General features: G+C 44.5%; 105 protein-coding genes and 1 pseudogene (1 of these 106 running past the window's edge). 47 read left to right on the top strand and 59 right to left on the bottom strand.

Features of this window, described 5'->3' with window-relative positions:
* Both ptsP and FTT75_RS02565 read right to left on the bottom strand, forming a co-directional pair.
* On the bottom strand, positions 1-76 hold the beginning of the coding sequence (gene ptsP, locus FTT75_RS02570) for a phosphoenolpyruvate--protein phosphotransferase (protein ID WP_005172856.1). The gene continues 2222 nt to the left of window position 1, outside the view; only the first 76 of its 2298 coding nucleotides appear in the window; the start codon lies at positions 74-76; its stop codon lies beyond the left edge, outside the window.
* A gap of 88 nt (positions 77-164) precedes the next feature.
* Entirely contained in the window at positions 165-647 is a 483-nt protein-coding gene (locus tag FTT75_RS02565; protein WP_005095455.1) for an RNA pyrophosphohydrolase, read from the bottom strand.
* A gap of 182 nt (positions 648-829) precedes the next feature.
* Here FTT75_RS02565 and FTT75_RS02560 point away from each other — a divergent pair, with 182 nt between their 5' ends.
* Together FTT75_RS02560 and FTT75_RS02555 are read left to right on the top strand one after the other, a co-directional pair.
* Positions 830-1480, top strand: coding sequence for an HAD family phosphatase (locus FTT75_RS02560; protein WP_005095456.1), 651 nt, complete (start codon positions 830-832; stop codon positions 1478-1480).
* 169 nt (positions 1481-1649) lie between these two features.
* Entirely contained in the window at positions 1650-1898 is a 249-nt protein-coding gene (locus FTT75_RS02555) for a DUF2789 family protein (RefSeq protein ID WP_005095458.1), read from the top strand.
* 43 nt (positions 1899-1941) lie between these two features.
* Here FTT75_RS02555 and ovoA read toward each other — a convergent pair whose 3' ends face one another.
* From ovoA to FTT75_RS02540, 3 genes are all read right to left on the bottom strand, one after another.
* Complete coding sequence (ovoA, locus tag FTT75_RS02550; RefSeq protein ID WP_180185875.1) at positions 1942-4116, bottom strand: 5-histidylcysteine sulfoxide synthase; 2175 nt, start codon at positions 4114-4116, stop codon at positions 1942-1944.
* Between the two features lie 149 nt (positions 4117-4265).
* Positions 4266-5141, bottom strand: a complete 876-nt coding sequence (locus FTT75_RS02545) for a LysR family transcriptional regulator (protein WP_005095462.1) — start codon at positions 5139-5141, stop codon at positions 4266-4268.
* Positions 5142-5336: 195 nt separating this feature from the next.
* The gene (locus FTT75_RS02540; RefSeq protein WP_005172852.1) at positions 5337-5573 is read right to left on the bottom strand and encodes a DUF2061 domain-containing protein; all 237 of its coding nucleotides are present in this window, start codon (positions 5571-5573) and stop codon (positions 5337-5339) included.
* Positions 5574-5834: 261 nt separating this feature from the next.
* Between FTT75_RS02540 and leuC the strand changes: the two genes are divergently transcribed.
* The 4 genes from leuC to leuB all read left to right on the top strand — a co-directional run bounded on the left by leuC (position 5835) and on the right by leuB (position 9773).
* Positions 5835-7268 carry a 3-isopropylmalate dehydratase large subunit gene (gene leuC / locus FTT75_RS02535; RefSeq protein WP_180185874.1) on the top strand — a complete coding sequence of 478 codons (1434 nt, stop codon included), beginning with the start codon at positions 5835-5837 and terminating at the stop codon, positions 7266-7268.
* An 81-nt stretch (positions 7269-7349) separates the two neighbouring features.
* A complete protein-coding gene (gene leuD / locus FTT75_RS02530; RefSeq protein WP_005095469.1) occupies positions 7350-8000 on the top strand; it encodes a 3-isopropylmalate dehydratase small subunit in 651 nt (216 codons plus the stop codon).
* An 87-nt stretch (positions 8001-8087) separates the two neighbouring features.
* Positions 8088-8651, top strand: a complete 564-nt coding sequence (locus FTT75_RS02525; RefSeq protein ID WP_005095471.1) for a hypothetical protein — start codon at positions 8088-8090, stop codon at positions 8649-8651.
* A gap of 42 nt (positions 8652-8693) precedes the next feature.
* Positions 8694-9773 carry a 3-isopropylmalate dehydrogenase gene (gene leuB, locus FTT75_RS02520; protein WP_005095472.1) on the top strand — a complete coding sequence of 360 codons (1080 nt, stop codon included), beginning with the start codon at positions 8694-8696 and terminating at the stop codon, positions 9771-9773.
* A gap of 83 nt (positions 9774-9856) precedes the next feature.
* Here the strand turns inward: leuB and FTT75_RS02515 are convergent, their stop codons facing one another.
* The 3 genes from FTT75_RS02515 to infA form a co-directional block, all read right to left on the bottom strand.
* Positions 9857-10261 carry a hypothetical protein gene (locus tag FTT75_RS02515; RefSeq protein WP_005172844.1) on the bottom strand — a complete coding sequence of 135 codons (405 nt, stop codon included), beginning with the start codon at positions 10259-10261 and terminating at the stop codon, positions 9857-9859.
* Between the two features lie 146 nt (positions 10262-10407).
* On the bottom strand, positions 10408-10788 hold the full coding sequence (locus tag FTT75_RS02510) for a hypothetical protein (RefSeq protein WP_100355809.1): 381 nt from the start codon (positions 10786-10788) through the stop codon (positions 10408-10410).
* A gap of 133 nt (positions 10789-10921) precedes the next feature.
* Positions 10922-11143, bottom strand: coding sequence for a translation initiation factor IF-1 (gene infA, locus FTT75_RS02505; RefSeq protein WP_001284370.1), 222 nt, complete (start codon positions 11141-11143; stop codon positions 10922-10924).
* Positions 11144-11374: 231 nt separating this feature from the next.
* Here infA and FTT75_RS02500 point away from each other — a divergent pair, with 231 nt between their 5' ends.
* Positions 11375-12382, top strand: a complete 1008-nt coding sequence (locus FTT75_RS02500; protein WP_180185873.1) for an AraC family transcriptional regulator — start codon at positions 11375-11377, stop codon at positions 12380-12382.
* 90 nt (positions 12383-12472) lie between these two features.
* Here the strand turns inward: FTT75_RS02500 and truA are convergent, their stop codons facing one another.
* From truA to asd, 5 genes are all read right to left on the bottom strand, one after another.
* Positions 12473-13270 (bottom strand): tRNA pseudouridine(38-40) synthase TruA, encoded by a 798-nt coding sequence (truA, locus tag FTT75_RS02495; protein ID WP_180185872.1) that lies wholly within the window; start codon positions 13268-13270, stop codon positions 12473-12475.
* A gap of 14 nt (positions 13271-13284) precedes the next feature.
* On the bottom strand, positions 13285-14253 hold the full coding sequence (locus FTT75_RS02490; protein WP_180185871.1) for an asparaginase: 969 nt from the start codon (positions 14251-14253) through the stop codon (positions 13285-13287).
* A gap of 47 nt (positions 14254-14300) precedes the next feature.
* Positions 14301-15611 (bottom strand): fimbrial protein FimV, encoded by a 1311-nt coding sequence (locus FTT75_RS02485; protein WP_100357557.1) that lies wholly within the window; start codon positions 15609-15611, stop codon positions 14301-14303.
* 67 nt (positions 15612-15678) lie between these two features.
* Positions 15679-17274, bottom strand: a complete 1596-nt coding sequence (locus FTT75_RS02480; RefSeq protein ID WP_180185870.1) for a hypothetical protein — start codon at positions 17272-17274, stop codon at positions 15679-15681.
* 123 nt (positions 17275-17397) lie between these two features.
* A complete protein-coding gene (asd, locus tag FTT75_RS02475; RefSeq protein WP_100329275.1) occupies positions 17398-18516 on the bottom strand; it encodes an aspartate-semialdehyde dehydrogenase in 1119 nt (372 codons plus the stop codon).
* Positions 18517-18704: 188 nt separating this feature from the next.
* Between asd and FTT75_RS02470 the strand changes: the two genes are divergently transcribed.
* Positions 18705-19835, top strand: coding sequence for an endonuclease/exonuclease/phosphatase family protein (locus FTT75_RS02470; protein WP_005095492.1), 1131 nt, complete (start codon positions 18705-18707; stop codon positions 19833-19835).
* A 413-nt stretch (positions 19836-20248) separates the two neighbouring features.
* Positions 20249-20584 (top strand): GNAT family N-acetyltransferase, encoded by a 336-nt coding sequence (locus tag FTT75_RS02465; RefSeq protein WP_253602682.1) that lies wholly within the window; start codon positions 20249-20251, stop codon positions 20582-20584.
* 55 nt (positions 20585-20639) lie between these two features.
* Here the strand turns inward: FTT75_RS02465 and FTT75_RS02460 are convergent, their stop codons facing one another.
* On the bottom strand, positions 20640-21575 hold the full coding sequence (locus tag FTT75_RS02460; protein WP_180185869.1) for a lauroyl acyltransferase: 936 nt from the start codon (positions 21573-21575) through the stop codon (positions 20640-20642).
* A gap of 109 nt (positions 21576-21684) precedes the next feature.
* Positions 21685-23583, bottom strand: a complete 1899-nt coding sequence (locus FTT75_RS02455; RefSeq protein WP_005095500.1) for an ATP-binding cassette domain-containing protein — start codon at positions 23581-23583, stop codon at positions 21685-21687.
* A gap of 33 nt (positions 23584-23616) precedes the next feature.
* On the opposite strand from FTT75_RS02455, the gene FTT75_RS02450 reads away from it, so the two are divergent.
* The 10 genes from FTT75_RS02450 (at position 23617) to FTT75_RS02405 (ending at position 34101) form a co-directional block, all read left to right on the top strand.
* Positions 23617-23862, top strand: coding sequence for a SlyX family protein (locus tag FTT75_RS02450; RefSeq protein ID WP_005095502.1), 246 nt, complete (start codon positions 23617-23619; stop codon positions 23860-23862).
* Positions 23863-24135: 273 nt separating this feature from the next.
* Entirely contained in the window at positions 24136-25134 is a 999-nt protein-coding gene (locus tag FTT75_RS02445; protein WP_005172818.1) for a hypothetical protein, read from the top strand.
* A 70-nt stretch (positions 25135-25204) separates the two neighbouring features.
* On the top strand, positions 25205-25654 hold the full coding sequence (locus tag FTT75_RS02440) for an ammonium transporter (RefSeq protein WP_005095506.1): 450 nt from the start codon (positions 25205-25207) through the stop codon (positions 25652-25654).
* 30 nt (positions 25655-25684) lie between these two features.
* Positions 25685-28327: a type I DNA topoisomerase gene (topA, locus tag FTT75_RS02435; RefSeq protein WP_180039694.1), complete on the top strand. Its 2643-nt coding sequence runs from the start codon at positions 25685-25687 to the stop codon at positions 28325-28327.
* Positions 28328-28425: 98 nt separating this feature from the next.
* On the top strand, positions 28426-29181 hold the full coding sequence (locus FTT75_RS02430) for a hypothetical protein (RefSeq protein WP_005172813.1): 756 nt from the start codon (positions 28426-28428) through the stop codon (positions 29179-29181).
* Positions 29182-29245: 64 nt separating this feature from the next.
* Positions 29246-30391, top strand: a complete 1146-nt coding sequence (locus tag FTT75_RS02425) for a glycerate kinase (protein ID WP_180078102.1) — start codon at positions 29246-29248, stop codon at positions 30389-30391.
* Positions 30392-30685: 294 nt separating this feature from the next.
* Entirely contained in the window at positions 30686-32674 is a 1989-nt protein-coding gene (locus FTT75_RS02420) for an ATP-dependent helicase (protein WP_100329271.1), read from the top strand.
* A gap of 83 nt (positions 32675-32757) precedes the next feature.
* Entirely contained in the window at positions 32758-33009 is a 252-nt protein-coding gene (locus FTT75_RS02415; RefSeq protein WP_005095517.1) for an RNA-binding protein, read from the top strand.
* 204 nt (positions 33010-33213) lie between these two features.
* Positions 33214-33717 (top strand): DUF6586 family protein, encoded by a 504-nt coding sequence (locus FTT75_RS02410; RefSeq protein WP_005172799.1) that lies wholly within the window; start codon positions 33214-33216, stop codon positions 33715-33717.
* 105 nt (positions 33718-33822) lie between these two features.
* A complete protein-coding gene (locus FTT75_RS02405) occupies positions 33823-34101 on the top strand; it encodes a hypothetical protein (RefSeq protein ID WP_004278462.1) in 279 nt (92 codons plus the stop codon).
* A gap of 223 nt (positions 34102-34324) precedes the next feature.
* Here the strand turns inward: FTT75_RS02405 and FTT75_RS02400 are convergent, their stop codons facing one another.
* From FTT75_RS02400 to FTT75_RS02385, 4 genes are all read right to left on the bottom strand, one after another.
* Positions 34325-36040: a cation:proton antiporter gene (locus tag FTT75_RS02400; RefSeq protein WP_100357550.1), complete on the bottom strand. Its 1716-nt coding sequence runs from the start codon at positions 36038-36040 to the stop codon at positions 34325-34327.
* Between the two features lie 135 nt (positions 36041-36175).
* On the bottom strand, positions 36176-36331 hold the full coding sequence (rpmG, locus tag FTT75_RS02395; protein ID WP_001205031.1) for a 50S ribosomal protein L33: 156 nt from the start codon (positions 36329-36331) through the stop codon (positions 36176-36178).
* Positions 36332-36343: 12 nt separating this feature from the next.
* Positions 36344-36580 (bottom strand): 50S ribosomal protein L28, encoded by a 237-nt coding sequence (gene rpmB, locus FTT75_RS02390; RefSeq protein WP_000048256.1) that lies wholly within the window; start codon positions 36578-36580, stop codon positions 36344-36346.
* Positions 36581-36745: 165 nt separating this feature from the next.
* Positions 36746-38194 carry a coniferyl aldehyde dehydrogenase gene (locus FTT75_RS02385; RefSeq protein ID WP_180185868.1) on the bottom strand — a complete coding sequence of 483 codons (1449 nt, stop codon included), beginning with the start codon at positions 38192-38194 and terminating at the stop codon, positions 36746-36748.
* 115 nt (positions 38195-38309) lie between these two features.
* Here FTT75_RS02385 and FTT75_RS02380 point away from each other — a divergent pair, with 115 nt between their 5' ends.
* From FTT75_RS02380 to FTT75_RS02360, 5 genes are all read left to right on the top strand, one after another.
* Complete coding sequence (locus FTT75_RS02380; RefSeq protein ID WP_034608773.1) at positions 38310-39041, top strand: TetR/AcrR family transcriptional regulator; 732 nt, start codon at positions 38310-38312, stop codon at positions 39039-39041.
* 47 nt (positions 39042-39088) lie between these two features.
* A complete protein-coding gene (gene purU, locus FTT75_RS02375) occupies positions 39089-39955 on the top strand; it encodes a formyltetrahydrofolate deformylase (protein ID WP_180185867.1) in 867 nt (288 codons plus the stop codon).
* Positions 39956-40147: 192 nt separating this feature from the next.
* Positions 40148-40918: a TonB-dependent receptor gene (locus FTT75_RS02370; RefSeq protein WP_180185866.1), complete on the top strand. Its 771-nt coding sequence runs from the start codon at positions 40148-40150 to the stop codon at positions 40916-40918.
* 25 nt (positions 40919-40943) lie between these two features.
* Positions 40944-41567 (top strand): MotA/TolQ/ExbB proton channel family protein, encoded by a 624-nt coding sequence (locus FTT75_RS02365; protein WP_180185865.1) that lies wholly within the window; start codon positions 40944-40946, stop codon positions 41565-41567.
* Positions 41567-41971, top strand: a complete 405-nt coding sequence (locus FTT75_RS02360) for a biopolymer transporter ExbD (protein ID WP_005172785.1) — start codon at positions 41567-41569, stop codon at positions 41969-41971. Before FTT75_RS02365 ends, FTT75_RS02360 begins: the two co-directional genes overlap by 1 nt.
* 65 nt (positions 41972-42036) lie before the next feature.
* On the opposite strand, the gene msrA is transcribed toward FTT75_RS02360, so the two are convergent.
* The 6 genes from msrA to FTT75_RS02330 all read right to left on the bottom strand — a co-directional run bounded on the left by msrA (position 42037) and on the right by FTT75_RS02330 (position 46427).
* Positions 42037-42561 carry a peptide-methionine (S)-S-oxide reductase MsrA gene (gene msrA, locus FTT75_RS02355; protein ID WP_100534760.1) on the bottom strand — a complete coding sequence of 175 codons (525 nt, stop codon included), beginning with the start codon at positions 42559-42561 and terminating at the stop codon, positions 42037-42039.
* A 103-nt stretch (positions 42562-42664) separates the two neighbouring features.
* The gene (locus tag FTT75_RS02350; RefSeq protein WP_005172781.1) at positions 42665-43126 is read right to left on the bottom strand and encodes an META domain-containing protein; all 462 of its coding nucleotides are present in this window, start codon (positions 43124-43126) and stop codon (positions 42665-42667) included.
* A gap of 102 nt (positions 43127-43228) precedes the next feature.
* Positions 43229-44275: a DUF4105 domain-containing protein gene (locus FTT75_RS02345; RefSeq protein ID WP_180185864.1), complete on the bottom strand. Its 1047-nt coding sequence runs from the start codon at positions 44273-44275 to the stop codon at positions 43229-43231.
* 26 nt (positions 44276-44301) lie between these two features.
* A complete protein-coding gene (locus FTT75_RS02340; RefSeq protein ID WP_180185863.1) occupies positions 44302-44814 on the bottom strand; it encodes a dihydrofolate reductase in 513 nt (170 codons plus the stop codon).
* A gap of 97 nt (positions 44815-44911) precedes the next feature.
* Entirely contained in the window at positions 44912-45754 is an 843-nt protein-coding gene (gene thyA / locus FTT75_RS02335; RefSeq protein WP_180185862.1) for a thymidylate synthase, read from the bottom strand.
* 181 nt (positions 45755-45935) lie between these two features.
* Complete coding sequence (locus tag FTT75_RS02330) at positions 45936-46427, bottom strand: lipocalin family protein (protein ID WP_180185861.1); 492 nt, start codon at positions 46425-46427, stop codon at positions 45936-45938.
* Between the two features lie 405 nt (positions 46428-46832).
* Between FTT75_RS02330 and FTT75_RS02325 the strand changes: the two genes are divergently transcribed.
* Positions 46833-47348, top strand: a complete 516-nt coding sequence (locus FTT75_RS02325; protein ID WP_085064497.1) for a CHAP domain-containing protein — start codon at positions 46833-46835, stop codon at positions 47346-47348.
* 18 nt (positions 47349-47366) lie between these two features.
* Here FTT75_RS02325 and FTT75_RS02320 read toward each other — a convergent pair whose 3' ends face one another.
* The 3 genes from FTT75_RS02320 to lgt form a co-directional block, all read right to left on the bottom strand.
* On the bottom strand, positions 47367-47753 hold the full coding sequence (locus FTT75_RS02320; RefSeq protein WP_180185860.1) for a hypothetical protein: 387 nt from the start codon (positions 47751-47753) through the stop codon (positions 47367-47369).
* On the bottom strand, positions 47746-48138 hold the full coding sequence (locus FTT75_RS02315; protein WP_180185859.1) for a hypothetical protein: 393 nt from the start codon (positions 48136-48138) through the stop codon (positions 47746-47748). The genes FTT75_RS02320 and FTT75_RS02315 overlap by 8 nt, the downstream gene beginning before the upstream one ends.
* Before the next feature lie 90 nt (positions 48139-48228).
* On the bottom strand, positions 48229-49038 hold the full coding sequence (gene lgt / locus FTT75_RS02310) for a prolipoprotein diacylglyceryl transferase (protein WP_005107931.1): 810 nt from the start codon (positions 49036-49038) through the stop codon (positions 48229-48231).
* A 93-nt stretch (positions 49039-49131) separates the two neighbouring features.
* Here lgt and FTT75_RS02305 point away from each other — a divergent pair, with 93 nt between their 5' ends.
* Positions 49132-49914, top strand: coding sequence for an NRDE family protein (locus tag FTT75_RS02305; protein ID WP_100329263.1), 783 nt, complete (start codon positions 49132-49134; stop codon positions 49912-49914).
* A 51-nt stretch (positions 49915-49965) separates the two neighbouring features.
* Here the strand turns inward: FTT75_RS02305 and FTT75_RS02300 are convergent, their stop codons facing one another.
* The 4 genes from FTT75_RS02300 to tatA form a co-directional block, all read right to left on the bottom strand.
* Positions 49966-52218, bottom strand: a complete 2253-nt coding sequence (locus FTT75_RS02300; RefSeq protein ID WP_180185858.1) for a PhoX family phosphatase — start codon at positions 52216-52218, stop codon at positions 49966-49968.
* A 194-nt stretch (positions 52219-52412) separates the two neighbouring features.
* A complete protein-coding gene (gene tatC / locus FTT75_RS02295; RefSeq protein ID WP_100355647.1) occupies positions 52413-53189 on the bottom strand; it encodes a twin-arginine translocase subunit TatC in 777 nt (258 codons plus the stop codon).
* Positions 53186-53608, bottom strand: a complete 423-nt coding sequence (gene tatB, locus FTT75_RS02290) for a Sec-independent protein translocase protein TatB (RefSeq protein ID WP_100355648.1) — start codon at positions 53606-53608, stop codon at positions 53186-53188. Before tatB ends, tatC begins: the two co-directional genes overlap by 4 nt.
* A 9-nt stretch (positions 53609-53617) precedes the next feature.
* Positions 53618-53836 carry a Sec-independent protein translocase subunit TatA gene (gene tatA, locus FTT75_RS02285; RefSeq protein ID WP_100355649.1) on the bottom strand — a complete coding sequence of 73 codons (219 nt, stop codon included), beginning with the start codon at positions 53834-53836 and terminating at the stop codon, positions 53618-53620.
* Between the two features lie 185 nt (positions 53837-54021).
* Between tatA and FTT75_RS02280 the strand changes: the two genes are divergently transcribed.
* Entirely contained in the window at positions 54022-54903 is an 882-nt protein-coding gene (locus tag FTT75_RS02280; protein WP_074383998.1) for a permease, read from the top strand.
* Positions 54904-55033: 130 nt separating this feature from the next.
* On the opposite strand, the gene rdgB is transcribed toward FTT75_RS02280, so the two are convergent.
* The 8 genes from rdgB to FTT75_RS02240 all read right to left on the bottom strand — a co-directional run bounded on the left by rdgB (position 55034) and on the right by FTT75_RS02240 (position 65904).
* Positions 55034-55660: an RdgB/HAM1 family non-canonical purine NTP pyrophosphatase gene (rdgB, locus tag FTT75_RS02275; protein ID WP_180185857.1), complete on the bottom strand. Its 627-nt coding sequence runs from the start codon at positions 55658-55660 to the stop codon at positions 55034-55036.
* A 102-nt stretch (positions 55661-55762) separates the two neighbouring features.
* Complete coding sequence (locus tag FTT75_RS02270; protein WP_218954431.1) at positions 55763-56353, bottom strand: tetratricopeptide repeat protein; 591 nt, start codon at positions 56351-56353, stop codon at positions 55763-55765.
* On the bottom strand, positions 56350-56943 hold the full coding sequence (gene metW / locus FTT75_RS02265) for a methionine biosynthesis protein MetW (protein ID WP_004278415.1): 594 nt from the start codon (positions 56941-56943) through the stop codon (positions 56350-56352). Before metW ends, FTT75_RS02270 begins: the two co-directional genes overlap by 4 nt.
* Positions 56943-58103 carry a homoserine O-acetyltransferase gene (locus FTT75_RS02260; protein WP_100329258.1) on the bottom strand — a complete coding sequence of 387 codons (1161 nt, stop codon included), beginning with the start codon at positions 58101-58103 and terminating at the stop codon, positions 56943-56945. Before FTT75_RS02260 ends, metW begins: the two co-directional genes overlap by 1 nt.
* A gap of 113 nt (positions 58104-58216) precedes the next feature.
* Positions 58217-59914 carry a 2-isopropylmalate synthase gene (leuA, locus tag FTT75_RS02255; RefSeq protein ID WP_005172761.1) on the bottom strand — a complete coding sequence of 566 codons (1698 nt, stop codon included), beginning with the start codon at positions 59912-59914 and terminating at the stop codon, positions 58217-58219.
* A gap of 428 nt (positions 59915-60342) precedes the next feature.
* Positions 60343-61026 carry a Fe2+-dependent dioxygenase gene (locus FTT75_RS02250; protein ID WP_100357541.1) on the bottom strand — a complete coding sequence of 228 codons (684 nt, stop codon included), beginning with the start codon at positions 61024-61026 and terminating at the stop codon, positions 60343-60345.
* A 72-nt stretch (positions 61027-61098) separates the two neighbouring features.
* Positions 61099-63387, bottom strand: coding sequence for a TonB-dependent siderophore receptor (locus tag FTT75_RS02245; RefSeq protein WP_180185856.1), 2289 nt, complete (start codon positions 63385-63387; stop codon positions 61099-61101).
* Positions 63388-63699: 312 nt separating this feature from the next.
* Positions 63700-65904 (bottom strand): TonB-dependent receptor domain-containing protein, encoded by a 2205-nt coding sequence (locus FTT75_RS02240; RefSeq protein ID WP_100329255.1) that lies wholly within the window; start codon positions 65902-65904, stop codon positions 63700-63702.
* Positions 65905-66165: 261 nt separating this feature from the next.
* Between FTT75_RS02240 and tig the strand changes: the two genes are divergently transcribed.
* The 4 genes from tig (at position 66166) to FTT75_RS02220 (ending at position 70525) form a co-directional block, all read left to right on the top strand.
* On the top strand, positions 66166-67497 hold the full coding sequence (gene tig, locus FTT75_RS02235; protein WP_005095580.1) for a trigger factor: 1332 nt from the start codon (positions 66166-66168) through the stop codon (positions 67495-67497).
* Positions 67498-67692: 195 nt separating this feature from the next.
* A complete protein-coding gene (gene clpP / locus FTT75_RS02230; protein WP_004647427.1) occupies positions 67693-68298 on the top strand; it encodes an ATP-dependent Clp endopeptidase proteolytic subunit ClpP in 606 nt (201 codons plus the stop codon).
* Between the two features lie 29 nt (positions 68299-68327).
* Positions 68328-69638: an ATP-dependent protease ATP-binding subunit ClpX gene (clpX, locus tag FTT75_RS02225; RefSeq protein WP_180185855.1), complete on the top strand. Its 1311-nt coding sequence runs from the start codon at positions 68328-68330 to the stop codon at positions 69636-69638.
* Positions 69639-69808: 170 nt separating this feature from the next.
* Positions 69809-70525: a DUF2846 domain-containing protein gene (locus FTT75_RS02220; protein ID WP_005172754.1), complete on the top strand. Its 717-nt coding sequence runs from the start codon at positions 69809-69811 to the stop codon at positions 70523-70525.
* 431 nt (positions 70526-70956) lie between these two features.
* Here the strand turns inward: FTT75_RS02220 and FTT75_RS02215 are convergent, their stop codons facing one another.
* Positions 70957-72483, bottom strand: coding sequence for a fumarate hydratase (locus FTT75_RS02215; RefSeq protein ID WP_100355657.1), 1527 nt, complete (start codon positions 72481-72483; stop codon positions 70957-70959).
* A gap of 720 nt (positions 72484-73203) precedes the next feature.
* Between FTT75_RS02215 and FTT75_RS02210 the strand changes: the two genes are divergently transcribed.
* Positions 73204-73443: a DUF2171 domain-containing protein gene (locus FTT75_RS02210; protein ID WP_180185854.1), complete on the top strand. Its 240-nt coding sequence runs from the start codon at positions 73204-73206 to the stop codon at positions 73441-73443.
* Between the two features lie 252 nt (positions 73444-73695).
* Here the strand turns inward: FTT75_RS02210 and FTT75_RS02205 are convergent, their stop codons facing one another.
* The 4 genes from FTT75_RS02205 to FTT75_RS02190 form a co-directional block, all read right to left on the bottom strand.
* Positions 73696-73887, bottom strand: a complete 192-nt coding sequence (locus FTT75_RS02205) for a hypothetical protein (protein WP_180001557.1) — start codon at positions 73885-73887, stop codon at positions 73696-73698.
* 364 nt (positions 73888-74251) lie between these two features.
* Complete coding sequence (gene pta, locus FTT75_RS02200) at positions 74252-76390, bottom strand: phosphate acetyltransferase (RefSeq protein WP_100329250.1); 2139 nt, start codon at positions 76388-76390, stop codon at positions 74252-74254.
* A gap of 54 nt (positions 76391-76444) precedes the next feature.
* The gene (locus tag FTT75_RS02195) at positions 76445-77665 is read right to left on the bottom strand and encodes an acetate/propionate family kinase (RefSeq protein ID WP_005172750.1); all 1221 of its coding nucleotides are present in this window, start codon (positions 77663-77665) and stop codon (positions 76445-76447) included.
* 450 nt (positions 77666-78115) lie between these two features.
* Positions 78116-79381: a glutamate-5-semialdehyde dehydrogenase gene (locus FTT75_RS02190; protein WP_034609142.1), complete on the bottom strand. Its 1266-nt coding sequence runs from the start codon at positions 79379-79381 to the stop codon at positions 78116-78118.
* Between the two features lie 322 nt (positions 79382-79703).
* On the opposite strand from FTT75_RS02190, the gene FTT75_RS02185 reads away from it, so the two are divergent.
* Positions 79704-81041 (top strand): alpha/beta fold hydrolase, encoded by a 1338-nt coding sequence (locus FTT75_RS02185; RefSeq protein ID WP_005172747.1) that lies wholly within the window; start codon positions 79704-79706, stop codon positions 81039-81041.
* Positions 81042-81065: 24 nt separating this feature from the next.
* On the opposite strand, the gene FTT75_RS02180 is transcribed toward FTT75_RS02185, so the two are convergent.
* Both FTT75_RS02180 and nagZ read right to left on the bottom strand, forming a co-directional pair.
* Entirely contained in the window at positions 81066-81932 is an 867-nt protein-coding gene (locus tag FTT75_RS02180; protein ID WP_005172745.1) for a class I SAM-dependent methyltransferase, read from the bottom strand.
* A gap of 121 nt (positions 81933-82053) precedes the next feature.
* A complete protein-coding gene (gene nagZ / locus FTT75_RS02175; RefSeq protein ID WP_180085586.1) occupies positions 82054-83076 on the bottom strand; it encodes a beta-N-acetylhexosaminidase in 1023 nt (340 codons plus the stop codon).
* A 199-nt stretch (positions 83077-83275) separates the two neighbouring features.
* Between nagZ and FTT75_RS02170 the strand changes: the two genes are divergently transcribed.
* From FTT75_RS02170 to FTT75_RS02140, 7 genes are all read left to right on the top strand, one after another.
* The gene (locus FTT75_RS02170) at positions 83276-85462 is read left to right on the top strand and encodes a carboxy terminal-processing peptidase (protein ID WP_180039725.1); all 2187 of its coding nucleotides are present in this window, start codon (positions 83276-83278) and stop codon (positions 85460-85462) included.
* 447 nt (positions 85463-85909) lie between these two features.
* Complete coding sequence (locus FTT75_RS02165) at positions 85910-87760, top strand: bifunctional diguanylate cyclase/phosphodiesterase (RefSeq protein ID WP_180185853.1); 1851 nt, start codon at positions 85910-85912, stop codon at positions 87758-87760.
* Between the two features lie 299 nt (positions 87761-88059).
* Complete coding sequence (locus FTT75_RS02160; RefSeq protein ID WP_005095608.1) at positions 88060-89652, top strand: peptide chain release factor 3; 1593 nt, start codon at positions 88060-88062, stop codon at positions 89650-89652.
* Between the two features lie 107 nt (positions 89653-89759).
* Positions 89760-90584, top strand: a complete 825-nt coding sequence (locus FTT75_RS02155; protein ID WP_159138495.1) for a hypothetical protein — start codon at positions 89760-89762, stop codon at positions 90582-90584.
* Positions 90585-90633: 49 nt separating this feature from the next.
* Positions 90634-91596 carry an RsiV family protein gene (locus tag FTT75_RS02150; RefSeq protein WP_005095611.1) on the top strand — a complete coding sequence of 321 codons (963 nt, stop codon included), beginning with the start codon at positions 90634-90636 and terminating at the stop codon, positions 91594-91596.
* Positions 91593-92417, top strand: coding sequence for a TatD family hydrolase (locus FTT75_RS02145; RefSeq protein WP_100357524.1), 825 nt, complete (start codon positions 91593-91595; stop codon positions 92415-92417). The genes FTT75_RS02150 and FTT75_RS02145 overlap by 4 nt, the downstream gene beginning before the upstream one ends.
* Before the next feature lie 128 nt (positions 92418-92545).
* Positions 92546-93352 carry an enoyl-ACP reductase gene (locus FTT75_RS02140; RefSeq protein ID WP_005095616.1) on the top strand — a complete coding sequence of 269 codons (807 nt, stop codon included), beginning with the start codon at positions 92546-92548 and terminating at the stop codon, positions 93350-93352.
* Positions 93353-93564: 212 nt separating this feature from the next.
* On the opposite strand, the gene secB is transcribed toward FTT75_RS02140, so the two are convergent.
* The 4 genes from secB to rsgA form a co-directional block, all read right to left on the bottom strand.
* A complete protein-coding gene (gene secB / locus FTT75_RS02135; RefSeq protein ID WP_004278389.1) occupies positions 93565-94023 on the bottom strand; it encodes a protein-export chaperone SecB in 459 nt (152 codons plus the stop codon).
* 38 nt (positions 94024-94061) lie between these two features.
* Positions 94062-94319, bottom strand: coding sequence for a glutaredoxin 3 (gene grxC / locus FTT75_RS02130; RefSeq protein ID WP_100329331.1), 258 nt, complete (start codon positions 94317-94319; stop codon positions 94062-94064).
* Between the two features lie 18 nt (positions 94320-94337).
* Positions 94338-94745 (bottom strand): rhodanese-like domain-containing protein, encoded by a 408-nt coding sequence (locus FTT75_RS02125; protein ID WP_005095619.1) that lies wholly within the window; start codon positions 94743-94745, stop codon positions 94338-94340.
* A gap of 93 nt (positions 94746-94838) precedes the next feature.
* Positions 94839-95897 carry a ribosome small subunit-dependent GTPase A gene (rsgA, locus tag FTT75_RS02120; RefSeq protein ID WP_100329243.1) on the bottom strand — a complete coding sequence of 353 codons (1059 nt, stop codon included), beginning with the start codon at positions 95895-95897 and terminating at the stop codon, positions 94839-94841.
* 124 nt (positions 95898-96021) lie between these two features.
* Between rsgA and orn the strand changes: the two genes are divergently transcribed.
* From orn to FTT75_RS02105, 3 genes are all read left to right on the top strand, one after another.
* Positions 96022-96579, top strand: a complete 558-nt coding sequence (orn, locus tag FTT75_RS02115) for an oligoribonuclease (protein WP_004278381.1) — start codon at positions 96022-96024, stop codon at positions 96577-96579.
* Positions 96580-97035: 456 nt separating this feature from the next.
* Positions 97036-97806: a ThiF family adenylyltransferase gene (locus FTT75_RS02110; RefSeq protein WP_005172727.1), complete on the top strand. Its 771-nt coding sequence runs from the start codon at positions 97036-97038 to the stop codon at positions 97804-97806.
* A gap of 98 nt (positions 97807-97904) precedes the next feature.
* Complete coding sequence (locus FTT75_RS02105) at positions 97905-99740, top strand: tetratricopeptide repeat protein (protein WP_180185852.1); 1836 nt, start codon at positions 97905-97907, stop codon at positions 99738-99740.
* Between the two features lie 69 nt (positions 99741-99809).
* On the opposite strand, the gene FTT75_RS02100 is transcribed toward FTT75_RS02105, so the two are convergent.
* The 3 genes from FTT75_RS02100 to FTT75_RS02090 are packed head-to-tail and all read right to left on the bottom strand — an operon-like array spanning position 99810 to position 104582.
* Positions 99810-101228 (bottom strand): efflux transporter outer membrane subunit, encoded by a 1419-nt coding sequence (locus FTT75_RS02100; RefSeq protein WP_180185851.1) that lies wholly within the window; start codon positions 101226-101228, stop codon positions 99810-99812.
* A 10-nt stretch (positions 101229-101238) separates the two neighbouring features.
* Positions 101239-103215 (bottom strand): MacB family efflux pump subunit, encoded by a 1977-nt coding sequence (locus FTT75_RS02095; protein WP_180185850.1) that lies wholly within the window; start codon positions 103213-103215, stop codon positions 101239-101241.
* 2 nt (positions 103216-103217) lie between these two features.
* Positions 103218-104582: a MacA family efflux pump subunit gene (locus FTT75_RS02090; RefSeq protein ID WP_180185849.1), complete on the bottom strand. Its 1365-nt coding sequence runs from the start codon at positions 104580-104582 to the stop codon at positions 103218-103220.
* 591 nt (positions 104583-105173) lie between these two features.
* On the opposite strand from FTT75_RS02090, the gene FTT75_RS02085 reads away from it, so the two are divergent.
* Positions 105174-105623: a bacteriohemerythrin gene (locus tag FTT75_RS02085; RefSeq protein ID WP_005172715.1), complete on the top strand. Its 450-nt coding sequence runs from the start codon at positions 105174-105176 to the stop codon at positions 105621-105623.
* Here the strand turns inward: FTT75_RS02085 and holA are convergent.
* From holA to FTT75_RS02065, 4 genes are all read right to left on the bottom strand, one after another.
* Positions 105620-106618 carry a DNA polymerase III subunit delta gene (gene holA, locus FTT75_RS02080; RefSeq protein ID WP_180185848.1) on the bottom strand — a complete coding sequence of 333 codons (999 nt, stop codon included), beginning with the start codon at positions 106616-106618 and terminating at the stop codon, positions 105620-105622. The genes FTT75_RS02085 and holA overlap by 4 nt on opposite strands.
* Before the next feature lie 9 nt (positions 106619-106627).
* Complete coding sequence (locus FTT75_RS02075; RefSeq protein ID WP_180185847.1) at positions 106628-107158, bottom strand: LPS assembly lipoprotein LptE; 531 nt, start codon at positions 107156-107158, stop codon at positions 106628-106630.
* Between the two features lie 236 nt (positions 107159-107394).
* On the bottom strand, positions 107395-110031 hold the full coding sequence (gene leuS, locus FTT75_RS02070; protein WP_180185846.1) for a leucine--tRNA ligase: 2637 nt from the start codon (positions 110029-110031) through the stop codon (positions 107395-107397).
* Positions 110032-110154: 123 nt separating this feature from the next.
* Complete coding sequence (locus FTT75_RS02065) at positions 110155-110508, bottom strand: DUF4124 domain-containing protein (RefSeq protein ID WP_100329234.1); 354 nt, start codon at positions 110506-110508, stop codon at positions 110155-110157.
* 687 nt (positions 110509-111195) lie between these two features.
* Here FTT75_RS02065 and FTT75_RS02060 point away from each other — a divergent pair.
* From FTT75_RS02060 to ilvC, 3 genes are all read left to right on the top strand, one after another.
* Positions 111196-112923, top strand: coding sequence for an acetolactate synthase 3 large subunit (locus tag FTT75_RS02060; RefSeq protein ID WP_034608751.1), 1728 nt, complete (start codon positions 111196-111198; stop codon positions 112921-112923).
* A complete protein-coding gene (gene ilvN / locus FTT75_RS02055; RefSeq protein ID WP_004813125.1) occupies positions 112920-113411 on the top strand; it encodes an acetolactate synthase small subunit in 492 nt (163 codons plus the stop codon). Before FTT75_RS02060 ends, ilvN begins: the two co-directional genes overlap by 4 nt.
* A gap of 104 nt (positions 113412-113515) precedes the next feature.
* A complete protein-coding gene (gene ilvC / locus FTT75_RS02050) occupies positions 113516-114532 on the top strand; it encodes a ketol-acid reductoisomerase (protein ID WP_180185845.1) in 1017 nt (338 codons plus the stop codon).
* Positions 114533-115218: 686 nt separating this feature from the next.
* Here the strand turns inward: ilvC and FTT75_RS02045 are convergent.
* Positions 115219-115343, bottom strand: a pseudogene (locus FTT75_RS02045) (IS30 family transposase); the annotation flags it as partial.

The raw sequence follows: 115343 nt of genomic DNA, 5'->3' as shown, positions 1-115343 counted from the left end.
GGGATTCATGCAAACTGGCAGATGCATTGATCTCTTGAACAATACGTCTCAACGTGTCCAGTTGCATATTCGACATAAGGTCTGCTCCGTCTATTCAGAATTTCAGTGATACGTTTATTTATAACAATAGCCGACCAAAAAATCTGCATGATTTATGCGATTTTTTAAGGTTTTTGCTGGGGTAGCTGCTGACACAACTCCACCAGGGCTTTGCGATAAACATCACGTTTGAAATTCACGACTTGACCTAATGGATACCAGTAACTGACCCATTGCCATTGATCAAATTCCGGCGGATCAGACAGATTCAACTGAATATGCTGAACGGGGGCCGTGAGTTTGAGTAAAAACCACTTTTGTTTTTGACCGATGCACACCGGATCGGAGTCCGGTCGTATGTATCGATGCGGCAAACGATAGCGCAACCAGCCTTTGGTTTGCGCGATGATCTGGACGTGTTCGGGCAATAAGCCAACTTCTTCTCTCAGCTCACGATAGAGTGCCTGCTCAGGGGTTTCTCCATATTGGATACCTCCTTGTGGAAATTGCCATGCATTATGACCAATGCGTTTTGCCCATAAAACTTGTCCAGCATCGTTTGCCAAAATGATCCCGACATTTGGTCGGAAACCCTCAGAGTCGATCATTTGGCTACCTAAAAATTGTTTAATTTATACCTTTGCCATCGGGGAGCGTTATTTCTTTATCCAACTCGAAAAAAGCAAAGTTTAAAAATGTTAAAATTGCTATGATCTTAACGAATTTCTATCGACTAGCGGAGATAGATTTACAATTTTTTTCTTAAATTTCAGTTTTTACGAGTATTTTCATGAAATTGGCGCTATTTGATCTCGATCACACCTTGTTAAACACGGATTCGGATCATTCTTGGGGAGAGTTTCTGGTCAGCGAGGGCCTGGTCGATCCGGTGCAGCATCGTGCCATGAATGACAAGTTCTATGACGACTATAAAAAAGGTCAGTTAGACCCCTATGCCTATAATGAATTTGTGTTCCAGTTTCTGACCCAACATGAGCATGCTTATTTAACCGAGTTGCACCAGCTGTTTATGCAAAAGGTGATTCGCCCGCAAATGCGTCCAGAAGGTTTTAAGGCCATTCAACGGCATAAAGACGCCGGTCATGCTCTGGTCGGAATTACCGCGACTTCGGATTTTATTACTGCACCAATTTTTCGTGAATTCGGCATTACTGAAATTATTGCCACCAATGCTGAAGTACTCGATGGCAAATATACCGGAAAAGTGATCAATACCGCGTGTTATCAACAAGGCAAGCTGGTGCGTCTGGAACAGTGGCTGCAAGGTCGCGATGTGACCGAGTCTTGGGCCTATTCAGATTCGATTAATGACCGTTTCTTGCTGGAATATGCCGATCATGCCATTGCGGTGAATCCGGATGACCGCCTTGAAGTTTTAGCCAAAGCGCAGGGCTGGAACATACAGGACTGGTCGATTTAACTGATTGCCTTTTATCCATCTGATTGATCCAGCACAACTTCGGTTGTGCTTTTTTATCTGCCCGAATTCAATGTAAGTGTTAATGTTTTTTCACAGTCCGCTTGCCTCGGACATGTTATGCTCAAAAAACAGGACATGAAAATAATGGAAAAGTTTGAGGTGTAATGCTATGACTCACGTTCGACCGCGTATGACACATCTGTTTCAGCAGCTTGGCTTGGATGCCACTCAGGAAGGCATTGAAAAGTTTATTCACGAACATCAACTGCATAAAGATCTGACTTTACTCGATGCACCGTACTGGTCAGAAGCACAACGTCAGTTTCTAACCGAAAAAATTGCATCTGATGGTTCATGGGCCATTGTGGTGGATCAACTCAATGAATCCCTGCATGAAAACTCAACCAGTGAAGGATGAAATAAAAGCCAATCGAATGATTGGCTTTTTTAGCTTGAAGGCTTTAGTGAGTGCGTCGCCAGATGCTGACTTGCGACAAGCTATGTTGATATTTTCTGGCGGTTTCACGAATAACAAAAGGCACATCCTGAGGCTGGGTCACCAGCTCAAAATGAGCCTTTAATATTTCCGAGATACCCTCTAGCGTAGTGACCTCTCTGTCTGCCTGCTTGAACCCGCCCAGCCATTCATCACGTGCAGTATGTTCTTCCAGCCAGGTATAAGGCGAACTGAGCAGTAGAATTCCACCCATATTTATCCGTTGATGGATCTGCATCAAAAAGTCTTTGGGATGATGCAGCCGGTCAATTAGATTGGCCGCCAGAATAAAATCATAGCCAATAAAATGTGCTTTCAGATTACAGGCATCGGCCTGAAAAAATTCCACTTTAGAGGCAAGCCGATCCAAAGCGAAATCCTTAAGCGAGCAGATTTTCTCTTCGCTTAATTCACCTTCTACGGGGAGCTGATAACGGATTCGGTGACCTTGGGCCAGAAAGACGGCTTGCTGAATAAAGCGTGCAGAAAAATCCAGACCGGTGACCTGATCAAAATAGTGTGCCAGTTCAAAGCTGGCGCGGCCAGTAGCACAGCCAATATCCAGAGCACTTTTACATGCAGTTTCTCGGAAATACGGCTGCGCCAGCTGCACCAATGTTTTGGCAAAATTGGCGATGCCAAAGTATTCGGCGCCGTACTGAAACTCCAGATATTGAGACACCAACTGGTCGCTTTCATACTGTGAAGGAAACTGTTGCAAGGCTTGATCAGAGGCGACATAGCGGAAGCCAGCGTGTTGAAAGAAATGCCGTCTAAAAGCATAACGTGCGCTGTGCAGGGCTTCATTGCCTGCTGAAATCCAGGAGCCACCTTTAATAATATTATGGCGCCCGTCAAAGGTCGGGGTACTAAAATCATCATAAAGAGGATGCACCTGAAAGCCCTGAAACGGATAGATTGGCGTTTCAGTCCATTGCCAGACATTGCCCTGAATATCATAGAAATCGCCCTGCTGAAAATGATCGACCGGGCAGGAACTGGTGCCATATTTCAATTCGATATTGGCCTGTTCAGGACTGGGTAAATCTGGATCCAGGTCTGAAACCGCATACAGGCGATACCATTCATCCTCAGTCGGTAAACGAATGGTTTTTTCAAGCTGTTGCGATTTCCACTGACAAAAGGCTTTGGCTTCATGATAATTTACTTCTACCGGCCAATCCCAGGGCATGGGGACTTCTTCCAGCATCAGGCGCAATGACCAGCCGAGTTCAGTCTTGCACCAAAAACACGGATGAGTCGCTTGTGAAAATTGCAGCCAGCCTAAGCCTTCTTCACTCCAGTAGTGTCCGGTCTGGTAGCCATCTGCTTCGACAAAGGCCAGAAACTCCTGATTCGACACCAGATATTTTGCAGCTTCAAAGGCTGCAACTTCGGCTTCATGCTGGCCGTATTCATTGTCCCAGCCATAAAAAGGATGGTTAAAATCTTTCTGTAGATGTACCTGGCCTTCAGGCACAGCAATCAAACTATTTTCCGGGGCAATGCCGGTAATGATATTGGCACGCCACTGCGGATGCTGGTGTACATGTTCTAAAGCATGCTGACGAATCAGCACCGATGACGTTTCCAGATGAATCCGTTCATGTTCGATGCCCATAATCAGCGTCCACCACGGATTGTGCCAGTTTAAGGGCAGATTCAGCGGGGCATGCTCAACAATGTTCAGAATCAGCGCGCGTACCTGATGTCGATAATCCCGGACTGCCTGCACAGTCGGCCAGTCATAATGCACTTCATCCAGATCATCCCAACTCATTTCATCAACCCCGATCGCAAAAATACTTTCAAAATGCGGATTCAGACGTTCAGTAATGAGTTTGCTCAGCAGCAGTTTATTGACAAAAAAAGTCGCGGTATGACCAAAATAAAAAATCAGCGGATGACGCAAATTAATTGGCTTGATAAAAAAAGCATCTTCATGCTTGAGGCATTCAAATAACTGCTCATAGGTATCAAAGGTATTCAGGAAGTAGTCACGCAGGCTGTATCGCGCTGTTTGTTCGTCGGCAAAATCAAGCGCAGGGGTAGGCAACAGCATCGGTTTGGCCGAAAGCCATAGGCTGCTGGTATTTGTTTTATCTTGAGAGAGGGATTTTAGGGGAGAATCGAGCTGCATCCGTCAGGCTCCATCGAATAATTTTAAGTATTTCTCTGCATCGCAAAAGAATAGATTTATCTTAAAAATACGCGAAAGAAATCCCCAGATGGGTGTATTTAGGTAACAAAATGCTGCACTGTTTTGAATGCAGCATTTTTAGAAATGAATTAAAGAGGTAGGGAACTACTTTGCATGAGTTGAACCAGAGCTTGCGCCGCTTTGGACTGAGTACGACCCGGATGCCAGACCATGCCCAGCCGGCGGTTCATTTCCAGATTGATATCCAGCTGATGCAGATCGTGATTGACCAGAGTTTTTGGCAGCACAGACCAGCCGAGACCAATGGATACCAGCATGCGGATTGATTCCAGCGGATTATTGCTCATGCTGACTTTTGGTTTAATGCCCTGTTTTTCAAATTCGGCCAGCGTAATCTGCGAAGTGTAGGTTTGTGAAGACGGCAGCAGGCTCGGATAATTCAGCAAATCTTCCAGGCACAGGTTTTTTTGCTGCGCCAGTGGATGAAAGGGTGCAACTACAAAGACCAGAGGATCATTCCAGATGGTGACATAATTCAAACGTGCATCGCCCCGTGGCGGCAAGGTTAAAAATGCCAGTTCCAGATCGCCGGCAATGACTTGTTCGTGCGCCTGCTCGGAATCGACAAAATGTACATCCAGCCTTACATCCGGATATTCCTGTACATAACGGCGCAAATGACTCGGAAGATGATGCAGGCCAATATGATGACTGGTGCCGATTTTCAATTTTCCCTGTACCTGACCCTGTTCATGGCTCAAGGTATAATGAATATCACCGAGTTCATTCAGCCAGTTTTTCACTTTAGGCAACAGCGAATGCGCGGCATGGGTGGCTTGTACACCACGTCCGGCGGATTCAAACAGTTTGACCCCAAAATATTCTTCCAGACTGTGAATACGTTTGGTGACGGCAGGTTGAGTAATAAAAAGCTGATCTGCGGCCAGAGAAATCGAACCAGTTTCCATGACTTTTACGAAGGCTTCAAAAGCTGCGAGATTCATCTTAATCACCTATAAAGAATTTTTATGTGTAGTTATATTATTGTTATTTTTTAAGAATAAATCAAAGCATAATTCGCTTGCTTCTATTGCATTGCTGCATTACTAAACATTTTCAAAGCCTTGGGATTTAAATAGCGCCAAAAAAAGACCCTCTTGGATGAGATGGTCTTTGGTCAGGAACATCGACAGAAAAGATCAGGCGGTGATGTCCTCATTCTGCTGTTCGATATTGCGCTCCCAAATTTTTTCGTGGAAGAAGAACGCAACTGCCTGTACTGTGGGTTCCAATAAACTTAAGGCAATTGCCATGGCCAAACTGCCAGTCACCAAATAACCGACAATCATCGCCACCGTGATGTGCATAATGTAATAGCTGAAGGTCTTTTTAAACATACGCTGATTATTGTCTACAAAACGTTGGATATGTGCCATGTCGAAGTTCCTCAAAATATAAATCTCTGTCTATGCAGGAATAATAATAATTCTCATTTGATTTGTAAAAACGAATATTTTTAATAAATTGATCGGAAAAGTAGATTTATAGGAATGCAGCGAAAGCATGATTTTATTCAGCTTTTGAAAGATTCCAAAAAGTTTTTTAACTAATAAAAATGATAAATTAGATTTATGTGACAGCAGCGATATAATCAAAATCAGAGCAAGAATTTACCCAGTCCAGTGGAGTACATCGACATGGCAGGCGCAACCCAAACAGCAAAAACATTATATGATAAATTGTGGGATGACCATTTAGTAACACAACGTGATGATGGTTCTGCCTTACTGTACATCGACCGTCACTTATTACATGAAGTAACGTCGCCACAGGCATTTGAAGGTTTACAACTCGCCGGGCGCAAGCCATGGCGTTTAAGCGCAAACATTGCTACACCAGATCATAACGTACCCACCTCGAAAAAAGAGCGTGAACAGGGTGTTGCCGGCATTGAAGATGAAACTTCGCGCATTCAGGTACAAACCTTGGACGACAACTGCAAGAACTTTAATATTGTTGAATTTGATATTAATGATATCCGTCAGGGGATTGCGCATGTGGTTGGGCCTGAGCAAGGTTTAACCTTGCCGGGCATGACCGTGGTCTGTGGTGATTCACATACTGCGACCCATGGTGCTTTCGGTTGTTTGGCGCATGGTATCGGTACTTCAGAAGTTGAACATGTATTGGCGACCCAATGCCTGGTTCAAAAGAAGATGAAAAACATGTTGGTACGCGTTGACGGTCAGTTGGGTCAGGGCGTGACACCGAAAGATGTGGTCTTGGCGATTATCGGCAAGATTGGTACAGCAGGGGGTACTGGTCATGCGATTGAATTTGGCGGTCAGGTGTTCCGTGACATGTCGATTGAAGGTCGTATGACCGTGTGTAATATGGCAATCGAAGCCGGTGCACGCGTAGGTATGGTCGCTGTCGATGACAAAACCATCGAATATGTTAAAGGCCGTCCTTATGCACCGACTGCAGAACAGTGGGATCAGGCCGTAGTGTATTGGAATACCTTACATTCGGATGAAGATGCACACTTTGATACAGTTGTGGTCTTGCAAGGCGAAGAGATCGAGCCGCAAGTGTCTTGGGGAACCTCTCCTGAAATGGTGATTCCAGTGTCTCAGGCAGTACCAACTTTGCAACAAGCCAAAGACGAAGTACAACGCAATGACTGGAACCGTGCTTATCAATATATGGGTTTAAATGCCGGTCAGGCCTTGGCTGAAATTCAATTAGACCGTGTCTTTATTGGCTCATGCACCAACTCGCGTATTGAAGATATTCGTGCTGCGGCTGAAGTGATCAAAGGTCGTAAAGTTGCGGCAAGCATCAAGCAGGCGATGGTGGTTCCGGGTTCGGGTCTGGTCAAGGCCCAGGCAGAAGCTGAAGGCCTGGATAAAGTGTTTGTAGAAGCCGGCTTTGAATGGCGTGAACCAGGTTGTTCAATGTGTCTGGCAATGAATGCTGACAAGTTACAACCGGGCGAGCATTGTGCATCGACGTCTAACCGTAACTTTGAAGGTCGTCAGGGCAATGGCGGTCGTACGCATCTGGTCAGCCCTGCAATGGCAGCCGCCGCGGCAATTGCCGGTCACTTTGTTGACGTGCGTAGTTTCTAAAAATCCCCCTCAGTCCCCCTCTTTAATAAAGAGGGGGTTAGGGGAGATTTAAAGTGATGACATTCTTTAGGAATAAAGACAATGAAAAAATATACCGTTGAACAAGGTATCGTTGCACCATTAGACCGGGCCAATGTCGATACCGATTTAATTATTCCAAAACAGTTTTTGAAATCGATCAAACGTAGTGGTTTTGGTGCGAATTTATTTGATGAATTGCGTTATCTGGATGAAGGCTATTTGGGTCAAGACAACTCAAAACGACCTTTAAACAAGGATTTTGCATTAAACCAACCTCGCTATCAAGGCGCGAGCATTTTGATTTCACGCGCCAACTTTGGTTGTGGTTCTAGTCGTGAACATGCGCCATGGGCATTGGAAGAATACGGTTTCCGTACCGTGATTGCACCAAGCTATGCCGACATTTTCTATAACAACAGCTTTAAGAATGGCATGTTGCCTGTGATTTTGTCTGAAGAGATTGTTGATCAGTTATTCAAAGAATGCCTTGCAACTGAAGGTTATCAACTCACCATCGATTTGGACGCACAAGAAGTACGCACACCAAATGGTGAAAGCTTTCAATTTGAAGTCGATCCATTTCGTAAGCATTGCCTGTTAAATGGTCTGGATGATATTGGTTTAACTTTACAAGCTGCGGATGACATTCGTGCTTATGAGGAAAAAACCAAACAATCACGTCCATGGGTATTTGCCGAAATTCAGGGCTAAATCAGCGAAAATTGTCATAGCATGACTGCGATGCCCTTGCTAATATCGGAAGATTATTGGGTTTTTTGATTGGGTAAGACAGACATTATGGCGAATTATTGGAAACAGTGGCTTGCTTTAAGTACGGTGTCGGTGCTGATGACTGCATGTCAAAGCATCGATACCATGAAGCTCAAACATGCCAAAGAAAATGCCGAAAGCAAAAACAATGCGTTGATTTACTGTAAAGGAACATCGGATTGCCAGTTCGAGCGCTTAAACCAGACCATCATTGTCAATAACGACAATGGCCGCCTCAGTAATGAGGCGCGAAAGCAAAAACTGGTACGTTTGCAGGCTAAGAATTTGAATCAGGCCAATCCGATTTACTTGTCAGTACCCGCAGGACAGCATGAATTAGTCGTCCGTTTTTATCCAATCAGTAAGGATAAAGCGGAAATTTTACATGTGTTTCATCGCTTTCAGGCCAACAAAACTTATACCTTGAAAATGTTCCGCGACCGTAGTGCGCGTAGCAGCAGTTTATTAAATGCCTCTGCACCTGATCCGCTTTGCGTGGATTTATTGCAAGAGCAAAAAACCATTCGTCGTTTTTGCAAACCTTATAATGTGGTCAACGGCATTGCAGAGTTTGTAGAAAAGAAAATTTAACCTTTGTCAGGTCTGAATCTGACGCTTTAAACGGAAAATCTCATGTCTAAACAAATTTTGATTTTAGCTGGTGATGGCATCGGTCCTGAAATTGTCAAAGCGGCAGAGCAGGTACTGGATCGTGTAAATGAAAAATTTAATCTCGATTTGACATGGGAACAGGGTTTACTCGGTGGTGCGGCAATTGATGCCCACGGTTCACCATATCCTGAAGTGACCTCAGAACAGGCCAAAAAAGCCGATGCAATTTTATTGGGCGCCGTCGGCGGGCCAAAATGGGATACGATCGAGCGCTCAATCCGTCCGGAACGCGGTTTATTAAAATTACGTAGCGAACTGAACCTGTTTGCCAACTTGCGCCCAGCGATTCTCTATCCACAATTGGCTGATGCTTCAAGCCTGAAACCTGAAATCGTGGCAGGTCTGGATATCCTGATCGTGCGTGAATTGACGGGCGGTATTTATTTCGGTCAGCCACGTGGGATCCGTGAACTGGAAAACGGCGAGAAGCAAGGTTATAACACGGATGTGTATTCAGAATCTGAAATCAAACGCATTGCCAAAGTTGCCTTTGAAATGGCGAAGCTGCGCGGTGCCAAGGTCTGTTCAGTGGATAAAGCCAACGTACTTGAAGTCACTGAGTTGTGGAAACAAACCGTTACTGCGTTGAAAGAAGAACAGTATCCAGAAATTAACTTGTCACATATGTATGTCGACAATGCTGCGATGCAACTGGTGCGCGCGCCAAAACAGTTTGATGTGATTGTCACCTCTAACCTGTTCGGTGATATCTTGTCTGACGAAGCAGCGATGCTTACCGGTTCAATCGGCATGTTGCCATCAGCCTCGCTAGATGAAAATGCTAAAGGCATGTATGAGCCTTGTCATGGTTCAGCCCCTGATATTGCGGGTCAAAACCTGGCGAACCCATTGGCCACAATTTTGTCTGTTGCGATGATGCTACGCTACACTTTCCGTGAAGAAGCTGCAGCCAAAGCGATTGAAGATGCCGTAGGCAATGTTTTGGATCAAGGCTTGCGTACAGCAGATATTATGTCTGAAGGCATGCAGAAAGTCGGTACAGTTGAAATGGGTCAGGCAGTGGTTGCTGCATTGAACTAAGTCTGTTTTGATTAAAAAAATGATTAAAAAACGCAGCCTTGGGCTGCGTTTTTTTATGTCAGATTTCTCGTATCTGGCTCAGGTTAACAGGTTCGACCTGTAGTACGAACTGCGGTTGCAATATTGTCTTTGAGTAAGAAGGTGATCTTACATTGCAGATTGACGTCATAGCCACCTGAAGGACTCACAGGAACCGGAATAGGTACAGCACCGCCTGCTGCCGGAAACTGTGCTACAGGCAAAGGAATTGCAACAGGGCGCTGTACCACATAGCTTAATTGCTGGGCACTGAGTTCAGGCCCACTGACCTGCTGATAACCTAAACGTTTCAGATCCAGAGTTTGATCGATCAGCTGGCTGCTTTGTCCAACAAACTGCTGCAAATAGGCTTCGCGGTCAGATTGGCCCATATTGGGGGAATGTGCACAGCCCGCTATTAAAACACTGGCCAAAATACCGAGCGATAGTTGGAGATAGGAAAATCGCATCATTTCACTCCTGCACAGGAACGACTCATCAATAGTGTAGGCAGGAAGTGTGATTGGTATTGTTGTAATTTGACACGCGGTACAGATGGGGGCGAGAGCTAGCTCAACATCAATCCATCAAAGAAATTGGACTACAGGATGACAGCTTAACAAGCCCTGCCGCTATAGCGAACGGATTGGATAATTTCATCTTTCAGCTCAAACCGGATTTGGCATTTCATCTCGATGTTATAACCGCCATTTGAGGGCGTAGGCATTGGTACACCGATCGAAATACTCTGACTAATATTCGGTGTACCCATCGGAATATTCATGTCCCGAAAAATAGTGTAGCTGAGAAACTCTGCTGTCTGAATCGGTTGCTGGGCGGTTTTAAATCCCATTGCACTCAGATCAAGCTGGCTGCGAACCTGTGCTGCATTTTGACCGACATAGTGTTGTAGCGACTGATTTAGGTGATGTTTGCCGCCTGTGGCACAGGCGACGAGGATTAAGCTGCACAGCAGGACCAAGCACTTCATATTCATGGTTTTTAGACATGTTATTTTAATTAAATGAATAGTCGTGAGTTTATAGTTCAGTGTCAAATTATTTTATTTTTCAATAAAAAATTAAAGCAATAAAAAAGCCACTAAAAGTGGCTTTTGCTTGCGCTAAAACTTAGCGTGCACGATAGGTGATACGACCTTTGGTCAAATCATAAGGTGTCATTTCAACCTTTACACTGTCGCCAGTTAAAATACGGATATAGTGTTTACGCATTTTACCAGAGATGTGGGCAATCACTTCGTGACCGTTCTCTAAACGTACACGGAACATAGTATTAGGAAGCGTCTCGGTGACAACGCCTTCGAACTCGATGAGTTCCTCTTTATTGGCCATAGCCTACCTGAATGAATAAATTGGAAAGGCGCAAATTATAGTCAATTTTTTTGCAAAATACAAGGTGAAACGGGTGTTAGACTGATCATCTGTCAGTAAAATAAGCGAACGATCAGGATAAACTTTTTAACTAAAAAAATGTCGGTTTCTGTTGTCAGTTTGGTCAATCGCAGTTAATCTAAAATTAATCTTTTTAAGTATAAATGAAGTACATACAAGGAAGGCTTTTGAGTGAGTCAGCTAACGGATGCATCAGTCGTATTGCGTTTGGGCTATCAGGCGATTCGTCGTGCGGGTTTGCCGACAGAAGAACTTTTGACCAAAGCAGGAGTTGCTTTAAATCAGGTCGAGGCCAATGACCGTACGCCGCTGAGTGCCCAGTATGCCTTTTGGGTGGCAGCTGAAGAAGTCAGTAAGGACCCGGATATTGGTTTGCATCTGGGCGAACATTTACCACTGTATCGTGGTCAGGTGATTGAACACCTGTTTGTTTCATCTGAAAATTTTGGTGAGGGACTGAAACGTGCCTTGGCCTATCAACGACTGATCAGCGATGCCTTTGCTGCCAAGTTGGTGATTGAAGATGGTCGCTGCTATTTAACCAATGGCGAGCAGCCTTTTGCTGAAAGTCTGGTCAATCGTCATTTTACCGAGTGTGCCATGTCGGGTGTACTGCGTTTCTTCAAATTTATTACCGAAGGACGTTTTGAACCGATTTATATCGATTTTAATTTTTCCAAAGGTGCTCCTGACGAGGAATATTTCCGGGTTTATGAGTGTCCGGTCAGCTTAGGTCAAAAAGAAACCCGACTTTATTTCGACCCAAGTATTCTAGAGTTTCCACTGTGGCAGGCTGAACCAGAGCTTTTACAATTACATGAGCAGCTGGCAATTGAAAAACTGCAGGAACTGGCGCGTTATGATCTGGTCGGTGAAGTTCGTCGAGCGATTGGCTCTACTTTGGAAAGTGGCGAAACCACACTGGAAACTGTAGCTGCACAGCTAAACATCACGCCACGTCGCTTAAGAACACAACTGAGTGAAGCACATACCAGCTTTCAACAGATTCTGTCGGATTATCGTTGTCGTCTGGCCAAGCGTTTGCTGGCGAGTACCACTGAAAGTGTTGAAAGAATTGTCTATCTGACCGGATTCTCGGAACCAAGTACGTTTTATCGTGCCTTTAAACGCTGGACCAATGAAACGCCAGTGGAATATCGGAAACGCAAGCAGCGTTAAAAATCCCTCCTAACCTCCCTTTAAAAAGGGAGGAATTCCCCTCCTTTCAGAAGGAGTTAGGGGAGGTAAATATTCTAAAAAATTTAAAAATTATTCCGGCAGATTCAGCCAATGCGGCCCCAACGGTAATTTAGGCAATTCAAACTGCTCCGGATAGTCGGCATGAATAAAATATAAACCATCGGCAGGCGCAGTCACGCCAGCAGCTTTGCGGTCTTCGGCCGCGAAAATACTATCAATATGATCGGCAGCATACATGCCCTGACCAATTTCCAGTAGGCAGCCCATGATATTACGCACCATATGATGCAGAAAGCCATCGGCCTGAATATCCAGTACCAGATATTGACCATGCTGAATCAGACGGCAGTGGCTGACATGGCGCACCGGTTGATTGGATTGGCAGGCTGCAGCACGGAAGCTTTCAAAATTATGTGTACCTTCAAACTTTTTCGCAGCCAGCATCATCTGTTCAATATCGAGTGGAGCATAGACATGGGTGACCTGTTTATGCAGCAAGGCAGGTCGCACAGGATGATTATAGACCACATAGCGGTAACGGCGTGCCTGAGCCTTAAAGCGGGCATGGAAGCTGTGATCCATCTCTTTGATCCACTGAATCGAGATATCTTTGGGTAACTGGCTATTGCAACCCATCAGCCAGCCACGTTCAGAACGGATGGCATCGCTATCAAAATGTGCCACCATATTGGTCGCATGTACCCCCGCATCCGTACGGCCGGCACCATGCAGGCTAATGGGTTGATCGGCAACTTTGCTCAGGACCTTTTCAATGGTTTCCTGTACACTTGCAACTCCCGGCTGTTGAGTCTGCCATCCCCGATAATGCATTCCACAAAACTCAATTCCCACCGCAAAACGCTGCATAATGACCTCAAACCTTATTGATCGTACCAATGACGATGCCATTGCTCTACAGTGTCGTATTGTAAATACATTTTCAGGGCTTTTGCATACAGATCCGCATGTCCATAACTTTCATTCAGTAAAATTTTGCAGTGATTGACCCATTCTGCAATGGCATAGCGCTGATCTGTCGCACCAAAAGGAACTTGGGTAGTCAAAACAGAAATACAACCCCGATCATACAGCTGATCAAGGAGCGCAATCAGGGCATCATTGACTGCAAGATTGCCAGTACCGAAACCTTGCAGAAATAAAAAATGGGGTGGTCGCGCCAATAAGGTATTTAGATTATTCAGCTGCTGAGCCAGATCGATCGGCTGCATCATGATACTCATGCAGTTAAATCCAGCGGCTTTCCTAATATCTTCAGCTTTGACTTGATAACACTGCTGACTGGCCTGGATTGTAATGTTGGCCTCAAGACCTGAGAAGGCATTTAACTCGGTGGTATGCTGTTTGAGTGCCGTCTGGGCATGCATTAGTTGATGATGAAAAGCCAGATAGACCCCTGCGGTACACATGCTGACAGAATCCAGGGCGAACCTCAGATTATCCAGCGCATCACTAAATTCGCGCTGCTTATTGCCCTGAGCATTCAGCAGCGGATATTGACTACCAGTCAGTACCACATGTGCCGAGTTGCCGAGAAAATGTGCCAGGACTGCACTGGCATAACTCAGCGTATCTGTACCGTGAATAATCACAAAATATTGGATCTTTCGAGATTGTAGTTCTTGAATAAACTGCACCAATTGCAGCCAGTCCGCGGCTGTACAGGCACTACTGTCTTTAATGGCTGGTGCGCGGTGGCATTCAACGAAATATTGGTCTGCGAGTATCTGTTCGAGCTTGGGAATAAATAAATCCGCAGACATCGGGGCAAGTGGATCGCCGACACAGCCGAATGTGCCACCCATATAAATTAATGCAATATTTTTCATCATAAAAAAAGCAGCCAACCCTTGACTGCTTTAGTGTAAATCGAAATGCATCAAGATGCGATTTGATTCAGTAATTGCTCTGCGCGTTGCTGTTGCTCGGCCGTATATTCAGCTTCTCGCTCTGCAATGATCTCACGTGCGGCAACATAGGCACCGAGCTGAATATATTGCTGCGCAAGATCCAGATTCAGACTGGCCTCATTGATGTCCAGTAATTCCGGGAAAGATTGTACCAGTGGATCATGCTGGTCTGTGGCTGTTTGAACTGATGTAGCAGGAATGTCGAAAGTAACACCTGTTGCAGCAGGTTTAGTTTCTGCATGATCTAATTTAAAGTCTAGGCCTGATGAAAGGTCTGTCTGTGTCGCAGATTCACTCACAGGTGCAGCAGCAGAAAGACTAGACAGATCAAACTCAATTGCTGGTTCTGAGGTTTTTTTGGCGACAGGCGCTGGAGTTCCTATAGAAAATGAGAAATCCAGAGGCTTGATCTCTTCAGATACAGCAGCCGCTGTTTCTACTGGAGCAGCCTGCTGCAATTCCAGTTTAAAATCTAAAACAGGTGCAGTTTCTGTTGCTGCCGTAGGTGTAGTTTGCACAACAGCAGATGAAGTATCTTGAAATTCAAAATCTACAGCAGGTACCGGAGTTTCTTCAGATTTTGGCGCTATGACCGGCGTAGTTGTCGGTTCAAAATTAAATTCAAGTGGCTGAATATCCGCAACAGGCTCAATTGCTGGAGCTGGCTTGCTTGGTTGAAACTCTTGTTGCAACTGTTCAAATGCCTGCTCATTTGAAGGAGCGGGAGCGACCAGATCAGCAAAGGCATCGGAAGATGCCGAGGTTTCCTGTACAGATGAAGTTTTAAGCTGTGCACTTGGGAAATCAATCGTATCTTGAACAGCAGATAAAGATTGATCAAATTCACGCTGTTTGGCTTCAGCTTGCGCCAGAATCTCATCTAAATTTAAAGAACGGATATGGTTGAGCAGTTGTGAAATCGCAAACTCATCTTTCTGTAAGATATGAATATCTAACAACAGCAGATAGAGCTCATGCTGGGAATTGTCGCGATTCAATGCCTGGTTAATCTGAGCTTCGGCCGCAAAAAAATTACGTTCCTGAATCAGGCCTTCAATTTTTTTACGCGTTTCTGCGGATAATGGCGTTGCTGATTTTTTTGCGACCCCGACTGGCTCAACTACTTTGGTTTTTTGTGGGGCAGTTTTTGAAGCAGAGCCAGGTTTTTTCGCTTTTACAGTTTTAGTTTTTGCTTTATCTGATTCTTGAGCATCTTGTCGTTTTTTGACGACAATTAATACGATGATCAATATCACTAATGGAATCACATAAATCAGCATGTTTTACCCCTTGAGGATAGAGTGTATTCAATGTTCACTCATCCCAATAAATCGTCATGTGTAACTTTTAATTAACTGGCTTCTTATCTGCTTGTTGGGCTTTAAGCTGTTGTTGCAGCTGGGCCAGACGCGCATTTAATAATTGAATTCTGTGATCCTTCTGATTGAGTGCCAATTCTAATTCGGTTACGTTTCTCTGTAATTTAACGGTTTTTTCTCGGGCTGTCATAACTTTTAATGACAATTCCTTCGATGTTTGATTGTGTTCTGTGTTCTGGTTTGCAGAAAGCTGTCCGGAATCGTGCTGGTTCTCAGCAACCAGACTCATTTCAGCCTGATTCAGACGGTATTTAGTTTTGGTAGCAGGCTGAGAAGGTGCCTGTGTCTGCTTGGCGGCGGTGACTTTGATCGGAGCAGTTACAGTACTCATCATAGCTAAATTCAGTGCTGCACCTTTACGTAAACGATTGGCATTTCCTCCGATAAAGGCATGTTCATTGTTTTGCTTGATTTGCTGCATCACTTCATTAACCGGACGTTGCTGTTCTGCTGCAATTCGTGATGCGATTCCCCACAGCGACTCATTGGACTGAACCATATAAGTCGGTTGAGCTTGGGCTGAGGCACTCTTGGCTGGTGTAACTTTTGTTGTAATTGGAGCTGGGGTCTGTACAGGAGGAGTTGAGCCAGCCGATTTTCTGGCCTGTTCCTCGGCAAATTTCTTGACCAATGGATCGCTGGAAGCGCTTTGATGTTCAGAACCAGTCTCAGCCGGTTTTTGCATAGATACTTTATTTTGCTCTGGAGAAATATGATCTGCTGATAACTTGCTCGCTGGCGTATTTGCAGATACAGACTGTGCCGGCGTTGGTTTTACTGTAGCAACAGGCGGGGAGGGAATCGGCTGCGAAGTATGATGTGTTGAATCTGAAGTGGCCGATGCTGGAGTTTTAACCGTAGTTTGAGTATTGGCAGCAGTTACAGACTCGCTTTTAATTGTAGGAGCGATAGATTGCGCCGGAATCGATGGTGCTGCTGGCGCGAGTGTAGCTTGAGGAATTGAACTGCTAGACAATGTCGGCGGACTAACATGTTGCACAGCCAGCGGCTTTTCTAAAACCGGTTGCTTATTTGAAGTGGCTGGAGAGCTGTTATAATGGGTAGTCACTGGCAGGTTTAAAGCAATATCTTTTTCACTGACCATGACAACTGGCGTAAGTGGGCGTTCATTCTGTTTTAGACTGGCTTTTAATAAATCGGTTTTCGCTTGCAAAGGCGTGCGGATATGTTGCAAACGTGCAGCATTGCCTTCCTTAATTTTGACAATGATATTCAGTTCCCGATCGGTTATTGGTCGAGACGATGTAATGGTAATGACTCCGGTGCCATTAGTGCTACGCCGGGTGAAAAAGTTCAGATGACCAGGCGGTTGATGTGATGTACCCATCGAGATTAAATCTTCAGGCGAAGCCAGACTCACCTCAATCGGTAAATTCATATCAGATTGTCGAAAGGTCATTTCAGCATAGAGTAACTCTCCAGGCGCAGACTGGATCTGAACCGGATCTACGTTAATCGCATAAATATTCTGTGAAGCAACAATGGCTAAAATGGCAAGCTTTAATTTGTTATATACAGTCATCTTAATTGTGAGCTCAGTCATTATCGCATAGCGAAAATTATAGATTAACGGGATGTTTCTTTTTTGTAAAATACTTACGCAATAGTTACATAAAAAAGCCGATCAATAAAGATCGGCTTTTTGTTTTATATCCATCTCGGGATATTAAACGTTTTTATAATCAATCAGGATGCGCAGCATACGGCGTAATGGTTCAGCAGCGCCCCAAAGCAATTGGTCACCGACAGTGAATGCACCCAAGTATTCTTTACCCATGTTGAGCTTGCGCAGACGACCCACTGGAACCGATAACGTACCTGTCACTGCAACTGGAGTCAGGTCAGTCATCGAGGCTTCACGGGTATTCGGAACCACTTTAGACCAGTCATTGGCACGTGCAATGATGTCTTCGATTTCATCCAGAGGCACGTCTTTACGCAGTTTTAGCGTCAATGCCTGAGAGTGGCAACGCATGGCACCAATACGCACACAGTGACCATCAATCGGCACGATCTGCTGGTTGCCCAGAATCTTGTTGGTTTCAACCTGGCCTTTCCACTCTTCTTTCGACTGGCCGCTTTCCAGTTGCTTGTCGATATAAGGAATCAGTGAACCGGCCAAAGGCACACCGAAGTTGCTGGATGGGAAGCCTTCACCGCGTTGTAATTCAGCAATTCTCGAATCGATATCCAGAATTGGAGAGCGTGGATCATCGAGTAATTCTTTGGTGTTATTGTATAAATAACCCATACCGCTGATCAGTTCACGCATGTTTTGCGCACCCGCACCAGACGCTGCCTGATAGGTCATAGACGTTGCCCATTCCACCAGATTGTTCTGGAACAGACCACCTAGACCCATCAACATCAAGGAAACCGTACAGTTACCGCCAACAAAAGTTTTGGTGCCTTTTACCAAACCGTCTTTGATCACATGCATATTGACCGGATCAAGTACGATGATGGCTTCATCATCCATACGTAAGGTCGATGCTGCATCAATCCAGTAACCATTCCAGCCTTCAGCTTTCAGTTTTGGGAAAACCTCAGAGGTATAGTCGCCACCTTGACAGGTAATAATGACATCCATCTGCTTCAGACTGTTAATATCTGATGCATCCATAAGTGCTGGGGCAGTCTTACCACCAAATGCTGGCGCTTCACCGCCTGCATTACTGGTAGAGAAATAAAATGGCTCAAAATGAGCAAAATCATTCTCTTCAACCATACGTTGCATTAGGACGGAACCGACCATCCCGCGCCAACCGACCAGACCTACTCTCATGTCACTTTGCCTCGGTGCGTTAAAAATTCTAAAGGGATTCGAGTGTATCAAAAAGGGACTCAACTGCAAGTGCTACACAATCAAAACATCAATATTCTTGAGCGAAATATCTGCTTTATGATACATACAAAATTGATAACGTCATCTTTCTTTCAGAAAAAATAATAACTTAATTAAGAGCACGCTTTATGATATGGGTTATCCAAATTGTGGCAATCATTGTCATTTGGTTAAGTTTCTGGTCACTGATCCCACGCGATGAATGGTGGATTCGAGGTGCGGATTTTCCACGCTTACAAATTCTGGTCTTGGGCTTTATTGCCTTTGTGCTGTTTTTGGTGGTGGAACATCCCTGGACTGTCTTGAATCAGCTGATTTTTGTGGCCCTGATTGCGGCTTTGGCTTATCAGCTAAAAATGGTATTGCCCTATACCTTTATCTGGAAAAAACAGGTCAAGCAGGTCAAACAGGATCAACTGGATCCGCAGCGGCAAATCTCCCTGATTGTTTCGAACGTACTGACCACCAATACTCAATATCATCGACTGATTGAACAGATCCAGACCCATCAGCCAGACTTGGTGTTAACGCTGGAAACGGATCAAACCTGGCAAAATGAACTGTCGGTGATTGAAGCAGATTATCCTTATCGTGTGCCTGTGCCTTTGGATAACCTGTATGGCATGCACCTGTATAGTAAACTGGAACTTCGCAATACCCAGGTCAAGTTTATTTTAAGCGACGAGATTCCGTCCATTCATACCACAGTGATTTTAGGCTCGGGACAGCCGGTGCAGCTGCACTGTCTGCACCCGAAACCACCGAGCCCAACTGAAGCCAAGGATTCTACTTTACGTGATGCGGAATTGTTAATTGTCGGGGATCAGATTAAAGATTTAGATGAAAGTTGCATCGTCATGGGGGATCTGAATGATGTGGCCTGGTCTCGTACTACGCGGCTGTTTCAGCGCATTAGCGGGCTACTGGACCCACGCGTCGGACGTCATTATGTAAACACCTTTCATGCAGATTATCCTTTTTTTCGCTGGTCGCTCGATCACGTATTTCACAGTACCGATTTTGCCCTGGTCCATATGGAACGTCTGCCCCATATTGGTTCTGATCATTTTCCGGTCTTTCTGGTTTTACAAACCGGTCGGGTCTTTGAGCATATTCAGGAAGAATTGGAGCAAACCGATGAAGATGAGCAGGAAGCACAAGAGGCCATAGAAGAGGGGATTCAAAAAGCAGAGAAAGAGGAAAAAATGGTGACCGATGAAATTGCCATGGCTTATAAAGATGGCGGCAAAATTTCTTAACTTTTTAAGAGAAAAGTGTAAGAGATTGCTTACATCAGTTTGCGCTTCTTGCGGATGGGCAATCATGAGCAATCCAGGTATTCTAGGTTTATCAGCACAGGGAGTCGAGAAAGGATATTCTCATAAGGAAGACGAAGCTGAATGAAAACATCATGGATATGATGCTGAAAGGGAAATCACAAAAAATAGAACTAATTATAATAGATGAAAGCACAACCTCATTAACCCGGGTTTTACAGGATGTAGAACTCGGGTTAAATTATTTTTAGAGTGAATTTTTTAAATACTTAATTGATTATTAAAGATAATTTTAGATTTAAAACTATATTTTTACAGTGCAGAATGGAAAATGTTATTGCCAGTGATGACTCAGTGAATGGATCAGAAATACTTCAGCTCTATCGTGCCAATCCATGGTCTACTGCCGAAAACCACAACATTTATTACAGGCTTTACAACATTCGCATGGTCTGGTCACTGCACGTATAAATGGTCAGCTGGTCGGACTGGCGAATGCGATTTCAGATGGCTCTCTGGGGGTGTATTTCCCCCATTTATTGGTTGGTCTAGACTGGCAACGACAAGGCATTGGTCGGCGGATCATGCAAAGTATGCTGCAATATTATTCAGGATTTCATCAGCAGATTTTAGTGGCCGATCAGCAGACAATAGGATTTTTATCAGGCTTTAGGCTTCACGCGTGCGGGACTAACGGAAGCTATGTAGATCTATCAAGGTACAGATCATGAGCAGGATTTTAAACTATAGGAGCTGTAGCGATTTAAAGTCCGGGATCAAACAGATTTAGTAAATTTCCTTATAACCTTCAGGGCGAGTTTTAAAACGGCGGTGGAACCACATATATTGGGTCGGTGCGATGCGTAGCTGCTGTTCAATTATCAGATTCACGCGAGTAGCATCCTCGACTTCATTCTCACTAGGGAAATTCTCCAGTGCCGGTTCAATCAGTACATGGTAGCGTGGATTTTTGATATCGCCATGACGATAGAAATATAAAGGAATCGCAGCAGCTTTGGTCATTTTCAGTAAACGACGGTGCGCGGTGACGGTTGCCGCCGGTACACCAAAGAAAGGTGCCATCACCCCTTGTTTTAAACCATAATCCTGATCCGGACTGTACCAGATTGCATGGCCTTTTTTCAGATTACGTACCAGACCGCGCATATCATCATGATCAATTTGATGGGCATAAATCGTGGCGCGACAACGGTAAATCAGCATGTCCAAAAGTGGATTATTCTGTGGGCGATACACCACATCCGGTTCAAAATATTGTGCACACAGATATCCACCAGCATCCAGTAAGGTCGAATGCGTGCCTAGTAACAGCATACCCCGGCCTTCGGCTTGAGCATTCTGAATATGTTCCAGTCCTTCAATACTGACGCGATCCTGAAACCATTTCGGACTGTACCAGGCATTTAAGGTTTCAAAAACCCCCAGCATTTGATCGATAAAAACCTGACGCGCATTGTCCTGTACCTGCTCTTTAGACCATTCAGGAAAACAGACTTCCAGATTGCGCAGTGTGGTGTCGCGACGTGAGGGCAGATACTTAAAAGACAGATGGCCCAGCAGATAGGCCAGACGATACTGAATGGCCCATGGTAAAATCGCCAAAATCATCAGGAAAATAATACCCAGCCAATTGCCCCAGTATCGAGGTAACAGGAATGACCATTGAAATTCGCCGGGTTGATATGCAGGCTGGGTACTCATAGAACAATATAGGGCTAAAAGATTAAGTGCAGTCTAACAGAGAAGATTCTTGAAATAAAAAAAAGCATCTGTACGAATACAGATGCTTGAGCAAATACTCGTGGAATATTTAGCCGTTGCTAAGGTTATCCAGCTCTTCCCAACGTTCTAATTTTTCCAGTAACAGTTCATCAATTTCTGATAAACGCTGAGACAGTTGCATGGCTTTATCGGAATCACTGACAAATAAAGAGCCATCAGCCAGTTGTGTATTGATCTCGGCTTGCTCTTTTTCCAGCGCTTCCATTTCAGCCGGAAGTTGCTCGAGCGCGCGTTGATCTTTGTAGCTGAGTTTGACTTTTTTGGCAGCAACGGGTGCGGCTTCAGCTTTGGCCATGGCTTTTTTCACGGCACTTTTTTGATCGACCACGGTTTGATCCGGACGCTGTTCAAGATAATCCTGATAACCACCGACATATTCGTCGATATTGCCTTTACCATCAAAGACCCAAGTGGAGGTCACCACGTTGTCCATAAAGGCACGGTCATGCGAGATCAATAACAAGGTGCCTTTGTAGCCACCGAGCATTTCTTCCAGTAACTCTAGGGTCACCATATCCAGATCGTTGGTTGGTTCATCCATCACAATCAGATTCGATGGTTTCAGCAACAGTTTCGCCAGCAAGATACGGTTGCGTTCACCACCAGACAACGCTTTGACTGGGGTACGTGCACGTTCTGGCGAGAACAGGAAGTCTTGTAAATAGCTATAGATATGACGACGGTTACCATTCACATCCACGTGGTCAGAGCCTTCAGAAACATTATCTTTGACCGACTTTTCCAGATCCAGTGCATTACGCAGTTGGTCGAAATAGGCTACTTCCAGCTGTGTACCGGTTTTCACCGTGCCGCCATGCTCAAGCTCGCCCAGAATGGCTTTAATCAGTGTAGTTTTACCGACACCGTTATCACCGACCAGACCGATACGGTCACCGCGTAAAACCAGTGCCGAGAAGTTGTTAATGATCGGTGCATTGTCACCGAATTTCACACTCAGGTTCTCAATCTCAAAGACCAGTTTGCCGGAACGGTTGGCATCCTGAGTCGCCATCGCCACTTTACCTTGTTGCGAACGGCGCGCTTTGGATTCTTCACGCAGTGCTTTTAGAGCGCGAACACGACCTTCGTTACGGGTACGGCGTGCTTTGATGCCCTGACGGATCCAGACTTCTTCTTCCGCCAGCTTTTTATCAAACAGCGCATTCTGCTTTTCTTCAGCTTCCATTTGCATGGCTTTGAGTTCTAAGTAACGTGAATAGTTACCTTCATAACTGCGCAATTGACCACGATCCAGTTCCACAATACGGGTGGCGATGCTATCGACAAAGGCACGGTCATGCGAAATGAATAACAGAGTTAAATTGTTTTGATCGAGCAGGAATTTTTCCAGCCACTCGATACTTTCAACATCTAAATGGTTGGTCGGTTCATCCAGTAATAAGACATCTGGCTGAGTCAGCAAGGCACGTGCCAATAGGACACGACGCTTACGACCACCCGACAAATCGGCAAGATCTGCATCTGGGTCCAGCCCCATTTTGCTTAAAATCGAATTGACCTTGGTTTCCAGCGCCCAGCCATCGAGCTGGTCCATTTTGTGTTGCAGATTGCCCATGCGGTCACAAGCGTCCATATCGCCCAGCACACAGGCTTCACTGGCTGCATGGTAGGCACGCAAAACTTCCGACGCTTCACCGGCACCGTCAGCCACGATATCCGCCACTCGGCCTGAGTCCATCGGTACATCTTGCGCCAGCATCGAAATCGTGATGCCATTTTGTAATGAAACTTCGCCGCTATCCGGCAGTAAACTTCCTTCAATCAGCTTAAGTAAGGTAGACTTACCCTCACCATTACGGCCAATCAAACACACTCGTTCGCCGCGCTCCAAGTTAAAATTCGCGCCGTTGAGCAGGGCGGGTCCACCAAACGCAAGTTGGACATCCCTAAGGGTAATATAGGCCATAATGTTTCCTGAAATCCCCAATGAGGACTTTAAATGACTAAACAACAAAATCTAAATGATCAGGCGTCATTTTCCGCACCCATTGAAGATTTGCAAGTGCGAATTGCATTTTTAGACGATTTAGTTGAACAGTTGAATGATCAGGTGGCTAAACAGACTCTGGAAATTGCCGATCTGAAAAAGCAAATGAGCCTGTTATATCAACGTGTTGAGTCCTCAGACCGTTCTGAAGGAATTGCGGATTTTGATCCGGTTGCTGATCGTCCGCCACATTATTAATTTGCAAGCAATCATTTAATAAAACCCTTATATTTGATAAGGGTTTTTTATTGCAGCTGCTATTTCACCGATGATTCGATTCATTTAATCAGCTCTCAGCCTGGAATCTAGCGATTTCTGACCTGCTTGCAGCAAGATCAAATATGTAATCTTCCACTCGGTTGGAATCTGGTAAATCCGCTGCAACCCGAATATTCACCATGAAATTATTTGACCTTTCACTCACTTCCTACTCTAATACTGGCTTTCAGGTACATTTCAGAAGCTTGTCCCATGCATCCAAAAGTTGTTCTACTCGACCTCGAAAATAATTTTCCGACGGCCAAGTTACTGCGTGAAATTGTGACGCATTATTCCAGCCTGTATCTGTTTAATTGTGCCGGAACATTTGAATTTTCATTAGAAGATTTAACCGAGCTGGCCGGCTGGATTGCGAGTGGACAGATCATCATTCTGGATACACCTGAATCGCCCCAGAAAGAATATGAATATGCGGTCATTGTCGGTCAGCTGATGGCGCTGTTGGAGCCGGAAACCGAAGTCGAGTTGATCTCGGCGATGGACAGCAGCGAGATGTTGCAGCAGATGCTGCAAGCCTCTGATATTAAATGTAGCCTGATTCAGATTCAGCCCGATGAAGTCTCTATTCCAGCAGAGCATGTTAAAAATTACCTGCCTAGTCTGGAGGCGATCCGCAACAAACCGGCCTTGCAACTGGTGAAAAAGTACTGTGATGCTCTAGGGAAAATGAGTGGTAAGCCAAATACCTTGGAAACCTTAAAAAATTCAGTTGCCAATATTCTGCACGTCATGCCCGTGAAGGCCCAGCATGTGGTCGGCATGCTGATTAACCTGAAAATTGTCAAACGCTATGATGAGCAGATCAGCTTCCGTAAAAAAGTCCTGAAACAGTGGCTACAGCTCAATCTGGATGAACAAGATCCGCTTGAAAATCCAAAACTGGATCAGGTCATGTCCCGGCTCAAAGTTGATGATGCTCCAGTTGAAGCATTGCAAACTCCAATTCAGTCAGCCCAGCAAGACCTGTTTAAAAACTTTAACCGGATTGATCCAGTGCAACTGGAAGTCGCACGTAAACTGCGCGAACTTCAGGGCGACAAACCCAAGGATATTTATGAATTACGTGATTTGCTAGAGCAGCTCTTTCCTCAATCGGATATCCGTCTGCTGCTGAAAGAGCTAATTGAGAAGGGTTATATTTACTGGAATGGTCACGAAGTTTTATATAGTCATGAAATGTTCTTGAATTAATTTTATCGTGCAAACTTGCGTTTTATATTGTGCTTATGCAACTCTAATAATAGAACATAAAGGTTGAACTATGGAAAACACTGGAATTTGGGTAGCGGTGATCATCATCATTTTTGTCATGGGGTCAATTTTTGGCTTACGTGTCAGCCCAAGAGAAAAAGCGCTTGGCATCATGCGTGACAAAGCCCGCAAAATGGGTCTGCATCCACGTTTGGTGGTTGCACCCGACTGGACCAAAATTCCAAAGGCCACTGAAAGTCGTGCCAGTATGGTTGCGTACTACAGCGTACTCATGCCAGATGCGCGTTTACCCTTGATGCGTGCCCGTGTTGTCGATAATAAACTAGAAATTGTGCAGGGTGATGAGAAATTTAAAGATTTTCCCATTGCATTAAAAGGCATTTATGCTATTGATATGCAGGCCAACTGTGTCGGATTGTATTGGGATGAACATGCTGATTTAAGAGCAGCCCAACTCGACGATATCAAAGCACTATTACACGCTTTGGCTGAACTTTAATTTAGAAATAAACAGGATTAACGGTTAATTATGGCGAACGCTCCTCGGTCCACATCAAAAAGCAGCACAGCAAAGTCTCCCGACGCTGGAAGTAAGCGTGCCTTAGTGATTGTGGAGTCGCCTGCAAAAGCGAAAACAATCAATAAGTACCTTGGTCCAAACTACATCGTAAAATCATCAGTCGGTCATGTCCGTGACTTGCCAACAGGCGGCTCTGCCAAATCGACAGAGAAAAAGCCGGCGACACGCACCAAACTGACAGATGAACAGAAAGCTGAAAAATCACAGAATGCGTTGATTAACCGCATGGGTGTCGATCCGGAACATGACTGGAAAGCCAAATACGAAGTGCTTCCTGGCAAAGAACATGTGGTTGCCGAACTGAAAAAACTGGCAGCGCAAGTCGATGAAGTCTATCTGGCAACGGATATGGACAGGGAAGGGGAAGCGATTGCCTGGCATTTAAAAGAAGTGATTGGCGGCGATGAGTCACGTTATCAACGTGTGGTCTTCAACGAAATTACCAAAAATGCCATTCAGGAAGCCTTTAAGCATCCTTCACGTCTGGACACCAATAAAGTCAATGCCCAGCAGGCACGCCGTTTCCTGGACCGCGTGGTCGGCTTCATGATTTCACCACTCTTGTGGGAAAAGATTGCCCGTGGCCTGTCAGCCGGTCGTGTACAGTCGGTTGCGGTGAAACTGGTGGTTGAACGCGAACGTGAAATTCGGGCCTTTATTCCTGAAGAATACTGGCAGGTGTTTGCCGATACCAAATCGAAAAAAGATGACATCCGTCTGGAAGCAGTCAAGCAACATGGCAAGACTTTAAAGCTTCGTAATAAAGACGAAACGGATGCACTGTTAAACCTGATTAAAGATGCGGATTATACCGTTTCTGCCCGTGAAGATAAGCCAACCAAAGTCAATCCAAGCGCGCCCTATATCACGTCAACGTTGCAACAGGCGGCCAGTACCCGTCTCGGTTTTTCTGTGAAGAAAACCATGATGCTGGCACAGCGCCTGTATGAAGCCGGTTTCATTACCTATATGCGTACCGACTCGACCTTCCTGAGTGATGATGCGGTAAGTATGGTCCGTGGCCATATCGAATCAGAATTTGGTGAGAAGTACCTGCCGGCCAAACCCAACCGCTATGGCAATAAAGCCGGCGCGCAAGAAGCGCATGAGGCAATCCGTCCATCTACTGTGAGTCTCAAAGGTGACAGTCTGGTCGGTGTGGAGCGTGATGCACAGCGTCTCTATGACTTGATCTGGCGCCAGTTTGTGGCCTGTCAGATGACACCGGCTGAATACCTGTCTTCAACCATTTTAGTCAATGCCAATGGCGTAGAACTGAAAGCCAAAGGCCGGACGCTGGTCTTTGATGGTTTTACCCGGGTGCGTGGTGCCAACAAAGCGGATGACGATATTCTATTACCGGCAGTGAAAGTCGGTGAAGTGCTGAAACTTCAGAAGCTTGATCCATCTCAACATTTCACCAAGCCACCAGCTCGTTTTACTGAAGCCTCACTGGTCAAAGAACTCGAGAAAAAAGGCATTGGCCGTCCATCGACCTATGCTGCAATTATCTCGACCATTCAGGATCGTGGTTATGTGAAGCTCGATAACCGTCGTCTCTTTGCCGAGAAGATGGGTGAGATCGTCACCGACCGTCTGGATGAAAACTTCAATAACCTGATGAACTACGCCTTTACCGCAGATCTTGAAGGTCAGCTGGATAAGGTGGCAGATGGTGAACGTAATTGGAAAGAGCTGTTAGACAGCTTCTACGGCGATTTCAAGCAGCGTTTGACTACGGCACAAGGTGAGAACGGTATGCGCCGTAATCAGCCAGTGGAAGTGGATGCGGTACATTGTAAAGAATGTGAGCGCCCAATGCAGATTCGTACCGGAACCACAGGCGTTTTCCTGGGCTGTTCTGGTTATAACCTGCCACCGAAAGAACGTTGCAAGGGAACCTTGAACCTGACCCCAGTCGAGTCTTTGGCTGCACTGTCTGATGATGATGCGGCCGAAACCGCTGACCTGATGTCGAAGAAACGTTGTCCGGTGTGTGAAACGGCAATGGACAGCTATGTGATTGATGGCGGTCGTAAACTGCATGTTTGTGGCAATAACCCGGACTGTGATGGTTATGAACTCGAAGAAGGAGAGTTCAAGATCAAAGGTTATGATGGCCCAACCATTCCATGCGACAAATGTGATGGCGAAATGCAGCTTAAAACGGGTCGTTTTGGTCCATACTTCGCCTGCAACAGTTGTGACAATACCCGTAAAGTATTAAAGAGTGGTCAGCCGGCACCTCCGCGTGTCGATCCGATCAAGATGGAACATTTGCGCTCGACCAAGCACGATGACTTCTTTGTGCTGCGTGATGGTGCGGCCGGTTTATTTTTGGCGGCCAGCAAGTTCCCGAAAGTGCGTGAAACACGGGCACCGAAAGTTGCCGAGATTCGCTCTGTGGCTGAACAGCTAGATCCGAAATATCAGTTTATCTTGCAAGCGCCTGATGCAGATCCGGAAGGTAACCCGACTTTGGTGAAATTCAGTCGCAAGAACCAATCGCAATATATTGGCTCTGAAAATGCGGAAGGCAAGCAAACCAAATGGTCTCTGGTTTACCAGGATGGAAAATGGGTTGAAGCCTAAATAAAGTTTAAACTTGAAAAAAATGCTGACGAAAGTCGGCATTTTTTATTTATGATGTGTCGATATTTTAAAAAAAATAAATAAGGTTGCTTGGGGATATGTGGAAAAAGATTCGGATTCTGATTTTATTAAGTATTTTATTGATCGTTGCAGTCAATGCCTATCGTGATCAAAATCAGAACTGGTCAAAGCCGGTCATGGTTCTGTTGCATCCGATTAATGCAGATGGATTACCGACCACACAGCAATACATCCAGCAACTGTCAGTTCAGGATCTAGAAACGGCAAGAGACTTTCTACAAAAATCAGCACAGCAATATCGGAATCAACCCACTTATTTTTATTTTAATTTGGGTCGTGAGCTTAAAGTTTTACCGCCTAAAGTCCCTGAGCAGGCCTCAATTTTCGATACTGTTGTATGGAGTTTAAAGTTTCGATTTTATGCCTGGAAACAGCAACAAAGTTCGGACCCTTCTGCCAGTCTGACCCTGTTTTTAAATTATTATGATCCGGCACAAACCCGGCAATTAAAGCATTCAACTGCCTTGCAAAAAGGCCGGATTGGTTCGGTCAACCTGTTTGCCTCTCAAAAGCAGTCTGAACAAAATAAAATTGTTTTGGTACATGAGTTACTGCATGCCTTTGGTGCCAGTGATAAATATGATCTGGCCACAGGTCAGCCGATTTATCCAATAGGTTATGCATTTCCAGATCAGCAACCTGTGTTCCCACAAGCCAAGGCAGAACTGATGGCAGGACATATCCCGCTGTCCGAAACCACGAGTAAAATGCCGGGATCTCTGGATCAGACCCTGATTAATGAGATCACAGCAATTGAGTTGGGCTGGAAATAAAGACTTGTAGATTCTCTTGGATTTATCCAGAATCTAGACTTTATTGATAGATAAAAATAACCATATGCCGCTTACTTTTGTTCTTGCTCCAGATTCCTTTAAAGAAAGTATGAGTGCTGAACAAGCCTGTCAGGCCATGCAGCGTGGCATTCAAAACGTGTTGCCTGATGCTTTGTGCATTCATGTTCCTATGGCGGATGGAGGGGAAGGCACGGTCGATACACTGATCTCAAGTTCAAAAGGACAGCGCATTCCCTGTGAAGTGACAGGGCCATTGCCTGATCAGCGCATCCAGACGTATTTTGGCGTAATTGATGCAGGAAAAACCGCAATCATTGAAATGGCCAAAGCCAATGGCATAGATCTGCTGGAAGCTGCAAGGCGTAATCCTCTGCTGACCTCAACCTGTGGCACAGGAGAAATGATCAAGTCTGCGCTCGATTTAGAGGCCAGTAAAATCATCATTGGCTTAGGTGGCAGTGTGACGAACGATGCCGGTGCGGGAATGATACAGGCCTTAGGCGCTCGGTTTTTAGATGCCCAAGGATTAGAAATACAGGTTTGCGGTGGAAACCTAGATCAAATCATAGCAATTGATTTATCCGAACTGGATTCACGGCTGGCGGATATTGAAATTATCATTGCATCGGATGTGAATAATCCGCTGTGTGGACCCAATGGTGCTTCAGCGATCTTTGGCCCACAAAAAGGTGCGACACCGGAAATGGTCAAGCAACTGGATCAAAACCTCAGTCATTTCGCCGATCTGGTTGCTCGGCACATTGGACGTGATCATCGTCATGTTGCAGGTGCGGGTGCGGCAGGTGGACTCGGTTTTGGCTTAATGGCATTCACAGCTGCTTCTATTCGATCAGGTGTGGAACTCATCATTCAGCAGACAGATTTAGCCAATAAAATAGCTCAAGCCGATTATGTTCTGACCGGTGAAGGCAAGCTTGATCATCAAACTAAGTTAGGAAAAACACCATTTGGCGTGGCACAAGTAGCGCAAAAATTCAATAAACCGGTGCTTGCATTTGCTGGACTGGTGGGCGATGGGATTGAGTCACTATATGAGTCTGGATTTAGTCAGATTATCGGGATTAATCCACCAGATTGTAGCCGGGAAGAAGCCTTAAAAAATGCGGAAGTGAATCTGGAAAAAGCAGTGTCCAAAACAATTAAAAATATTGAGGAACAGCGTATTTAGTTTTCTTTTACAAGATCGTCATTGCTGCACAAGCTTTACGTAATGGCAGATAATAACGCATAAGCAGATCTTGCTTTTCATGGATGAGAAGCACTGCTTCGCAAGGTAACAGAAATCCTTTGCTGGATTGAGGGTATGTTCCTATATCTCAATCCAGCAGACGGCATCTATGCTGTCTACCCTATAGCAAACAAATCAAGAGATAAAATTTGCTGCTGTTTCAGGGCGGATGAAAAGCCATAATTATAAGAGCGATCTGCTAAACTACAGCCATCCACAAAACGATGAGTGAAAATGAGTTTAGCCAACCTGATTGATGAATTAAATCCCCAACAAAAGCAAGCAGCGACCACAGAAACAAAACATAGTCTGGTGCTGGCCGGGGCAGGTTGTGGCAAAACCAAGACCATCGTGGCACGTGCAGCTTACCTGATTGAGCAGGGTGTACCCGCCAACCAGATTCAGATTCTGACCTTTACCCGCCGTGCAGCCAGTGAAATTGTAGCGCGGGTGGAATTAGCCTTGGGGGATCAAGCCAAAGGTTTGCGTGCCTCGACTTTTCATACTTTCTGTATGTATCTGTTGCGCCGTATTCCGAAGGCCTTTGGTCTGGAACAGTTCTCGATTATTGATCGTGATGATCAGTTGATGATGTTCCGTCTGATTCGTGGCCGTGATGACAAGAAAAATCCCAATCATTTGCCCAAGCCACAAGAACTCTGCGATTTATATTCCTTTGCACGTAATACTCGGCAGAAGCTCAGTCTCGCACTGGAAAAGCAGATGCCGGAATATTTGGCGCTGAAAGATCAAATTGCCGAGATCATGAAAGAGTACGAAGCACGCAAACAGGCGCGCAGTTTTCTGGATTATGACGATATTCTGGCGGTGGTGGCGACAGCTTTGGCACAATCAGAAGGCTTGGTCGATTATGTGGCTTTAATCTGTCGACATATGCTGGTCGATGAAATGCAGGATACCAATCCACTGCAATGGGCCTTGCTGGAGCCGCTGAAAGACCGGATCAGCCTATTTTGTGTCGGCGATGATGCCCAGTCGATTTATGGTTTCCGTGGCGCAGACTTTGAAAATATTCATCATTTCAAAGAACGGGTACCAGATGCGCAAATTTTTAAACTGGAAAAAAACTACCGCTCGACCCAGGAAATTCTGGATCTGTCCAACTGGCTGCTCGATCAGTCTGAAATCAAATATGACAAACGTCTGGAAGCTTATCGTGGCGAGGGCCTAAAGCCGCGCATGCATATATTTCCGAATGAGTTTGATGAAGCCAAATGGATCGCAATTGATATTAAAGAGCGTCATTATCTACAGGGCAGCAAATGGGGCGAACATATGGTATTGGTGCGTTCCAGTTTTGCCGCGCGGCATATTGAAGCAGCCTGTATCGCGGCCAATGTACCGTATCGATTTATTGGCGGTATGAAGCTGCTGGAAACGGCACATGTCAAAGATTTGCTCAGCATGCTGCGTGTGGTCGCCAATCCGCTGGATGATATCGCCTGGATGCGTTTCTTGACCCTGTGGAATGGTGTCGGTGATGTCGGTGCAAGCAAGCTGGCGCAACACATTTTGCTGGAACCTGAAATCGATAAAATCTCCGATAAACTGGAGAAATTTGGCAAGATACCTCTAAATGCGATTCTGATCATGAAGCAGATGAGCGTGCTGAAAGGCGAAGTGCAGGCTTGTGTCAGTCTTGCGATTCAGGCAATTGAAACACAACTGGCAGAGAACTATAAAAAAGACTGGCCACGTCGTCAGGGTGATTTTGAACTGGTGAAACAACTGGCCTCCAAGCATTCACAACTAAGTGAATTTTTAGAGGAATATGTGCTCGATCCAGTGTCGATTTCGGAAATTGAACGCCAGTCCGATCATGATGTGGTGACCCTGATTACCATTCATTCAGCAAAAGGCACCGAACAGAATGTCTGTTATGTGGCCAATGTCACGCCGGGAAATTATCCGCATGCACGCGCCCAAGGCGACTTTGATGATGTTGAAGAAGAACGTCGTGTGCTGTATGTGGCGCTGACCCGGGCCAAAAATGAATTGATTTTGACCAAACAAAACCTGAATCACTGGGCGCGGGAAACGGTCGATGCGCAGGGGCGTAAAGTCGCAAGTTATTTCTTGAATGATCTCACCCGGCATTTATGTACCACGGAAACCCATTACAAAACCCGGCAGCAGACCGTGAAAAGTGCCTTAATTGAACGTCAATCGATTAATTTAGATTTTGGCATTGATCTCGATTAAACTATAGCAAAGTTGTTGCATACAAAAAGTAGAGTAGGCGCGTGCTTTTTGATATTTTTTGCCTATCTTCTTAAGGTTATCAGATGAAAATTTTAGTTCGTAATTTAGAACGTACGGTCACAGAAGCCGAGTTGCTGAAGTTGTTCCAGGAATATGGCACAGTGAATACTTGTACTTTGGTGCTCGATGCGGCAACCGGGAAATCAAAAGGTTTTGCCTTTGTAGAAATGCCGCATGCACGTGAAGCCATCAAAGCCATTAAAGGCCTGAATACTTTGCGCTTGCACGGACATGGAATCCGGGTAAAACAAGCAGAAGATAAGCCCGAGGCTTAAACTGGAAAAGGAGCACTTGATATGCTCCTTTTTTATGGCTGAAATTTAACCTTGTTGTGCTCATGGTTGTACTCGTGCAGGCAGTTAGATTTTCTGGATTTCAGTACTGGATGGATTCAGTTTAAACATGTTTTGATTGCGAAATGAAAGCGAACCTTTTACTTTATAAAAGCCAAAATTTGTTTAAAACCTTAGGAAATATCAATGACCCGTGTTGCTCGCTATCATGCGGACCGTACCAATCAAAAACTGTATTTTGCCCGTCTTGCCTGCCAGCAGGCAGAGCAAACCCAGCATGTGCAACAGGCTCAGGCACAACGTGAGGCGACTGTATTTCATTTACATGGCGCTTTATTGGCATTTTTGCAGGAACTGGTGCGTTACTATCGCCTGAATGATGCCAATCCGACGCTGAAATCGATCGAAGAACTAATGGCAGCCAAAGGCCAGATTTCACCCGAAGTAGCCGTATTACAACACTTATCCAAGAGCGGTTTCATTGCTGAACTGAAACGTGCCTATCGTCTGTGCCAGTATGCGCCTGAACCGAGTACACCGGAACCCGAAGACGAAACCTCCTCAAATCTCATCATTAAAGTCACACAGTCTCCACAAGCATGGTTACCTGATCCTGCTATATTAAGAGAATGGCATCGTGACTTAACACAACTCATCGATGGTTTTCGCAATGAGATGATTGAATTTTAATCGGATCGACCGTACTTGAAATTAGAATTTTTAACCCTATATCAATTACTCTAATGATGCAAAGTGCACCCGGCTCTTTGCCACCATGTTGAACATGGAGGATATATGTCTATAGAACAGTTGAAAGACTTATTTGGTAATCAAGACGCGATTTTAGAACTCGTTCAACTTGAAGGTGGTGCCTTGGCTTTACGCAATGCAGGTTCGCATAAACAGCCTTTGGTCATGATTCAGTTTAATGACGAGGTGAAGGCTCTACTCGGAGAGCAGACGCCTGTAATTGCGCAACAGATGATTCAGGCGGCCCTGTATGGCTTGCTGGAACAGCAGGTCAATGAATGGCAGGCTGAAGTCGTAGATGAAGAGCCGAAGTATATGAGTTAAGATTACAATGTATTCAAAAGCACACTATCGGTGTGCTTTTTGATTTTAAAGGGTTGGGGAATAAGTTGGATTTTAAGTACGAGCTCAAGGTGAGTTTCAAGAAATGAAAACCTCGTTTCTTTGATTTTACTCCTGATGATTTGAAGTCAGCTTATTACAAAAAATCTTGTGATTATGCATAAAAAAAGTTGCCACATTGGGCAACTTTTTTTATGCAGAGAGATTAATGAGAAGGGGGATGCTGATGCGCAATTTCGATCTGGTTTAAAATATGATTACTCATATTTTTCGCCATTTCTTCTTTGGCATAATACACCGCGCCGATATTATCACGACGGATCGCTTCAGCTTCTTCCTTGCTTTCGGCACAGACCAATACCTGAATTTTCGGATTCAAGGTCTTGGCAATATCTACAATTTTATGAATATCGATGATATCCATAGGGGAAATGACCAGTAAGCGCGCATGTTGAATATGCGCCTGGATCAAAACACCGGCTTCAGTCGCAGCGCCTGAAACCGCGGCAATACCTTTTTCACGCAGATTTTCGACAATATCGCGGTTTTCTTCTGCAATAACCACCTTGATGTTTTCTTCCATCAATGAGCGGGTAATACGACGACCCACTTCACCATGACCAATCAGCACCACCTGATCACGCAAGTAATCCTGTGAAACTTCATCGGGTAACATTGCCAATGGATCACCACTGCGTTCCAGTAAGCGTGCCAGGGTCGAGCGTTCCCGAATCCATTTTTGTACCGGTTCAATCGCGGAGAAGATAAAGGAATTAAGAGTGATCGAAATCAAGGCACCCGCCAGAATCAGGTTTTGACCTTCTAGTGAAAGCAGATTCAGTGACACCCCAAGTGCTGCCAAAATAAAGGAGAACTCACCAATCTGTGCCAGCGAAGCGCCAACAGTCAGCGCGGTATTGATTGGATAGCGGAAGAACAATACCAGTGCCATTGCTGCAAGAGTTTTACCAATCAGAATAATGCCGACGACTGTCAGCACATGGAGTGGCTGTTCCAGTAAAATACGCGGATCAAACAGCATTCCGACAGAAACAAAGAATAAGATTGAGAAGATTTCACGCAGCGGCAAGGTTTCTTGTTCCGCGCGATGACTGAAATCTGACTCTTTCACCACCATCCCGGCAAAGAAAGCCCCCAGCGCCATAGATACCCCAAAAACCTTATAGGCCCCAAAGGCAATCGAGATGGCTGCAGCGACTACAGTCAGGGTAAACAGCTCACGAGAACCCAGACGTGCCACGACTTGGATGATCATCGGCACCAGACGTTTACCAATAATCAGCATAAAGGCAATAAAGCCTGCGACTTTCAGCAGGGTAATGCCTAAAGTGGCCCAGATATTGTCATCACTCGCACCTTCAAGTGCTTGTCCGCCTAGAAGTAAGGCAGTGGCCGGCAATAACACCAAGGCCAAGACCATGACCAGATCTTCGACCAAAAGCCAACCGACGGCAATCCGGCCATTAATTGAATCGAGCAGACCACGATCACCGAGTGCTTTGAGTAGAACCACCGTACTGGCACAGGACAGGCTTAAACCGAATACGAGCGCAGAGCCAAAGCTCCAGCCCCATAACATCGAGACTCCCACTCCGAGCAGAGTGGCGACTGCAATTTGCAAAATCGCACCGGGCAATGCAATCCGCCGCACCTGCATCAGATCACTTAGCGAGAAATGCATCCCGACCCCGAACATCAGGAACATGACACCTAATTCTGCCAGCTGATTGGCCAGATGAATGTCGCCGACCACACCGGGTGTATTGGGACTAATCAGAATGCCGGCCACCAGATAGCCGATAAGTGGGGGGAGGCGCAGACGTGCAGCGATATAGCCAAAAACCAGGGCTAAGCCAAAACCAACAGCCAATAATATAATGAGTTCTACGTCATGTGGCACTAAATACTCCTTTAGTTAGGTTTGCTGGGAAATAAGCACAAAAAGTGCCAAAACATGTAGAAAGTTTATCAAGTGGGGTAAAAAAAATGCAAAAAAAAACGACCTGAAAGGGTCGTTTTTTTTAAAAAGCCAAAATTATTTGATTTTAGCTTCTTTGAAGATTACGTGTTGACGGATTTTTGGATCAAATTTTTTGATTTCCATTTTTTCCGGCATAGTACGTTTGTTCTTAGTCGTGGTATAGAAATAACCTGTACCAGCTGAAGAAACTAAGCGAATTTTATCACGCATGGTTCAGACTCCTTAGATCTTTTGACCTTGAGCACGTAGGTCAGCAACAACCTTTTCAATGCCCAATTTGTCGATAATACGCATACCTTTAGTGGTTAAACGAAGACGTACAAAACGTTTTTCGCTTTCTAACCAGAAACGGTGGTGGTGCAGGTTCGGCTCGAACCGGCGTTTAGTTTTGTTGTTGGCGTGTGAGACGTTGTTACCAACGACTGGACGCTTGCCGGTAACTTGGCAAACCTTAGACATGGTGTAACTCCATTGATTTAGCCAACAGCAAATCTGTATGGCCAGTCAAAAATAAACGGATTGAAATCATTCAAGGGGCGTTTTATATCAAAAATGCGCTTAAAAGACAAGCGATTTTCGTCAAAACGCAGCACGAGCTATATCGATAGCTCATGCCTTGATCATTTAACGGAGAAGTGTCTTCGAAATCAGCTTGTGAATCGGTTTATTGAACGGCGGCAGAATGTATTTCAAGCTATACAGCTTGGGATTCGACATTACCGAGCGTTCATGCGACAAACTGAAGAAGCCTTCTGGACCGTGATATTTCCCCATGCCTGATGCACCGACACCCCCAAATGGTAGATCGTCTTGTGCAACATGGGTTAATACCGTATTTTGCCCGAAATGCCCTGAATGGGTACGCTGTGCGATATAATCAGCACGCGCTTGATCAAAGTCGAAGTAGTATAAAGCAAGTGGGCGTGGACGGCTATTAATAAAGTCGATAACTTCATCAATTTGATCATATTCCATGATTGGCAGCAGTGGACCAAAGATTTCATGCTGCATGATTTGCATGCTTGGTGTGACATTGGTCACAATGGTGGGTGCAATTTTACGCAGATCAGCGGAATTTTCATGGCGCGGATTGATTTCAATAACATGAGCACCCTGTTCACGTGCATCATCCAGATAGCCTTGCAGACGGTTGTACTGTTTGTCATTCACAATCGAGGTGTAATCCTGATTATGGGTGATATCCGGATACATACTTTCTACGCAGGCTTTAAAATGATCAATAAATTCTGCCGTCTTGCCACGAGGCAGGAACATATAGTCCGGTGCAACACAGGTTTGACCGGCATTCCAGAGTTTGCCCACCGCAATCCGCTGCGCGACATCACGCAGATCAATCGATGGATGCACCAGCACTGGCGACTTGCCCCCGAGTTCCAGAATCACCGGAACCAGATTTTCTGCTGCGGCTGCCATCACGGTTTTACCCACAGCAGTCGAGCCGGTAAAAATCATTTTGTCGAAGGCTAGACGACAGAAAGCATCTGAGATCACACCGCCACCATTGACCACTGCGACCAGTTCTTTCGGAAAGGCTTCTGCCAAGGCTTTTTCAAGCACTTCACCAAACGCAGCCGATGCGCTAGAAATCTTGATCATGGCGTGGTTGCCGGCAGCCAATGCACAAATGAGTGGGCCAATGGACAGCAACAATGGATAGTTCCACGGTGCAATAATCCCAATCACGCCCAAAGGCTGATATTGCACCCAAGCTTTGGCCGGTTGATGAATAATGCCGACATGACGCTTGGAGGGTTTCATCCATCGGGTCAAGTTTTTGCTATAATATTTGATATGTTCCAGACAGGTGAGCAGTTCACCAATTTTGGTTTCCCCAATCGAGCGGTTACCATAATCCTGATTAATTGCCTCTGCAAATTGATCTTGATACTTAACTAAGATACGCTTAAGTCGAGCTAAACGATCGATGCGTTCCTTTGCCGTCGGCAAAGGATAGTTTAAGTAAGCATGTTTTTGTTGTGCCAAAAGCTCATTTAAGTATTGGCCATCAAAAAAATGTGGTGTCATTGATATTGTTTTTGTGTGACTGTTCATGCCGCACTACCATTATTCAAAAATCGATTAATTAATTTTTAGAGCAAATACTCTAATTAGTCAAGTGACTTTGTGTGTTAGCCTGCTAATGCACGAACTGAATGGTTATTTTAGGATGTCCCAAACCAAAACCTTAAAAACTAAAGAGCGTATCTTGCAGCTCAGTTTGCAGCTGTTCAATGAACGTGGCGAACGCTCTGTGACCACCAATCATATTGCGGCTGAACTCGGGATGAGCCCTGGTAACCTGTATTATCATTTCCGTAATAAGAATGAAATTATTAAAGAACTGATGGAGGAGTACCAGCAGCAAACTCTGGAAATGCTGGCGCTGCCGGATGATCGTGCTCTGGATGCCAATGACAAGATTCATTATTTTCAGGTACTGAGCAGTCAGCTGTGGGCTTATCGTTTCCTGCATCGCGATGTCTATCATCTGGTCGAAAATAACGAAGATTTCCGCAAGATGTATCCACGCTTTGCCGGCGAGGTGATGCAGCAAGGTCAGAAAATCTATAAGGCTTTTGTGAATGCTGGCTTGATGGACATGACCGATTCAGAAATTGAAGCACTGATCATTAACCTGTGGATTGTACTGACCAACTGGACCAACTTCCTATATATGTCAGGTCATCTGACCGATTCCAATACGCTGGAAGAAAAATGGGTCTGGCAGGCACTCCGTCAAATGGTGTTCCTGGAAGGGGCCTATTTACGCGGTGAAAGCCGTCAAACTTATGAAGGTTTGCTAAATAGCCTGGGTTCTTCGGAACTTTTTGCCAGCCTGTCATCTGCAAAAAACACAGAAGTCGAGTCGCCTATTCAGAATATTTCGGAAACGCGCTAGAATACTCGGCTTATTTTTAATTTAACTGATTAGTGACTTAAACCAACATGAATATGACGACTGCTAACACCGCACGTTTATTGATTACTTGTGAAGACAAGCCGGGCATCGTGCAGGCTGTTTCGAGCTTCTTGTATCATCAAGGTGCCAATATTACTGCGCTTGACCAATATGCGACAGCAGCGCAGGGCGGCCGTTACTTCATGCGCGTTGAATTTGAACTGGATCATCTGCAAAGCCGTAAAGAAAGCATTATCCAGACTTTTGCGGTAAATGTCGCAGAGCGTTATGGCATGCAATGGCGTCTGGCTCTGGTCAGCGATGTGAAGAAAGTCGGTATTTTGGTGTCTAAGGTCGATCATGCCTTGCTTGAGCTGTTATGGCGTCATGCCCGTGGTGGGTTGCCATGTGAAATTACCAAGGTGGTATCGAATCACGAGACTTTACGCGAAGCGGTTGAAAACTTTGGGATTCCATTTGAAGTGGTGCCGGTGACCAAAGACAACAAGCCTGAAGCCTATGCAGAAATTGACCAGTTAATGCAGGGCAATGACCTGTTGGTATTGGCACGTTATATGCAGATTCTAGATGAAGAATTTGTAAGTAAGTGGGAAATGAAAGTGATCAATATTCACCATTCATTCCTGCCCGCATTTGTCGGTGCAAATCCGTATAAGCAGGCGCATGAAAAAGGTGTCAAGCTGATCGGTGCGACTGCACACTATGTTACTGCCGATCTGGATCAGGGTCCGATCATCGAGCAGGACGTAGAACGTGTCAATCATGACTTTACCGTTGAACAGTTGCGTGAACTCGGTCAGGATGTAGAACGTAATGTACTGGCACGTGCAGTGAAATGGCATTTGGAAGACCGTATTATTGTCGATGGCAATAAAACTGTGGTGTTCCAATAAAACTTGCATCCCTATTTAAAAAGGCATACTTTTAGTGTGCCTTTTTTGTTTTGATGCAAAAAAAATCAGTGAAAGGCATGATTAGTAGTTGCAAATGAAAACACTTCTCATTTATTATTGGCGTACTTTAATTGTGCTAACCGATGAGCTTGATTGTTTGTTTCACATCATCTCCTCAAGGTAATAGATTTAATGAGTCAAGTTGCTGCTCCCATGCCACCTACACCGCCCAACAAGATGAAAAAGAAAGTCATCTCGATTCTGGCGGCCGTGTTCGTCGGACATGTGGGCCTATTGTGGGCAGTGAGCCAGATGGACGCACCGGAGCTCAAGCCTGTAGAGAAAGAGCCGCTTAAAGTGCGCTTTGTAAAATTGCAGGAAGCACCAAAACCTTTACCGCCAAAGCCGAAGGCCGAGCCACAAAAAGAGCCGCCTAGGCCCAAAGAAGTCAAAATTGTAGATAAACCGCTGCCACCACCACCAAAAAAAGTTGAAAAAATAGAACAGGTGAAGAAGGCAGAAGCACCTAAAGTCGTGAAAGCACCACCCGTTGAAGCTAAACCAACCCCAAGTCCGGTGGTGTCGACAGTGGTCACCGAAACCAAAGTGCAACCGGCACCAGCTCCAGTCGCGCCACCTGCGCCTGTAGCACCGCCAGCACCTGCTGCGCCGCCATCACCAAAAAGTGTCTCGATTGGGGGGGGAGTGAGCTGGCAGCGCGCACCGAAAGTTTCCTTGTCTTCAGGTGAGTTAAGAGCGACTTGTTCGATGGTGGTCGATGTGGCGGCAAATGAGCAGGGTAAAGTGGTTTCTGCGACTGCACGTAATTCGGATTGTAGCTCGGCAGTGAACCGTAAAGTTGAAGCAGCGGTACGCCGCGCGCAACTAACCAAATATGTGGAAAATGGTGTGGCTTATCCAACCCGGGTTGAGCAGCCTTTCGATTTTCAAATTACCAAATAACGGCTAACCCATTAGGAGTTCGAAGATGAACTTTTCAGTTTATTGGCAACACGCTGATGCAGTCAGTAAAACGCTGTACTTCGTGTTATTGGCAATGTCGATTGCGACATGGACCATTTTTGTGCTGCGTTTAATGGGCACTCGCCAGCTTAAACAAGTTGCTTATACCCAGCTGTCTCAAGCATTGGAGCAACTGAAAGCCAAATTGGCTCCTTTGGGCTTTGAACAGCGTAAGGCAGTGGCAGAACAGGCGTTATTACGTCAGATTTCAGCCGAAAAAGCCAATGCTGAAAAAGGGGTATCCGTCCTCGGTACGATTGCTTCGATTTCACCATTTGTCGGTTTGTTTGGTACCGTGTGGGGTATTTTCCATGCGCTGGTTGCAGTGGGTAAAAGCGGTCAGGCTGGTCTGGCACAAGTGGCAACCCCAGTCGGTGAAGCCTTGATCATGACGGGTCTAGGCTTGGCCGTCGCGATTCCTGCGGTACTGGCTTATAACATCTGTGTGCGTTTCAATCGTGGTTTGGCGCATGAGTTACAAGATCAGGCACATGGCTTGTTGATTGACACCATGTTGCAACAGGAATCTGCTGCAAAAAAGTCTGATGAAAAAGTAACACAACAGAGTTTAGTGGGAGGTCAAGCTTAATGGCTTTTCAACTGGGTGAAGACAACGATGTAGGTATGAATGAGATGAACCTCATTCCCCTCATCGACATTATGTTGGTATTGATGATCATCTTCTTGGTGACAGCGACCGTTGCGAACCCATCAATTCCATTAACCTTGCCACAAACCACTGCGGAGATTATTGATCTGCCGCCTGAAAATGTCACAATCAGCATCAATGCGGAAGGTGAGATTGCCTGGAATGGCAATGTCCTGACCCTAGACGAATTGCAGACCCGTTTTAATGAAGCAGGTCAGACTGAACGTCAGCCGACGATTGTGTTGAAAGCAGATAAAGAATCCCGTTATGACACGGTAGCTCAAGTCATGTCGCGTGCGAGTGGAGCCGGACTCAGCGATATTGCCTTTGCAACCGATAACTAAGATTCAGCTAACGAAAAAAAGCGACTGATTTCAGTCGCTTTTTTTATCCCCATTTTTTATGCAAATTAATGGGTTTTTAACAAAGTCATAAATTTACTGCGTAATTTATTCAGTTTTGGCGGAATGGCAAAATTGCAGTAACCTTGGTTTGGATTTTTCGCAAAGAAATTTTGGTGATATTCCTCAGCAGGATAGAAGGTCGGCATCGGGCTGAGTTCAGTCACAATAGTCAGGCCTTCATTTTTTAAAGCATCCATGGCTGCTTCTGCCTGAGTTTTTTGTTCAGCATTCAGATAATAAATCACGGAACGATATTGGGTACCGACGTCATTGCCCTGACGGTTCAAAGTGGTTGGATCATGCGTCGCAAAAAACACCTCAAGGAGCTGGGCATAGCTGATCTGGTTTTCGTCGAAATCAACCAGAATAACTTCAGCATGGCCGGTTTCACCGCCGCACACGGCCTCATAATTTGGCTCAGGGGTATGACCGCCGGCATAGCCACTCAGGACTTGCTGAACGCCCTGAATTTGTAAAAATACCGCTTCGGTACACCAAAAGCATCCACCACCAAAAAGTGCTTGTTGCATGGCTGATTCCTCATTCGATTGAACTGGGCTGATGGTTAAATCCTGGCCCATCAGTATGAAAGATAAAAAAAGCCCGCCAATACAGGCTTTTTGTAGGGAAGTCTTAACGTGGCTGAACTGCACTTTCCAGCTGAATTAACACATTACCATGACGATCCAATAGTTTTAGGGTTTTACCAAATACCTGATAATGCGTCACCTTGGCTAAAGCTTCATTAAATTTCTGATCAAGCTGATCATTATGCATACAGGCCATGCGTGTTGTTGCCATCTGGCTTAAATTCAGGCTGTCTTTGCCTGCCGTATAGCTGCCCATAACCCGGTTACAGCCATCTGAACCTGAAACACGCTGAGTACTGGCATCGAATTGCAGACTTGGAAGATGAGGTGCAGTAGCTGCGGTCTTGATTTCAGTATTGCCAATCTGTGTGGCAATCCAGGTACGATTTTGCAAAAGTTGTAAATGATTCGTGGTTTGTGTGGTGGCGGTATTCGGCACGGTTTCGCAGCCCATCACAGCCAATACCGAACCCAATAGGGCGATTGCAGTTAATTTTTTTAGCATGAAAGATACTCTGATTATTGACTAGCTATTTGTATATAAACAAAAAAATGACTCAGGTTCCAGTTGATTTTGTATCTTTATTTACAGTGATAAAAATGCCAGTTAATGTGTCTGAGGTGCAGGCAGGCCTTGACGAAGTCGCTGCGAATATTCCTGGCTGGACAGATCGGCGCTCTGTTTGACTCGTGGATTCACATGCGCCCGTTGGTACCAGGTGTGCATATCCCAGGATTGATCCAGCACTTTCAGATCATAGAGATAATTCGGTAAATAGCCGGACGCTAACAGTCGATAATCTGAAGGCAATTGTTGTTGCGATACTGCCTGAACCATATCAAAGACCAGAGTGGTGCAATTACTGGTCAGGGTGTTATACCACTTGGGTTCTCTGGCCAATTCATCGGCCTGGGCCAGATATTCTTTGAATAAGGCTTTGGCCTGAGCTTGGGGCATATTCACCGGAAAGAAATACACCTGCTCCCCGCGAATATTACTACGCGTATACACAATATCTTTTTCGTCCGATGCCACCAGACTCAATTCATATTTACGGAAAAACCCACCAATTGCAGAAAACTCTTCATGTTTTTCCTTGCGGATTTCAATCGAGAAGGTGAGAGGTTTTTGATTGGCAAAATCGAAGCTGACCAGCGTGTGGGCAATTTTCGGACCCATCCAGTAGGAGGTAATGATATTCACCCCGCTAATCTGGTTCAGGTCAAAACTGCGGCTTTCCCAACGTTCGATATAACGACCATCAGCTTGCCAGTCAAAGTTCCGGATATTGTGCAGGGTGACCTGATCGCCTTGTTGTTCATAGTGCAACAACTGAGCCACTTCAGGCTTCCACTCCCGATCCTGACGCGCTTGCAGACTAAAATAGCCCAGCAGACAAAACAGAAAGACCAGAAGATATAGAATGCTATCGACTTTACGCGAGATCAGGTGCCGGGTGAAGTAGATCCCGAGTACCAGCAGGGAAAAGGTTAACCAAACACCAATCAGGATCAAGCTGCCAATCTTGCCGAGAGGTTGCTGCACCCAGAGCATCAGGCTGAGCCACAGACTCGACAGAATGACAAAGAGGGTAAACAGGCTGCCCAGTAGCCACAGACTCCAGTGCTTGGAAATATATTCGCGTCCCTGCATGGTCACTTTTTCATGAGAAATAGGCTTTATTTTCTGTAGGTTGCAAACTCAAAAGCAATCCCGGTTTTGTCGTCAATATGTTGCTCGGCCGCGACTTTTTTAAATTCTGCCGGAATTTCAGGATAATAGGCATGACCTTGTACATCCAGGTCGACATGAGTCAGTTCCAGACGGTCGGCAATGTCCATGGTCTGTTTAAAGATTTCACCGCCACCAATAATAAAAATAGACGTCGGTTTTTCTGAGCTGTGTACATCAGTAACTGCCTGAATAAGCGCATCTTCAATGTTATGAGCAACTTTAGTGCCTTGAAAAGACCAGTCAGGATCACGGCTAATGACCCAGTTCACGCGTTTAGGGAGCACACGCCCCATCGACTCAAGGGTCTTGCGGCCCATGACAATTACACCGCCCTGAGTGATTTCTTTAAAATGCTTGAGATCGGCTGAGATATGCCAAGGCAGGTCATTGTCCTTACCAATACAGCGCTGCTGATCCATTGCAACGACATGAACGACTTCTAAATCCTGAAATGCCATACCTACACTCAAAAACAAATAAAAATTTGCTCCTATTAAAATGCAAAATCCCACTTTAAGCAAAGTGCGATTTTGATTTTCTTTGGTTTGGGAACATTTACACTGCAACGGGTGCCTTAATCCCCGGATGTGATTCATAACCAATAATTTCAATATCTTCAAATTTGAAGTCGAACAGGTCTTTGATCTCAGGATTCAATTTAAGTTGGCACAGGCCCAAGGGCTCACGGCTGAGCTGTAACTGGGCTTGCTCGAAGTGATTGCTATACAGGTGTGTATCGCCACCGGTCCAGACAAAATCACCGACCTCCAGCTGACAGACTTGCGCGATCATATGCGTCAACAGGGCATAGCTGGCGATATTAAATGGAACACCGAGAAAAACATCGGCGCTACGCTGATACAGCTGACAAGACAATTTGTCATTGTGGACAAAGAACTGGAACAGGGTATGGCAAGGCGGTAATGCCACTTGGCCCGCTTCATTCGGATTCCAGCCAGATACAATCAGACGGCGCGAATTCGGATTGGTTTTAATTTCATTAATCAACCATTTGATCTGATCAAAACCATCCTGATTATAGCTATTATCTGCATTTTTGCTGGCACCAAAATTACGCCACTGGTGACCGTAAACTGGCCCCAGTTCACCTTTAGGGCGGCCAAAACGCGCGGTCTGTTCGGCGGTTGCCCACTCATCCCAAATCGAAACTTTATGCTCTTTTAAATATTGAACGTTGGTATCGCCTTTTAAAAACCATAATAATTCAATCACGATAGAACGGAAATGAACTTTTTTGGTGGTGAGTAAAGGGAAACCTTGGGAAAGATCAAAGCGCATCTGATGACCAAATACCGAACGTGTCCCTGTACCGGTACGGTCGCCTTTATCGCCGCCGTTGTCGAGAATGTGTTGTAAAAGGTCAAGATATTGGCGCATAGGTCTCTCTATTTAAATCTGTTGAAAATCGCCGTTTTAACAGCAGTATAGATTATTTCCAAAATAATTTGCTGTTGAAAGGGAGAATTTAAATTGCGCATATCATAGCATTTTTTGATGAGCTTTCATCGCTCAAACCAGAATAAAAAAGACCTCCTGATAGAGGTCTTTTTACAGTAAATTAAGCCGTTTTATGGCCAGTATGGACGGTGTGAATCAGATCAGACAGGTTATAACCTAAGGATTCTGCATAGCTTAAATATTCACGTTGAGTGGCTTCATCTAAAGTTGTCCCGCGATGTAGCAACCATAAATATTCTTTACCAGGTTCGCCCACAAGAGCCGTCTGATAATCCGGATCGATTTTTAATACCCAGTAATCGCCCTTGGTAAACGGGATCCAACGCAGGCCTTCAGGTAAAAAGCTGACTTCAAGCTTGGCATGTTCTGCATCAACGATGCTGGCTTCAGCAATGGCTTCATCGAGCTTGCCATCGCCATCCAGACAGCGGTTCTGCACCCGAACTTTACCATTTTCATTCAAGCTATATACCGCAGAAATATCAGTGCTGTCTTCGGGCTGGTGTTTCATTGGCAAACGTGCAATTTCATACCAGGTACCTAAATATTGTTCTAAATTAAAATTTGAAACAGTGGCTAAATCCTGAGTCATTTTTTCTTCTCCGTTAATCTCAATTCAATATTAAAACTACCGAATTAGTTTAATACGAGATTTGCGGCTAAAAATGATGTAGTCCTGTAGTGAAATGTTGTCTGAAAATGGCCGAGCTACAGCTTAAAGTCACACGTTTGAGTAGAAAAAAAATAAGGACTCATTTTGTGTATTTCAGGCTGAAAAGACTTTGCAAGGCGTCGGAGTTGGCTTTGCTTTACATTTTTTTTGCAAAGATGATGGGTTTTGTAACTGTATTAGAAAGAACGGCTTAATTTGAATGCCGCAAAAATAGACAAATTTATTTACATTTTTAATGTGAAAGATAACATTTAAACGACTAGTATTCTCGGCTTGTTAACAATATGAAAGCCTAAATTACAGGCGAGGAGCGGTTGGTAAGGCATGATCTATGATCATCAAGTAAACATGAGCGAAGTATATGCTCCTGTCCAAGCGAATATCATGGTGCGTTCCCAATCGGAGCAAAGACCTAAAAAGTCATCCCACAAAGCCACTGTCCGTAATGCTTCAGGCGTAAGCAATGGCCATCGTATCAATATCGAGAAATTTACCAGTTATCTGCAAGGCATTACCCGAAATACCAGTACACAGAAATGTGCGCGCAGTATTCGTGTCGGTCTGCAATCTTCGGGTGCGAAAATTGTCAATCATCCCGTGGCAGCAGCAGATTGGGGAAGTACCCTGATGCAGCTGGGCTATAAGAAAATTAATGCTTCTTTTGATCGGCCGAAAAAAGGCGATATCTATATTATTGACCGTACTCAGGGACATAAATATGGACATATCGCGGCTTATTCAGGTAGTGCCTGGGTATCGGATTTCAAACAGCGAGATCATGCGGTTTATCGCAATAAAAACGTGACTTATAGTTACTATCGTCTGGAAACTTACTTCTAAGAAAATACTGCGAAGTGATCAGTCCTCAAAGCGCTTCGCACGGTTTTCATAGACCGATACGATAAACAATCCAATCGCGGCAAAGCCAAGACATTGCAGACCCAAGGCAAGTTTCGCCCATGGCTGATGTTGCTCGGGTAAATAACCAAACAGGGTAATCAGTGCAATGATAGGAATGACCCGGCTTAAGGCGCTAAAACCATTGGCATAGGGATTGGACTTGGAGATTTTCAAGCGGAAATGATGCAGTAAATGCACGACAATTCCAATACTCAGACTGACTGCAACCAACACCGGACCTAATTGGGTCACAGTTGATGCTGCGTAAATGACAATACAGGTCGCAATAATCACCATCAGTCTGATTTGACGGCTACAACGTTCGGAATACCAGAACTCAAGCATGGGGTGAACCCGCATCTGATTTGTTCTGATTGAGCAGCGACAATGGTGAAAACAGGCAAATCGCCAGTGCCATAAAGGCAATACCTTGTGCACCCGGAATCAGGATTTCGCCCTGTTGCATGTTCATAAAAACTAAAGCAATCAATAAGGCAATTGGAATCCAGGTCAGTAATCTATACAGCAAACCGGTCGGGTTTTTGTTGGCAAAGTGGATTTTGCAGTAACGGCAGATCAGAAAAACAATGCCGGTACCGACAAACATCAAAATTGCATCCAAGGGCAGTGGTTCCATCCAGTACAAGCCTGCAGCTGTTGCTGCAATCACAATAAAGATCAACAGTTTTTTGAGAACAGATACCTGCGGATTAAACCAGAACTCAAGCATAATGATGAAAGAATAGAAGAGATAATCGGCACTTTAGCATATTTTGAGTATAAAAAAGCGAGGCCTTTGCCTCGCTCAATTAAGCTGGTTTTAACTGTTTTTCTGTGGACCCCAGTCATAGATTTTCTTTTGGTAGGCATACCACATCATCCACAAGCCAATCAGGATCATTGGCAGGCTCAGGAATTGTCCTTTGCTCATCCAGCCAATAAACAGCTGGCCATTGTCTGGCTCACGGAAGAATTCAACCACAAAACGTGCCAGGCCATAACCGATCAGGAACAGCGCCGAAACTGCCATACGTGGACGCGGCTTGGAGCTGAACCACCACAGTACAATAAACAGGATCAGGCCTTCACATAGCGCCTGATACAGTTGAGATGGATGACGAACCAGTTGCAGCGGATCGGTCGGAAAGATCATGCCCCAGGCAAAGTTGGGATCGGTCACCTGACGGCCATACAGTTCGCCGCCAATAAAGTTACCAATCCGGCCAAACATCAACCCTGTCGGCACGCAAGGTGCAATAAAATCTAAGGTCTGGAACCAGGTCATCTTATATTTCTTGCACCACCACAACATGGCCAGAATGACCCCGAGGAAACCGCCGTGGAAACTCATGCCACCGGTCCAGATCTGGAATAGCCATAAAGGATCGGCCAGGAACTGGGAAAAACCGTAGAAGAAGACATAACCGACACGGCCACCGATGATCACACCGAGTGCACCGAAGAAAATCAGGTCAGACACCATATCCGGTGTCCAGCCACGTTGTTTGGCGCGAAACGTCGCCAATCCCCAGGCAAATAAAAATGCCAGTAAGTACATCAGTCCATACCAGTGGACTTGTAAGGGCCCGAGCGAAATCGCGACGGGATCAATATTGGGATAGGTGAGCATTCCTGTTCCTTGTGATTCTGTTTTGCACAGATTTTAGCTGAAAGCAAAGAAAAATGTTGTACATTCAATGTGTAAAGATCGAGAGCGTAAATTATGTGTATCGTGGCATTGGCTTGGCGGGTTCTGGATCAGAGCCCATTATGTCTGATTTCAAATCGGGATGAGTTCTATCAGCGTCCTACGCAGGAGCTGCATGAATGGGAGAATAGTCCGATAATTGCCGGGCAGGATTTGCAGTCGGGCGGCACCTGGATGGGGATTACTGCTTCAGGTCGCTGGGCAGTGATTACCAATTTTCGCAACGGGCAAGATCGGACAGATTATCCGACTTCACGTGGTCATATCATCCAGGATTTTTTAAATTCGGACTTAACGCCGATTCGTTTCGCACAAGATCTGGAACAACGGCAGTGTGACTATGCCGGTTTTAACCTGTTCGTTGGAGACCAGCAGCAGGCGGTGTATATGAGCAATCGCGGCGAAGCACCGCAAGTGCTGGCACAAGGCGTCTATGTTGTCTCCAACGGCCTGATGAGCGAAGACTGGTACAAGACCCGGCATTTGCGTAAACGCTTTACCCAGGAATTTTTACCCATGCTGCAACAACCAGCCATGCCAGAAACTGATCTGTGTCATGCGGTTTGGGATATTCTGGAAGATGAACGCAAGGTGATTCCTGAACTGCTACCGGAAACAGGGATCTCGGTTGAAATGGAACATCTGCTATCCTCGACTTTTATTCAAAGCCCGACTTACGGCACCCGTTGCTCGAATTTTCTAAGAATGCAGCGGGGACAATGGCACTGGATCGAGAAGTCACAACAAGGTGTGACTGCAGGGCAATTGGTCGAGAAAATCATGATGCTACAACAATAATCCCAGATAAAAAATGCCGACATCTGCCGGCATTTTAATGAAACTTATTTTTTATGCTGTCGCTTGTTCCAAGGCTTCACCGGCAATGGCACCGCCATCCTTACGGGTAATGACCACAGTCGCAGAGCGAGGTACTTTGCCTAAACGGCTATAACGCTCGCTTTGATTGGCTGGCCATGCACCGCCTGGATGCTGCACATTGACGAAAATTGCTTTGTAGTCCGGCGTAATCGTCACACCGGTAATTTCACAGCCCGATGGACCTGTGAGGAAGCGGCGAACTCGATCATTATTCAGCTTGGCGCCGACAAAGGTTTCCTGTCCTTCAGCTTTGGTACTGGCTGCCAATGCTTTTCTGCCATCACCGACTGTACCTGGCAGGGCTGCCAGCATCATGCAGTTGGTTTCATCGGTGTACTGACCATCATCTGTTTGAATCCACAAAATTCCACGCGGATCGAACCACATCCCATCCGGGCTAGAGAAGTCATTTAAATCATCCAGACCTGAAAGGTTGATGTTAGAGGCAGCACGTGCTTCTGCACCGAACAGGAAGATATCCCAGGCAAATGTCGTGGCTTTGACATTATTCTCATTTTCACTAAAACGGATAATATGACCATTCATATTGCCTGAATTGCTGGCATTTGAACCTTTGAAGTCGATATAGCTACGTGGGTTGGCAGCATCAGTTTCATATGCACGACCACGGTTACCGTTATTGGTGAGAGTGACATAGACTTCACCATTTTCCGGATTGACGGCAACCCATTCCGGACGGTCCATTTTGGTCGCGCCGACATGGTCGGCAGCAAGACGGAGATTAATGACGATATCATCTTGGCCTGCAAATGGATAAATTTCGTTGGCAGTAGTTAAACCATTTTTACCATAACTGAGTTCTAACCATTCACCAGTACCATCATCATTGAATTTAGCGACATATAATGTGCCTTTATCCATGTATTTATCACCAGCGGTATAACCCCCATTGACATCTTTCGGATCCCAGACTGCATCAGAAACAAATTTATAGATATATTCGCCTGTTGCATCATCCCCCATATAGAAGGCTAATGGCTGCCCCGGAATCGGATTACTACAGCGGCAGTCTTCATGGGCAAAGCGGCCCAATGCAGTACGTTTAACCGGACGGGTGTTCGCGCTAAATGGATCAATCTCGACAATGAAGCCGCAGGTATTCATGACATTACGATAATCGGCTAAAGCACTGGCGCCTTTCACTGAAATATCCCAACGATCATACAGTCCTTTATCACCGGTTAATTCAGCAACCGGAGTATTCCAGCGGTATTGAGATGAACGGGCCTCACTACCGCCACGACCATAACGGGATAATGCAATTTCTTCTTTTGCAATCGCGCGGGTGTCATTGGCTTGACGGGCAAAATAACCACTCCAGTTTTCTTCCGCGGTTAAGTAAGTGCCCCAAGGTGTATACCCATTACCACAGTTGGCAAAGGTGCCGCGCGTCAAGGTGCCATCTGGTGAGAAAATCGTTTTCACCAAGTCAGAACCGCGAGCCGGTCCATGAATTTCCATCTCTGTTGCTGCCGTGATACGACGGTTAAACTTAGAATTTAAGTTAATTTTAACCTCTTGTGTATTGGCATCTTTGCTAATCTCAATGACCGAAACCCCATGCGCATTCACTTCACGAAGGACCTGATCTTCCGGACGTACACCATCGATCGTAATCGGGTCTTCTGGCGTATGGAGTTGAGCTTGTTGCAGGTATTCGTGATTTAAAACCAGTAAACCTTGGGTGGACTCTTTGGCCGCATAGTTTTTGTTGCTTGGATGCATACCGAAAAAGCTCATGCCGTCATGGTTGTCGCCTGCACGGAACTGATAAGAAGCACCTGATGCTAATGTTGCATCTGTCTTTTCTGAATATGCAGGGTTAATTGGATCACCGACCGCATATAGCACTTTCAGTTCATAGCCTTCAGGCACGCTAAAGAAGTTTTGCGTATTTTTGCGAACCGGCTCAAAGGTCAATTTATTCGGGCGCGCTTTCAGGTCACTCCATGCATGTTGATCTGGGTTCGTGGTGTCTGGTGGTGTGGTGGGATTAGTGTCAGGCGTGCCAGAATCATTATCATCATCTGAACAACCACTTACTGTTGCTGCAAAGGCTAAGGCCATTGCCCCACTGGTGGTTTTTGCAATAAAACTACGGCGACTGGTGTATTGATCCAGAATTGTTTGAAAGTGGCTATTGTTTGAATTATTACTGTCTTCAACCAGATCCTGGCAAGGTATCATGTCTTCGTTTTTCATTTTAAAGTCTCAAGTAAAAATAAGTGCTTGGTGGTGTAGAAGTTTTCAATACCTTAAGTCTGGGATGTGACACTAATCTTAAGGAAATGTGACATTAAGATTAAATAAATCAGTATTTTAATAATATTTTGAAAATAAAAAGACAGCCGGAGCTGCCTGAGTTAAAGCATGATTTTTGTTTTGGCTGATTGTTCTTATTGCGCTTTTAAACGCCGTTTTTCGATCAGTTTTCCGGCCAGCAAACCCAGTTCAAACAGCAACCACATCGGTACAGCCAACATGATCATCGACAGTGCATCTGGTGGTGTCACGAACATCGCGACAAAGAAACAGCCGACAATAATAAAGCGCCGTTTCTCCACCAGGGTTTGTGTTGAAACTGCCCCAATCAGGATTAAAACCAAGGTAATAATCGGGATTTCAAAGGTAAAACCAAAGACCAGAAACAGCTTTAAACAGAAGCTAAGATAACTGTTAATGTCGGTCATCGGTGCCACAGTTTCCGGCGAGACACTGATAAAAAAATGCAGGATCGAAGGCAAGGCCACAAAGTAGGCAAAGCTGATCCCGGTATAAAACAGCACAATACTGCCGATCAAAAGCGGCAGTGCCAGACTCTTTTCTTTGGCATATAACGCCGGTTTAACAAATGTCCAGAGCTGATACAGAATAAACGGCATTGTGATCATCAGCGCCACAAAGAAATTCAGCTTAAACGGTGCCATGAATGTTGCCGTCACATCCGTGGCAATCATGGTCGAGCTGGCAGGCAATTGTGCCCGTAAAGGTTCAGATAACCATTGATAGGTCTGATTGGCAAAGGGCAGCAAACAGAAAAACAGGCCAATCAGGACAGCAACCACTTTAAACAGATGTTTTCTTAACACCACCAAATGCTGGGTAATCGGCATCTCTTCAAGGTTCAGCGCTGCAGCATCATTTGAGGCAGGTGTGGTCGGTAAAGACGTCATACGGCCACCTTCATTTCTGTATAGCGTTGTTGGGAAATCACTGCTTGAGTTTGTGCAGGCTGAGGTAAATACACCGCTGATACGGGCTGTACCACAGGCTGATAGCGAAGCACGGGCTGGGCAGCCTGAGGCTTTATTTTTAATTCATCAGTTGCAATCGGCTGCTGCAAATCTGCCATTTGTGCCTGCATCTTGGCTTCCAGTTGCTGGATCCGCTGCATTTCGGCCTGCATCTGTTCTCGCAGTTCGGACAAGCGTAATTCACGATCCAGATCGTTCTGAACATTGCTGACCATGCGCTTGATCTTGCCATACCATGTTCCGACAAAACGGACTGCCTCAGGTAACTTGTCTGGCCCAAGCACCAGAAGTGCAATAATCCCGAAAATCAGCAGCTCGGTCATTCCGATATTGAGCATAGCGGACTCTTAACTCTTGATCGAGGTTTCAGGGGTTTTGACTTGTGCATCAATAGTTCGCGGTTCTTGCAGCTTGGCCATTTCTGCTTCTTCATCTTTGACTGATTTTTTAAAGTCTTTAATTGCACCGCCGACATCTTTACCCAGGTTTTTCAGCTTCGATGTACCAAACAATAAAATCACCACAATTGCAAAAATCAGCACATGCCAAATTGATAATCCTGCCATTATTTTATCCTCTATATTTCATGCCCCTATCTCAGCAGGCTTGTATGACAATGCAGTGACGCTTTAATGACAGTTTGCCGACACGGCAGCAGGGTAATGAGTAATTCATATGAAAAATCTATCATTAGATGAAAAGGATGCTGTGCTAGCATATAACCTGATATGGAAATCTCAGCAGCACTGTCATGGCCTTGATTCTTCCCCTGCTGTCTTTTTTGATTGGTTATTGGGGCGTGCAATATTTAAAACCGGTTCGACCTGTCTTGGCGGCTTTACTGGCACGTGTTCTGATTCCTGTGCTGATTATTTACAATATGGTGTTTTATAAAGCGGGCAGTCTGTGGCTGATGGGCTTTAGTATTTTTAGTTCAATTGTGCTGTTTAGCCTGTTTTATTATTTTGCCAAAGATAAATTGCGTGCGCTGTGTTTTAGCTATTTGAATGGCGTATGGCTCGGTCTGCCATTTGCCTTAGCAGTGTTTGGCACTGACGCAATGTCGACCATGATTGCACTTTATATTGGTGGCTCATTATTTGGGAATGTCAGTGCTGTCATTGCCGTGAGCCAAACTCGCCAAGATTGGACATTTATTCTGAAAAATATCCTGCAATCGCCACCGGTGATCGCACTCAGTATTGCAGGGGTTTTATCATTTTGGGACTTTAGTCATTATGAGTTTCATCCCACCCTTCAATGGGCATATGCAGCCAATAAATTTTTAGTCACTTTTGCAGGAATGTGCATTTTGGGCATGTGGCTTCGTCATGTCCGTATTCAGCTGAGGGATTTAAAGCGCAGTCTGGTGCTGATCAGCGGGCGCTTTATTTTTGCATTAGGCTTGGCTGGTATTGCCTATATATTATTGCCGATTCCACATCAGCTCCTGACTTATAGTGTAATGATGATGTATTTCTTATTGCCACCGGCAGCGAACATCGTGGCTTTAGAAACCCATTATCAGGGCACAGGGCATTCCGCTAAATATATTGCTTCGGGGACGATTGCGAGTGCAATTTTGATTGGGATCTATGGGCTGGTGTTGCATGCGGTGATGCCTACGCTATAAAGTTTCCTTTTTTGGAGAGAAGGCTAGAAAGAGTTATAAAGTCCCCCTTTGAAAAATGGGGATTTAGGGGGATTCATTAATGTTTAAATCTCTCCCAACCTCCCTTTGGAAAAGGGAGGGGTAAAACAAATTATTTCGCCAAACTGGCTTTAAACAGCTGCATGGCCTGACCACGATGACTGATTTTATTCTTTTCTTCTTTGCTCATTTCTGCACTGGAAATACCGAGTTCCGGCAACCAGAACAGCGGGTCATAACCGAAGCCATTTTCACCGCGTGCTGCTTCTAAAATTTCACCCGTCCAGATGCCCTGGAAAATTTGTGGCAGTGGATCTTCAGCATGTTGAGCCAGTGCCAGTACACAGACAAACATGCCTTCAATCGCTTCGCTATCTTTACGCAATGGTTTAAGGTCTGCCAGCAATTTCTCATTATTGGCAGCATCATTGCCATGTTCACCGGCATAACGTGCTGAGTAGATCCCAGGAGCTCCGCCAAGAACTGGTACACAAATGCCTGAGTCATCGGCAATCGCCGGTTTACCTGAGATTTTAGCCGCATGGCGTGCTTTGATAATGGCATTTTCAACAAAGCTTAAGCCATCTTCGATGGCATCTTCGATATTCAGTTGACCTTGAGGAATCACATCTACCGGCAGTTGCAGTTCCGCAAACATTTTCTCAAACTCGGCAATTTTACCTTTGTTATTACTTGCCAATACCAGTGTGCCTTGGGATAACCAATCTGTAGAAGCCATGTGTCACTCATTCTCTAAATATCAATCGTGCTATTTTAACTGCCATTGCGGGTTTGTAGGCAATAAAAAAGCACCCGAAGGTGCTATTTATACCATTCAGCTTTATTGTGCCTGAATCCATCTGTCGGCACGGTCACGCGCCTGACGGATCTGTTCCTGGGTCAAGTTTGCCGCCAATGCTGTTTTCTTGCCTTCAGAAAGGGTAATCACTTTATTGTCGAGCATGCCATCACGGGTAGACAGTTCATACCACTGATAAGCACCCATGTAGTTTTTCTTTTTCTCTTCCATCATGGCCAGATTAAAACTGGCACGGTTATCACCACGGCTGGCTGCTTTTTCAAAATACTGACGTGCCAGCGCTTCATCTTTTCGGGTGCCCATGCCATCTGCCAGCATACGGCCGACATTTAACTGCGCCACAGCTAAACCTTGATCGGCAGCAGCTTTGTACCAGGCAAAGGCCTGTCGTTCATCTTTTTGAATGTCTTTGCCATACTGGTATTTGGTGGCCAGATAAAACTGTGCACCGGCCTGACCTGCTTTAGCTGCTTTGATCAGACTGTTGATATCCATTACTGAATACTGAGCCGCTTGACTGGCAACAGAAGGACTTGGAGCAACATAGTCTGCATGGGCTTGCATGCCAAAAAGTCCCGCCAGTAGCGTCGTACTTAATAATAATTTTTTCATAGCGCGCTCACTCGATAAATTGCGACTTCACCAAATAGATTAGGGAGATGCTTGCTCAGCAAACTATCTTCTTGATTCCCGTTCACAGCGAGTCGATTAATAATTTTGATATTATTTTCCGCACAAAGTGCTTCAAAATCACGAAATGTACATAAGTGGATATTCGGGGTGTTATACCACATATACGGCAAGGCTTCAGAAACCGGCATTCTCCCTTTGATTGCCAAAAAAGAACGGGTCTTCCAATGCGCAAAGTTCGGAAAGGTAATAATGGCCTGTTTCCCTACACGCACCATATCACGCAATAATACGTCAGGTGCATCTACAGCCTGCAAAGCTTGTGCCATGACCACATTGTCAAAAGACTGGTCGGCAAAGCGGCTTAAACCGAGGTTTAAGTCTTGTTGGATGATATTTAACCCGCGACTGACCGCAATTGCAATCTTTTCCTGATCAATTTCTAATCCGTATGCGCGAATATCGTGTTTTTTACTCATTTGTGCCAGCAGTTCACCATCGCCACAACCCAGGTCAAGTACGCTAGAACCGGGCTTAATCCACTTTTCAGCGAGTTGTTGATCGATACGCATTATACGGTCTCCTTCGGTGTGGCTTTCAGGTGTTCTTCACCACCCAGGAATGCACGCAAAGATTTTACATACAGGGGAATCGGGAACAGGAAGGAATCATGACCCTGTTCGGCATCAATATCTAAATAGCTCACCGGTTTATGATTGCTAATTAAGGCATCCACAATTTCCTGCGAGCGGGCAGGGGTAAAACGCCAGTCAGTGGTGAAGGACACCACCAAAAATTTGCACCGGGTATGGGCCATGGCTTTTTTCAGTGACTGTTCATATTCACGTGACGGATCAAAATAATCCAGTGCCTTGGTCATGATCAGATAGGTATTGGCATCGAAGTTACGGCTGAACTGTTCACCTTGATAACGCAAATAACTTTCGACCTGGAATTCGACATCAAAACCATACATAAATTTGCCAGATTTCAGATCACGGCCAAATTTCTGCTTCATGGCTTCTTCGGACAGGTAGGTAATATGACCGACCATACGCGCCAGGATCAGGCCACGTTTGGGATAGCTGTCATTTTCCAGATAACGGCCGTTGTGGAAGTCAGGATCAGACAAAATTGACTGACGTGCTACTTCATTAAAGGCAATATTCTGTGCTGAAAGTTTTGGCGCACTGGCAATAATCACACATTTTCTTAAACGGTTCGGGTAATCCACTGACCATTGCAGTGCCTGCATGCCACCGAGTGAACCACCAATGATGGCATCCCAAGTCTGAATGCCTAAACGATCGGACAATAAAGCCTGAGTTTTAACCCAGTCGCGGACCGTGACCAGCGGAAAATCTGGACCATAAGGACGGTTTTCATTTTCAGGATTTGGTGACGTTGGACCGGTAGAACCGCTACAGCCCCCAATATTATTCAGTGATACCACAAAGAATTTTGCAGTATCAATGGCTTTGCCGGGACCAATACAGGCGTCCCACCAGCCAGCCTTTTTATCATCTTCATGATGATAACCTGCGGCATGATGATGACCAGAAAGGGCATGACAAATCAGAATGGCATTGGACTTGTCAGCATTTAAGGTACCGTAAGTTTCAACCATCAGTTCAAAACGGGGGAGGATGCGACCGCATTCAAGCTCTAACGGCTCTTCAAATTGGAACTTTTGTGGGACAACAATGCCCACTGAGTCAGCTGGAAAAGACACGGGGAGGATTCGCCTTAAAATCTTGAGTATGAATAATAAAAGGATACCACTAGCGGATATCCTTCTAAAGTCATTTTAGTGCTATGAATTATCGCTAATTCTAATACAGCCGGTTAGACCGCAGCAGCGATTACCTGATCAGTGCTTAATACACCTTGATCAATCAGACGGTTGGTACATGCAATAATCGCTTCGATGGAAGAGGTCACGATGTTGTCATGTACACCCGCACCAAAGGCAGACTTGCCAGTGCCTTTGACTTGCAGTTCAATCAAGGCCAAGGCTTTGGCATGCGCACCTGAACTGATGCTGCGCTCTTCATAGTTCACCACATCAATCGGTAACTGAAGTGCATCCAAGATTGCAGAAATTGGACCATTGCCTTCACCGCGAACACGGCGGGACTGACCCTCAACTTCAAGATCCAGCTCAATCACCTGATTGCCATTGTCATCCGATAACTTGTAGTTTTTAGTCGAGTAATGTACATGTTTAACATCGACATAAGTCTCTTTAAACAACTTCCAGATCTCGGTTGCAGAAATTTCAGTGCCTTGTTCATCGGTACGTTTTTGTACAATTTGCGAGAACTCGATTTGTAAACGACGTGGTAAAGTCACGTTGTAATTCGATTCTAACAAGTAGGCGATACCGCCTTTACCTGACTGTGAGTTAACGCGAATCACCGCATCATAGTCACGACCCAAGTCTTTTGGATCGATTGGTAAATATGGCATATCCCACATTTCTTGGTCTTTCTGGAATTCGAAACCTTTTTTGATCGCATCCTGATGTGAACCGGAGAATGCAGTAAAGACCAAATCACCTGCGTATGGATGACGTGGATGTACTGGCAAACCGGTACATTCTTCTACAGTCGCGATAATTTCATTGATATTGGAGAAATCCAGGTTTGGCGCAACACCTTGGGTATACATGTTCAATGCGATTGCTGCCACATCGACATTACCGGTACGCTCACCGTTCCCAAACACACAACCTTCAACACGATCGGCACCAGCCATAATCGCCAATTCAGATGCCGCGATGCCGCAACCACGGTCATTATGACAGTGCACTGAAATGATTACACCATCACGACGCTGAATGTTGCGGTGCATCCATTCGATTTGATCGGCATAGATGTGTGGACCTGAAACTTCTACCGTTGCTGGCAAGTTCAAGATCACTTTATTGGTCGGTGATGCTTCCCAGATTTCAGTCACAGCATCACAGACATCTTTTGCAACTTCTAATTCAGTCGCAGTGAAACATTCCGGGCTGTACTGGAAGACAAATTCAGTTTCAGGCTGTTTTGCGGCATATTCTTTGACTTTTTGTGCTGCATTGACGGCTAATTGTTTTGCGCCCGCTACATCTACATTTAAGACTTTCTCGCGGAAAGTCGGTGAATTGGAGTTGTAGATATGCACAATGGCACGTTTTGCACCCTGTAAAGATTCAAAGGTACGAGCAATTAAATGATCACGGGCTTGAACCAAAACTTCGATATAAACATCTTCAGGAATATGATCTTCTTCAATCAATTTACGAGTGAAATCAAAGTCAATTTGCGATGCTGAAGGGAAACCAATTTCAATATGCTTGAAACCGATTTTCACCAACATCTGGAACATCTTGAATTTTTGCTCCATGTTCATTGGCTCGAAGATCGCCTGGTTACCATCACGCAGGTCAGTACTCATCCAGATTGGCGCTTTGTTGATTTCATTGTTCGGCCATTGACGGTCTGGTAAGTCCACACGTTGATACATGCGACGGTATTTTTTACTTGGATCAGCCAACATCATGAGAGAGCTCCTTGTGTAACCTGATAGAGTCTGCGCTTGGTTGAAGCACTGGCAAAGGTTACCGAATAGATTGTGTCTATAATCGTCTACATACAGATTGGAACCAGCATTAAAACTAAAAATCTTCTGGAATATTTGGGATTTAGTTTTAATCAAAAAACCTGCATGATCAACTTATAACTTTAAGTTTAATCCAGTTAAACCGAAAAGTTTTTGCTTTTTTAATAGATTTTAGTCGTATCTTAATAAAGATTTTCTTATAAGCTTTAAGTTTTGAAAAATATTCCCATATATTTTAAGTATAGTGTTTTATATTTTCTTGATTTTGAAATAAGCCGTTATTTTTTACACCCAATCATGCCATATCAGCCTCTATTTTTAGAAAAGATAGCCCTAGATGGTTAAAGACATTTCATCCGGGCAAGCTTTTAAAGCTCGGCCCATTTTCGCATGAGGTTATGATACAGATTGGTCAGTTTCATAACTTCTGCATGCTGATCGCCCAGTTGCATTCTCAAGTTTTGAATGCTTTGATCCAGATTAAACAGCATATGCCGTTCTGCATCATCACGAATCATGCTTTGTACCCAGAAAAATGAGGCAATTCGGCAACCTGAGGTGATTGGGGTGACTTCATGCAAACTGGTGGATGGATAAAGAATCATATCGCCGGCAGGCAGTTTCACTTCGTGATAGCCGTAGGTGTCTTCAACCACCAGTTCACCACCGGCATATTCTTCAGGTTCACTCAAAAAAACCGTACAGGATAAATCTGTTCTGAGACGTTCATTCGTGCCGCGAATACGGCGAATGGAGTTGTCGACATGGAAACCGAAGGCTTCGTTATTTTCATAACGGTTGAACAGAGGGGGAATGATATCGAGTGGAATCGCAGCCGATAGAAATAGCGGATGTTGACCCAATGATTCAAGAATAATATGACTTAAATGATGGGTCAGGGGATGATCTTCAGGCAATTGCTGATTCTGTTTTACCGTTGCAGAGAGCGTACCAGCCGTGACCTTGCCATTCACCCACTCGATTTTATTCATCTCCTCACGGAAATATTGCACTTGTTCTTTGCTCAGTACGTTTGGAATATGATGCAGCACGAAGACTTTTCCTGAATATTTTATATTGAAAATAGCATAGCCCCCATAAGGAGGCTATGCGCTTACATTGAATTAATATTTAAAGTTGATTGCCAATACTGCGCTACGACCTTCTGCTTCAGTGGCATAGTGAGATGAATAGGCCTTGGTGAAGTAACGTTCATCTGACAGGTTGTTGATATTCAATTGCAAATCAACGTTTTTATTGACGTTATAACGTGCCATGGCATCATAACGCACATAACCTGGAACAAACTTGGTATTGGCTGCATTGCCATAAACCTTGTTCATTGCGATTGCACCTGCACCCAAAGTTAAAGCAGGGGTAATAGCATAAGTGGTCCAAAGGGTGGCACTGTTTTTCGCTACGTTTTGAACCTGATTCCCGTTGCTAGGATTTGGTGCATATACAGCAGGTTGACTTGTAGCGGCAGTATTTACAAATCCACCATCAATGAGTTCACTGTCTAAATAGGTATAGCCCGCAGATACCGCCCATTTGTCCGTGATATTACCATTTACACCCAGTTCAATCCCGTCGACACGTGTTTCACCAATATTGCTGGTCGTGCCATCATCGGCAGTGGCACGGGTATTTGTTTTTTCAGTACGGAAAATGGCAGCAGTCAGATTCAGCTTGTCATTTAACATGTCCCATTTAGTGCCGAGTTCCATGGTGCGGACTTCTTCGGGCTTAAGATTGCTGATTGCGGCTGTAATGCCTTCAGAGCCGTCCCCGCCATCTACACCGACCGGATTGGCGGAAGTTGCATAACTTGCATAGATAGAACCATTTTCAACCGGTTTAAAGGTCAGGCCGGCTTGATAGTTGATAAAGTCTTTATCATTTTCAAGTTTAACAATTGTGCCTGCTGGAGTCGTTGTATTAAAACGACCTGCAAGCATGGTTTGTTCAGTTGAGTAATCATCCCAACGGACGCCCAGATCTAAAAGCCATTGAGGATTGAACTCAATACTATCCAGGAAATAAACAGACTTGGATTTGCTTTCAATATTATAACGGTCAGCGCCATTGGTACTTAATGTACCTGTCCATGGTCCACGGTTAGGGTTCTGTACAGAAGTACACCAACCTGATGCAATATCGGCAGCGTTACAGGCATTGTGTACATTACCTGTAGCGTTAACACCATCAATAATGTATTGGGTACGGTCAGTTTCCTGCTCTGAATATTCGGCACCCAAGTTAAAACTATGTTTAAACGCGCCGGTATTAAATTTACCTGTTAGAGCGAGTTGATCGGTAAATGCATCAGTATCGGCGACACGTGAGTTGGCACGCGCCCAGACATTGCCATTCAGTAAGAAGTTACCTCTTGAGTCATCTGGATTGGTCCACAGATAATCATTTTTAGAGCTGTTATACACTGCGGTATTGCTAATCGTCAGGTTGTCGGTCAGGTCATGTTCTAATTTAAGCGTTCCGATCTGATTTTCCTGTTTCTGAAAGTCTCGATCTTGCCAGCCATAGTATTGACCTTGTTTAATATCAATAGGCTTGCCGTTGCCATTCAATCCTACATTTGCATTTGTCGCTGCAAAGGGATTGTTATAAGGAACACCTGAATCCGGTGTGTCATCCGATTTTAAGTAGTAATAGCCCAAAGTCGCGCGAGTAGGGGTGTCCAGACCAAAGCTAATACTTGGCGCAATACCGGCACGTTTATATTCCGCACCGTCTTTCTGGCCAGCTTTTTCATTATGATGACCCATTACCGCAACACGTGCTGCGATACCATTTCCGAAATCTTTATTGCCATCTAAAGTAATACGTTGATAGTTATCTGTGCCGCCAGCGACCGAGCCTTCTAAAAAGTCACCTTTCTTCGCAACTTTAGAAATCATGTTGATACTACCACCGGTCGCTCCTGCGCCGCCCATGGCAGACGCAGAACCTTTAGTCACTTCGACCTGTTCGACAGCAAACATTTCACGGTTTTGTGAAGTGGCATTACGAACGCCGTCTACATACATCGAGCTTTCAGAGTTATAACCGCGAATGAATGGGCGGTCACCATTCGGATTACCACCTTCACCTGCACCCAAGGTAATCCCCGGAACTGTACGCAGTGCATCAGCTAAAGTCGTCACTTGTGTATCGGCAATCAGCTGTTTTGAAATCACTGAAACTGATTTGGGTGTGTCGAGTAAAGGCGCAACAAATTTGCTATTCGCAGATTGATCTACTTTTAAGCTGGGTGCTTGTTCAGCTTTGACTTCTTGATGAATAGTTTCTAACTGGATCACCTGTTCTTCTGCCATCGCAGATCCAGCTACTATTGATAAAGATGAAACAATTGCAGAGGAAACGATTTTTTTACGTGTTTTAATGAAGGTCATGTTAAACCTAATAGATGAATGCTGAAAATGTATGCGAATAATAATGATTCTTGTTTTTATTTTTATCTTTTTATCATGGGAATTCATGATCTTTAAGAAAATGTTAAATGAGTTTCTAAATGTAATATTATAACAATCAATATATAAACATATGATTTTAGTAAATATTGAAAAATTAATCTAATTGTTAAATTTTTATTGAGAATAATGATGTTTATAGAACAGCATAAATTAGCAATGTTTTGGAAAGTATTGATCGCACGATAAGAAAAAAACCCTGCCAGGGCAGGGTTTTTTTAAGAGATGTATTTCTTAGAATTTAAAAGTTGTACTTAACTGAACGCGACGACCTTCTTGGGTATTGCTATATAAGTTATAGGCAGTACCATCAACGATTTCATACTTATTAAAGTCTTTATCGAAAATGTTGTAGAGTGCAACACCAATATCCCAGTTATCATTCACGGCATAATTTGTGCCTAAGTGCATTAAACCATATGCCTCATAGTCACCCAACGTATTATAAACAGTAAGATCATCTCCAGTTAAGTTTGTGGTTTTGAAGCGAGAGCGTTCGGTACGGTATTCACCACGTAACCAAAGATCAGCATTGTCAGCGACATTCCATTTTACAGTTGCATTAAACATATGCTCAGGGGTGTCTTGTAACTTTTTCCCTTTATCTTTACCTTTGGTAACCTCAGTTTCAGTCCAAGTGTAGTTAAAGTTTAATTTCCAATCTTCAGCAAAGCCCCAATTAATACCTAGCTCTGTACCATAAATTTCAACTTCATCAACGTTGTCAGGTCGAGTGATCATAAAAGCACGATCACTGGATTGATTAAGCCACTGCCATGGAGTGCCGAGACCAGTTAAATAGTCTGCACAAGTTTGGTTTACTAAACATTCACCTGGATTGCCACCTGTATTTACCGAAGTATCTGTGATTGCACCTGAAACAATTTTATCTTCAACGGTACTGATAAAACCTGTCAAGTTAATATTTAAGTCATTATTAGGTGTGAAATAAATGCCAAGCTCATAGTTATCGCTAGTTTCAGGTTTTAAATTTTGATTACCAAAAATAGGTTGAGCACCTTGACGTCCAACGTTTACTACACCATTTGTCAACTGTTCTAAACGAGGAGCTTTATAGCCTTCTGAATAACCGCCTTTTAGTGTCCAAGTATCGTTAACATTCCAAACAGCATAAGCACGAGGAGTAATAAAATCACCAAAAGTATCGTGATCATCATAACGCAGACCTAATGTTAAGGCGAAGTTTGGTAAGATATTCCATGTATCTTCTGCAAACAAACCAACTTGAGTAAAGTTAACCTCAGGTTTAGATGAACGTAGGCCATCTGAAATGCTGGCATCCCACCATTGGCCACCTAAGATCAAGTTATGATTTGCTATTGAATTTACAGACAGTTTAGTATCAAAAATAGTATCTTCACTTTCAATTAGTCGTGGGGTTTTAGTAACTAAATCGCCACCTTGCATACGTGATGGAATAAGACGACCAACAGTTTCACTTTCATTACGGGTAATGCTGCTGTCTAAAGTACCAATGTCATTACGCCATTGATGAGCTAGCACATATTTATCACGATTAAATTCCATCTCATTATCATAGCCACCTGCTGGGCCTACAGTACCTAATTGGAAACCGCTGGTATTTTTCGGATTTTCATATGATTGGCGCTGAGACTCTGCATCAATAGATATGTCATGCTTGTCTGTGGGTGTTAATGTTAAACGTGCACCTAGGGTATCAATTTTACCTTCAGATGGATTATTACCTGTACCTAATGTTGTTTGGTCAATATCTCTAGTTACATTCGATTCGTCACGTTCCCAATGTTTTGCGCGAATTTGTAAGCCCAAAAGGTTTTGTACTAAGGGACCAGAACCATAAAAATCGATACTGCGTTGGTTACCGAAGTCTGAATAATTTGGATTAAGCGTTCCATCTAAAGTTACAGAACCTGTCCAAGTATCAGCCACTTTTTTAGTAATAATATTGACTACACCGCCCATTGCATCCGAACCATATAAGGTAGATGCCGGGCCACGAATAATTTCGATGCGTTCAATTGCAGACAATGGAGGAATAAAATTATTTTTTGTTTCACCAAAGCCATTCGGTGTAATATCGCCGGTACTGTTTTGACGGCGACCATCAATGAGTACAAGTGTGTACTCAGATGGTAAGCCACGAATGCTAATATCTAGACCGCCTGTTTTACCAGCCGTAGGACTAATATCAATACCTTCTACATCGCTTAAAGCATCTGCTAAAGAAGTAATACGTTTTGTTTTAAAATCTTCTTCGGTGAGTACAGTAATTGAAGCGGGTGCGTCCTTAATCTTTTGTTCATAACCCGCCGCTGAAACCACAATCGTAGACAATTGTGTTACTGGTACAGTGGTATTATTTGTTTCAGCATGTGCAGAAGCAGCTGTAACCCCAAGAATAGCCACTGCAAGTGGGCGAAGATTAAAATTACGCATAACCGAAATTCCGAGATGGAGAAAGTTAAAGATTCAAATCAAATTTCAGGAATATTAATGATAATATTTATCATTTGCAATAAAAATATACAATTCCTTCATTTCAATTTAATCGCCTGAATATTTGAAAAGATGCCAATTCAAGTAAAAAAAGGGTTTAAAAACTGGAACTCGCGCGTATTTTTTGTATATCCTTAAATGTTGTCATATAATGTGGCACATTTTTATAAACCTGTTATAACCTAATATATAGAGGAAGCCATGCAAGTAACTTCTGAAGCGGTTTCGGGCGTTGCCCGTCGTTTAAATGTTTCTGTACCGACGAGCCGTATTAATGAGCAATTTGAAGCTCGTTTAAAACGCACTGCTAAAACTGCGAAGATCAACGGCTTCCGTCCAGGTAAAGTGCCTGTAAACGTAGTTCGTCGTGAATACGGCGCGGGTATCTACCAAGAAGTAGTAAACGATATTATTCGTGACACAGTTTTCGAAGCAATCCAGCAAGAGAAAATCAATGCTGTGGGCATGCCAAACATCGAAAAAACTGAAATGAAAGACGACGCGCTGGTATATACAGCGACTGTTGAAGTTTATCCAGAAGTTGAAGTGAAATTCGAAGGTCTGGAAGTTGAACGTAAAGCAACTGAAGTCAACGATAAAGACGTTGAGAAGATGATCGAAAATCTTCAAAAACAACGTGCTGCTTGGGCTGAAACCAAAGGCATGGCTAAAAAAGACATGCAAGTGACTTTCGATTTTGAAGGTACGGTTGATGGTGAGAAATTTGAAGGCGGCGCTGCTGAAGACTTCAAACTTGTACTCGGTTCTGGCCGTATGATTCCTGGCTTCGAAGACGGCATCGTTGGTATGAAGAAAGGCGAAGAGAAAGTGATTGATGTAACTTTCCCTGAAGATTACCAAGCTGAAAACCTTGCTGGTAAACAAGCTCAATTCAAAATCACTGTGAAGCTTGTTGAAAAACAAAAACTTCCAGAAATTGATGCTGAATTCCTGGAAATCTTCGGTGTGTCTGAAGAAGAAGGCGTTGAGAAGTTGAAAGCTGACGTTCGTAAAAACATGGAACGTGAAGTGAAAAACGGCCTGCGTAACCAGGTAAAAGGTGCGACTTTTGATGCGCTTGTTGCTGCAAACGAAGTTGAACTTCCAGCGGCTATGCTTGCTCAAGAAATTGACCGTCAACGTCAACAAATGATTCAGCAGTTCACTCAGCAGTTCGGTGCTCAAGGTGCGCAAGCATTTGATTCAAGCATGCTTCCAGACGAATTATTCAAAGAACAAGCTGAAAAATCTGTAAAACTTGGCGTATTGGTTAGCCGTGTTTTAGCTGATGCGAAAATCGAAGTAGATGCTGCACGTGTTGAAGCGTATATCCAAGACATGGCGTCTTCTTATGAAGATCCAAACGAAGTGATCGAATACTTCAAAAACGATGCGCAACAACGTCAACAAATCGAAGCTGTTGTACTAGAAGACCAAGTTGTTGATTACATTTTGGCTTCTGCTAAAGTAACTGATGCGACTGTAAGCTATGAAGACTTATTGAAAGAGCAGCAAGCTCGTCAACAAGCTTAATTTTAGCTTTCCATAAAAAAGGCGCTTGATGCGCCTTTTTTTCATATTGATGCCTGAAAAAAGTATTTCTGATTTTCACAAAACTAATGCAAAAAATATGATGGATTTATTGGCGAATTTTTTGCAATTTCAGTGATTATCCCTCATATTGTGATTATGGGTTAGGTCACAAAAAATTTAGGAATAAATAAACGTATGTATGTTCCAACGATTGAAAACGCTTTAGTGCCAATGGTGGTAGAACAATCCTCTCGTGGTGAGCGTTCTTTTGATATTTATTCACGCCTTTTGCGTGAACGTGTAATTTTTATGACGGGCGAAGTTGAAGACAACATGGCGAACCTGATCGTTGCGCAAATGTTGTTTTTAGAGGCGGAAAATCCAGATAAAGATATTCATCTATATATCAATTCACCAGGCGGTTCGGTAACTGCAGGTATGGCGATTTATGACACCATGCAGTTTATCAAACCAGATGTCGTAACGTACTGCATGGGTCAGGCAGCATCAATGGGTGCGTTCCTGCTGAATGCCGGTACCAAAGGCAAGCGTTATTGCCTTGAAAATGCCCGTGTCATGATTCACCAGCCATTGGGTGGTTTCCGTGGTCAGGCTTCAGATATTGAAATTCATGCACGTGAAATCTTGTTTATTAAAGAACGTTTAAACCGTTTAATGGCTGAACACAGCGGTCAGGATTACGAGAAAGTTGCACGTGATACAGACCGTGACAACTTTATGACTGCTCAGCAAGCGAAAGAATACGGTCTTGTGGACGAAGTTTTAACTAAACGTCCGTAAGTTTTAAAGATTGAGATAGTGGAGTAAATATGTCCGAACATCCTCAAGGACAAAAGCATTGTTCATTTTGCGGTAAAACGCAGTCTGAAGTCGGGAAGCTGATTGCAGGCGAGGACGCATACATTTGTAACGAATGTGTGGACGTATGCTTAGATTTGGTTCAAACCAGTCAGCAGGTGGAAACCAATGACTGGGCCAATCGTCCTTTGCCGAAACCGCATGAAATCCGTGCGGCCTTGGATCAATATGTGATTGGTCAGGACGTCGCGAAAAAAACCTTGTCAGTGGCGGTTTATAACCATTACAAGCGCTTGAAAGTGCAAAATAATGGCAAGAAAGCTGACGATTCTGTCGAGCTTTCAAAAAGTAATATTATGCTGGTTGGTCCGACAGGATCGGGCAAAACCTTGCTGGCACAAACCCTTGCACGTCTTCTGGATGTTCCATTTGCCATGGCAGATGCAACGACACTAACCGAAGCCGGTTATGTGGGTGAAGATGTAGAAAACATCGTACAGAAGCTTTTGCAAAAAGCGGATTATGATGTCGAAAAAGCGCAAAAGGGGATTATCTATATCGACGAGATCGACAAGATTACCCGCAAGTCTGAAAACCCATCCATCACGCGTGATGTATCGGGTGAAGGCGTACAGCAAGCACTTTTGAAAATGATCGAAGGTACGGTTGCTTCTATTCCGCCACAAGGTGGACGTAAGCATCCGCAGCAGGAATTCATTCAGATTGATACCTCGAATATCCTGTTTATCTGTGGTGGTGCATTCTCTGGACTTGAGAAAATCGTGCAGCAGCGTCAGGAAAAAGGTGGCATCGGCTTTACCGCAGAAGTGCGTAAAAAAGATGAAACCAAGAAGCTGTCTGATCTGTTCCGTCAAGTTGAAGCAACTGACCTGGTAAAATTTGGTTTGATTCCAGAATTTATTGGTCGTTTGCCGGTGATTGCCACTTTGGATGAGTTAGATGAAGAAGCATTGATGCAGATTCTGACTGAACCGAAGAATGCATTAACCCGTCAGTATCAACATCTGTTTGATATGGAAGACGTGGATCTGGTCTTTGAAGAATCCGCATTACGTGCCGTGGCGAAAAAAGCGGTTGAGCGTAATACTGGCGCGCGTGGTCTACGTTCGATCCTGGAAAATTCATTACTCGAAACCATGTATGACCTGCCAAGCCGTAGCGATGTCGGCACGGTGGTCGTCAATGAAGCGGTGATTAAAGGTGAAGCAGAGCCAGAATATCGTGCCGAGCGTCAACCGCATGAGCAGCAAGAGACAGCGACAAAAATAGATTTAAAAGTGGTGAATAGCAAATCTGCTTAACTGCTATTCATCCGAAACCTGCGAAAACTCCGTGTTTTCGCAGGTTTTTTATTTCCAAAAATAAAGCTGGGTGTTAATCTGATTGACTAGGTGTGGATGCCTAAAACTTATAAAAAATAAATCGCAAAGCACTTGCATATAAAAGAATAAAGACGCAGTGAGGGATAAGCATGCGTGGAGTCGCAATTGTACTCATCAGCAGTTTGGCATTGCTGGGGTGTCATGGTAAGAAAGCCGTAGTTGAGCCTACACAGTCACTCAGCACTCTAAAAAATATTGATCTTGAAAAAAAACCGGGCTTTGTGGAACAGCATCGTATTGGTATGTTTACTATTGGTGGCTGGGTCAATCAAAAGCAGGGCAATCAGTTTCAAACGGTGAAACCACAACATGATCAAGCCGCCATCGTGTACTTATACCGTCCTGATTCCAGATGGAACCGTCAGGAAATTGTCGCTGCCAGCCTGTTTATCAATCAAGAACATATTCCAAGTCTTTTGCATAATCATTATTACTGGATTGAAGTTCCTACAGGAACATATCGTTTAAGTACCAGTCGACCGTTGGGTGCTTTGCATTTTCAGAAGCCTAAATATCTGGATTTTAGTGTGGAAGCAGGACAATCCTATTTTATTAAATATGATGAAGAAAATATCAGCACCCGGCGTAGTGTCTCGGGGCCCTTCATGCTCATGCCGGAAAAGGTCGGTCTGAATGAAATTGCTTTTACTCAGCTTAAATCTCACAGTTTTAATTTTGTGGCGCAAGATCAGGAAACTGGCCAGATTCGCAAAAAAGCGCAGAAAATTGAACCAACTGCTTATAATCCATCATTAGATGTACAGTTGAAGGCACCTTTTAAACTTTGGGATCCGCGTACTTGGTAATGGAACATTTTCTAGAATAAATATAATAAAAAAGCACCGATAGAGGGTAATGTTGATCAGTTAAGGAGTTTAGAAATAGACTCTTTAATTTTTTAGTCATTCACAGCGGAGTATTAATTTTATAAATCAAATTCTTGTAAATTATTTGTTACTTTGGTTTCGCCCAAATGAGAAGCGAAGCTTCGCAAGGAAGGCATCTTGCGGAGCAACACTCCTCATCCGCAAAACTCGTCAGCCACCATCGACTAGTAAGTTTGTCGCAGAAACAATCATTTTTAAATCTTGCGGTGCAATACACCTCATGCCTCAAACAGTTGCGGATGACTTTTCTATCTATCAGATATAATCATGAATTTGAAAAAGAAAATGCCAGTCAATTCCTTAACTGACTGGCATTACCGATAGAGGGTGCTTTTTTATTGCAATAGAAATTAGCCCGCAGCAGCGTCCACGACTGGAATCTTACCAATTTTTGCTTGCCAGATTTTCGGTGCAGTCGCGTGAATAGAAGTACCATTCACATCAACTGCTACAGATACCGGCATATCTTTTACGACAAACTTGTAGATCGCTTCCATGCCTAGGTCAGCAAAGGCAACCACTTCAGCTTCACGGATGGCTTTAGATACTAGGTAAGCAGCACCACCGACAGCCATGAGATAAGTCGCCTGGTTGTCTTTAATGGCTTCAACGGCAGCAGGACCACGGTCCGCTTTACCGATCATGCCGAACATGCCAGTTGCTTCAAGGACCTGGCGTGTGAATTTATCCATACGTGTAGCCGTTGTTGGGCCTGCAGGGCCTACAACTTCATCACCGACTGGATCGACTGGGCCAACGTAGTAGATAAACTTGCCTTTCAAATCAACAGGAAGTTCTTCACCGTTGTTGAGCATGTCGACCATACGTTTGTGCGCAGCATCACGACCCGTGTAGATTGTGCCGTTAAGAAGAAGCGTATCGCCTGGTTTCCAAGCATTCATCTCTTCTTGAGTAATTGTGTCGAGGTCAACGCGTTTAGAGGTTGAAGAATCCCAAGTGACTTCAGGATAGTCTTCAAGTTTCGGTGCGATGATGTTGGCAACACCCGTACCATCAAGTGTGAAGTGTGCATGACGAGTCGCAGCACAGTTCGGGATCATACCGACTGGCTTACCAGCAGCGTGACAAGGGTAATCCTTGATCTTAATATCAAGAACAGTGGTTAAACCGCCAAGACCTTGTGCGCCAATACCCAAAGCATTTACTTTTTCGAAGATTTCGATACGAAGCTCTTCCATTTTGCTTTGTGGACCACGACGAAGCAATTCGTCCATGTTGATCTCTTCCATCAATGCTTCTTTGGCAAGCATCATGGCTTTTTCAGCAGTACCACCGATCCCGATCCCCAGCATACCTGGTGGACACCAGCCTGCACCCATGGTTGGAACAGTTTTCAGTACCCAATCCACGATTGAATCAGACGGGTTTAACATTGCCAATTTAGATTTGTTTTCTGAACCGCCACCTTTGGCTGCTACAGTGATATCTACTTTATTACCAGGCACAAGCTTGTGGTAAATCACGGCAGGAGTGTTGTCTTTGGTATTCTTACGACCAAAAGCAGGATCGGCCAGAACTGATGCACGAAGCACGTTGGAGTTTTCTAAATAACCCTGACGTACGCCTTCATTGATTGCATCATCCAGGCCCATGGTTAAATCGAATTTAACATCCATGCCCACTTCAACAAATACGTTGACGATACCGGTATCTTGACAGATTGGGCGGTGGCCTTCTGCACACATGCGTGAGTTAATTAAGATTTGCGCGATCGCATCTTTAGCAGCTTTGTTCTCTTCACGATCATACGCACGGCTCATCGCTTGGATAAAGTCTTGTGGGTGATAGTAAGAAATGAACTGAAGCGCATCTTTAACCGATGTGATTAAGTCATCTTGCTTGATAATAGTTGTCATACAAATATCTCTTGAGCGGGCTGATAGCTAGCGGGCTAAATTATAAGACAAAAGAATCGGGTTGTGGGCATTTTGGGCGAGCATTGGCCGAAAGTTTATAGTTTAAGCAATCTGAAGGACGACTTGAGCAGCTCAGCGGGTCAAATATGACAGTAATCGGTCATATTTAGTGTCATATTTCAGATAAAAAATACGCATAATTTTGCTTATTCCGTATTAAGCGATTGAATTTTATTAATTATTTTAAATTTAATAAAAAACCAGATTGTCATATAACTGTCATAAAACTTTTACATAATGCAGCTATTGAAACGGGAGATCTTAACAATGGTTACAGGTATTTTAATGGCAAGTGGTTTTTGTGTATATATCGCTGCAACTTGGATGTACGGTCAGAAAGAAGAGCAAGCCTAAGCTTATCTTCTTTCTCCTATTTTAAGGTTTTATTGGATTACGCTATCTTCAAATCTTCAAATCTTCAAATCTTCAAATCTTCAAATCTTCAAATCTTCAAATCTTCAAATCTTCAAATCTTCAAATCCAGTTATAAAAATATTTGAAAACTCAAATTTAAAAAGCATCTCTCCTATAGCTTACTCAAGCCATGTTGACCATTTACATTTTTAACCCAGAAAAACTCAAAGCCTGAAAACCCTTACACATGTGGCATTTTTTATTGCTTAGACTGTTTCTCTCAACTTCTAGAAACAGGCAAGTAGAATGAACAATTTTAATGCAAGTGATATTAAAGAACATGCTTCAGTCATTGTTTCATGTGGTACTCAAGTCGGGAAGGTAGACCATTTAGAAGGTCAGGATTCAATTAAATTAACAAGAAGTGATGATGAAAATAATGAGCATCATCTGATTCCCTTGAGTTGGGTAAGCGAAATCAAAGACGATAGCGTAGTGCTCAATAAAACAGCAGAAGATGTGCGTAAAGAGTGGACCACCTTATAAAAAATTAAAGTCAGTGGACTGAAAAGCAGGGCTGTCTCAGCTTAATTTTTTATGTCACAGACTTTATTAGTAATCGTTGAAAATGCCAGTTCGAAAGACTGGCATTTATTATGCGTAGTTGATTCTTTTTTATTTGGTTTTGCATTCTGCCAGAAATGGATTTTGAGCCTGTATAATGATTTTATCTGAAAATTTCCCTTCATATTCAAAACCATTTTGTATGATTTTTAGCGTTTGAAAACCATATTTTTCCTAGGCACGACTTCCACCTAAATTATGTCCAAAGACTATCAAGCCTAAACTTTTGAGTTGTAATGGCTTAAAGAAAAACTCTTTGACCAACTTGAGCGCTTCACTGCCATAGCCTTGAGCTGTCCAAGTGATCGTTGAGATGGCAATACAAAATTCGGCATGTTGAGCACAAGATTGATTTCTAGAATTCAAAGTTTACCGATCATTTCATCATGATGGTTTAAACAAATTGTAAAGTCATAACGTGTTGGATCAGCCAAACAGCACTGAATATGTGCCTGCATATCTTTAAGTGTAAAATGCCATTTTAAGCCGGTCATATAACGTATTTCATCGATTTGCGTGAGCGCTAAAAATGTGAGTAGATTTTCAACTTTCACTAAGTGTAAGTAGATGCGGTTCTATTTAAGATCAGTGTTGATGTGATGCTCTTTGAGAGCATTTTTTATTTTTAGAAAAGTAATCGACAGATTATAGAATGTCCGACTTTAGAACAAAAATGATTAAAAAAACCACCCCATCTTGCGAGAGGGTGGTGAGTGCGGAGCTATTAAATTTATTGAGCCTGCTGTTCTGCCTGAATCGCGGTTAAGGCGATGGTAAATACAATATCATCGACCAAAGCACCACGAGACAGGTCATTCACCGGTTTGTTCAAGCCTTGCAGCATTGGCCCAACACTGACTACATTGGCAGCACGTTGCACAGCTTTATAAGTCGTATTACCCGTATTTAAATCCGGGAAAATAAAGACATTGGCACGTCCGGCCACTTGTGAATCTGGTGCTTTTTGACGGCCAACACTTTCAACCGAGGCAGCATCATATTGTAATGGCCCATCAATTAGCAGGTCAGGACGACGTTCTTTGGCGATTCGTGTTGCTTCAGCCACTTTCTCGACATCGGCACCCATACCTGAAGTTCCGGTAGAGTAAGAAATCATTGCAATCCGCGGGTCAATGCCAAAGGCTTTGGCAGAATCTGCCGATTGAATCGCAATCTCGGCCAGCTGCTCTGCATCTGGATCAGGATTAATCGCACAGTCGCCATAAACATAGACTTCATCTGGCAGCAACATAAAGAACACAGAAGAAACCAGTGAATAATCGGGTGCAGTCTTGATCAGCTGAAAGGCAGGACGTACGGTATTGGCCGTGGTATGTACCGCGCCAGAGACCAGACCATCAACCTGATCCAGCGCCAGCATCATGGTGCCGAGCACCACAGTGTCTTGCAACTGTTCACGCGCTTGCAGTTCGTTGAGTTTGCCTTTACGTAGCTCGACCATCTTGTCGATATAGTTGTCACGAATCAGATCCGGATCCAGAATTTCCAGATCTTCAGGCAATTCGATACCACGAGCTTTTGCCACTTCTAAAACAGATTCGGGATTGGCCAATAAAATACATTGTGCAATGCCACGCGACTGACAGATTGCTGCAGCTTGTATCGTACGTGGTTCATCACCTTCAGGTAATACAATACGTTTTTTGGCCGCAATCGATTTTTGTACCAGTTCATGCCGGAAGGCTGAAGGCGATAGACGTGGCTTATAAGAACCATTCAACATCTGACCGAGCCATTCCGGATTGATGTGACTCGAAACAAAGCGCGTGACCTGATCTGCACGTTCCGTATCATCTACTGGAATTTCATTGCTGAGATTTACCAGTTTTTGTGCGGTTTCAAAGGTACTAAGCGGTGTATGTAAAATTGGTAAACCTTGTTTGATGGCGGTCTGGCAAAATTCCAGTACGTGATCATTTGGTTGATGATGTTCAGTTAGCACCAAGCCAGCCAAAGGAATACCATTGCTGCTGGCCAGACTGCTGGCCAATAACACATCAATCCGGTCAGATGCACTGATGATCAATTCACCCGCTACAAATTTATGCAATTCATGTTCAATATTGGCCGAAATCAGGCTGCTGTGCTGGACACGGCGCTGTTTCGCTTCGCCTTCATTAATCCAGTAGGCCTGAATATGTGCCGCCAGATCAGATATACGCGGCACACTTAAAGTTTTACTGAAAGGCACCAGTCCAATTACAGGTAACTTTTCTGAACCAATATGTGGATGGGTTTGCTGGATGGCACGAATAAATTGTGTGGTTTCTTCTGCAAGACGTAAATCCGGATCAAGCGTTACAGGAATCTGTGCAGATTCTTCAGGCAGACCTTTGGTTCGCATCAACAGGATGCCAGACAGGCGGGTTGAACTGGCGCCACCAAAGTTGCGAATCTGGTTTTCAACTTTATCGGCAGTCTGACCTGGCTGCTGGATATTGGCATTGCTGACCACAATCACTTTGGCATCCAAAGCCTGCGCCAGCGAGGCATTCAGATCATCGGCAAAACTGTCCTGAGCATTTGGCAATAGACCTTCGACAATGATCAGGTCATGCTGTCTGGCAATTTGACGATGCAGACGTACCGCTTCTTCCAGCAGTTCATCCTGTTCACCCAGATTAATCTGCTGCAAGACTTTGCTATAACGGATTGGTTCAACAGTTTCACTTTGAGAAATATGACGATACAAAGCCGTAGTACGGTCTTCGACTTCATTCAATTCCTGAGCAAAAGGTTTGAGAAAGCCAGCTTTAACCCCTTGGCATTCCAGTGCATAAATCAGGCCTAAACATGCAGAAGTTAAGCCTACGCCTTCCCCAGTGGGAACCAATAGAATCGTTTTCATAAGTTACGTCAGTCACACAATAATAAAAATCAGTTAAAAAGTGGCCCTGCTTGCTTATGCAAGCGCTACCTCAGCTTCAGACTTTTTTGCGTTTTTTTGCTCCACTTCAAGTTCTACAACGCTATGTACTTCTTGAGCGATACGACCTTCTTCGTCTGTTGGCACTACCCAGATTTGTGGACCTGTACCTGAATCGATACGGCCTTCAGTGCCACGTTTCAGATCATTATTGGCACTTTTATCCAGGTTGAAGCCGAAGTGGGGCAGATAAGTCATGGTTTTTTCACGGATATAGGCAGAATTTTCGCCAATACCGCCAGTGAAGAACAAGCCATCAATACGTGGCAGACCACAGCTCAGTGCTGCCAGAGATTTGGCTAGACGGTAGCAGAATACTTCAATCGCCAATGCAGCATCTTCATTGCCTTGTTCCGATGCTTCAATCAGGGTACGCATGTCATTCGACAAATCAGACAGACCTAACAGACCGCTCTGGCTATTCAGCATCTTGTCAATTTTATAGATATCCCAACCCAGATTTTTTGCCAGGAAGCTGTGCAGGCTTGGGTCGACATCGCCACTGCGGGTGCCCATGACAATACCTTCAAGCGGGGTTAAGCCCATTGACGTATCTACACTTTTCCCATTCCACACGGCACAGGTCGAGCTGCCATTACCGAGATGTGCTGTTAACCAGCCGCCTTGTTTCAGGCTACCTGCCAGTTCAGAACCACGGTCTGAAACATAAGCATGGCTGGTGCCGTGGAAACCATAACGACGCACACCATGGGCTGTATATAAGAATTTTGGCAGGGCATAGCGATATGCATGTGCTGGCATGCTTTGATGGAATGCGGTATCAAATACTGCTATTTGCGGTAAGTCTGGGAACAAGCGTTTGGTGGCTTCAATGCCAATCAGATGTGCCGGATTGTGTAAGGGCGCAAGCGGCGTTGCTTCACGAATCTTTTCAATAATTTCATCATTGATCAATTCTGCTTTGGTCAGGCTGCCACCATGTACCACACGGTGACCAATCGCATCTGGGCGATAGTTAGCCAGACGCTCCAAACCAACTTCAAGGGCTTTTTTATGGTCGGCAAAAGGAATATGGATATCGACTGGTTCGTTACCGACAGTCACGCCTTTGATACGAGCATTCTCTGTGCCTAAGTTCTCAGCTAAACCATGAATACGGAAGTTCTGTTCCTCAAGAAGTAATGCAAACTTGATTGAAGAAGAGCCACAATTAATAACTAATACTGATTTAGACACGATTGATTACCCGATTTTTAATTAAAATTCTCGTCCATTGACTTGATCCAGTGATCAGCAAAAAAGCACTAAGCTGAATCAATATTGATGTTTTAACATTTGTTTTTTTTCTGTCCTAGATAGACTTTAGCAGATTAGACTTAAGCATTATCGACCAGACTGACAATAATAACTAAAATTTATCAGTTCATAGTTTTCATTTATAAATAAAATGATGCTGAAAATATAATCAATAAAGCTGCCAAATTCTATTTTCAATGTCGTACTGGAACAGATTGCTTTCAGTTTAGTGCCTAAAACAGCAAATATGACTTATACATACAATTCTATACAGAGATTCATCAATAAAATGACCCAAAGGTTCTGATCCATTTCGGTTTTAATTTTTTATATCCATAAAAAATCAGCTTTGTTCGCAAGGCTGATTTTTAAAGTGATCAGCTGAAATAGTTATTGGCGAATCTGACCATCACCAAATACGATCCATTTTTGTGAGGTCAGGCCTTCAAGACCAACCGGACCACGGGCATGAATTTTATCGGTTGAAATTCCGATTTCCGCGCCTAAGCCATATTCAAAACCATCAGCAAAGCGGGTCGAGGCATTGATCATCACCGAACTCGAATCGACACCGGCCAAAAACTCGCGTGCCAGACTGTAATTTTCAGTAATGATCGAATCGGTATGATGTGAGCCATACTGATTAATATGTTCAATCGCTTCTTCTATGCCAGAAACCACTTTGATGGCCAGAATTGGGCCCAGATATTCGGTATACCAGTCTTCTTCAGTGGCCGCAATCACTGCATCAGCAAGAATACGCTGGGTTTCTTTGCAACCACGGAGCTCTACTTTTTTCTCCTGATAAAGTTCTGCGATGCGAGGCAAGAACTCTTCAGCGACTTTTTCATCGACTAGCAAAGTTTCCATGGCATTACACACGCCATAACGATGGGTTTTAGCATTTAAAGCAATGGGTAAGGCTTTTAACAGATCCGCCTGTGCTTCCACATAGATATGGCAATTACCATCTAAATGTTTGATCACCGGGACACGAGCTTCTTCAGTAATGCGTTCGATCAGGCTCTTGCCGCCACGAGGCACAATCACATCGACATATTCGGTCATGGTAATGAGCTGGCCGACTGCAGCACGATCAACGGTATTGATCACTTGTACTGCTGATTCTGGCAGGCCGGAAATTTTCAGCGCATGTTGAATTGCCGCGGCAATCGCCTGATTGGATTCCAGTGCTTCTGAACCGCCACGTAAAATAATCGCATTGCCTGATTTCAGCGCCAGTGAAGCCGCTTCCAGGGTCACGTTGGGACGTGATTCATAAATCATGCCGACCACACCTAAAGGTACACGCATCTTGCCCAGTTGAATGCCAGATGGGCGATAAGCCATATCGCTAATTTCACCAATCGGATCTTTCAGGCCAATCACATCTTTCAGGCCTTCTAACATACCTTTAAAGCGTGCGGGGTTGAGTTCTAAGCGATCAAGCAGGGCACTGTCCAGATTGTTATTATGCGCTTTGGTCATATCTTTCTGGTTGGCAGCCAAAATAGCTGGCTGGCTATTTTCCAAAGCCGTATAAATAGCCGATAGTGCGTTGTTTTTGGTTTGGGTGGACGCACGAGCCAAAATGCGAGAAGCCTGGCGTGCCTGCTGTCCTACCGTTTGCATATATTGTTCAATAGACTCTTGCATAGCGCTTTGATCACTTAGAAATTTCACTTCGATATTAACAGTCTGCTGCCGGACAATGAAGCCCATCTGTTAAAAATCATCCGTTTTCGCGGACTTCTAAACATTTTGAAATTATTTTCTGTTTAAAAGCAGATAAGTGGTCGCTGAAGCGGTTGCTTGTGAAAAGCCGCTCTGTATAGAATGAAATAAGCGACATTGAAGTCATATATAATTATTAAAGAGCAGGATGCGTGTTCAGGCTCATCGGAATGTGTCTGAAGCATAAGATCTGTTAATCATGACTTGCACAATAAAAATAAGGCAAGGACGGAGGAAAAGGAAAATGAATTCCATTATCCACATGGATGCCCATGTATTGGATTCGCAAAGCCATTATGGTTTTTTTGATCTTTATGATAAGCACAGTTTTAAGCAGCCAGCACGAAGCACCTGGATGGATGGCTGGAAAATCGAATATATGGCGATTGCCCGTCCGGATACCTTGCATCTCAGGCCGATGGTGATCATTGGGGGCGCCTTCCAGAATTTTAATTCCTATAAATATTGTGTCGAACAGCTCTTCGCTGCCGGCCCGATCATTCTGATTGACTTGCCTTCGATGGGAGCCAACCAGCAGATCAGCAATGTGGATACTGGTCTGTCGGCTGGAACTCTGGAGCTTGAAGACCTTGCTGCCATGCTGGGGCAATGGCTGGAGCAGATGCAACTTCCTCAAGTTTCAATTTTAGGCATGTCCTTAGGCTCAGTAGTCGCCTCCTGTCTGGCAGACCAGCGCCCTGAACTGGTGGATCGGATGATCCTGATGGGCGTAATGCAGAAAACCCGCAAAAGCTGGCGCATGCTATTGGAAGAATCCTTGCATCTGATGAAAGAACAGCGCATGGATGAATTTGGTCAGGCGGTCATTTTATATCTGGTCAATCATGCCCGTCTCAAAGAAACCCGCATGTCACCAACAGCAAAGCGCTTATTCTTCAAGCAGATGTCAGAATTCACGGTGACCGAACAAGAGCGTTATGATATTAACTGCAACCGTCTATTGCGTCTGACCCACGTGCCGATTCCACAGTGCAAGGTTCTGGTGGCCTGTGGTCAATATGACAGTTTTACCTTGCCACATGAGAATGCCAATTTTGCCCTGCAATGTCCAAATATGCAGTATGTACAAATTGCCGGTGCTGACCATGTGCCTCAGTTGCAGCGCAGGAAAGAAACTATGCATCTGTTTGCCACCTTCTTGCGTGATGAAGCAGTCGAGCAGTTGCCGGGAATTATTCCGTTTAGCCGTGAACAGATGCAGCAGATTGAACGGCGCGGTGAAGAACGGATTTGTGTGCAACAGCCACAACGTTATTTGAGTCATCGTCATTCGGATCTGCTGTTGAATGTAGAAATTATCGACATGAATTTCTTTGGAGTATTGCTGGAGTTAGACGCAGGACAGACAGAGTGTGCCGCAGCTTATCCGCGTGATCTGGCCTTGCATCTGGAAGATGAAAACGGCGAGTTCAAGATCGAATGTCTGATCTTTGAACAGGATGAGACTCAAGTGCGGGCCCTGTTTAAACATGGCAGTTTTGAAGTGGCAGAACGTTTATTGGCTTTTGTGCAACAACAGAAAATCCTTCAGCAAGAAGACGCTTTCGATGCAGTGATTTAATCGGGGCTTAATAAAAAAACAGCGTCATTTAACGCTGTTTTTTTTCACTGCATGAATCATCCAGACCAGATCACCGAGATGTTCATCCTGCTCCGGTGTCAGATTTTGCTGACGAGGCTCGGCAAAATAACGTTGCGGTTGTTGTACCTCAACCTGATTGAAACCGGCATCTTGAAAAAAGTGCTGTAATTCTTGGGGGGTTTTAAAATGAAAGGTAAATGCACTGCGTGACATGAATTTAAGCAGACGGCTACAGCTCCAAATAAAATTCGCCAATTTATTTTTGACGGGTTCCGGGTAAATGTCGCTAAGGTAATGCAAGGCTGGAAAATGTCGTGCATTCTCTGCAATACCTTGCAACAGAATACGCAACATGCGTTGATCAAAGTAATTAATCAGCCCCTCATTAATTACCACCAAAGGTTGGTCGGGATCAAACATCTGAAAGATACAGTCCAACTCTTCACTAAAAATATCTGCAGTGAGCACTTCGGGAGCCTGCTGATCAATCTGCTGCAAGGCTTGGGTCTTGATTCTGGCCATGTCGGGAAGATCCAGTTCGCGATAATCAATCTCGGGAAATTTTTGTCTGAAATTCCAGCTACGTGGAGACAAACCGCAGGCAATTTCAAGAATCTGAAGTTGTGGATGTTGCTCGATCAACTGACACAGATGTTCATCAATCATCTGATGGCGCTGCTTGAGTGTGGTACGCATACTGCCACCTACAGAGCGTTCTGCCCATACTTCAAGTGGATGTAGCAGTGTGGCCAGAAATTTGCCTTTAGTCGTGGCAAAGACCGGATGTGAGATCCCCATTTGATACCAGATATAGCCGGTATAATGTGCTGTAAAAGAAATATGGCGATGCTGCGAAAGTGATTTTGGCATAGGGTTCTGACCTTATTGTTATTTTAGTTGGGTGCTACAGAAGTAGCGCCTTTTTAACATCATAATAAAAAAGGAACACTTTGTCGTGTTCCTTTATCATATTGATTGGATTTAAAAAGTTTCAGCTAGTCTGCTGCTTGAATACCAGTATTTCATCACGAATCTTGCGCCATTCATCACCCAGATCCAGTTCAGTGCCAATTTGAATCGCTGGAATTTGACCGCGCATACGTTCTAAACGTTCCTGATTTGGCAACGGCAGGTCGGCAATGCCTTCCAGTGCAATACATTGTGCTGCACGATCATTACAGACCAGACCCATATCACACCCGGCTTTCAGTGCGGCCTGAATTCGGGCATCGGCACCGCCTGCCACACAGGCGGCCTGCATGCTTAAATCATCCGAGAACAGAACGCCGTCAAAACCGAGTTGCTGACGCAAGACTTTCTGAATCCAGAATTCCGAGAATCCGGCCGGGTTTGGATCGACCTGACTATAGATGACATGAGCCGGCATTAAAGCATCGAGTTGCGGCTGTAACTGGATAAAGGTCTGCATGTCTTTTTGCTGAATGTCTTCATAGCTGCGCATATCAATGGCTGCCGCAACATGTGAATCCGCTTTGACTGAACCATGACCTGGGAAATGTTTCCCGGTTGACGCCATTCCTGCACGTTTCATCCCTTTTAAAAATGCGCTGGCCAGTGGAATAATATCCGGAATATTTCTGGCAAAGCTTCGGTCACCAATCACATCACTGATGTCGTTTAAATCCAGCACCGGCGCAAAACTGAAATCAATCCCGACAGCCAGTACTTCAATCGCCATCAGCCAGCCGCATTTTTCGGCCAAATCTAAAGCACGCTGCGAATCATGAGCATACAGTTCGCCAAATTTCCCCATCGCAGGGAGCAGGGTAAAGCCCTGTCTTAAGCGCTGCACACGTCCACCTTCCTGATCGACTGCAATCAAAATATCAGGACGAATCTGGCGCATGTGATCGGTTAAGGCACGGACTTGAGCCGCAGATTCGATATTACGTCCAAATAAAATGACTCCACCGACTTGCGGCGCACCGAATAGTTCAATATCTTCTTGAGTCAGGGTTGTGCCTGCGATGTCGAGCATCAATGCGCCAATCATATGCGGAATCCGTTTTAGAATTTTTCCGGGAAACAATACCTGATTTCTGCAATGATTTGCTACACTTTGTTAGCACAGAATATGATAAAACTACACGACATAAACATATTAAGTTGTTTAAGATGCTGAATACTTTAAATTCTGGTCGAAAAGCAACACGGTCACATTGGTCTCTAGGCCAAGGAAGTACGAATTATTTATGAAATTTCAAACGATAGCTTGCGCCGTTGCGATTGCGACAGGTGGCTTCTTTTTTACCCATGTCGTGAATGATGCGATTGCAGCCAATAGTGCAGAAGTGGTCAGCAAAGCCATTCAGCCATCTCAAGAACAGGCGTTGGTATCACGTCAACTGGCGACGCTGGTGGACCGTCAGCACTATTTGAATATGCGTCTGGATGCCCAGACTTCGCAGCGTATTTTCGATTTCTATATCGATAGTCTGGATCCGGAACATAGCTTATTTCTGGCACCAGAAGTTGAAAATTACAAGAAACGTTATGGGGCCAATTTCGGTGCTCACCTGAAAGCTGGCAATTTGTCGGGTTCTTATGAAATCCATGCGCAATATCGTCAGCGCCTGACTCAGTTCTATACTTATATGCTGGATGAGCTGAAAAAACCACAGAACCTGAATCAGCCAAATGTCTATATCGAAACGGATCGTGAAAAAGCACCATTCTTTAAAACTGAGGCTGAACAGCGCGCGCACTGGTCAAAAATGCTGGTGTCCCAGCTGATCAATCTGACCATCAGTAAAGAAGAAGAACAGGCCAAACAGAAAGCACTGAAGGCCAATCCAGAACTGGCCAATGGACAAGACCTTACCGGTCCTGAAGATCTGACGCCTGCACAAACCTTGACCAAGCGTTATACCCGTCAGCTGGAACGTGTCAGCCGGATCAAGAGTGATGATGTGCTCGACAAGACCTTGAATGCGATGATGCTGACCTATGATCCGCATAGTAATTATTTCCCGCCTGTAGATGCGATGGAGCTGAATCGTCAGACCACTTTGCAGCTCGAAGGGGTTGGGGTCTCGATTCGTCCTGAACGTGGCAATGAAGATTACACCAAGATTGAAACCATTGTCGAAGGTGGTCCTGCGAGTAAATCCGGTCAGGTGAAATCGGGTGATCGTATCATTGGTGTAGCCCAGGATGGCGAACAGATGGTCGATGTGATTGGCTGGCCAAGCAATGAAATTGTCGGTCTGATTCGCGGCAAGCGTGGCACTAAAGTCACTCTACGTTTACTCGGTGCAGGCGCGACCATGGGGCAGGCACGTAACGTGACCATTACCCGTGATGTGATTCAGGAAGAAGATGCCGGTGTGCGTACGCGTGTCGTCGACATTCAGCGCGATGGCAAGAAATATCAATATGGTGTGATTGAAATCCCGTCGTTCTACCTGAACTATCGTGCACGTCGTGCCGGTACAGATTATCGTTCAGTCTCTGAAGATACCAATAAGGCTTTAAAAGAACTGGCGGCCAAAAATGTTGCCGGGATTATTGTCGATTTGCGTAATAACCCAGGTGGCTCACTAGAAGAAGTGGCACGTATGTTGGGGCAGGTGATTAAATCTGGCCCAGTGGTGCAGATTCGTGATGGTAATGGCAATGTTAGCGTCTTTGAAGATGATGATGGCGGTACACAAACCTATGCGGGTCCTTTGGCAGTAATGATTAATCTGGCCTCTGCATCGGCCAGCGAAATTTACTCCGCAGCGATTCAGGATTATGAACGCGGGATTGTGATCGGCAGTACCACCACTGGTAAGGGTACGGCGCAGGTGCAACTGGATAGCTTGGCCCATGGTCAGGCGACACTGACACAGCGTAAATTCTACCGGGTGACTGGTGGTAGTACCCAGAATAAAGGGGTTGTGCCAGACATTAAACTGGTCGATATTTATAACGAAGAGTTTGGTGAGCGTAAGGCTAAAAATGCCTTGCAGTGGGATACCATTCCAACCGCACCGTTTAAACGTGAAGGTGCAGTACAGAAATATGTACCTGAATTAGCTAAACTTTCTCAGCAACGGGTCGTGCTGGATTCTCAGTTCAAGTATCTGGAACAGCGTAAGGCGGTGATGAAAAAAGCCGAGGAAGAAAAGCGTCAGGTACTGGACTTGCAACAGCGTAAAGCAGAGTTGATTGCCATGGAGCAAAAAACGCTGGAGGCAGAAAATACCCGTCGTATGGCTACAGGTCTTAAACCTTATCCGAACTGGGAAACTTATCAGGCTTCAATGGATGCACTGATTGAAACCCGTGCCAAAATGAAAGCCAAAGAGCGTCCGGCGCTTCCTGAAGAAGAAGCCTTTGTGATCGAAGCTGCACATGTGTTGCTGGATTATGCCAAGTTACAGGCCAAACAGTAACTTTTAAGCATGTCCATTTAAGTATCTAAGGATCTAAAAAAATAGCCTGTTTCGACAGGCTATTTTTTTATGATATCCGGCTATTTAAAAATCAGAATAAATTTTTCACATGAATTGCTAGCTGTCTAAATAAAAAGAAAAAAATTGTGACGGTGGTCGAATAAATAAACTGGAAAAATAGATTTAAACATTTGCTAAAATTTTCAAGACTCATAAGATAGAAGTCATATTTTATGCTGATGCTCATCATGATTTCAGAATCTGTTCTCGACCCTGAATTAAAAAAATATAAATTCTAATTTTATTTAAAACCAGAGGCTTTGCACAGCGACACATGTGCATTGCTTGTCAACTTTACGATTCTGACGGCTTTAAACTTGACCAGGTGGAAATAGAAATACACGTGAGGGGAATAATAACAATGATGACCAATACGGAACATTTTATATGATCCCTATTCAGCATGATATCAGTCTGGTCATCGGATCAACTCTCTTTGCTTTCGTCGCTGGCTATTTTTTGATGCCGATTCAAAAAATATGGTGGCGTGAGTCGCGAAGAAAATTTGCAACACTCATGCTATTTGCAACGGCCGCATTACTGGGGCTATTGATCTGGTCGATCCATTTCATTGGGATGACAGCAATTCATTTAAGTCATGTCTATCATTTTGATTTCAGCTGGATGTTGCTCTCTTATTTGAGTGTCTTTACGGCTTCTATTTTTACCCTCTGGTTAATGATCCAAAGCATCTGGTCATTTTCCCGAGTGGCTCTCGCGATCGTGGTGATGAGTCTCGGGGTCTCAGCCATGCACTATACAAGTAGTCTTAGGGCCAACTTTGAGAGAACAGAGATTACGCCAATCACAGAATCTTCACATGCGACTTATGATCTGTTGTTCGCGGTTGTGTTAATCAGTGCTCTGTTACTGATTGCCATGATTCGTCTGGTTCTCTCAGAATTGCGTCTGGCATCTCTGAATCGCCAACTGCGATGGGCCAATAAAGAGCTCGAAAATCAAAATATCCAGGATAATCTCACCAAATTACCCAACCGTTTATACCTGGCTGAATACGCAGATATCTTGTTTTCCAAGCAACAACATCAGCAGGAAATTGCCTTTTTATATATTGATCTGGATCGTTTTAAGGCGGTGAATGATGTGTTTGGTCATCAGGTCGGAGACCAGTTGCTGATTCAACTGACTGCGCGTATTCATCAGTTATGGGGTGACCGTTCCAAGCTGCTTAGAATTGGTGGCGATGAGTTCCTGATGGTGCTGGAAAACACGTCCGTCAGCAAAGCTTCAGAAATGTCAGAGCAGATTCTAAATCTGATTCAGGACAGCTTCCTGATTGATGGCAAAACCATTAATATTTCGGGCAGTATCGGAATCGCGATGTATCCGGAGCATGGCAAAAATCTGCAAGATTTACTGGTAAATGCCGATGCTGCAATGCTCAGTTCTAAATATCAGGGCCGCAATACCTATTCAGTCTTTAATTTTTCTTCTGATCAGCATGAATCCAAGAGCCAGAGCAAGCTGATTAATGATCTGTATAAAGCAGTTGAAGATCAGCAATTTGTACTGTTTTATCAACCCAAATTTACCGGTAAACGAAAAATTTGTGGGGTAGAAGCCCTGATTCGCTGGCAGCATCCGTTACATGGGTTGCTGGGTCCCAATATGTTTATTCATGGCGCTGAGAAAACCGGGCTTATTATTCAGATGGGCTATTGGGCACTGGAACAGGCTTGCAAACAGATCCAACTCTGGGAAAAAAATAATACCGACTTTTTCCCGATTGCCGTGAATTTGTCTGCGGTGCAGTTTGAGCATAAGCATCTATTAGCTAATCTGCAAAACCTGTTTAAACGCTATAAGATCAATCCGCAGCATTTGATGATCGAGATTACTGAATCGACCGCCATGCATTATATCGATGCCAGTATTCGTACCCTTGAACAATTACGTAATATCGGCATCCAGCTGGCGATTGATGATTTTGGAACCGGACATTCCAGCTTTTTATATCTAAAAAATCTGCCCGTGGATGAACTGAAAATTGATAAAGAGTTTATTCAGGATCTTAGCGTCGGCTCTAAAGAAGAAATGATTCTGGAAAGCATTATTCGGCTGGCGATTAAACTGGGTTTAAAAGTAACGGCTGAAGGCATAGAAACCACGCTGCAAGCAGATATTTTGACTCGACTCGGTTGTCAGCAATTACAAGGTTATTTGCTGGCAAAGCCGATGCCAGTCGAGTCATTGGAAATACAGGATTTTCTGTCTTAATTTGAATTTTTATACGCTACTAATGCGGTACTAAAGAGTACGGTGGACCTATATTTAGCGTTATTCAGCAGGCCAGTTGAATGACACAAACTCCCATATTTAAGCTTCATAACCGTATTATTTCCGACTCAATCTGGGCTGAAAAATCCAGCAGTCAGCAAGTGTAGATCTTATAAATACTGTCATTTCCTTCAGCCGTGGGCATACTTATTGGCTTTAGAAATCTGCTACAATATCGCCAATTTTCATATTGATCGTTTTTGATCTTGAGCACTGCGGTTCTGCAGTAGGTATTTTCCATGAGTTTTAAAGATGAGTTAGCGGCGCAGGTCGCTCAGCGACGTACATTCGCCATTATTTCCCACCCCGATGCCGGTAAAACCACCATGACAGAAAAGCTGCTGTTATGGGGGCAGGCGATTCAGGTTGCAGGTATGGTGAAAAGCCGTAAGTCTGACCGGGCCGCTACATCGGACTGGATGGAAATGGAAAAAGAACGTGGCATCTCGATCACGACCTCGGTGATGCAGTTCCCGTTCAAAGACAAGATGATCAACCTGCTCGATACCCCGGGACATGAAGATTTCTCGGAAGATACCTATCGTACCTTAACCGCCGTCGACTCGGCATTAATGGTGATTGATGGTGCAAAAGGGGTGGAAGACCGGACCATTAAATTGATGGACGTGTGTCGTATGCGCGATACACCGATTATTTCTTTTGTTAACAAAATGGACCGTGAAATCCGTGAGCCACTCGAGCTTCTGGATGAAATCGAAAACGTTCTGAAAATTAAATGTGTTCCGATCACCTGGCCATTGGGTACGGGGCGTGATTTTGCCGGTGTATTTAATTTAATCGAAGAAAAATTCTACATTTACAAAACCGGTTTTGGTTCAACCATTCCTACAATCGAAATACGTGATGGTTATGACTATCCGGATCTTCGTGAGAAAGTTGGTGAGCTGGCGTGGGCTGCATTTGAAGAATCACTTGAACTGGTGCAAATGGCCAATGAGCCATTGGATCGTGAAGAATTTCTGGCAGGCCGTCAAACGCCGGTATTGTTCGGTACAGCCTTAGGTAACTTTGGGGTTGACCATGTGCTGGATGCCTTCAGTCAATATGCACCGCCGCCGAAGGCCCATCCTACTCAGGCTCGTGTTGTCGAAGCTGATGAAGAAGGCTTTAGCGGTTTTGTCTTTAAAATTCAGGCCAATATGGACCCGAAACATCGTGACCGTATTGCATTCATGCGAATTTGTTCAGGTAAATATGAAAAAGGCCTGAAAATGAAGCATGTACGTCTGGATAAAGATGTGCGGATTAGTGATGCCTTAACCTTCCTGGCCGGTGACCGCCAGCATCTGGAAGAAGCGTGGCCGGGCGATATTATCGGACTGCATAACCACGGCACCATTCAGATTGGTGATACCTTTACTTCAGGTGAAAAGCTACAGTTCACAGGTATTCCGCACTTTGCACCAGAAATGTTCCGCCGTGTACGCTTAAAAGATCCTTTGAAATCGAAACAGTTGCAAAAGGGCCTGAAAGAGTTGTCTGAAGAAGGTGCAACACAGGTATTTATGCCACAGCATAATAATGACCTGATCGTGGGTGCAGTGGGCGTACTTCAGTTTGAAGTGGTGGCGTATCGTTTGAAAGAAGAATATAAAGTTGACTGTGTTTACGAACCCGTGAACATCAATACTGTTCGTTGGGTGTCTTGTGATGACGAGAAAAAATTTAACGAATTTAAGAAAAAAGCCCACGACCAGTTGTCAGTCGATGGCGGTGGTCACTTGACTTATCTTGCGCCAAGCCGAGTGAATTTACAGCTCATGCAAGAACGTTATCCGGACATCGTGTTCCATAATACGCGCGAACACTAAACTTTCAGGTATTCAAATATCGTCTAAAAATATCAAACAGCTTCTCCGGAAGCTGTTTTGTTTTATGTTACATTTAAACTATTCATAACCTGATAGATTGTTTAAAAATGAAGTTCAGCAAGGAAGCCGCCCTCGGTGCTGTCATTGGTTTAAGTCTTGTCCTGAGTGGCTGTGATAAAAGCGAAAAAGAACCGGAACTTGACCAGCCGGATGGAAAAACAACGCCAGTTAAGCAAAGTGCCAGTATTTTGCCTTACCTGAATATTCAAGAACAACCGGCCAAGATCGCCTTGCCATTTTGTGAAATCAAAAACTGTATCAATGTCGATATCCAGACTTTATATACGGCTGATCCCTGGATGAATCACTGGATCGAAAAACAGCAGGCCAAGGTAATTCAGGATCAAATTGGCTTAAAACAGGATATGAGTTTACAACAGGCAATGAATGCCTATGTGAAAAAATCGGATGCCTGGCAGGCTCAACTCCAGCTCAATCAGGCTTATGAATTATCGCTGTATACCCGCATTCCCTATCAGCGTAATCAATATGTCTTGCTGCAAATTGGTATTGATAGTAAACAGGAAAATATCAGTGTGTATGAGCGCTATTATTTTTTTGTAGTCGATCGTCAACAGCAAAAAATGCTGACTCCACTGGATATTATCGATCCCAAACAACAGTTGTTAATGGATCAGATCATTCAAACCGCTTATGAAAAATGGTTAAAAGACAATAATCACGAGGTTCAGCAGCAAGCACCGAAAAAACTGTATTGGGGGCAGGCTGAGTGGTTCTTCGATCAGGAAGGGATTGGTCTGCATTATCGTAGTCATGACATTAGCAAAGATGCCAAACAACTGGATATCTATTTAACAAAAGAACAAACACAACAGGTCTTGAAAGCCGAAGTCTATCGGAATATGTTCTAAAGGTCGTAATCCTCTCAGGATTAATTACACGTTTTGAAAAGGGTAATGAATGCCAAAATATAAGAATATTTTTTGTCTATCGATACTGGCATCCGCAGTTTTACTGAGTGCATGTCAGCCGAAGAGCAATGAGCCGAAAGAGCCGACTTCTCCTGAAGTGGTACAAACCGAGCCAGAAGTCCTGAAACTTAGTGGTGATACCGAAAAACTCAAGCTGGTGATTCCAGAGTGTGAGGGTAAAAACTGTCCGGAAATTTCGATTGAACGCCTGAACAGTAATCAGCGCTTTATTGATGAATGGATCGATCAGCAGATTTTGCAACAGTTAAAAAATATCCTGTCTGTCGATGCGATTGAGCCGGCAAAAGCCACTGCTGCCAGTGAAGCCGAAGTGGCTGCTTCTGAACCAAAAACAGCCTTATCGACGGTCACTACACCAAAACAGCAGCTTGAGCAGCAAATTCAGCCTTCTATGCAGACCTTCTTGAATCTGGACAAGGAGCTCAAAGCACTGAGTGCCAGTCATAGCATTAGCCTGATGATTAAGCCCAAGATTCTGAATTCGGGTGATCCATTGGCGACTGTGGTGCTAAACAGTAGCCATTATCTGGGAGGTGCGCACGGAGCATCTGCACAGCGCTATTATAATTTTGATCTTGAACAGCAAACACTGGTCAAGCTGGATGACATTATTGCCGAGAAGCAAAAAGCCAAACTCGAAGCACAGGCATATGAGGCTTTTAAAGTCTGGGTCATGGAGTCCAAGCTGGCAAAAGATGTCGCTGAATATGAACAGGCCTGGAAGTTCACACTGACCGATAATTTTTATCTGGCCCAAGAAGGTTTGATCTTACAATATGCCGAATATGAAATCGGACCTTATGTGGTGGGTTTGCCGCGCTTAATGATTCCTTATGCGCAGCTACAAGGCGTGCTAAAACCGCAATATCTGCCGCAAGCTGAAACAGCAGCCTCCGAGGCACAGCCAGCGTTAGCATCTAAAGCCGAATGAAGTTAAAACTGTTCGATACGCATACCCATTTTGATGTTCCCGATTTTGATCATGATCGGGAGCAACTGGCGTATGCGGCCAAAGCGGTAGGTGTGGAGCATCTGGTTTTAATTGGCTTTTTGCAAAACCGCTTTCAGGATTTGTTAAAAACCCATCGTTTTATCAATGGCTTGAAAGATGCACCGCATAGCCATTTGGCACCCGGCTTGCATCCATTTTATATTGAACAGCATCAGGCTGAACATTTACATGATTTAGAGCAGTTGCTTAGAGTTGAACAATGCATTGCCATTGGTGAAATCGGTCTCGACACATTTTTAAAGCAGCATAAACAACCTGAAATTTTTCAAAAGCAGCAAGATTTTTTCGCTGCACAAATTGAACTGGCACAACAATTCGATAAGCCGATTTTGCTGCATATCCGTAAATCACATGCAGAAGTTTTACAAATTTTAAAACAGCATCAGTTTAAACAGGGTGGAATCGCACATGCCTTTGGCGGAGGTGTCGAGGAAGCCAAGGCTTTTGTCAAGTTGGGGTTTAAGCTTGGTGTTACTGGTCAGATTACCAATCCGAATGCCAGGAAACTGCATCAGGTGGTACAGGCAGTCGGTGCAGAACATCTGGTGCTGGAAACCGATTGTCCGGATATGACGCCGTTATGCTGTCAACAGTCAGGTGAGCAACGTACCCGCAATACACCTGCCAACTTGCCTTATGTACTGGAAGGTTTGGCACAAAGCTTAGGGCAAGATCAAGCCAAATTGGCACAGCAGCTCTGGCAGAATACCCATCAGGTTTTGAATTTGGCCGATGAATAATGCCGGTTTTTATTGCTCGGCTGTATCTGCTGTAATTGGGTATCTGTTAAAAAAAAGATGCATTATGCAATTTCTAAAATGCCTCAGACTTGGCATCATGCATATATATTATTTTAGGTGAGATTCACATGGCACAAGGACTTTTGGCGGGTAAGCGCTTCTTGATCGCGGGTATTGCGAGTAAATTATCCATTGCTTTTGGTATTGCTCAGGCATTACATCGTGAAGGTGCTGAATTGGCTTTTACTTATCCAAATGAAAAGCTGAAAAAGCGGGTAGATGACTTTGCTGAACAGTTTGGTTCAAAACTGGTTTTTCCTTGTGATGTGGCGGTAGATGCTGATATTGATAATGCATTTGCTGAGCTGGCGAAACACTGGGATGGTCTGGATGGCGTAGTGCATTCTATCGGTTTCGCACCGGCGCATACTTTGGATGGCGACTTTACCGAAATCACAGACCGCGAAGGTTTCAATATTGCACATGACATCAGTGCCTATAGCTTTATCGCGATGGCACGTGCGGCAAAGCCTTTGCTACAAGTTCGTCAAGGCTGCCTGTTAACGCTAACTTATCAAGGTTCTGAGCGCGTAATGCCGAACTATAACGTGATGGGTATGGCCAAAGCCTCTTTAGAAGCCGGTGTTCGTTATTTAGCTTCGAGCTTGGGTCAGGAAGGTATTCGTGTCAATGCCATCTCTGCGGGTCCAATCCGTACTCTGGCTGCTTCAGGCATTAAATCATTCCGTAAAATGCTCGACTTAAATGAAAAAGTTGCGCCATTAAAACGTAATGTAACGATTGAAGATGTCGGCAATGCAGCATTATTCCTGTGCTCGCCATGGGCCAATGGCATTACCGGTGAAATCCTGTATGTCGATGCCGGTTTCAATACCGTGGGTATGAGTGCTGATTTAATGGCGGATGCGGAATAAAAGTCTATTCTCTGCCGTGGGGGGAGAGTTCCTCCCTTTTTTAAAGGAAGGTTAGGAGGGATTATTTTTCTTTAATCTCGCTAAACCCTTTCTTAAAAAAAAAGAGTGAATGAGCAAAATCCCCCTCATTCCCCCTTTGATAAAGGGGGAGTTCACTCAAGGCCATAAAAAAGACCGCATAAGCGGTCTTTTTTAGATTTGCAGGACAGCGATTAAGCCTGACCATCTACAGCGGCAGTTTGTGCACGTTGCATATTGGCTTCAAATTCAGCATCGAAGTTGATTGGGGTAAGCAGCAACTGTGGGAAGCTACCTTTAGTCACCATATCATTCACTGCTTCACGCAGGAACGGGAACAGAATGTTCGGGCAGTATGCGCCCAGGATGTATGGAAGACGCTCTTCTTCAACGCCATCTACCAAGAAGATACCGGCTTGAGTCACGTCGACGATAAAAGCAGTATCACCTTCATTGGTCGCTTGAACAACGACTTTTAAAGCCACTTCAAAATGAGTCTCATCAATTTTTTCTGCAGAAGAAGAAAGGTTGATGTTGAGCTCAGGTTGCCATTGCTTGGTAAAAACTTGTGCCCCAGGAACCTCAAAAGAAATATCTTTGGTATAAATACGCTCTAATGCCAATTGTGGTTGAGCTTGTTGTTCTTCACTCATTCTTTGATCCTTAATATAAAGTGATGATTTTAATAGAATTAAGCCAGTAATTCATCGAGTTTGCCTTCACGCTCTAAAGCATAAAGCTGGTCGAAACCACCGATGAATTGATCCTTAATAAAAATTTGTGGCACAGTGCGGTGATTGGTACGCTGCATCAATTCAAGACGTACTTCAGGTGCTTCTTGAGATAGATTAATTTCTTTATATGCGACACCTTTGCGCTCAAGCAACTGTTTTGCACGCACGCAATAAGGACACACAGTCGTTGAATAAACAATAACGTCAGCCATGATCAATCTCCTGTTCGTGGATTATTTGCTTTTCACCAAAGGTAAACCCTGGGCTTTCCAGTTGCTGATGCCGCCATCAAGACGGTATGCATCGGCATGACCCACTTGTTGTAGCGCAGTACCAGCCACCTGTCCAAGGTTACAAATGAACACCAAAGGGCGATCAGATGCTTTCAGCTCTTCAACATGCTTTGTAATCTGGCTATATGGAATGTTACGGCTGCCGCTGATATGACCTTCACGGAAGTCTTTGGCATCCCGTAAATCAATCAGCATGGCATTTTTTGCTTTGACTAAAATTCCCAGCGACTGCGGAGAAATTTTACGACCGTTACGTTGACCTTCGATAATGAAGAACAAAACTACCAATACCGCGAGTGTTCCAAATAAGAAGGGGTGATTCCCCATAAACTCGAACCAACGTTCCACAATTCACCTAATTACAATTTTAAAATTGCCAAGAGTATAGCTCATAAATATGGTGATCAAAATCACCGCTTCAAGGGTTGAGGCACAAGAAAATTAATTTTTTTGCTGTGCTTCAGTGATTTCATCGATTAAACGTAAATAGCTGTCCAGTCGGCGCGGTAAAATTTCACCCGCACTCGCGGCCTGACGTAAAGCACATTGTTTTTCATGCTTATGCGTGCAGTTCCGGAACTGACAGTGTCCGAGCAGGTTTTCAATTTCAGGAAAACCGATTTGTACCTTATCTAAAGTCAGATGCCACAGGCCAAATTCACGAATTCCCGGAGAGTCAATCAGGGCAGCGCCTTCACCAAAACCGATCAAACGGGTTGAGGTGGTGGTGTGCTGACCGAGTGCCGAGTTTTCCGAAATAATATTGGTTTTCTGGGCAGCATCCGGCACGATCGCATTGATCAGCGTGCTTTTACCGACACCCGATTGACCGACAAAGGCCACCGTTTCATTTTCCAGACGATTGGACAATACAGTCAGATCACCATCGGACTGGGTTTGCATTACTTCATAACCGAGGTCTTGATATTCTTGTAGCAGAGTCAGAATCGGATCATTTTCTTTGAGCAAATCGGCTTTATTCATCACCAGCAGTGCGGGAATATCGGCATCGGCACAGGCCACCAGATAACGGTCGATCAGGCCCGGTGCTGGCTCAGGCAATGGTGCAAACACAATCACAATCAGTGAAATATTGGCCGCTACCGGTTTAACCTTGTGATAGCGGTCAGGACGGGTCAATAAGGATTTACGTGGATGAATCGCCGTAATAATCCCCAATCCGGTATTCGGATCGGCTTGCCATTTAACCCGGTCACCCGTGACCAATAAATCCAGATTGGTTCGGGTATGACAGCGCCAGACACTGCCCAATTCAATTTCTTTCCAGAAAGGTTCAGGCTCGCCATCGGCAACCACAGGTTTTTCAGGGTGAATGTCAGGAGTAGACAAAGCTTGCACTTCAAGTTGGCGGCCGTAGTGTTGCACTACCAAACCTTCCAGATCACTGGAGGTATCGAGATCTTCTTGACGTGTTTTCTGTTGTTTCTGAATGCGGCGCTGTTGTTGCTCTGTCAGACGACGCTTACGTATTAAGGCCATTCATATCCTAAAAAACCGGGTAAATCAGATGGCAAAAATAGCATGAAGCAGCCCCCGAATGACACCCAAGATGTAATTAATTTGCTACTATAGTTGTTTTTAAACCCAATAAGATTGCACATTTATGAGCAGCACCGCTGATACCCGCCTGATTTGGATTGACCTTGAAATGACAGGTCTAGACACAGACAATGACCAAATTATTGAAATTGCGACGATTGTAACCGATGACAATTTGAATATTCTGGCAGAAGGTCCTGTGCTTGCGGTGCATCAGCCTGCACGTCTGTTAAATGCCATGGATGAGTGGAACACTCGTCAACATGGTCAATCGGGTCTGATTGAACGGGTGCGTCGCAGTAAACTGACGGCTCAGGATGCAGAACAGCAAACTATTGAATTCCTGAAGAAATGGGTCAATCCAAAATCATCCCCGATGTGTGGTAACTCGATCTGTCAGGATCGCCGTTTCTTGCATCGCCTGATGCCTGAGCTGGAGCAGTATTTCCATTACCGTAATCTGGATGTCTCTTCAGTGAAAGAGCTGGCAAAACGCTGGCGTCCAGAAATTATGAGTGGTCTCAAGAAAAATGCTTCGCATCTGGCGATGGATGACATTCGTGATTCAATTGCCGAACTGAAATACTATCGTCAATATTTCTTTATCATGAATAAAGACTAAGTTTAGATGGATTGAAAGAGGCGCAAGCCTCTTTTTTTATGAGATTGATGCTTTTTTCTTTTGATATAAACTCTCAATCAGTTCAAATATCACCCAGGATATCAGTACCAAAATCAGATGGGTCTGGGTTTCATGGCGATCTAGGATCACATATCCGAATAGGCCTAAAATCAACAAACGAATAAAAATACTCAGCGCATAGTTTTTCTGTTTTTGGCTACTGTAAAAATAAAAATGTAGAGTGATCAGTATAAAATTGAGAGCCAAAAGAGCATTGATCAGCACAGTGTTTGACTCCCATATTTAAAGTTTTATGTATGAATTTTATCCAATTATAAATGTTCCTGAATTTATCTTTCTGATTTTGCTGATAGATTTTGTATCAAAATTTTAGAAGCAGTAAAAAAATGCTGACTTTGCTAAAATAAGCCGTGATTTAACAGCTATTGATGACTTATGACTGAACTGCTTCAAGACGATGAATATGAGCGCCGCTTTGCGGGTGTTGCCAAAATTTATGGAGAAGACAGCTTCAGCCATTATGAAAAAAGTCATGTGATGGTGATTGGCATCGGTGGTGTCGGTTCTTGGGCAGTAGAAGCGCTGGCACGTAGCGGTGTGGGCGAGCTGAGTTTGGTCGATATGGATGTGGTGGCGGCATCCAATATTAATCGTCAATTGCCTGCCATGAGCACGACCTTGGGCCATGAAAAAATTGCAGTGATGGCCGAGCGTTGTCATGCCATTAATCCACGGATCAAGATTAATCTGATTGATGACTATCTGACGCCGGAAAATATCAAAGAAATTTTAGCAGGTAATCCTGATTTAATTCTCGACTGTATTGATGATGTGAAGGCCAAATTTGCCTTGATGCTGCATTGTCGCTTTAACAAGATTCCCTTGATTGTGTCGGGCGGGGCAGGCGGTAAACTGGATCCCCTGAAAATTCGTGTCGCAGACTTATCTAAAACCGAACAGGACCCGATGCTGGCCAAATTGCGTGCCCAGTTACGCGGCAAAGGTATTTGTAAAAAACCTAAAGAAAAATTCGGCATTACCTGTGTCTATTCAATCGATAATCCGTTCTCGAGTGCCGATGTCTGTGCCAGTGCCGGCTTGCGCTGTGGTGGTTATGGCTCTGCCGTGGTGGTGACATCAAGCTTTGCCATGGTCGCTGTGGCAGAAGGCTTGAAGAAGCTGGATAGTAAAAGAGCAAAAGCCTGATTTACAAAATAAAAAGCACAAGATATGTGCTTTTTTTGAGACGGCGTTTAGAATGAAAGGATTCATTTGCAGAACAAAAATAATGTTTTGGAGCAGTTATGTGGTTCTTGCTGGTATTGATTTTGGGGATAGGGGCCTTGGGGATTTGGATGTGGAAACGTCCGGATCCGGTAAAACGTGATCAGGCCAAAGCTGTGCAGCATGATCTATGGATTGAGCAGCTTGATGCACAGCTCAAGCATGCGGCGCGCTTGAGTTCAGATCCTGAACATCCGAATTATGCACGCGCCTATCAGATTTACCAGAATCTTGCCCAGCAACAGGAAATTCCACAGGCTTATGTCGGCATGGGGCTGATGCATTTGCAGGGTCTGGGACATGCGCAAAATACGGAAACAGCCATCAGTTATCTCGATAAAGCCTTTCATCTGGGCAGTGATGACGCAGCTTATCATCTAGGGCAGATTCATGAGGAGCAACGCTATCAAATGGCTGACCCGGAAAAAGCGCTGTACTGGTACCGACATGCCGTAGCCCGTGGCAATCTGGATGCCCAGTACCGCATCACTGAACTTTCTTCCACTACAGAAACAAATCCAGAAGAGAAGAACGCTGAACAGCAGCGCTTGGCCTTACTCATTCAAAATGCCGGGCAGGGACATAGCAATTCGCAGTATCAACTGGCGCAGTATTATTTAACAGATTCAGCGGCTCAAGATTTGGTTCAGGGAATTCATTATCTGTTTTTAGCTGCGCAGCAAGATCATCTGGCTGCCAATCAGCAGATCGCCGATGATTATGCGCGTGGACAGAGGCTGCCCCAAGACCAGACTCAAGCCCTGCAATTTATTAAACGCTGTATCAGTCTTGGTGATCAAAAAGGTCTCTATGATTATTATGCTGGCGTACTGCAAGGCCGTATCGATACCGACCAGCGTCAGCGCGTGTTCCAGCATTTGATGCAGCAGTCCAAAGAACATGCCGATGCGCATTCCAAGACTTTAATTGGACTGGCTTATTTTCATGGCTGGTATGTCGATAAAAATGAAACCATGGCGTTTCGTTACTGGTCTGAAGCTGCCAATACTCAGCATCCGCCCGCTTTATGCATGATTGCCGCGCTGTATTTTGAACAGCATCTAGTGGCTTATGAGCCGCAAAAGGCATTTGAATTATATCAGGCAGCATTTCAGCTCAGTTCCGATGATGCTTATGCACAAATGGGTCTGGCACTGTGTTATTTAAATGGCATCGGTACTGTAAAAGACACAGCCAAAGCCACCCGCATGATTCAGGCAGTGGCCCAGCAATACTGGCAGATCGAGGCTCAGTCTGAGGCAGATTTAATTTATGTGGTCGGGCGTTTTTATAGTCTGGCGGAATATCCATTGCCGACACACGACAAAGCCATTCAATATCTGAATCAGGCGGTTGCGAAAGGCTCCAAGGAAGCAGCCTGGTTCCTGTATCAGGCTCTGTCAGGTCTTTATCCGGTCTTTATCCTTAATCCAGAGCAGGCCAATCGTTATCTGCATCAGGCTGCACAACTGGGACATGCACAGGCACAGGCAGAATTGGGCTTGGAGTATCTTAAAGGAAAACAGATTGCGCAGGATATTGCCTTAGGTTTGAGCTATCTGCAAAAAGCGGCTGCTCAGCAGAATAGTGTGGCACTGAATGCGCTGGGGGAAGCGTTTGAAAATGGCATAGGCACTGAGGCAAATATCGAACAGGCGGTACAGTATTACCGTCAGGCGGCAGCGCAGGTCAATGCCGATGCTTATAGTCATCTGGGACGTTTATATACCAAGGGAATTGGGGTGGAACGCGATATTGGAGTCGCGCGGGACTGGCTGGAAAAAGGCAGTTTGCTCGAGCATGAGCGATCAACTGAATTATTGAAAAATGTGCATGCCTATTTAGAAATGAAGTAATTTTTATTGACATCACGCAATATAAAAAACCGCTGTCTGGCAGCGGTTTTTTTATGGTTCAAGCTTTGTTTAAGGTAATTGCTGGATTGGGCTGCCACCTAATGCCTGCATTAAAGTCACATAGGCATTGTACTGGTTCTGTCGGGTTTGTACCAAAGACAGCCGTGCATTCCGTGTGGTTTCCTGTGCATCCAGCAGGTTCTTTAACGCCACCGCGCCATTACGATAACGTACTTCAGTCAGACGTTCGGTACGTTCAGCCAGTTCGACATTACGTTGCTGCAAAGTGACTTGCTTACTGATTTCAGTCCGGTTCGATAAGGCATTTTCCACATCGGCAAAGGCTTCGTACATGGTCTGGCGATATTGAATAATCGCTTTTTCATATTCCAGTTCATTCACCTGTAAATCACGTTTCATATCATTCCATTGCAAGAAAGGCAAGGTTAGACCAGCACCAAAAGTTGCAACCGGATTTTTTAAGGCATTCGAGAGGGAAGTACTGCTGCCAATACCGGTGGTCAGATTACCGGTCAAACTAATTGATGGATAGTAGCTGGCTTTGTTGGCATCTTTATTGGCTAGTGCCTTACGTAAGCGTAGTTCAGTGGCTCGAAGGTCAGGACGACGTGACAATAAACTCGCCGGTAAGTCGGCCTGAATACTCGGTAATTGAATATTCGGTAAACGGCTTGGCTCCTGAATAGAAAGCTGTTGTACTGGCATATGCAGCAATACTGCGAGGCTGGTACGCGTTTCCACCCGTTGCTGCTCAATCTGGCTTAAGGTGGCTTGCTGGCTTTGAATCGCCTGTTCGGCCTGGGTTAAATCTAGACCGGACACCGCACCGGCACGATATTGTACCTGCACCAGATCATAGGTTTTTTGCGCCGTTGCCAGATTTTGCTGTACCACGCTATAACGCTCGTTTAAATAAGCCAATTGCCAGTAAAGCTGTGCCGTGGTGCCAATCAGGCTCTGCGCTGTCGCCTGTAAGTCCTGTGCAGATGCCAAGGCTTCCCAGCGCGCCGCTTCAGTCTGATTGGCCAGTTTGCCAAACAGATCCAGTTCATAGCTTAAGCCCGGATAGCCCAGTGAAAGACCCGTCGAAGCATTGCTGCCACCCTCCAGATCAAAACGCTGGCCCGTTGAAATTCGTGCATCACCGACACGGACGCCTTGCTGGCTTTGTGCCTGTCTGGCCTGAATGCGCGCCTGCTGTAAACTGATGCCAGCCACCGCCAGATCTGTATTCTGCGCCAGCACTTGATCGACCAAACTGTTCAATTGCGGATCTTTAAATAAGGTCCACCATTGATCTGCCAGAATGTCGGCATGGATCTGCTGACTTAAAACCTTATTATTTTGAAAGTTGCCCGGCATATTGATCGCAGGCTGCTCATAAGGTGTTTTTACCACTGCCGCACAACCGGTCAGCGAGCTTCCCAGCAACAGGGCACTGGCAAGCTTGGTTAAATTCATTTGCATATCAGGTTCCTTATTCGCGAGAAAGCGCATCGACTGGATTCAGACGAGCGGCATTACGTGCCGGGATAAAGCCAAACACAATTCCAATCAGGCTTGAGCAGACAAAGGCAGCCACAATCGAAGTGGTTGAATAGGCCATCTGGAAAGTACCGCCAGCAAAGTGGGTAATTAGCTGGCCAATCCCGAGCGAGAGCAGCACCCCCAAAATACCGCCTAAAATACACACCAGCACTGCTTCAATCAGGAATTGCTGCAAAATATCACTTTGGCGTGCACCTACTGCCATACGTACCCCAATTTCCTGAGTACGTTCAGTCACGGACACCAGCATGATATTCATCACCCCGATCCCGCCGACCACCAGTGAAATCACAGCAATCGCCGAAATTAAAAGCGTCATAGTCGCTGTGGTCTGCTGAATGGTTTCACGAATACTGTCGGCATTCTGGGTAAACACATCCTGCGCGCCATGGCGCTGTACCAACAGGTTTAAAATTGCATTTTCAGCCGCCACACTTGGATATTCATCCTTAATCCGCACAATGATGCTGCGAACGTTAGATTGCCCCAGCATACGACTCATCACGGTAGAATACGGCAGGTAGACATTCAGGCTGTCATTATTGCCCATCATGCCTTTTTGTGCATCAATCACCCCGATAATCCGGCTCGGGACGCTACCCAGTAAAATCACCTGATCCACCGGATTAGTACCATCTTTAAAGAAGGTATTTTTGGTATTGGTGTCAATGACAACATCTTGTGCCTGTTGCATGACGCTACTGCGGTCAAAGGGCTGACCGGACTGGAAAGTCATGCCACGCACATAAAAGAAATCTTCGCTGACGCCATTGACCGTGGTTGAGGCTTCAATTTCTTTATAACGGCCGGTAACACTGCTGTTCACCGACGGACTGACGCCATCAACATAAGGTTGTTCGGCCAGCGCATCGGCATCGGCTGGAATCAGGGTCTTGGCTTGTGAAGATCTGGAATTGTCTCCGAAGCCCCGCCCCTGAAATACGGTAATGGTATTGGTGCCCAGACTGCTGATATTTTCCAGAATCTGCTTCTGTGAACCATTCCCCAAAGCCACCACTGAAACCACCGAAGCGATACCGATAATGATTCCGAGCATGGTCAGGAAAGTCCGCATGCGATGCGCATTCATGGCCAGCAATGCCATACGGAAGGCTTCACCCAGACGGTCAACCGCAGAACGCCATGAAGAAATCTTCTTTTGTTGATTACGGATCAGCGGCTGCTTTTCCAGATGGTCTTCGGCTTCAGGCACATTCGGCTGATCGGAAATGATATTCCCGTCTGAAATTTCAATGATTCGTGTCGCGTTTTTTGCCACATTATGATCATGCGTAACCAGAATGATGGTATGACCCTTGGCATTCAGTTCGCGCAAAATACGCATCACCTCAATACCGCTGTTCTTATCCAAGGCACCTGTCGGCTCATCGGCCAGAATCACATCACCGCCATTCATCAGCGCACGGGCAATCGACACACGTTGCTGCTGACCGCCTGACAGTTGACTCGGACGGTTCTGGGTTTTTTCGCCCAGACCCAGATCGGTCAGAATCTTGACCGCACGCGCATGCCGTTCCGATGAATCTGCACCCGCATAAATGGCAGGGACTTCGACATTGCCTGCTGCGTTTAAATCGCCGAGCAGGTGATAACGCTGAAAAATAAAGCCGAAATATTCACGACGTAACTGCGCCAGTTCATCTGCTTCCAGTTCCCGGGTTTCACGGCCTTTGACCTTGTAGCTACCCGTGGTGGGTTTGTCCAGACAACCCAGAATATTCATCAGGGTTGATTTACCCGAACCGGACTGGCCGACAATCGCCACCAGTTCACCCGGATAAATCTCCAGATTCACCCCTTTTAAAATCTGGACTGTGCCTTCACCCGCAGGGAATTCACGTACCAGATTTTTCACCTCGAGCAGAGGCTGCTGTTGTGAATTCATGCTTACATTCTCATTGGGCCACGGCTATTACCACCGCGTTTTGCTGCATCATTGGAAGTATCAGAACCATCGGCAATCACCACCTGATCACCACGTTTTAAACCTTTCAGCACTTGTGCCGTGGCACGGTTATTCAAACCGATCAGCACAGGGGTTGGTTTTGCAGTACCATCGGCTTGCAAGACACGAACCATGGCACGTTGCGCTTTGCCTTGTTCAATCAGCGCAATTTCAGCGTCAGACAGATTTAGGCGGGCAGGGCGTTCAGCGGCAGGACGATTGCCTTGAGTTGATTCAGTTTCAGGACGTGCTGCTGGATTAGCTTCGCTACGGGAACCTTCTTCGCGAGAACCTTCACCCCGATTGGCACGTGCCGGACGATTTGAGCTCTGAATCGCAGCGGCTGGAATGGTCAGCACATTTTTAGCTTCATCCAGCACGATATAAACCTGCGCCGTCATATCAATACGCAGTTTGCCGTCTTCATTTGGCACATCAAATAAAGCGTTGTAATACACCGCAGAACTTGACGATGAACCAGATGTATTTGAATCGGTATTAATCGAATTGGGTGCAGGTTCAACCTGACGCAGTTTGGCGTAAATCTTTTTCTCGTTATTGCCCAGCGTGGTGAAATAAACGGTTTGGCCTTCTTCCACTTTCATCACATCTGCTTCAGAAATTTCAGCTTTGATGGTCATAGTGTCGAGCTTGGCCAGTTTCACAATGGTCGGTGCACTTTGATTGGCATTCACGGTTTGACCTTCTTCGGTCACAATCGCCACAATCGTGCCATCCATCGGTGCCACAATCTGGGTATAACCCAAGTCTTCTTTGGCAGTTGCCAAGGTCAGGCGCGACTGTTCGATCTGTGCATTGATTGCCGTGATATCGGCCTGAGCCGTTTTATAACTGGCAAATGCAGATTCCAGCTCTGAACGGGAAGTCGCATCCTGTGCATACATGGCTTTCTGACGATTGTATTCAGCTTCAACTTTGGCCAGATTCGCCTGTCTCACCGCAAGCTGTGCCATCTGGTTTTTAATGCTGGCTTCAGCAGTTTTTAAATCATTTTCCTGACGAACAGAATCAATTCGTGCAATCAGCTGACCCTGTTTAACCTGATCACCGAGTTCCACATACATTTGTCTCACCTGGCCAGAAACCTGGGCACCTACGCTGACCATTTTGGTGGCTTCTAAAATACCGGTCGCCAGTACAGAACTTTCAATATCACCCTGCGTTACTTCAGCAGTAATATACTGTGGCGGCTGTTCTTTAGGTTTGAGGAAATACCACCCCGCAGCGATTAACACAATGGCAATCACGGCGGCCATAATCAGTTTCGTCGGTTTTATTTTTGGCATATTGAGTATGAATTCGGATCAAAGATAGGGATTGATTATAAAAGCGAAATTGGGATAAATCGTGAATTTTTTGAATTATAATGAGAATTATTTTCTATTGGCTGATTTCTGAAAATATCGTCCATACAGACCATTTTAAAATGCTCCATGAATTGCTTGTTCTGACATTGCTGACAGGATTTTGACCCTCTATAGATAACATCGATCCTATTTAAAAGATCATCAGGTGACTCTTGAATAAAATGATCACTGTCCCCAACAGTATTTTTTCAATCAAAGCGCTGCACAAATAAAATCGAGTGTGAATCAATAAAGACATAAGACCAAACATACTAGATTTGTTGTGTGATATTTGTTTTAAGGCTGTTTCTGGCTTAATTTTCCTCCCTCTAGTCCAGAGAGCAAAAACCAGTTGAAAATTAAGTAGAAAAAAAAATTAAAAACCCATGTTTTATATATGGATTTAAATAAATAAAGCTTGTAAGATTTAATTCCATAAAAAAATTATGGTTTTACCACTTAAGAAGAAAACGCACATTTATTGTGCAAAAATAATACAACTTTGCTCGCAACATTGATGAGGGTTTAACGATGGAATGGAATGAAAGCTATAATATTGGAATCGACGTAATCGATAATCAGCACCGTCAAATTTTAGATTATATCAATGCTTTGGAGCAGGTAAAAAGCACAGGAGATCGCGATCGAATCAAAGAGGTCTTGGAGGATTTAATCGATTATACCCAGTCACATTTCAGCTTTGAAGAAAACCTGCTGGAACAGGTCAGTTATCAATACCTACCTTCGCATCGCGGTATACATGAATTATTTGTGAAACGACTCAATGATTATCGTCTCAAGTTCGAGAAGGGAGAATCGATTGAAAATGATTTATATCGTTTATTGTCCAAATGGCTGATCAATCATATTCAACATGATGATCAGGACTATGTCGATGCAGTGCGCGATAATATGTTGAGTTATTTACGTGCTCAGGAAAGCAAAAAAGGCAAGGGCTGGTTTGCACGTTTCTTTGGTTAAGCACTCGGCGCTAAAAATAAGCGTTGACCGCACATTTCAGCAGTGGCCTGTAAGATGAGATGTTCAGGGTTCTCTTTGGACATTCCTTTAATGGCTGCATCAATACGGATTAACAGCTGGGGCCAGCTCAAAAAGCGTTGGGGGCTGAGACGGCGTAAAGCTTGCTGATATAGCCCGACTTTGGTTTTCCAGATTCCAATTTGCAAGGCATTTTGCGGCTGTTCAAACAGTTGCATCAACAGACGCATTTCCTTGCTCAGGCTCCATAAGATCAGGCTCATCGGTTCACCTGAAGCGACCAGATACTGGAAAATCTTGATCGATTGCGAGAGATTGCCTTGCAGTAGGGCATCACTCAAATCATAGGTGCTATAGCGTGATTGATCCTGTAAGCAGGCATATAAATGATCAATCTGAATCACATCAACTTCTGCAAAGGTGTCACTGACCCGCATCAGGCTGTTTTTGGCTGCCAGCAAGTTGTGCTCATGATGCTGTTCCAGCCATTGCCAGGCATCATGGGCCAGTTTAATCCCCAGTTTCTCTGCTTCAACTGCCAAAATTTGCTGACGATCGCGTGGATAATTTGCAGTAAGCGCAACGCAGACACCATTGGCCTCAACCGTCTGGAAGAAGCTGGATTTGAGGCTGCTCGCATCTTGCTTGGGCATAACGACCAATAGCAGATTATCACTGTCTTGTTGTAAATAGCTTTTCAGCAGTTTGAGGCTACTGGCATCTGGTTTGATATTGCCATGCACTTCAACTGCCAGTTGGGTTGAGAACAATGACAAACTGTTCAATGCATTAAAGACATTTTTCCACTCAGAAACTGAACTGACATCATAACGTTGACGTTCGATGTCTTTGGCTTGCCAATGTGTGCGAAAGGCATCGATCAGGTTTTGTTCTAGCAAAGGCTCTTGACCATGCAAGACCCAGGCACCGCGAGCTTCATCGACACGTTTTAGGGCTTGCAGATAGTCAAGTTTCATAAGGCGTTCTTATTGAGCAGGTTGCGCTGGGGTATTTTTGGCCAAGGGTAGGCGGTTCGATGAAATCTGACGCGCGATCTGCTGTGCCACATCATCAATAATCACCTGATTGAGAAACTTTTGTTCCTGGTCATCAGTGTTGACTGTTTCAATGTCATATTGATAAGTACGCGTTGCCACCACAGTGCGTGGTTCAGTGATCGGATTGCCTTGTGCATCTTCAATGCGAAAAGTCACATTTAAACGTAGCAAGGTTTCTACCAGCTTACCATTCAATTCTAAGCGGCGCGGCGTGTAATCGAGAACACGTAAAACATAAGCTTCTGGTGCATTACTGAGTTGTACGCCCGCAGCACCTAAATAAACCGCCAGCTTTTCTTGTAATTCTTCAGTATTGGGGGGTAAAGAAAGGCTCATAACCGAATAGGCCACAGGTGCCGAGCTTGGGTTGGTGCCTTTCAAATGGAAGCCACAACCGACTAAGCCTGCACTTAGACCACAAGTTAAAACAATTGCTGCTAAACGTTTGCCTAAATGCATGAGTATCCTCTTTTTCCCTCAGGGAAATATTTGAAATCCTGAACCGGATTGTAAAGTCAAAGCCCGCTGGCTGGCAACGGGCTTTGTGTTTTTTAAGCCTCCCTTTGGCAAAGGGAAGTTTGGAGGGATTATTTCTTAAAGTCCTTCTCCTAAGTGAGGGTTAGGGAGAGGTGAATTATTCGCCCTCATCCCCTTGCAGAATTGTTTAAAGCAGTGCTTAAACCATTCTTCAGGATTTAAACCACCAAATTCACCAATTTATTCGGTACCACAATTTCTTTCTTGGTTGGACCAGTCAGGAATTGTTGAACTTCAGGCAATGCTTTGGCTTGCGCCAAGATGTCATCTTTTGATGCATCCACAGAAACTTCAAGTTTGCCACGAAGCTTACCGTTCACCTGTACCACAATGGTTTGCGTATTACGTGTCAGTGCAGACTCGTCTACAGCAGGGAATAGAGTTGAATTCAATTCAATCCCAAACTCAGCCAATAAAGTTTGGCTTAAGTGCGGTGCAAATGGAGCTAACAAAGTCAGAAGTGTAGTGATCGACTCACGTGCTACCGCAACGTCATTGTCATCTTTGGCTTCAAACTTATTGTTTGCGTTTAGCAATTCCATCATCGCGGCAATTGCAGTGTTAAATGCATGACGACGTTCGATGTCATCACCGACTTTCTGGATGGTTTCATGGGTTTTACGGCGTAAGTCTTGGGCAGCAGTAGAAAGTGCAGCTTTGTCGATATTTGATGCAGCATTACCTTTTTCAAGGAAACCTGTTGCCAAACGCCATACACGTTTCAAGAAACGGTTGGCACCTTCAACACCGGCATCCGACCATTCAAGCGATTGATCCGGTGGTGCTGCAAACATCATAAATACACGTGCCGTATCTGCACCGTATTGGTCGATAATGGATTGCGGGTCGATACCGTTATTTTTCGATTTCGACATTTTTTCCTGACCGCCAACCACAACCTCTTGACCATCGCCTGTGTATTTCGCAGATAGCACACGGCCTTTTTCATCTTTTTCCAGTTCGATATCGGCCGGGTTGAACCAGGTTTTTTTGCCAGAATCCGCTTCACGGTAGAAAGTATCTGCCAGTACCATACCTTGAGTTAAAAGGTTGGTGAATGGTTCATTGCCTTGGACTACACCTTCATCACGCATGAGTTTGTGGAAGAAGCGTGCGTATAACAAATGCAGAATCGCGTGTTCCACACCACCGATGTATTGGTTGACTGGAAGCCAGGTTTGACCTGCTTCTGGTTTCACCATGCCATCAGTAAAGTCAGGCGATGCATAACGTGCATAGTACCAAGAAGACTCTACGAAAGTGTCAAGCGTATCGGTTTCACGACGCGCGTCGCCACCACAGCTTGGGCATGACGTTTCGTAGAATTCGGGCATCTTGTTCAATGGATTGCCTGAACCGTCTGGAACAACGTCAGTCGGAAGTACAACAGGAAGTTGCTCTTCAGGCACTGGCACTTGACCACATGATGGACAGTTAATCATTGGAATTGGACAACCCCAGTAACGCTGACGGGAAACACCCCAGTCACGTAAACGGAATTGAACTTTAGAGCTTGCCAGACCTGTTGGTTCTAGTTTGGCTAGGAATGCATCATATGCACCCTGAAAATCTAGACCGTCAAACTCGCCTGAATTCACCAGTTTGCCTTCTTTCGAACCGTACCATTCTTGCCATTCTGTTGCAGAAAAGTCGCTATCGTCAGCGCCTTTGGCATCAATGACTTGTTTGATGCTTAAGCCATATTTATTGGCAAATTCGAAGTCACGCTCATCGTGTGAAGGCACCGCCATCACCGCACCTGAACCGTAAGACATCAACACATAGTTGGCGATCCAGACCGGAACTTCTTCACCAGTCACAGGATGCTTAACAGACAGGCCTGTTGCCATACCTTTCTTCTCGGCAGTCGCAAGATCCGCTTCAGCAACTGAACCCATACGACATTCTTCAATAAATGCAGCAAGCTCAGGATTGCCTGCTTCTGATTGGAGAGCAGCAGCTTTGAGTGCCATTGGGTGTTCTGCTGCAACAGCAACATAAGTCACGCCCATCAACGTGTCAGCACGTGTGGTAAAGACTGTTAAGCCTTCAGCGTAGATTTCTGGATTTGCTGAAGGGAACGTAATGTCCATCCCTTGTGAGCGACCAATCCAGTTACGTTGCATGGTCAGAACTTGTTGAGGCCAACCGTCTTTCAATGTGTCTAGATTATCTAATAATTCTTGCGCATAATCGGTAATGCGGAAGTAGTACATTGGAATGTCACGTTTTTCCACCAATGCACCTGAACGCCAGCCGCGACCATTTTCAACCTGTTCGTTGGCAAGCACAGTCTGATCGACCGGATCCCAGTTTACAGTTGAAAGTTTACGGTAAATTAAGCCTTTTTTATAAAGCTGAACAAATAGCCATTGTTCCCAACGATAGTATTCAGGGGTACAGGTGGCAAATTCACGATCCCAATCGACAGCTAGACCCAATTTCTTTAATTGGTCACGCATGTAAGCGATATTTTCAAATGTCCATTTTGCCGGAGCAACCTGGTGTGCAATCGCTGCGTTTTCAGCAGGTAGACCGAAAGCATCCCAACCCATCGGTTGCAGGACCGTTTCACCTTTTAAGCGATGGAAACGGCTGATCACGTCACCAATCGTATAGTTACGCACATGACCCATATGCAGTTTGCCACTTGGGTAAGGGAACATCGAGAGAATATAACGACGTGGACCTTCTACTTTGTCGGCAACTTTAAAGGCTTTGCGAGATTCCCAATCCTGTTGGACTTGAGGCTCGATCGCACTGGCTTGATATTCGGAATCAATGTGAGTAGTCATAAACGTATCAGTGAATTACGGTGAAAAAAGTCTGTTGCACAGCATAGCGCAAAATGCACCTAAAAGTGAATTTTGCGCCGGCATTTCCCGAAGAAAAAACACGCTGTTCTATATGGAGGTGTCTTATAAAGCGACTGCACGATTTTTAGATTGCTGCAAGGCTTCGTTGGCTTCACGTTGTTGCTGGTCCTGATTCGCAGGAACTTGAGGGGCTTGTTGCTGTTTTTCTTGTGCTGTGTTCTCGGTTTGAACTTCAGTTTCAGCCATTCTAGGTGATGTCGGTGCTGAATTTTTCCAGCCATACGTATCCACTGTGGTGGCTTTTTTTGCAGATTTCGGCGGTGGCGTCTTGGTATAATGCGTGACGCCTTTCGCATCGACCCATTTATGATACTGGATCGCTGAAGCACTGCTGCTACAGATGCCCAGAGAAATTGCACAACTCAGACTTAAGGCAGTTAAAAAAGATATTTTCATTGTTTTTGAGCCTCTGTGTTCTAGCCATAAAATACTACAAAACATTGTAGTGATTTTCACAGTAAAAATAATGAATTTTTATCTGCTCTATTCATGATCACGGATCGAACAGCTTCTGCATCTCGTTTGTAGAAGTGGTGAGCAAATTTTCAGACACAAAATTTATTGATAAACAACTTCACTGGATTTATTAAAAATTCATTCATTTTTTTTATATAAGACATGCTAAAAATTTATAAAATTAAATATATAAGTTTATGAATTTTATTGGATTAAATATTATTAGATTAATTCTTTATTACTGTCCTTGCTCTAGATCGCTGTTAAAAACAGCAAATCAGGTGTTTTTAAGCGCATATTGCCTGTTTTTTAAACTTGACTTTAAAGCCTGAAAACACAAGAATGCTGCAATAGTTTTATATGCCTTAATCGATCACCCTTCGACTAAGTGTCATTTCATGCAGTGGGCGATTTCTCTAGCCGAGAAATTGAACAAAGCTAAGCAAAATATGTTTATCCCAACATGTTTTAGGTCTTGTATTGCTCGAACAGCCAAGAGATCAGATTTTTTTCCTATTGCTATGAAAACTATGAAATTTGTGTGCTATAACAGTGCAGACAGTTAACAAATGAAACACTGCAAATGCCTCCCATTTGTGCAGTGTCATAATATTAGGGTGAATCACGTTGGAACTTCTATCTGGTGGTGAAATGCTTGTTCGCGCATTAGCGGACGAAGGCGTTGAACATGTTTTTGGATATCCAGGCGGCGCAGTTCTTCATATTTATGATGCGCTATTTCAACAAGACAAAATCAATCATTACCTCGTACGTCACGAACAAGCTGCCGGTCACATGGCGGATGCTTACTCACGCGTTACAGGTAAGACCGGTGTGGTGTTGGTGACCTCAGGTCCGGGCGCAACCAATACGGTAACGCCAATTGCAACGGCCTATATGGACTCAATCCCGATGGTGATTTTGTCAGGTCAGGTTGCGAGTCATCTGATTGGTGAAGATGCATTCCAGGAAACCGATATGGTCGGCATTTCACGTCCAATCGTGAAGCATAGTTTCCAGGTGCGTCATGCCAGCGAAATTCCTGCAATCATTAAAAAAGCATTCTATATCGCGTCATCTGGTCGTCCAGGCCCTGTCGTAATCGATATTCCTAAAGATGCGACCAATCCTGCAGAAAAATTTGCTTACGAATACCCGGAAAAAGTGAAGATGCGTTCGTATCAGCCACCGTTTCGTGGTCACTCAGGTCAAATTCGTAAAGCGATTGAAGAATTAGTCAATGCTAAGCGCCCAGTAATTTATTCGGGTGGTGGTGTGGTTCAAGGCAATGCATCTGCACAATTGACAGAGCTTGCGCATCTATTGGGCTATCCGGTAACCAATACCTTAATGGGCTTGGGTGCATTCCCGGGTGATGATGAACAGTTCATCGGTATGCTCGGTATGCACGGTACTTATGAAGCCAACATGACCATGCACAATGCAGATGTGATTCTGTGTGTAGGCGCGCGCTTCGATGACCGTGTCACCAACAATCCGGCAAAATTCTGTCCGAATGCCAAAGTGATTCATATTGACATCGACCCGGCGACGATTTCAAAAACCATTATGGCGCACATTCCAATTGTCGGTGCGGTAGAGCCGGTATTGACTGAAATGTTGAACCAGTTGAAACAGCTCAATGTTTCCAAGCCAAATCCTGAAGTGATTGCGGCATGGTGGTCTCAGATTAATGAATGGCGCAAAGTGCATGGCGGTCGTTATGCAGCAGGTGTTGATGGTGTGATGAAGCCACAACAAGTGGTTCAGGTATTGGATAAAGTGACCAATGGCGAAGCGATCATTACTTCGGACGTAGGCCAGCATCAAATGTTTGGTGCGATGTATTACAAATACAAGCGTCCGCGTCAATGGATCAACTCAGGTGGCCTAGGCACTATGGGTGTAGGTTTGCCTTATGCGATGGCTGCGAAGCTTGCTTTCCCGGATCAACAGGTGGTGTGTATTACGGGTGAAGCATCGATTCAGATGTGTATCCAAGAGCTTTCAACTTGTAAGCAATACGGCTTGAATGTAAAAATCTTGTGCTTGAATAACCGTGCATTAGGTATGGTAAAACAATGGCAGGACATGAATTACGAAGGTCGTCATTCTAGCTCTTATGTAGAGTCACTGCCTGACTTTGCCAAGTTGATGGAAGCGTATGGTCACGTCGGTATTCAGATTGATCATGCCGATGAGCTTGAGTCGAAACTTGCAGAAGCGATGGCAATTAACGACAAGTGCGTATTTATTAACGTCATGGTTGATCGTACTGAGCATGTTTATCCGATGTTGATTGCAGGTCAATCGATGCAAGATATGTGGTTAGCAAAAGGGGAGCGCACAGCATGAGACATATCATCTCTGTACTTGTTGAAAATGAAGCAGGTGCGCTTTCCCGTTTAGTGGGCTTATTCTCACAGCGTGGCTACAACATCGAAACATTAAACGTTGCGCCAACTGAAGATCCAACACTTTCTCGTTTGACTTTGACCACTTATGGCGATGATCACAAGATTGAGCAAATCACCAAGCAATTGAACAAACTGGTTGAAGTGGTGAAAGTGGTTGACCTGTCTGAAGGTGCTCACATTGAGCGTGAACTGATGCTGATCAAAGTCAAAGCACTGGGTTCATCTCGCGACGAAATTAAGCGTACGGCAGATATTTTCCGTGGTCAGATTGTCGATGTAACACCAACGACTTATACCATTCAAATCGCAGGTACGACTGAAAAAGTTGATGCGTTTATTGATGCACTTGCAGAACACACCATTTTAGAAGTGGTGCGTTCAGGCGTTTCAGGTATTGCGCGCGGCGAAAAAGTTTTAACCATCTAATTTAAATATTTCCTCATCCTAATAAGAAGGGGGTATCAGGCAATGTAAATACAAGGGTCATTGCCTGATTTAAACAGACAAACAAGCATTAAGCGGAGACAGCAATGCAAATTTTTTACGATAAAGACACTGACTTATCTATCATCCAATCTAAGAAAGTAGCGATCATTGGTTACGGTTCACAAGGTCACGCGCATGCGCTTAACCTGAAAGATTCTGGCGTTGATGTCACTGTAGGTTTACGTGCGAACTCTACTTCTTGGAAAAAAGCTGAAAATTCAGGTCTTAAAGTTGCTGAAGTTGCTGCTGCTGTAGCGCAAGCGGATGTAGTCATGATCTTGACGCCAGATGAATTCCAATCTCAACTTTATCGTGACGAGATTGAGCCAAACATCAAGCAAGGTGCTACTTTAGCGTTTGCTCACGGTTTCTCGATTCTTTACAACCAAGTTGTTCCACGTGCTGACCTTGACGTAATCATGGTTGCGCCTAAAGCACCTGGTCACACAGTACGTTCTGAATACCAGCGTGGTTCAGGTGTTCCTGACTTAATCGCAATTCACCAGGATGCATCTGGTAACGCGCGTAACGTTGCACTTTCTTATGCTTCAGGCGTAGGTGGCGGCCGTACTGGTATTATCGAAACTTCATTCCGTGAAGAAACTGAAACTGACCTTTTCGGTGAGCAAGCAGTTCTTTGTGGTGGTGCAGTTGAACTGGTTAAAATGGGCTTCGAAACTTTGGTTGAAGCTGGTTATGCGCCTGAAATGGCGTACTTCGAATGTCTACACGAGCTTAAATTGATCGTTGACTTGATGTTCGAAGGCGGTATCGCGGATATGAACTACTCAGTATCGAACAACGCTGAATATGGTGAATATGTAACGGGTACTGAAGTAATTAACGAGCAGTCTCGTGAAGCGATGCGTAATGCACTTAAACGTATTCAATCTGGCGAATACGCGAAGATGTTCATTCAAGAAGGTGCTTTAAACTACCCTTCAATGACTGCACGTCGTCGTCAAAACGCTGCTCACGGTATCGAAGTAACAGGTAACAAACTTCGTTCTATGATGCCTTGGATTCAAGCAAATAAAATTGTTGATAAAGAGAAAAACTAATTTCTCGAATCAATTGATTTGAATGCGAAGACCCACTCATTTTGAGTGGGTTTTTTATTTTTGGTGTTACGTGCCTCAAAAGATGTAAGCAGTGCTTACATCTTTTTCGTGCCTTGGATTCAAGCGAACAAGATCGTTGATAAAGAAAAGAACTAAGTTCTGATTTCTAAGTCAAAAAGCCCTTGCTTTTAACAGGGGCTTTTTTATGTCTTGTAAAAATAAAATGACTTATTTGAGTTGAACTGCGTGCCTCAAATAGAAGAAAGCAGTGTTTTCACTTCTTGCGTTTCATTCAAAGTAGTGCTTGCCTCCTTGCACTTCGTACAAAACAGTATTTTGTACTTGTTCATACCTTAGATTCAAGCGAACAAGATTGTAGACAAAGAAAAGAACTAAGTTCTTGATCAATTGATTTGATGCTAAAACCTACTCAATTTGAGTGGATTTTTTATTGCAAGTTTTTAGTTAAATCTGAGAGATAATGTCAAATTTTTTTCAGACTTTTATGAGAAGAAGATCAGATAGTGTATTAAAAAAATAATATAATATTGTGGGAAACGAAAGATGAGCCAAATTTTTATATAAGTTGATCGCTAGTTTTTATTTAAAATAGATTATTTTTAATAATAGGGATAAATATTCTTTAAATAGTTGATTGAATCTATCAGAAGTATAGTTAGGCGAATTCAAACATGAGGTGCGACAGTTTGAAAAGTCTTATGATAATCAACAAGCTGAGCAAATTTCTCTAATGGTGTAAGCCAATCTAACGCTTTTCTAGGACGAGTATTCAGTGACATGGCAACTTGAT

It is taken from the genome of Acinetobacter sp. YH01008 (genome assembly GCF_013420435.1).
In the GTDB taxonomy this organism is placed as follows: domain Bacteria; phylum Pseudomonadota; class Gammaproteobacteria; order Pseudomonadales; family Moraxellaceae; genus Acinetobacter; species Acinetobacter pseudolwoffii.
This window is presented reverse-complemented; position numbering and strand designations above follow the sequence as displayed.

Excerpts from the sequence above, each read along its gene's own strand:
- FTT75_RS02350 (WP_005172781.1), bottom strand. The coding sequence starts at position 43,126 with ATGCTAAAAAAATTAACTGCAATCGCCCTATTGGGTTCGGTATTGGCT.
- tatC (WP_100355647.1), bottom strand. The coding sequence starts at position 53,189 with ATGACGTCTTTACCGACCACACCTGCCTCAAATGATGCTGCAGCGCTG.
- FTT75_RS02090 (WP_180185849.1), bottom strand. The coding sequence starts at position 104,582 with ATGCCAAAAATAAAACCGACGAAACTGATTATGGCCGCCGTGATTGCC.
- metW (WP_004278415.1), bottom strand. The coding sequence starts at position 56,943 with ATGCGTATCGATCAACAACTCGCTGAAAAGTGGATTAAGCCCGGTTCT.
- FTT75_RS02240 (WP_100329255.1), bottom strand. The coding sequence starts at position 65,904 with ATGCGTAATTTTAATCTTCGCCCACTTGCAGTGGCTATTCTTGGGGTT.
- holA (WP_180185848.1), bottom strand. The coding sequence starts at position 106,618 with ATGAAACTTGACTATCTGCAAGCCCTAAAACGTGTCGATGAAGCTCGC.
- FTT75_RS02430 (WP_005172813.1), top strand. The coding sequence starts at position 28,426 with ATGTGGAAAAAGATTCGGATTCTGATTTTATTAAGTATTTTATTGATC.
- FTT75_RS02345 (WP_180185864.1), bottom strand. The coding sequence starts at position 44,275 with ATGCAGGGACGCGAATATATTTCCAAGCACTGGAGTCTGTGGCTACTG.
- FTT75_RS02165 (WP_180185853.1), top strand. The coding sequence starts at position 85,910 with ATGATCCCTATTCAGCATGATATCAGTCTGGTCATCGGATCAACTCTC.
- FTT75_RS02545 (WP_005095462.1), bottom strand. The coding sequence starts at position 5,141 with ATGAATCTCGCAGCTTTTGAAGCCTTCGTAAAAGTCATGGAAACTGGT.
- FTT75_RS02455 (WP_005095500.1), bottom strand. The coding sequence starts at position 23,583 with ATGGCCTATATTACCCTTAGGGATGTCCAACTTGCGTTTGGTGGACCC.
- leuB (WP_005095472.1), top strand. The coding sequence starts at position 8,694 with ATGTCTAAACAAATTTTGATTTTAGCTGGTGATGGCATCGGTCCTGAA.
- ovoA (WP_180185875.1), bottom strand. The coding sequence starts at position 4,116 with ATGCAGCTCGATTCTCCCCTAAAATCCCTCTCTCAAGATAAAACAAAT.
- infA (WP_001284370.1), bottom strand. The coding sequence starts at position 11,143 with ATGGCCAATAAAGAGGAACTCATCGAGTTCGAAGGCGTTGTCACCGAG.
- FTT75_RS02365 (WP_180185865.1), top strand. The coding sequence starts at position 40,944 with ATGAACTTTTCAGTTTATTGGCAACACGCTGATGCAGTCAGTAAAACG.
- msrA (WP_100534760.1), bottom strand. The coding sequence starts at position 42,561 with ATGCAACAAGCACTTTTTGGTGGTGGATGCTTTTGGTGTACCGAAGCG.
- clpP (WP_004647427.1), top strand. The coding sequence starts at position 67,693 with ATGTATGTTCCAACGATTGAAAACGCTTTAGTGCCAATGGTGGTAGAA.
- FTT75_RS02555 (WP_005095458.1), top strand. The coding sequence starts at position 1,650 with ATGACTCACGTTCGACCGCGTATGACACATCTGTTTCAGCAGCTTGGC.
- FTT75_RS02140 (WP_005095616.1), top strand. The coding sequence starts at position 92,546 with ATGGCACAAGGACTTTTGGCGGGTAAGCGCTTCTTGATCGCGGGTATT.
- FTT75_RS02095 (WP_180185850.1), bottom strand. The coding sequence starts at position 103,215 with ATGAATTCACAACAGCAGCCTCTGCTCGAGGTGAAAAATCTGGTACGT.
- FTT75_RS02325 (WP_085064497.1), top strand. The coding sequence starts at position 46,833 with ATGATCTATGATCATCAAGTAAACATGAGCGAAGTATATGCTCCTGTC.
- rsgA (WP_100329243.1), bottom strand. The coding sequence starts at position 95,897 with ATGGCCTTAATACGTAAGCGTCGTCTGACAGAGCAACAACAGCGCCGC.
- FTT75_RS02075 (WP_180185847.1), bottom strand. The coding sequence starts at position 107,158 with ATGCATTTAGGCAAACGTTTAGCAGCAATTGTTTTAACTTGTGGTCTA.
- ilvN (WP_004813125.1), top strand. The coding sequence starts at position 112,920 with ATGAGACATATCATCTCTGTACTTGTTGAAAATGAAGCAGGTGCGCTT.
- FTT75_RS02510 (WP_100355809.1), bottom strand. The coding sequence starts at position 10,788 with ATGAATATGAAGTGCTTGGTCCTGCTGTGCAGCTTAATCCTCGTCGCC.
- FTT75_RS02245 (WP_180185856.1), bottom strand. The coding sequence starts at position 63,387 with ATGACCTTCATTAAAACACGTAAAAAAATCGTTTCCTCTGCAATTGTT.
- FTT75_RS02565 (WP_005095455.1), bottom strand. The coding sequence starts at position 647 with ATGATCGACTCTGAGGGTTTCCGACCAAATGTCGGGATCATTTTGGCA.
- FTT75_RS02150 (WP_005095611.1), top strand. The coding sequence starts at position 90,634 with ATGCCAAAATATAAGAATATTTTTTGTCTATCGATACTGGCATCCGCA.
- FTT75_RS02340 (WP_180185863.1), bottom strand. The coding sequence starts at position 44,814 with ATGGCATTTCAGGATTTAGAAGTCGTTCATGTCGTTGCAATGGATCAG.
- lgt (WP_005107931.1), bottom strand. The coding sequence starts at position 49,038 with ATGCTCACCTATCCCAATATTGATCCCGTCGCGATTTCGCTCGGGCCC.
- FTT75_RS02065 (WP_100329234.1), bottom strand. The coding sequence starts at position 110,508 with ATGAAAATATCTTTTTTAACTGCCTTAAGTCTGAGTTGTGCAATTTCT.
- leuD (WP_005095469.1), top strand. The coding sequence starts at position 7,350 with ATGAAAAAATATACCGTTGAACAAGGTATCGTTGCACCATTAGACCGG.
- FTT75_RS02085 (WP_005172715.1), top strand. The coding sequence starts at position 105,174 with ATGGAATGGAATGAAAGCTATAATATTGGAATCGACGTAATCGATAAT.
- FTT75_RS02155 (WP_159138495.1), top strand. The coding sequence starts at position 89,760 with ATGAAGTTCAGCAAGGAAGCCGCCCTCGGTGCTGTCATTGGTTTAAGT.
- FTT75_RS02185 (WP_005172747.1), top strand. The coding sequence starts at position 79,704 with ATGAATTCCATTATCCACATGGATGCCCATGTATTGGATTCGCAAAGC.
- FTT75_RS02210 (WP_180185854.1), top strand. The coding sequence starts at position 73,204 with ATGAACAATTTTAATGCAAGTGATATTAAAGAACATGCTTCAGTCATT.
- FTT75_RS02320 (WP_180185860.1), bottom strand. The coding sequence starts at position 47,753 with ATGCTTGAGTTCTGGTATTCCGAACGTTGTAGCCGTCAAATCAGACTG.
- thyA (WP_180185862.1), bottom strand. The coding sequence starts at position 45,754 with ATGCGCCAATATCTTGACCTTTTACAACACATTCTCGACAACGGCGGC.
- FTT75_RS02305 (WP_100329263.1), top strand. The coding sequence starts at position 49,132 with ATGTGTATCGTGGCATTGGCTTGGCGGGTTCTGGATCAGAGCCCATTA.
- FTT75_RS02470 (WP_005095492.1), top strand. The coding sequence starts at position 18,705 with ATGATATGGGTTATCCAAATTGTGGCAATCATTGTCATTTGGTTAAGT.
- FTT75_RS02515 (WP_005172844.1), bottom strand. The coding sequence starts at position 10,261 with ATGCGATTTTCCTATCTCCAACTATCGCTCGGTATTTTGGCCAGTGTT.
- leuS (WP_180185846.1), bottom strand. The coding sequence starts at position 110,031 with ATGACTACTCACATTGATTCCGAATATCAAGCCAGTGCGATCGAGCCT.
- clpX (WP_180185855.1), top strand. The coding sequence starts at position 68,328 with ATGTCCGAACATCCTCAAGGACAAAAGCATTGTTCATTTTGCGGTAAA.
- FTT75_RS02490 (WP_180185871.1), bottom strand. The coding sequence starts at position 14,253 with ATGATGAAAAATATTGCATTAATTTATATGGGTGGCACATTCGGCTGT.
- tig (WP_005095580.1), top strand. The coding sequence starts at position 66,166 with ATGCAAGTAACTTCTGAAGCGGTTTCGGGCGTTGCCCGTCGTTTAAAT.
- FTT75_RS02180 (WP_005172745.1), bottom strand. The coding sequence starts at position 81,932 with ATGCCAAAATCACTTTCGCAGCATCGCCATATTTCTTTTACAGCACAT.
- FTT75_RS02420 (WP_100329271.1), top strand. The coding sequence starts at position 30,686 with ATGAGTTTAGCCAACCTGATTGATGAATTAAATCCCCAACAAAAGCAA.
- FTT75_RS02450 (WP_005095502.1), top strand. The coding sequence starts at position 23,617 with ATGACTAAACAACAAAATCTAAATGATCAGGCGTCATTTTCCGCACCC.
- FTT75_RS02480 (WP_180185870.1), bottom strand. The coding sequence starts at position 17,274 with ATGACTGAGCTCACAATTAAGATGACTGTATATAACAAATTAAAGCTT.
- FTT75_RS02425 (WP_180078102.1), top strand. The coding sequence starts at position 29,246 with ATGCCGCTTACTTTTGTTCTTGCTCCAGATTCCTTTAAAGAAAGTATG.
- orn (WP_004278381.1), top strand. The coding sequence starts at position 96,022 with ATGAGCAGCACCGCTGATACCCGCCTGATTTGGATTGACCTTGAAATG.
- rpmB (WP_000048256.1), bottom strand. The coding sequence starts at position 36,580 with ATGTCTAAGGTTTGCCAAGTTACCGGCAAGCGTCCAGTCGTTGGTAAC.
- FTT75_RS02525 (WP_005095471.1), top strand. The coding sequence starts at position 8,088 with ATGGCGAATTATTGGAAACAGTGGCTTGCTTTAAGTACGGTGTCGGTG.
- FTT75_RS02145 (WP_100357524.1), top strand. The coding sequence starts at position 91,593 with ATGAAGTTAAAACTGTTCGATACGCATACCCATTTTGATGTTCCCGAT.
- FTT75_RS02105 (WP_180185852.1), top strand. The coding sequence starts at position 97,905 with ATGTGGTTCTTGCTGGTATTGATTTTGGGGATAGGGGCCTTGGGGATT.
- FTT75_RS02415 (WP_005095517.1), top strand. The coding sequence starts at position 32,758 with ATGAAAATTTTAGTTCGTAATTTAGAACGTACGGTCACAGAAGCCGAG.
- FTT75_RS02100 (WP_180185851.1), bottom strand. The coding sequence starts at position 101,228 with ATGCAAATGAATTTAACCAAGCTTGCCAGTGCCCTGTTGCTGGGAAGC.
- leuA (WP_005172761.1), bottom strand. The coding sequence starts at position 59,914 with ATGATGTTGGCTGATCCAAGTAAAAAATACCGTCGCATGTATCAACGT.
- truA (WP_180185872.1), bottom strand. The coding sequence starts at position 13,270 with ATGCAGCGTTTTGCGGTGGGAATTGAGTTTTGTGGAATGCATTATCGG.
- FTT75_RS02465 (WP_253602682.1), top strand. The coding sequence starts at position 20,249 with ATGGTCTACTGCCGAAAACCACAACATTTATTACAGGCTTTACAACAT.
- FTT75_RS02405 (WP_004278462.1), top strand. The coding sequence starts at position 33,823 with ATGTCTATAGAACAGTTGAAAGACTTATTTGGTAATCAAGACGCGATT.
- FTT75_RS02215 (WP_100355657.1), bottom strand. The coding sequence starts at position 72,483 with ATGACAACTATTATCAAGCAAGATGACTTAATCACATCGGTTAAAGAT.
- FTT75_RS02460 (WP_180185869.1), bottom strand. The coding sequence starts at position 21,575 with ATGAGTACCCAGCCTGCATATCAACCCGGCGAATTTCAATGGTCATTC.
- FTT75_RS02370 (WP_180185866.1), top strand. The coding sequence starts at position 40,148 with ATGAGTCAAGTTGCTGCTCCCATGCCACCTACACCGCCCAACAAGATG.
- FTT75_RS02170 (WP_180039725.1), top strand. The coding sequence starts at position 83,276 with ATGAAATTTCAAACGATAGCTTGCGCCGTTGCGATTGCGACAGGTGGC.
- FTT75_RS02360 (WP_005172785.1), top strand. The coding sequence starts at position 41,567 with ATGGCTTTTCAACTGGGTGAAGACAACGATGTAGGTATGAATGAGATG.
- FTT75_RS02160 (WP_005095608.1), top strand. The coding sequence starts at position 88,060 with ATGAGTTTTAAAGATGAGTTAGCGGCGCAGGTCGCTCAGCGACGTACA.
- FTT75_RS02110 (WP_005172727.1), top strand. The coding sequence starts at position 97,036 with ATGACTGAACTGCTTCAAGACGATGAATATGAGCGCCGCTTTGCGGGT.
- topA (WP_180039694.1), top strand. The coding sequence starts at position 25,685 with ATGGCGAACGCTCCTCGGTCCACATCAAAAAGCAGCACAGCAAAGTCT.
- rdgB (WP_180185857.1), bottom strand. The coding sequence starts at position 55,660 with ATGGCTTCTACAGATTGGTTATCCCAAGGCACACTGGTATTGGCAAGT.
- nagZ (WP_180085586.1), bottom strand. The coding sequence starts at position 83,076 with ATGATTGGCGCATTGATGCTCGACATCGCAGGCACAACCCTGACTCAA.
- FTT75_RS02385 (WP_180185868.1), bottom strand. The coding sequence starts at position 38,194 with ATGAACAGTCACACAAAAACAATATCAATGACACCACATTTTTTTGAT.
- asd (WP_100329275.1), bottom strand. The coding sequence starts at position 18,516 with ATGAGAGTAGGTCTGGTCGGTTGGCGCGGGATGGTCGGTTCCGTCCTA.
- FTT75_RS02300 (WP_180185858.1), bottom strand. The coding sequence starts at position 52,218 with ATGAAAAACGAAGACATGATACCTTGCCAGGATCTGGTTGAAGACAGT.
- FTT75_RS02190 (WP_034609142.1), bottom strand. The coding sequence starts at position 79,381 with ATGCAAGAGTCTATTGAACAATATATGCAAACGGTAGGACAGCAGGCA.
- FTT75_RS02315 (WP_180185859.1), bottom strand. The coding sequence starts at position 48,138 with ATGCTTGAGTTCTGGTTTAATCCGCAGGTATCTGTTCTCAAAAAACTG.
- tatA (WP_100355649.1), bottom strand. The coding sequence starts at position 53,836 with ATGGCAGGATTATCAATTTGGCATGTGCTGATTTTTGCAATTGTGGTG.
- FTT75_RS02445 (WP_005172818.1), top strand. The coding sequence starts at position 24,136 with ATGCATCCAAAAGTTGTTCTACTCGACCTCGAAAATAATTTTCCGACG.
- FTT75_RS02380 (WP_034608773.1), top strand. The coding sequence starts at position 38,310 with ATGTCCCAAACCAAAACCTTAAAAACTAAAGAGCGTATCTTGCAGCTC.
- FTT75_RS02270 (WP_218954431.1), bottom strand. The coding sequence starts at position 56,353 with ATGAAAAAATTATTATTAAGTACGACGCTACTGGCGGGACTTTTTGGC.
- FTT75_RS02560 (WP_005095456.1), top strand. The coding sequence starts at position 830 with ATGAAATTGGCGCTATTTGATCTCGATCACACCTTGTTAAACACGGAT.
- secB (WP_004278389.1), bottom strand. The coding sequence starts at position 94,023 with ATGAGTGAAGAACAACAAGCTCAACCACAATTGGCATTAGAGCGTATT.
- FTT75_RS02540 (WP_005172852.1), bottom strand. The coding sequence starts at position 5,573 with ATGGCACATATCCAACGTTTTGTAGACAATAATCAGCGTATGTTTAAA.
- ilvC (WP_180185845.1), top strand. The coding sequence starts at position 113,516 with ATGCAAATTTTTTACGATAAAGACACTGACTTATCTATCATCCAATCT.
- FTT75_RS02440 (WP_005095506.1), top strand. The coding sequence starts at position 25,205 with ATGGAAAACACTGGAATTTGGGTAGCGGTGATCATCATCATTTTTGTC.
- leuC (WP_180185874.1), top strand. The coding sequence starts at position 5,835 with ATGGCAGGCGCAACCCAAACAGCAAAAACATTATATGATAAATTGTGG.
- rpmG (WP_001205031.1), bottom strand. The coding sequence starts at position 36,331 with ATGCGTGATAAAATTCGCTTAGTTTCTTCAGCTGGTACAGGTTATTTC.
- FTT75_RS02410 (WP_005172799.1), top strand. The coding sequence starts at position 33,214 with ATGACCCGTGTTGCTCGCTATCATGCGGACCGTACCAATCAAAAACTG.
- FTT75_RS02330 (WP_180185861.1), bottom strand. The coding sequence starts at position 46,427 with ATGACTCAGGATTTAGCCACTGTTTCAAATTTTAATTTAGAACAATAT.
- FTT75_RS02220 (WP_005172754.1), top strand. The coding sequence starts at position 69,809 with ATGCGTGGAGTCGCAATTGTACTCATCAGCAGTTTGGCATTGCTGGGG.
- FTT75_RS02280 (WP_074383998.1), top strand. The coding sequence starts at position 54,022 with ATGGCCTTGATTCTTCCCCTGCTGTCTTTTTTGATTGGTTATTGGGGC.
- purU (WP_180185867.1), top strand. The coding sequence starts at position 39,089 with ATGAATATGACGACTGCTAACACCGCACGTTTATTGATTACTTGTGAA.
- pta (WP_100329250.1), bottom strand. The coding sequence starts at position 76,390 with ATGAAAACGATTCTATTGGTTCCCACTGGGGAAGGCGTAGGCTTAACT.
- FTT75_RS02485 (WP_100357557.1), bottom strand. The coding sequence starts at position 15,611 with ATGCTGATTTATGTGATTCCATTAGTGATATTGATCATCGTATTAATT.
- tatB (WP_100355648.1), bottom strand. The coding sequence starts at position 53,608 with ATGCTCAATATCGGAATGACCGAGCTGCTGATTTTCGGGATTATTGCA.